Annotated in this window: 93 protein-coding genes, 6 tRNA genes, 1 rRNA gene, 4 pseudogenes and 1 riboswitch (2 of these 105 cut by a window edge); of the genes and pseudogenes, 14 read left to right on the top strand and 90 right to left on the bottom strand. The window is 43.2% G+C overall.

Annotated features, from left to right (window positions below; genetic code table 11):
• The 8 genes from secA to DQQ01_RS03700 all read right to left on the bottom strand — a co-directional run.
• Positions 1–1,364, bottom strand: partial view of a preprotein translocase subunit SecA gene (gene secA, locus DQQ01_RS03740; RefSeq protein WP_111918521.1) — the 5' portion only. It extends 1,207 nt beyond the left edge of the window; the window shows 1,364 of its 2,571 coding nt (coding positions 1–1,364); the start codon lies at positions 1,362–1,364; its stop codon lies off the left edge, out of view.
• 251 nt (positions 1,365–1,615) lie between these two features.
• Positions 1,616–2,146 (bottom strand): ribosome hibernation-promoting factor, HPF/YfiA family, encoded by a 531-nt coding sequence (hpf, locus tag DQQ01_RS03735; RefSeq protein WP_111918519.1) that lies wholly within the window; start codon positions 2,144–2,146, stop codon positions 1,616–1,618.
• Positions 2,147–2,430: 284 nt separating this feature from the next.
• Positions 2,431–2,637 carry a hypothetical protein gene (locus DQQ01_RS03730; protein ID WP_111918517.1) on the bottom strand — a complete coding sequence of 69 codons (207 nt, stop codon included), beginning with the start codon at positions 2,635–2,637 and terminating at the stop codon, positions 2,431–2,433.
• Positions 2,638–2,961: 324 nt separating this feature from the next.
• Positions 2,962–3,720: a 4-hydroxy-tetrahydrodipicolinate reductase gene (gene dapB, locus DQQ01_RS03720; RefSeq protein ID WP_111918513.1), complete on the bottom strand. Its 759-nt coding sequence runs from the start codon at positions 3,718–3,720 to the stop codon at positions 2,962–2,964.
• 35 nt (positions 3,721–3,755) lie between these two features.
• Positions 3,756–4,646, bottom strand: coding sequence for a 4-hydroxy-tetrahydrodipicolinate synthase (gene dapA, locus DQQ01_RS03715; RefSeq protein WP_111918511.1), 891 nt, complete (start codon positions 4,644–4,646; stop codon positions 3,756–3,758).
• Positions 4,647–4,705: 59 nt separating this feature from the next.
• Positions 4,706–5,197, bottom strand: coding sequence for a cob(I)yrinic acid a,c-diamide adenosyltransferase (locus DQQ01_RS03710; RefSeq protein ID WP_111918509.1), 492 nt, complete (start codon positions 5,195–5,197; stop codon positions 4,706–4,708).
• Positions 5,198–5,307: 110 nt separating this feature from the next.
• A complete protein-coding gene (locus DQQ01_RS03705) occupies positions 5,308–5,934 on the bottom strand; it encodes a single-stranded DNA-binding protein (protein ID WP_111918507.1) in 627 nt (208 codons plus the stop codon).
• Between the two features lie 84 nt (positions 5,935–6,018).
• Positions 6,019–7,104, bottom strand: coding sequence for a transposase (locus tag DQQ01_RS03700; protein ID WP_111917880.1), 1,086 nt, complete (start codon positions 7,102–7,104; stop codon positions 6,019–6,021).
• A 423-nt stretch (positions 7,105–7,527) separates the two neighbouring features.
• On the opposite strand from DQQ01_RS03700, the gene typA reads away from it, so the two are divergent.
• Both typA and adhE read left to right on the top strand, forming a co-directional pair.
• Positions 7,528–9,357, top strand: coding sequence for a translational GTPase TypA (gene typA / locus DQQ01_RS03695; RefSeq protein WP_111918505.1), 1,830 nt, complete (start codon positions 7,528–7,530; stop codon positions 9,355–9,357).
• A 481-nt stretch (positions 9,358–9,838) separates the two neighbouring features.
• Entirely contained in the window at positions 9,839–12,457 is a 2,619-nt protein-coding gene (gene adhE / locus DQQ01_RS03690; RefSeq protein WP_111918503.1) for a bifunctional acetaldehyde-CoA/alcohol dehydrogenase, read from the top strand.
• A 102-nt stretch (positions 12,458–12,559) separates the two neighbouring features.
• Here adhE and DQQ01_RS03685 read toward each other — a convergent pair whose 3' ends face one another.
• The 9 genes from DQQ01_RS03685 to DQQ01_RS03640 form a co-directional block, all read right to left on the bottom strand.
• Positions 12,560–13,699 carry a polysaccharide deacetylase family protein gene (locus DQQ01_RS03685; RefSeq protein ID WP_111918501.1) on the bottom strand — a complete coding sequence of 380 codons (1,140 nt, stop codon included), beginning with the start codon at positions 13,697–13,699 and terminating at the stop codon, positions 12,560–12,562.
• Between the two features lie 122 nt (positions 13,700–13,821).
• The gene (locus DQQ01_RS03680; RefSeq protein WP_111920815.1) at positions 13,822–14,862 is read right to left on the bottom strand and encodes a galactose ABC transporter substrate-binding protein; all 1,041 of its coding nucleotides are present in this window, start codon (positions 14,860–14,862) and stop codon (positions 13,822–13,824) included.
• Between the two features lie 28 nt (positions 14,863–14,890).
• Positions 14,891–15,865 carry a sugar ABC transporter substrate-binding protein gene (locus DQQ01_RS03675; protein WP_111918499.1) on the bottom strand — a complete coding sequence of 325 codons (975 nt, stop codon included), beginning with the start codon at positions 15,863–15,865 and terminating at the stop codon, positions 14,891–14,893.
• 1 nt (position 15,866) lies between these two features.
• Complete coding sequence (locus DQQ01_RS03670; protein ID WP_111918497.1) at positions 15,867–17,693, bottom strand: cache domain-containing sensor histidine kinase; 1,827 nt, start codon at positions 17,691–17,693, stop codon at positions 15,867–15,869.
• A complete protein-coding gene (locus DQQ01_RS03665) occupies positions 17,683–19,293 on the bottom strand; it encodes a response regulator (RefSeq protein ID WP_111918495.1) in 1,611 nt (536 codons plus the stop codon). Before DQQ01_RS03665 ends, DQQ01_RS03670 begins: the two co-directional genes overlap by 11 nt.
• A 162-nt stretch (positions 19,294–19,455) precedes the next feature.
• Positions 19,456–21,111, bottom strand: a complete 1,656-nt coding sequence (locus DQQ01_RS03660) for a galactose/methyl galactoside ABC transporter permease MglC (RefSeq protein WP_111918493.1) — start codon at positions 21,109–21,111, stop codon at positions 19,456–19,458.
• Between the two features lie 18 nt (positions 21,112–21,129).
• A complete protein-coding gene (locus DQQ01_RS03655; RefSeq protein WP_111918491.1) occupies positions 21,130–22,638 on the bottom strand; it encodes a sugar ABC transporter ATP-binding protein in 1,509 nt (502 codons plus the stop codon).
• Positions 22,639–22,791: 153 nt separating this feature from the next.
• Positions 22,792–24,102, bottom strand: coding sequence for a substrate-binding domain-containing protein (locus DQQ01_RS03650; RefSeq protein WP_111918489.1), 1,311 nt, complete (start codon positions 24,100–24,102; stop codon positions 22,792–22,794).
• A gap of 426 nt (positions 24,103–24,528) precedes the next feature.
• Complete coding sequence (locus DQQ01_RS03640) at positions 24,529–26,652, bottom strand: glycoside hydrolase family 3 C-terminal domain-containing protein (RefSeq protein WP_111918485.1); 2,124 nt, start codon at positions 26,650–26,652, stop codon at positions 24,529–24,531.
• A gap of 163 nt (positions 26,653–26,815) precedes the next feature.
• Here DQQ01_RS03640 and DQQ01_RS03635 point away from each other — a divergent pair, with 163 nt between their 5' ends.
• Positions 26,816–27,694 (top strand): AraC family transcriptional regulator, encoded by an 879-nt coding sequence (locus DQQ01_RS03635; RefSeq protein ID WP_111918483.1) that lies wholly within the window; start codon positions 26,816–26,818, stop codon positions 27,692–27,694.
• Positions 27,695–27,696: 2 nt separating this feature from the next.
• On the opposite strand, the pseudogene DQQ01_RS18010 reads toward DQQ01_RS03635, so the two are convergent.
• The 3 genes and pseudogenes from DQQ01_RS18010 to araA form a co-directional block, all read right to left on the bottom strand.
• Positions 27,697–29,989, bottom strand: a pseudogene (locus DQQ01_RS18010) (hydratase).
• A gap of 257 nt (positions 29,990–30,246) precedes the next feature.
• On the bottom strand, positions 30,247–31,332 hold the full coding sequence (locus tag DQQ01_RS03625; RefSeq protein WP_111918481.1) for a PucR family transcriptional regulator: 1,086 nt from the start codon (positions 31,330–31,332) through the stop codon (positions 30,247–30,249).
• Positions 31,333–31,572: 240 nt separating this feature from the next.
• Positions 31,573–33,078, bottom strand: a complete 1,506-nt coding sequence (araA, locus tag DQQ01_RS03620; protein WP_111918479.1) for an L-arabinose isomerase — start codon at positions 33,076–33,078, stop codon at positions 31,573–31,575.
• Positions 33,079–33,235: 157 nt separating this feature from the next.
• On the opposite strand from araA, the gene DQQ01_RS03615 reads away from it, so the two are divergent.
• Positions 33,236–34,108, top strand: a complete 873-nt coding sequence (locus DQQ01_RS03615) for a helix-turn-helix domain-containing protein (protein WP_111918477.1) — start codon at positions 33,236–33,238, stop codon at positions 34,106–34,108.
• 123 nt (positions 34,109–34,231) lie between these two features.
• Here the strand turns inward: DQQ01_RS03615 and DQQ01_RS03610 are convergent, their stop codons facing one another.
• Positions 34,232–35,344 carry an ABC transporter ATP-binding protein gene (locus tag DQQ01_RS03610; RefSeq protein ID WP_111918475.1) on the bottom strand — a complete coding sequence of 371 codons (1,113 nt, stop codon included), beginning with the start codon at positions 35,342–35,344 and terminating at the stop codon, positions 34,232–34,234.
• 283 nt (positions 35,345–35,627) lie between these two features.
• Between DQQ01_RS03610 and DQQ01_RS03605 the strand changes: the two genes are divergently transcribed.
• The gene (locus DQQ01_RS03605) at positions 35,628–35,894 is read left to right on the top strand and encodes a hypothetical protein (RefSeq protein WP_111918473.1); all 267 of its coding nucleotides are present in this window, start codon (positions 35,628–35,630) and stop codon (positions 35,892–35,894) included.
• A 116-nt stretch (positions 35,895–36,010) separates the two neighbouring features.
• Here DQQ01_RS03605 and DQQ01_RS03600 read toward each other — a convergent pair whose 3' ends face one another.
• The 3 genes from DQQ01_RS03600 to DQQ01_RS03590 all read right to left on the bottom strand — a co-directional run bounded on the left by DQQ01_RS03600 (position 36,011) and on the right by DQQ01_RS03590 (position 38,891).
• Positions 36,011–36,823 carry a hypothetical protein gene (locus DQQ01_RS03600; protein ID WP_111918471.1) on the bottom strand — a complete coding sequence of 271 codons (813 nt, stop codon included), beginning with the start codon at positions 36,821–36,823 and terminating at the stop codon, positions 36,011–36,013.
• Between the two features lie 26 nt (positions 36,824–36,849).
• A complete protein-coding gene (locus DQQ01_RS03595; RefSeq protein WP_111918469.1) occupies positions 36,850–38,553 on the bottom strand; it encodes a glycosyl hydrolase family 18 protein in 1,704 nt (567 codons plus the stop codon).
• A 128-nt stretch (positions 38,554–38,681) separates the two neighbouring features.
• Positions 38,682–38,891, bottom strand: coding sequence for a hypothetical protein (locus DQQ01_RS03590; protein ID WP_111918467.1), 210 nt, complete (start codon positions 38,889–38,891; stop codon positions 38,682–38,684).
• A gap of 402 nt (positions 38,892–39,293) precedes the next feature.
• Between DQQ01_RS03590 and DQQ01_RS03585 the strand changes: the two genes are divergently transcribed.
• Positions 39,294–40,013 carry an adaptor protein MecA gene (locus DQQ01_RS03585; RefSeq protein ID WP_111918465.1) on the top strand — a complete coding sequence of 240 codons (720 nt, stop codon included), beginning with the start codon at positions 39,294–39,296 and terminating at the stop codon, positions 40,011–40,013.
• Positions 40,014–40,117: 104 nt separating this feature from the next.
• Here the strand turns inward: DQQ01_RS03585 and DQQ01_RS03580 are convergent, their stop codons facing one another.
• A complete protein-coding gene (locus tag DQQ01_RS03580) occupies positions 40,118–40,318 on the bottom strand; it encodes a DUF1858 domain-containing protein (RefSeq protein ID WP_111918463.1) in 201 nt (66 codons plus the stop codon).
• A 224-nt stretch (positions 40,319–40,542) separates the two neighbouring features.
• Between DQQ01_RS03580 and DQQ01_RS03575 the strand changes: the two genes are divergently transcribed.
• On the top strand, positions 40,543–40,713 hold the full coding sequence (locus tag DQQ01_RS03575; RefSeq protein WP_009247091.1) for a 4Fe-4S ferredoxin: 171 nt from the start codon (positions 40,543–40,545) through the stop codon (positions 40,711–40,713).
• A 194-nt stretch (positions 40,714–40,907) separates the two neighbouring features.
• Here DQQ01_RS03575 and DQQ01_RS03570 read toward each other — a convergent pair whose 3' ends face one another.
• Positions 40,908–41,297: a helix-turn-helix domain-containing protein gene (locus DQQ01_RS03570; protein WP_111918461.1), complete on the bottom strand. Its 390-nt coding sequence runs from the start codon at positions 41,295–41,297 to the stop codon at positions 40,908–40,910.
• A 114-nt stretch (positions 41,298–41,411) separates the two neighbouring features.
• Positions 41,412–41,513: riboswitch (TPP riboswitch) on the top strand.
• 108 nt (positions 41,514–41,621) lie between these two features.
• On the opposite strand from DQQ01_RS03570, the gene thiC reads away from it, so the two are divergent.
• Positions 41,622–42,929, top strand: a complete 1,308-nt coding sequence (gene thiC, locus DQQ01_RS03565; protein ID WP_111918459.1) for a phosphomethylpyrimidine synthase ThiC — start codon at positions 41,622–41,624, stop codon at positions 42,927–42,929.
• An 87-nt stretch (positions 42,930–43,016) separates the two neighbouring features.
• Here thiC and dnaB read toward each other — a convergent pair whose 3' ends face one another.
• The 16 genes from dnaB to DQQ01_RS03490 form a co-directional block, all read right to left on the bottom strand.
• A complete protein-coding gene (dnaB, locus tag DQQ01_RS03560; RefSeq protein WP_111918457.1) occupies positions 43,017–44,345 on the bottom strand; it encodes a replicative DNA helicase in 1,329 nt (442 codons plus the stop codon).
• A gap of 19 nt (positions 44,346–44,364) precedes the next feature.
• On the bottom strand, positions 44,365–44,811 hold the full coding sequence (gene rplI, locus DQQ01_RS03555; protein ID WP_111918455.1) for a 50S ribosomal protein L9: 447 nt from the start codon (positions 44,809–44,811) through the stop codon (positions 44,365–44,367).
• Positions 44,808–46,853 (bottom strand): DHH family phosphoesterase, encoded by a 2,046-nt coding sequence (locus DQQ01_RS03550; protein WP_111918453.1) that lies wholly within the window; start codon positions 46,851–46,853, stop codon positions 44,808–44,810. Before DQQ01_RS03550 ends, rplI begins: the two co-directional genes overlap by 4 nt.
• A gap of 149 nt (positions 46,854–47,002) precedes the next feature.
• The gene (gene rpsR / locus DQQ01_RS03545; RefSeq protein WP_022268174.1) at positions 47,003–47,266 is read right to left on the bottom strand and encodes a 30S ribosomal protein S18; all 264 of its coding nucleotides are present in this window, start codon (positions 47,264–47,266) and stop codon (positions 47,003–47,005) included.
• A 34-nt stretch (positions 47,267–47,300) separates the two neighbouring features.
• Positions 47,301–47,753 (bottom strand): single-stranded DNA-binding protein, encoded by a 453-nt coding sequence (locus DQQ01_RS03540; protein WP_111918451.1) that lies wholly within the window; start codon positions 47,751–47,753, stop codon positions 47,301–47,303.
• Positions 47,754–47,821: 68 nt separating this feature from the next.
• Positions 47,822–48,109 carry a 30S ribosomal protein S6 gene (gene rpsF / locus DQQ01_RS03535; RefSeq protein ID WP_111918449.1) on the bottom strand — a complete coding sequence of 96 codons (288 nt, stop codon included), beginning with the start codon at positions 48,107–48,109 and terminating at the stop codon, positions 47,822–47,824.
• A 101-nt stretch (positions 48,110–48,210) separates the two neighbouring features.
• Positions 48,211–48,408, bottom strand: coding sequence for a DUF951 domain-containing protein (locus DQQ01_RS03530; protein ID WP_111918447.1), 198 nt, complete (start codon positions 48,406–48,408; stop codon positions 48,211–48,213).
• Entirely contained in the window at positions 48,405–49,157 is a 753-nt protein-coding gene (locus tag DQQ01_RS03525) for an NAD-dependent protein deacylase (RefSeq protein WP_111918445.1), read from the bottom strand. Before DQQ01_RS03525 ends, DQQ01_RS03530 begins: the two co-directional genes overlap by 4 nt.
• 33 nt (positions 49,158–49,190) lie before the next feature.
• The gene (srtB, locus tag DQQ01_RS03520; protein ID WP_111918443.1) at positions 49,191–49,988 is read right to left on the bottom strand and encodes a class B sortase; all 798 of its coding nucleotides are present in this window, start codon (positions 49,986–49,988) and stop codon (positions 49,191–49,193) included.
• Positions 49,985–51,259 carry a hypothetical protein gene (locus tag DQQ01_RS03515; RefSeq protein ID WP_111918441.1) on the bottom strand — a complete coding sequence of 425 codons (1,275 nt, stop codon included), beginning with the start codon at positions 51,257–51,259 and terminating at the stop codon, positions 49,985–49,987. The genes srtB and DQQ01_RS03515 overlap by 4 nt, the downstream gene beginning before the upstream one ends.
• A 304-nt stretch (positions 51,260–51,563) precedes the next feature.
• Entirely contained in the window at positions 51,564–52,496 is a 933-nt protein-coding gene (rbsK, locus tag DQQ01_RS03510) for a ribokinase (RefSeq protein ID WP_111918439.1), read from the bottom strand.
• Positions 52,497–52,510: 14 nt separating this feature from the next.
• Positions 52,511–53,359, bottom strand: coding sequence for a carbohydrate ABC transporter permease (locus DQQ01_RS03505; protein ID WP_111918437.1), 849 nt, complete (start codon positions 53,357–53,359; stop codon positions 52,511–52,513).
• Between the two features lie 4 nt (positions 53,360–53,363).
• Positions 53,364–53,702 (bottom strand): carbohydrate ABC transporter permease, encoded by a 339-nt coding sequence (locus DQQ01_RS16320; RefSeq protein WP_242980546.1) that lies wholly within the window; start codon positions 53,700–53,702, stop codon positions 53,364–53,366.
• On the bottom strand, positions 53,689–54,222 hold the full coding sequence (locus tag DQQ01_RS16315; RefSeq protein WP_242980545.1) for a carbohydrate ABC transporter permease: 534 nt from the start codon (positions 54,220–54,222) through the stop codon (positions 53,689–53,691). The genes DQQ01_RS16320 and DQQ01_RS16315 overlap by 14 nt, the downstream gene beginning before the upstream one ends.
• A gap of 107 nt (positions 54,223–54,329) precedes the next feature.
• Complete coding sequence (locus tag DQQ01_RS03495; RefSeq protein WP_162624232.1) at positions 54,330–55,661, bottom strand: sugar ABC transporter substrate-binding protein; 1,332 nt, start codon at positions 55,659–55,661, stop codon at positions 54,330–54,332.
• 56 nt (positions 55,662–55,717) lie between these two features.
• Positions 55,718–56,695: a nucleoside hydrolase gene (locus DQQ01_RS03490; protein ID WP_242980543.1), complete on the bottom strand. Its 978-nt coding sequence runs from the start codon at positions 56,693–56,695 to the stop codon at positions 55,718–55,720.
• A gap of 244 nt (positions 56,696–56,939) precedes the next feature.
• Between DQQ01_RS03490 and DQQ01_RS03485 the strand changes: the two genes are divergently transcribed.
• The gene (locus DQQ01_RS03485) at positions 56,940–58,841 is read left to right on the top strand and encodes a PfkB family carbohydrate kinase (RefSeq protein ID WP_111918433.1); all 1,902 of its coding nucleotides are present in this window, start codon (positions 56,940–56,942) and stop codon (positions 58,839–58,841) included.
• 67 nt (positions 58,842–58,908) lie between these two features.
• Here the strand turns inward: DQQ01_RS03485 and DQQ01_RS03480 are convergent, their stop codons facing one another.
• From DQQ01_RS03480 to DQQ01_RS03470, 3 genes are all read right to left on the bottom strand, one after another.
• Complete coding sequence (locus DQQ01_RS03480) at positions 58,909–60,579, bottom strand: alpha-glucosidase (protein ID WP_111918431.1); 1,671 nt, start codon at positions 60,577–60,579, stop codon at positions 58,909–58,911.
• Between the two features lie 97 nt (positions 60,580–60,676).
• Positions 60,677–61,597: an AraC family transcriptional regulator gene (locus DQQ01_RS03475; protein WP_111918429.1), complete on the bottom strand. Its 921-nt coding sequence runs from the start codon at positions 61,595–61,597 to the stop codon at positions 60,677–60,679.
• On the bottom strand, positions 61,594–62,268 hold the full coding sequence (locus DQQ01_RS03470; protein WP_111918427.1) for a YoaK family protein: 675 nt from the start codon (positions 62,266–62,268) through the stop codon (positions 61,594–61,596). Before DQQ01_RS03470 ends, DQQ01_RS03475 begins: the two co-directional genes overlap by 4 nt.
• A 153-nt stretch (positions 62,269–62,421) precedes the next feature.
• On the opposite strand from DQQ01_RS03470, the gene DQQ01_RS03465 reads away from it, so the two are divergent.
• Together DQQ01_RS03465 and feoB are read left to right on the top strand one after the other, a co-directional pair.
• A complete protein-coding gene (locus DQQ01_RS03465; RefSeq protein WP_111918425.1) occupies positions 62,422–62,691 on the top strand; it encodes a FeoA family protein in 270 nt (89 codons plus the stop codon).
• 12 nt (positions 62,692–62,703) lie between these two features.
• On the top strand, positions 62,704–64,587 hold the full coding sequence (gene feoB / locus DQQ01_RS03460; RefSeq protein ID WP_111918423.1) for a ferrous iron transporter B: 1,884 nt from the start codon (positions 62,704–62,706) through the stop codon (positions 64,585–64,587).
• Here the strand turns inward: feoB and DQQ01_RS03455 are convergent.
• The 6 genes and pseudogenes from DQQ01_RS03455 to DQQ01_RS03435 form a co-directional block, all read right to left on the bottom strand.
• Positions 64,553–65,545, bottom strand: coding sequence for a DMT family transporter (locus DQQ01_RS03455; protein ID WP_111918421.1), 993 nt, complete (start codon positions 65,543–65,545; stop codon positions 64,553–64,555). The genes feoB and DQQ01_RS03455 overlap by 35 nt on opposite strands.
• A 16-nt stretch (positions 65,546–65,561) precedes the next feature.
• The gene (locus DQQ01_RS03450) at positions 65,562–66,038 is read right to left on the bottom strand and encodes a FadR/GntR family transcriptional regulator (protein ID WP_242980540.1); all 477 of its coding nucleotides are present in this window, start codon (positions 66,036–66,038) and stop codon (positions 65,562–65,564) included.
• A gap of 37 nt (positions 66,039–66,075) precedes the next feature.
• Entirely contained in the window at positions 66,076–66,261 is a 186-nt protein-coding gene (locus DQQ01_RS16310; RefSeq protein WP_242980531.1) for a FadR/GntR family transcriptional regulator, read from the bottom strand.
• Positions 66,245–66,830: pseudogene (locus tag DQQ01_RS03445) on the bottom strand (cytidylate kinase-like family protein). The gene DQQ01_RS16310 and the pseudogene DQQ01_RS03445 overlap by 17 nt, the downstream one beginning before the upstream one ends.
• 25 nt (positions 66,831–66,855) lie before the next feature.
• A complete protein-coding gene (locus tag DQQ01_RS03440; RefSeq protein WP_111918419.1) occupies positions 66,856–67,548 on the bottom strand; it encodes an LrgB family protein in 693 nt (230 codons plus the stop codon).
• Positions 67,541–67,900: a CidA/LrgA family protein gene (locus DQQ01_RS03435; RefSeq protein ID WP_111918417.1), complete on the bottom strand. Its 360-nt coding sequence runs from the start codon at positions 67,898–67,900 to the stop codon at positions 67,541–67,543. Before DQQ01_RS03435 ends, DQQ01_RS03440 begins: the two co-directional genes overlap by 8 nt.
• Before the next feature lie 164 nt (positions 67,901–68,064).
• Between DQQ01_RS03435 and pepT the strand changes: the two genes are divergently transcribed.
• On the top strand, positions 68,065–69,294 hold the full coding sequence (pepT, locus tag DQQ01_RS03430) for a peptidase T (RefSeq protein ID WP_111918415.1): 1,230 nt from the start codon (positions 68,065–68,067) through the stop codon (positions 69,292–69,294).
• 124 nt (positions 69,295–69,418) lie between these two features.
• Here the strand turns inward: pepT and DQQ01_RS03425 are convergent, their stop codons facing one another.
• The 17 genes and pseudogenes from DQQ01_RS03425 to DQQ01_RS03350 form a co-directional block, all read right to left on the bottom strand.
• Positions 69,419–70,114: a response regulator gene (locus tag DQQ01_RS03425; protein WP_111918413.1), complete on the bottom strand. Its 696-nt coding sequence runs from the start codon at positions 70,112–70,114 to the stop codon at positions 69,419–69,421.
• The gene (locus tag DQQ01_RS03420; protein WP_242980528.1) at positions 70,107–71,669 is read right to left on the bottom strand and encodes an ATP-binding protein; all 1,563 of its coding nucleotides are present in this window, start codon (positions 71,667–71,669) and stop codon (positions 70,107–70,109) included. Before DQQ01_RS03420 ends, DQQ01_RS03425 begins: the two co-directional genes overlap by 8 nt.
• A 56-nt stretch (positions 71,670–71,725) precedes the next feature.
• A pseudogene (locus tag DQQ01_RS03415) lies at positions 71,726–73,055 on the bottom strand (TrkH family potassium uptake protein).
• Between the two features lie 109 nt (positions 73,056–73,164).
• Positions 73,165–73,359, bottom strand: coding sequence for a hypothetical protein (locus tag DQQ01_RS03410; protein WP_111918411.1), 195 nt, complete (start codon positions 73,357–73,359; stop codon positions 73,165–73,167).
• Between the two features lie 167 nt (positions 73,360–73,526).
• A complete protein-coding gene (locus DQQ01_RS03405; RefSeq protein ID WP_111918409.1) occupies positions 73,527–75,410 on the bottom strand; it encodes an ABC transporter ATP-binding protein in 1,884 nt (627 codons plus the stop codon).
• On the bottom strand, positions 75,410–77,173 hold the full coding sequence (locus tag DQQ01_RS03400; RefSeq protein WP_111918407.1) for an ABC transporter ATP-binding protein: 1,764 nt from the start codon (positions 77,171–77,173) through the stop codon (positions 75,410–75,412). Before DQQ01_RS03400 ends, DQQ01_RS03405 begins: the two co-directional genes overlap by 1 nt.
• Before the next feature lie 173 nt (positions 77,174–77,346).
• Positions 77,347–77,817 (bottom strand): M15 family metallopeptidase, encoded by a 471-nt coding sequence (locus DQQ01_RS18345; protein ID WP_408607855.1) that lies wholly within the window; start codon positions 77,815–77,817, stop codon positions 77,347–77,349.
• Positions 77,818–78,508: 691 nt separating this feature from the next.
• Entirely contained in the window at positions 78,509–79,891 is a 1,383-nt protein-coding gene (locus tag DQQ01_RS03390) for an NCS2 family permease (protein WP_111918403.1), read from the bottom strand.
• Between the two features lie 86 nt (positions 79,892–79,977).
• A complete protein-coding gene (locus DQQ01_RS03385) occupies positions 79,978–81,225 on the bottom strand; it encodes an AGE family epimerase/isomerase (RefSeq protein ID WP_111918401.1) in 1,248 nt (415 codons plus the stop codon).
• Between the two features lie 13 nt (positions 81,226–81,238).
• Positions 81,239–83,674, bottom strand: coding sequence for a beta-mannosidase (locus DQQ01_RS03380; protein ID WP_111918399.1), 2,436 nt, complete (start codon positions 83,672–83,674; stop codon positions 81,239–81,241).
• Between the two features lie 28 nt (positions 83,675–83,702).
• On the bottom strand, positions 83,703–85,868 hold the full coding sequence (locus tag DQQ01_RS03375) for a type 1 glutamine amidotransferase family protein (protein ID WP_242980526.1): 2,166 nt from the start codon (positions 85,866–85,868) through the stop codon (positions 83,703–83,705).
• Positions 85,869–85,986: 118 nt separating this feature from the next.
• Complete coding sequence (locus tag DQQ01_RS03370) at positions 85,987–87,375, bottom strand: ABC transporter substrate-binding protein (protein ID WP_242980525.1); 1,389 nt, start codon at positions 87,373–87,375, stop codon at positions 85,987–85,989.
• Positions 87,376–87,481: 106 nt separating this feature from the next.
• Positions 87,482–88,402, bottom strand: a complete 921-nt coding sequence (locus DQQ01_RS03365; RefSeq protein ID WP_111918397.1) for a carbohydrate ABC transporter permease — start codon at positions 88,400–88,402, stop codon at positions 87,482–87,484.
• An 18-nt stretch (positions 88,403–88,420) separates the two neighbouring features.
• Positions 88,421–89,050, bottom strand: a complete 630-nt coding sequence (locus DQQ01_RS18500; RefSeq protein ID WP_330407619.1) for an ABC transporter permease subunit — start codon at positions 89,048–89,050, stop codon at positions 88,421–88,423.
• Positions 89,031–89,393: an ABC transporter permease family protein gene (locus DQQ01_RS18495; RefSeq protein ID WP_330407618.1), complete on the bottom strand. Its 363-nt coding sequence runs from the start codon at positions 89,391–89,393 to the stop codon at positions 89,031–89,033. Before DQQ01_RS18495 ends, DQQ01_RS18500 begins: the two co-directional genes overlap by 20 nt.
• Before the next feature lie 269 nt (positions 89,394–89,662).
• The gene (locus tag DQQ01_RS03355; RefSeq protein WP_111918395.1) at positions 89,663–91,159 is read right to left on the bottom strand and encodes an ABC transporter substrate-binding protein; all 1,497 of its coding nucleotides are present in this window, start codon (positions 91,157–91,159) and stop codon (positions 89,663–89,665) included.
• A 17-nt stretch (positions 91,160–91,176) separates the two neighbouring features.
• Positions 91,177–91,692 carry a helix-turn-helix transcriptional regulator gene (locus tag DQQ01_RS03350; protein WP_242980523.1) on the bottom strand — a complete coding sequence of 172 codons (516 nt, stop codon included), beginning with the start codon at positions 91,690–91,692 and terminating at the stop codon, positions 91,177–91,179.
• 249 nt (positions 91,693–91,941) lie between these two features.
• On the opposite strand from DQQ01_RS03350, the gene DQQ01_RS03345 reads away from it, so the two are divergent.
• Positions 91,942–93,027, top strand: coding sequence for a transposase (locus tag DQQ01_RS03345; protein WP_111917880.1), 1,086 nt, complete (start codon positions 91,942–91,944; stop codon positions 93,025–93,027).
• 24 nt (positions 93,028–93,051) lie between these two features.
• Here DQQ01_RS03345 and DQQ01_RS03340 read toward each other — a convergent pair whose 3' ends face one another.
• The 14 genes and pseudogenes from DQQ01_RS03340 to DQQ01_RS03275 all read right to left on the bottom strand — a co-directional run bounded on the left by DQQ01_RS03340 (position 93,052) and on the right by DQQ01_RS03275 (position 111,524).
• A complete protein-coding gene (locus DQQ01_RS03340; RefSeq protein WP_111918393.1) occupies positions 93,052–94,035 on the bottom strand; it encodes a response regulator in 984 nt (327 codons plus the stop codon).
• On the bottom strand, positions 94,007–95,728 hold the full coding sequence (locus DQQ01_RS03335; RefSeq protein WP_111918391.1) for a sensor histidine kinase: 1,722 nt from the start codon (positions 95,726–95,728) through the stop codon (positions 94,007–94,009). The genes DQQ01_RS03340 and DQQ01_RS03335 overlap by 29 nt, the downstream gene beginning before the upstream one ends.
• A gap of 344 nt (positions 95,729–96,072) precedes the next feature.
• Positions 96,073–99,186 carry an alpha-mannosidase gene (locus DQQ01_RS03325; protein ID WP_199797995.1) on the bottom strand — a complete coding sequence of 1,038 codons (3,114 nt, stop codon included), beginning with the start codon at positions 99,184–99,186 and terminating at the stop codon, positions 96,073–96,075.
• Positions 99,187–99,304: 118 nt separating this feature from the next.
• The gene (locus tag DQQ01_RS03320; protein ID WP_111918385.1) at positions 99,305–100,585 is read right to left on the bottom strand and encodes a glycoside hydrolase family 125 protein; all 1,281 of its coding nucleotides are present in this window, start codon (positions 100,583–100,585) and stop codon (positions 99,305–99,307) included.
• Positions 100,586–100,682: 97 nt separating this feature from the next.
• A complete protein-coding gene (locus DQQ01_RS16305; protein ID WP_242980709.1) occupies positions 100,683–101,036 on the bottom strand; it encodes a helix-turn-helix transcriptional regulator in 354 nt (117 codons plus the stop codon).
• Between the two features lie 526 nt (positions 101,037–101,562).
• Entirely contained in the window at positions 101,563–102,327 is a 765-nt protein-coding gene (locus tag DQQ01_RS16010; RefSeq protein WP_199797980.1) for a response regulator, read from the bottom strand.
• Positions 102,328–102,342: 15 nt separating this feature from the next.
• A complete protein-coding gene (locus tag DQQ01_RS16300; RefSeq protein ID WP_242980520.1) occupies positions 102,343–102,585 on the bottom strand; it encodes a sensor histidine kinase in 243 nt (80 codons plus the stop codon).
• Between the two features lie 217 nt (positions 102,586–102,802).
• Positions 102,803–103,246, bottom strand: a pseudogene (locus DQQ01_RS16295) (sensor histidine kinase); the annotation flags it as partial.
• Between the two features lie 1,016 nt (positions 103,247–104,262).
• Positions 104,263–105,777, bottom strand: coding sequence for a sulfatase-like hydrolase/transferase (locus tag DQQ01_RS03300; RefSeq protein WP_111918381.1), 1,515 nt, complete (start codon positions 105,775–105,777; stop codon positions 104,263–104,265).
• A 21-nt stretch (positions 105,778–105,798) separates the two neighbouring features.
• Positions 105,799–107,181 (bottom strand): sulfatase family protein, encoded by a 1,383-nt coding sequence (locus tag DQQ01_RS03295; RefSeq protein ID WP_199797979.1) that lies wholly within the window; start codon positions 107,179–107,181, stop codon positions 105,799–105,801.
• A 9-nt stretch (positions 107,182–107,190) separates the two neighbouring features.
• Positions 107,191–108,369: a glycoside hydrolase family 88 protein gene (locus tag DQQ01_RS03290; RefSeq protein ID WP_111918379.1), complete on the bottom strand. Its 1,179-nt coding sequence runs from the start codon at positions 108,367–108,369 to the stop codon at positions 107,191–107,193.
• 30 nt (positions 108,370–108,399) lie between these two features.
• Positions 108,400–109,224: a carbohydrate ABC transporter permease gene (locus tag DQQ01_RS03285; protein WP_111918377.1), complete on the bottom strand. Its 825-nt coding sequence runs from the start codon at positions 109,222–109,224 to the stop codon at positions 108,400–108,402.
• 15 nt (positions 109,225–109,239) lie between these two features.
• Positions 109,240–110,142, bottom strand: a complete 903-nt coding sequence (locus tag DQQ01_RS03280) for a carbohydrate ABC transporter permease (RefSeq protein WP_111920810.1) — start codon at positions 110,140–110,142, stop codon at positions 109,240–109,242.
• An 86-nt stretch (positions 110,143–110,228) separates the two neighbouring features.
• On the bottom strand, positions 110,229–111,524 hold the full coding sequence (locus tag DQQ01_RS03275) for an ABC transporter substrate-binding protein (RefSeq protein WP_111918375.1): 1,296 nt from the start codon (positions 111,522–111,524) through the stop codon (positions 110,229–110,231).
• Between the two features lie 291 nt (positions 111,525–111,815).
• On the opposite strand from DQQ01_RS03275, the gene DQQ01_RS03270 reads away from it, so the two are divergent.
• Positions 111,816–113,006, top strand: coding sequence for an MFS transporter (locus DQQ01_RS03270; protein ID WP_111918373.1), 1,191 nt, complete (start codon positions 111,816–111,818; stop codon positions 113,004–113,006).
• Positions 113,007–113,186: 180 nt separating this feature from the next.
• On the opposite strand, the gene DQQ01_RS03260 is transcribed toward DQQ01_RS03270, so the two are convergent.
• From DQQ01_RS03260 to DQQ01_RS03225, 8 genes are all read right to left on the bottom strand, one after another.
• A tRNA-Leu gene (locus DQQ01_RS03260) sits at positions 113,187–113,273 on the bottom strand.
• A 28-nt stretch (positions 113,274–113,301) separates the two neighbouring features.
• A tRNA-Asp gene (locus DQQ01_RS03255) sits at positions 113,302–113,375 on the bottom strand.
• Positions 113,376–113,409: 34 nt separating this feature from the next.
• Positions 113,410–113,483: transfer RNA gene (locus DQQ01_RS03250), tRNA-Ile, on the bottom strand.
• Between the two features lie 4 nt (positions 113,484–113,487).
• Positions 113,488–113,560, bottom strand: a tRNA-Thr gene (locus DQQ01_RS03245).
• A gap of 30 nt (positions 113,561–113,590) precedes the next feature.
• A tRNA-Glu gene (locus DQQ01_RS03240) sits at positions 113,591–113,662 on the bottom strand.
• A 16-nt stretch (positions 113,663–113,678) separates the two neighbouring features.
• Positions 113,679–113,751 (bottom strand) — tRNA-Asn (locus tag DQQ01_RS03235).
• A 14-nt stretch (positions 113,752–113,765) separates the two neighbouring features.
• Positions 113,766–113,957, bottom strand: coding sequence for a hypothetical protein (locus DQQ01_RS03230; protein ID WP_111918371.1), 192 nt, complete (start codon positions 113,955–113,957; stop codon positions 113,766–113,768).
• Positions 113,958–113,980: 23 nt separating this feature from the next.
• Positions 113,981–115,343 (bottom strand): 23S ribosomal RNA (locus tag DQQ01_RS03225) (it continues 1,524 nt past the right edge of the window).

The following is a 115,343-nucleotide window of genomic DNA, read 5'->3' as shown; positions in this document are numbered from 1 at the left end:
CCTACCAGAACAGGCTGCTGTTTTGCATGGGCTTCTTTTACAGCTTCAACAACTGCTCTGAATTTTTCTTTCTTTGTCATATAAACCGCGTCTTCCAAATCCAGACGGGCAACCGGCTTATTGGTTGGGATTTCAATAACGTCCATGCCGTAAATATCACGAAACTCTTTTTCCTCTGTAAGAGCGGTACCGGTCATGCCTGATTTTTTCTTATATTTGTTAAAGAAGTTCTGGAACGTAATGGTTGCAAGAGTCTTGCTCTCTCTTCTAACCTTTACATGCTCCTTTGCCTCAATAGCCTGATGCAGACCGTCAGAATAGCGTCTTCCCGGCATAATACGTCCGGTAAATTCATCTACAATCAGAACCTCGTCATCTTTTACCACATAATCCTGATCTCGGAACATCAGATTGTGCGCCCGCAGAGCCAAAATCACATTGTGCTGGATTTCCAGATTTTCCGGATCTGCCAGGTTTTCAATATGGAAAAAGTCTTCCACTTTTTTCACACCCTGTTCTGTCAGGTTTACAATCTTATCCTTTTCATTGACAATGAAGTCTCCGGTTTCTGTAATTTCTTCGCCCATAATTGCAGTCATTTTCGTCATTTCCCCGCTGGCTTCTCCACGCTCCAACTGCTTTGCCAGAATGTCGCAGACCTCATAGAGCTTTGTGGATTTACCGCTCTGACCGGAAATAATCAGAGGAGTACGCGCCTCATCAATCAACACAGAGTCTACCTCGTCAATAATGGCATAATTTAATTCTCTCTGTACCAACTGCTCTTTGTAAATCACCATATTGTCACGAAGATAATCAAAGCCCAGCTCATTGTTTGTCACATAAGTAATATCACATGCATACTGCGCCCGTCTTTCATCGTTTTTCATATCATTCAGAACCACACCAACGGTCAGCCCCAGAAATTCATGTACCTTTCCCATCCATTCAGCATCACGGTGCGCCAGATAATCATTGACTGTAACAACATGCACACCTTTTCCCTCCAAGGCATTTAAGTAAGCTGGAAGGGTAGACACCAGAGTTTTACCTTCACCGGTACGCATCTCTGCAATACGTCCCTGATGAAGAATAATACCGCCGATAAGCTGTACCCGGTAATGCTCCATACCCAGTACACGCTTTGCCGCTTCTCTTACGGTTGCAAAAGCTTCTGGAAGAAGGTCATCTAAAGTTTCTCCCTCCTGCAGCCTGTTTTTATATTCTCTTGTCTTGCCCTGCAGCTCTTCATCGCTTAATGCCTGCATATCCGGACGAAGGGCTTCAATTTTATCCACAAGGGAGGTAATGCGCTTTAATTCCCTTTCACTGTGGGTTCCAAACATCTTTTCAAATACATTCATGACCATACTCCTAAAATCAATCCATTTTTAACATTACTATGGCTTATTGTATCACTTTCCGCCCTGTAGCACAACTAATTTTTCCTGTAAACATCGAATGTGCCTTCGCATATTCCCACACCTGGGACAGTTGTCTGCAGAACTCCTATAAAGCCAAAAAGAGCTGCCGCACCTGGTGCGGCAGCCCTGCCTCTCATTCTTTCTGCAGCAGCTTCATTTCATCTGCGCTTCTTCTTTCTGTTTACACTTTATCAGCCAAAATCCGGTTCAATCAGACCATAGGTATTTCCCTTTCTCTTATAAACCACATTGACTTCCTCTGTTTCTGCATTAAGGAAGACAAAGAAATTGTGTCCCAAAAGTTCCATCTGCACACAGGCATCTTCCGGATACATGGGCTTAAAGCCAAATTTTTTGGTACGGATAATCTTAATCTCGTTGGCATCCTCTTCATAATCCTTTTCTACAAATTCCGGCTGGAAGCCTGCACTCTGTTTTTTATCAATAATTTTATTTTTGTACTTTCTTAACTGCCTTTCAATAATTTCTTCAACTAAATCAATAGAAACATACATGTCACTGCTTACCTGTTCGGAGCGGATAATATTTCCTTTTACAGGAATGGTAACCTCAATTTTCTGTCTTTCTTTCTCTACGCTCAGTGTAACAATCACTTCTGTGTCAGAGGTAAAGTAACGTTCCAGCTTTCCCAGTTTATCTTCGACTGCGTTTTTCAGCCCCTGTGTCACTTCAATATTTTTTCCGCTTATAACAAACTTCATTATGTCCAACCCCTTTTACATGTATTTTACAAGAATGAACCTTTGGTCTTGTAATGTATTCTTATTATACCAATATTCCTTCCAACATTCAAGAGTTTTTAGAAAATTTGGAAATTGATTATATTTTGTATAACCGAATTCAACACTTCTTTTCTGATATAAGAGTACCTTCCGTTTTGCAGAATTCTCCGCCTGGGCTGGTTACTTCAGCAGCAAAAAAGCCCTGTTCCTCTCCTCTTTCCGAGAAGAAGCTCAGGACTTTCCTTGTCTGTGCCACAACAGGTCTAACGGTCCTCTTCCGTGTCTGTATGCGTCCGCTCTCCCGCAGCATTTGTATTTTCTCCTGTGTTATCCCGGTTACGCTCCAGAGAATCCTCCATATCATCTACTCCGTCACGGATATCCTCACCCAGATCTTCGATACCGTCGCCGACCGCTTCCCCGGTATCTCCTACAATCCCATCCTTGTCCCTGGTAATCTCTTTTACCATCGTCCTCTGTCCCATTCGGGGCAGTGCTATCATTGTTATTCTTATCTACAGCATTTTCTGTCCCTGTATTTTTATTGTCGTCCTTTGTCGTATTATCCTCTCCGCAGGCTGTCATGGCGCATAAGCTGGCTGCCAGAAGCAGACCTAAAGATACTTTTTTCAGATTTTTCATAAGATGTTCTCCTTTTCTTTTAAGTTCTGCTCTTAATATGTGCCAGACTATGCTTTTTTATACCAGAACCCCTAGTTGGAAGAATTTCCCTTACCTGGCAAAAAAAGCAAAAAAACTGCCAGCGGATTTCACCACTGGCAGAAAAGCCTTCATCAGCCATTGATAACATGGCTCATATTATACATGCCTGCCGGCTTTCCACTTAAGAATTTGGCAGCCTCTACAGCACCTTTGGCAAACACTGTTTTAGAATAAGCGGTATGCTTAAACTCAATAACCTCGTCCGGACCTGCAAAGATTACCTCATGTTCTCCTACAATGGTTCCGCCCCGGACTGCTGAGATTCCGATTTCCTTCTGCTCTCTCTTTTCTCTTTTCTGGCTTCTGTCGTATACATAATGATACTGATTATCCATAGCCTCATTCAGACTGTCTGCCAGCGCCAGCGCGGTTCCGCTTGGCGCATCTATTTTCAGATTATGATGACGTTCTACAATTTCCATATCAAATCCAGCCTCTGCCAGCACCTTTGCAGCCTCCTGCAAAAGCTTCAGCAGGGTATTGATACCTAAAGACATGTTTGCAGAGCGAAGAACGGCTGTTTCTTTTGCTGTTTCTGTAACTTTTTCAAGCTGCTTCTCAGAAAGTCCTGTAGTGCAAAGCACCAGGGGAAGCTTTTTTGCCTTACAGAAATCTAAAATATTATCCACTGCCTTTGCAGAAGAAAAATCAATCATCACATCTGCCTGTACATCGCAGGCTGAAATCTCTGTGAATACCGGATATGCATGGATTCCCTTATCTGCAAGATCAATTCCTGCTACAATCTCTGTTTCCTTATCCTCTGCCACAAGCCGGGAAATCACCTGTCCCATATGTCCGTTGCAGCCATTCATAATAATTCTGACCATTTTTTATCCTCTTTTCTTTTGCACATTCTTCCTGCTTACGCAAGCTTTAAACCAAATTCATCCATGGCTTTTTTCAGTTCCTCTTTGTGTCCGTCTTCCATTTCTGTAAGAGGCATTCTAAGAGGTCCTACTTCTTTTCCCATAAGGTTCATTGCCGCTTTTACGGGAATGGGGTTTACCTCTGAGAAAAGTGCATGTATGAGCGGAAGGGCATTTAACTGCATTTCACAGCTTCCCTTTACATCTCCGTCCATAAATTTTGCTACAATTTCATGGGTATATCTGGGTGCTACATTGGAAAGTACAGAAATAACACCTTTTCCGCCCAACGCCAAAAGAGGCACAATCTGATCATCATTTCCGGAGTAAATATCCAGCTTTCCTCTGGTAAGAGCTGCAAGCTGCGTGATCTGTGCAATGTTTCCTGATGCTTCCTTGATACCTACAATGTTCTCCACATGCTCTGCAAGATATGCAGCTGTTTCAGGAGTAATATTGCAGCCTGTTCTGCTGGCAACATTGTACATGATAATCGGAAGCTTCACTGCGTTTGCCACAGCTGTATAATGGGCAATCAGACCTTTCTGTGTTGCCTTATTGTAATAAGGAGTTACCAGAAGCAGACCGTCTGCGCCATACTGTTCTGCCTCTTTGGACAGATAAATAGCTGTTTCTGTGCAGTTAGAGCCTGTTCCTGCAATAACCGGAATTCTCTTATTTACCTTTTCTACCGTATATTTAATAGCTTCCAGATGCTCTTCATGGGTCATGGTGGAAGATTCGCCGGTAGTTCCGCAGATGATAACGGCATCTGTACCTTCTGCAATCTGCTCTTCCAGAATTTCTCCCAGCTTTTCAAAATTGATATCTCCGTTTTCTTTCATTGGTGTCACAATCGCCACACCTGCACCTGTAAAAATAGACATACTCTTCCTCCTTCAATAGTAATCCTGTTCTATCTTATTTCCTGCTATGAACCTGCAGTCTATTTGACTATCTCCAGAGAAACCACTCTGTCCGCGGCATTTTTTACGCCCTCTGATACCACATTTCCAGTTAGTATCAGCTCTGTTTCGTCATCTTTTTCCCGAATCAGGGAAATAACTTCCTCTTCAGTGATAATTCCAAACTCCTGGACACCCAGAATTTCGTCCAGAATCAGCATATCGCTTTCCTGAGTCAGAAGCACCTTTTTCGCAAAATTCAGACCATTGCGGATATTTTCGTTTTCTTCTTTTTTCTCTTCTTCTGTCAAATCTTCATAATATTTGTCTTTTTTCTCAAACCTGAACAAACGGACGTCCGGTTCCATGGAAGACAGATAATCCAGTCTGGACGTTTCTCTTCCTTTCAAAAACTGAATTACAATGGCACGTTTTCCATACCCTACAGCTCTGATTGCCTGACCGATTGCCACACTGGTTTTCCCTTTCCCCGGGCCGCAGTATATCTGCGTTAATCCTTTTTCTTCATACATAATACTACACCTCTTACAGACTGCCTGTTCTGTATTTGTTTTGTTTAAGAGTTGTGTATATATTACTACACCTGCGGGCATATTGCAACTAAAACAGTCCAAAAGCCAATCTAATCCGCATATTCCAGCTTACTTACAGACACCTCGTATGCCGTCCTTTTTTCGGTCTGGTTTTCCTCCAGCTTCTTAATATATTCCCTGCTCTGAATCCTGCCCCAGATTAAAACATGTCCTCCCACCTCGAAGGCAGATGCATATCTGGCATTTCTTCCCCAGCAGATGCAGGGTATGTAATCCGATTTTCCATACGGGCGGTTCACTGCCAAAAGCAAATCCGCAATTTCTCTTCCAAGGGGCGTCTTTCTGTATACCGGCGGCTTACAGATATATCCGTCCAGAAAAATCTGATTGGTTTTTATGGTATCATCTGCCTCCTCCACAAAGGACAGCTCCCTCACAAAAACAGAAAGCACCAATCGGTTTTTCTTTTCCTCATGGCGGTTATAGGAACGAAACTGTCCCTGCACCATAATATACTCACCCTCATAATCCTGTGTAACATCAACCAGACGTTCAGAAACCATGAGCGGAATCCTGTCTTCAGAATCGCTCAGCCTCTTTACCAATACGTCCACCAGATAAAAGCCTTCGCCATACACCTGATGGCTGAAGGTAAAGCCTGATGCCACCTTTCCCATAATAGACACCTGATTGTTTTCAATAATTTTATCTGCCATGATTTTTTTCCTCTCCTCTTTCTCGTATCTTGTCTGTATTATGTTTATTCCTATAAATGAGCAAATATTGAAATTTGCACAAAACTACCCTACCAGTTTCAAAACAGCTTCAAGTGACGCGCCATTTTTTATGAACTGGTGCAGATTACCGATTCGCTCTGTTTTGACTTGATCTTGAAAATACCGGTATCCTTCCTCGAAGGTATTGTATTTCCCAGAATGCATACAGCACATGTAATGAACCAATGACATGATCAGCCAATACCGCTCGATTCCCTGCCGTGAGCGGATCTGACATTTGTCCAGCGCAAGTTTGTTTTTGCTCTGACGGAAAAATAATTCGATTGGCCACCGTTCTGTATATGTGTCAAGGATTTCCTGTGTGGATATTCCGGCATTTGTGGATATAAATACCCTCAGCGATTTCGGATTTCCAAAAGCTTCCCGGGGATAGCTGATAATAACCACCGCGTTTGGAATATCATTGAGTTCTCCTTCGTAGCGATACACATAGAATTCACGGCCGCCAACGGTCACAAGGCTGACAGCACGGTCTGTTTTTCTCAAATGAAGGGCAAACTCACTGACTTTCTGGCGGATTCCGCATGGATAGATGACCCGGTTGGTCTTCAGCGCTCCAATCGTATAAAATCCTTTCCGGATAAAACTCTCCATTACCTTTACGGAGGTATACCAGCTGTCGCATAGGAAATAGGAAATCACCGGTGCCACAGGAAGTTCATCCGCAATCTCCTGGACAATCTGTATCTTTGACTTTGATTTGTCATACAGGATGTCGGCATAATTCAGTATGAGCCCATTACAGGAAAGCATGACAGAAACAATCTGATGCCCATAATCCTGACAGCCCTTTAAATGGGATTGATGAAAGTACGCCGCTTCAATTGGATGCCCGGCCTGTAACGAAGGCCTGGTATGCGAAGCAATCGTATCATCCACAATACAGAAAACAGGCTGTCCTGAGCGTTGCGCTTCCAGATAAATAACCTGTATGACGGCATTTTTCAAAGTATCCTGGAGAGCGGAATCATTCCACTTGCCGTGGTTCAGGAAATAGGCGGTTGTGGTTCTATGCTGGTTACTTACTTCGGCGAAATCTACAGTTTTCCCCCTGTAACCACGGAGGAAAACGGAAACAATGATAGTCATCAGATGGTTTAGGTACACATCGGATAAAAATAAGCCGAGTTTTAAGGTTTTAAAGTAATTGTAAATACTGTTAGAATGATGTATACTGTTTGCAACGGGCACCCCCTTGTTGTTTGAGTATGTTGTTTGTTGGTACTTCAATTATACATCATTCAACAGCGGGTGTCTTTATTTTGTGCAATATTTGGTATTTACTCATTTATAGTTTATTCAGTACTTTTCCCTTTTAGAACCTCTTTTTTTATTTTTTTGAAAAAAATTTTATTTCCCCTTTGTATTTAGAAGCAAGTGTGATAGAATGAAATCCGGATTTTACCGAAAATACAGGATTTTCCCCGGATTTTACCTGATCAAATTCTGTTTACAGCATAAAAAGAGAACCAGTTCACTAAAATCTGTTTATTAAAAGAAAAGAGGTTATTTATGAAAACAGCAAGAGAAGATATCAGAAACGTAGCGATTATCGCTCACGTTGACCACGGCAAAACCACCCTGGTTGACCAGCTTTTACGCCAGAGCGGTGTATTCCGTGAAAACCAGGCCGTGCAGGAACGGGTCATGGACTCCAATGATATTGAAAGAGAACGCGGCATTACCATTCTCTCCAAAAATACGGCTGTATACTACAAAGATACCAAAATCAACATCATTGACACACCAGGACATGCAGACTTCGGCGGCGAGGTAGAGCGTGTACTGAAAATGGTGGACGGCGTTATCCTTTTAGTAGATGCCTTTGAAGGCGCTATGCCCCAGACCAAATTCGTTCTGAAAAAAGCTCTGGAATTAGACCTTCACGTCATTGTATGCATCAACAAAATCGACCGTCCTGAGGCCCGTCCGGACGAGGTAATTGACGAAGTATTAGAGCTTCTCATGGACTTGGACGCTTCTGATGAACAGCTTGACTGTCCGTTCCTGTATGCCTCTGCAAAGGCAGGCCATGCAGTACTGGATTTAAGCGACACACCGGAAAACATGGAGCCTTTATTTGAAACAATTTTAAAATATATTCCGGCGCCAACCGGTGACCCGGAAGCTCCTACCCAGACTCTTATCAGCACCATTGACTATAACGAATATGTGGGACGTATCGGCGTAGGTAAGGTGGAAAACGGCACCTTAAGCGTAAACCAGGAGGTTGTGCTGGTAAACCATCATGACCCTGACAAAATGAAAAAGGTAAAAATCAGCAAGCTCTATGAATTTGACGGCTTAAACAAGATTGAGGTAAAAGAAGCAGGCATCGGCTCCATTGTGGCCATTGCAGGTATTGCGGACATTCATATCGGAGATACCCTATGCTCTCCTGAAAATCCGGATCCTATTCCTTTCCAGAAGATTTCAGAGCCTACCATTTCCATGAACTTCATTGTCAATGACAGCCCCTTTGCCGGACAGGAAGGAAAATTTGTCACCTCACGGCATTTAAGGGAACGTCTTATGAGAGAATTGAACACAGACGTCAGCCTTCGTGTGGAGGACACTGAAAGCACAGACTGCTTTAAGGTATCCGGCCGTGGCGAGCTGCATTTATCTGTACTTATTGAGAACATGCGTCGGGAAGGCTTTGAATTTGCTGTCAGCAAGGCTGAGGTTATTTATCAGGAAGATGAAAGAGGCAGAAAGCTGGAACCAATGGAGATTGCCTATGTTGATGTTCCCGAAGAATTTTCCGGCACCATAATCCAGCGTCTCAGTGAACGAAAAGGCGAGCTACAGGGCATGAGTCCGGCAAGTGACGGAACTACCCGTCTGGAATTCAACATTCCTTCCAGAGGACTGATTGGCTTCCGCGGAGAATTTATGACTTCTACAAAGGGTTCTGGTATTTTAAACACAGCATTTGACGGCTATGCTCCGTATAAAGGTGATATGCAGTACCGCAAACAGGGCTCTTTGATTGCCTTTGAAACAGGTGAATCTGTAACCTATGGTCTGTTTTCCGCACAGGATCGCGGAACTCTCTTCATCGGTCCCGGGGAAAAAGTTTACAGCGGTATGGTTATCGGACAGAGCGCAAAACCGGAGGATATTGAGCTGAACGTATGCAAAACCAAGCATCTGACCAATACCCGATCCTCCTCTGCAGATGAAGCCTTAAAGCTGACACCACCTAAGATTCTCAGTCTTGAACAGGCTCTGGAATTTATTGACACAGATGAACTTTTGGAAATCACACCGGAATCTCTGCGTATCCGTAAGAAAATTCTGGATTCCAGACTTCGCAAAAGACAGAATCTGAAAAAATAAAGAAAAACAACGCTGCTTCACAAAGTGCATACCGTAAAAATTCAGGAATGAACCTTGTGAAGCAGTTTTCTTTTTCTCCTCAGAAAGTTTCTCTTCTGCCCTTATATTCCTGATTCTGTAAAGGGCTTCCGCATGGCAAATTTTCTTCTTTTTGTAAATGTTATTTTTTTATCAATTTTTCTCTTTGAAATGTATAATACTTCCAGAATATTATCATTAAATCTTTTCCCTTTCTATTTTCTGATAATTTTAAATTTAACAATCTTTTTTCTTTATATACTCAGCTGTATATGATAAAATAAACATACACAGAACGACTTTTACATTTCCCTTTTTACTGAATTTTTATATTGACAAATATTTAACAACGAGATATAATAACCTCAACATTTGTTAAATAATTGTCAATGCTGCGGGAAATGAAAAGTTTCCTGTTATGCAGCACACTGTATCAGAATTATTATTTTAAGGAGGATTTCCCATGGCTAAAAAACCAGAAACAAAAGTACCGGAAACCATTAACAGTGTAGAAGCTCTTCAGGCAAAAATCTCTGCTATGAGAGAAGCCCAGAAAAAATTTGCCACCTTTACTCAGGAACAGGTAGATAAAATCTTTTTTGAAGCTGCTATGGCAGCCAATAAAATGCGTATTCCTCTGGCAAGGCTCGCCTGCGAGGAAACCGGCATGGGCGTATTGGAGGATAAGGTTATCAAAAACCATTACGCAGCAGAATATACCTATAATGCTTATAAAAGAGTCAAAACATGCGGTGTTGTAGAACAGGATACCTCCTATGGAATTAAAAAAATTGCAGAACCTGTAGGCGTTGTAGGCGCTGTTATTCCTACAACAAACCCAACCTCTACTGCTATCTTTAAATGTCTTATCTGCTTAAAGACCAGAAACGCTATCTTAATCAGCCCTCATCCACGTGCAAAGAAATGTACCACAGAGGCTGCCAGAATCATTCTGGAGGCTGCTGTAAAGGCAGGTGCACCGGAAGGCATTATCGGCTGGATTGAAGAACCTACCATTGAGCTTTCCAACGAACTGATGAAATCTGTTGACGTAATTCTGGCAACCGGTGGTCCCGGCATGGTAAAAGCTGCCTATTCCTCCGGAAAACCGGCCATTGGCGTAGGTCCCGGAAACGTACCGGTGATCATGGACAGCTCCTGTGATGTACAGACTGCTGTATACTCTGTCATTCATTCCAAAACCTTTGACAATGGTATGATTTGTGCTTCTGAACAGTCTGTCACTGCAATCGCTGATATTTATGACAGCGTAAAAGCTGAATTTATCAAACGCGGCTGCCATGTATTAAACAGCGAAGAACTGGATAAGGTTCGTAAAATTATCCTCACAGAGGCAGGTACGGTAAATGCAAAAATCGTTGGACAGCCGGCTGCTGTTATTGCAGAAATGGCGGGCGTTACTGTTCCGGAAAACACAAAAATCCTCATTGGTGAGGTTACCTCTGTAGATATTTCCGAACCTTTTGCTCACGAAAAACTTTCACCGGTTCTGGCGCTTTACAAGGCAAAGGATTTTGACACTGCTTTGGATATGGCTGACCAGCTTGTAAAGGACGGAGGATATGGACATACCGCTTCTATTTATGTACATCCGTCACAGACAGAAAAACTGAACAAATTTGCTGACCGCATGAAAACTTGCCGTATTCTGGTGAACACACCTTCCGCACAGGGTGGTATCGGTGATTTATACAACTTCAAACTGGCTCCTTCTCTGACACTCGGCTGCGGTTCCTATGGCGGAAACTCTGTTTCTGAAAACGTAGGAGTGAAACACCTGTTAAACGTGAAAACAGTTGCCGAAAGGAGAGAAAACATGCTTTGGTTCAGAACACCGGAAAAGGTTTACTTCAAAAAAGGCTGTCTGCCTGTTGCTTTAGATGAACTTAAAAACGTATATGGTAAAAAGAAAGCCTTTATTGTAACAGATACCTTTTTATACAACAATGGCTACACAAAACCGATTACAGATAAGCTGGACGAAATGGGCATTACTTATGACTGCTTCTTCGAGGTTGCCCCAGATCCCACCTTACAGTGTGCGAAAAAGGGTCTGGAAAAATTAAATGCTTTTGCACCGGATACCATTATTGCCCTGGGCGGCGGTTCTGCTATGGACGCGGCAAAAATTATGTGGCTGATGTATGAACACCCGGAATGCAATTTTGAAGATCTGGCAATGGATTTCATGGATATCAGAAAAAGAGTCTATGTATTCCCGAAAATGGGCGTAAAAGCCATGATGGTCGCTGTTCCTACTTCTTCCGGTACCGGTTCTGAGGTGACGCCGTTTGCTATTATCACAGATGCAGAAACAGGAACAAAATGGCCCATTGCAGACTATGAATTAATGCCGAACATGGCAATCATCGATGCAGATTACATGATGGGACAGCCAAAGGGACTGACAAGCGCTTCCGGTATTGACGCTCTGACCCATGCCCTTGAAGCCTATGCTTCTATTATGGCAACCGACTACACAGACGGCCTGGCATTAAAAGCTGCCAAATTAATTTTTGACTACCTGCCGTCTGCTTATGAAAAAGGCGCTGATGACCCTATTGCAAGAGAAAAAATGGCAAATGCTTCTACCCTTGCAGGTATGGCCTTCTCCAATGCATTCCTGGGTGTATGCCACTCCATGGCGCACAAACTGGGCGCTTATCATCACCTGCCTCACGGCATTGCAAATGCACTGCTCATTGAACATGTGATGCGTTACAACGCAGACCCGGCTCCAGTAAAAATGGGAACCTTCTCCCAGTATCCATATCCTCACGCAAAGGAACGATACTGTGAAATGGCTCGTTTCATTGGTATCCAGGGCAAGAATGATGACGAAGTATTTGAAAACTTTATTAAAGCCATTGCGGAATTAAAGGCAAAGGTTGGAATCAAAAGAACCATTAAAGAATACGGCGTTACAGAAGAAGACTTTATGGCAACCCTGGACGAAATGGTTGAAAATGCATTTAATGACCAGTGTACAGGCGCAAATCCAAGATATCCTCTTATGAAGGAAATCAGGGAAATCTACCTGAAAGCTTATTATGAAGGCTAAGATGCCACAGAATAAAAGAAATAACAAAAAGGAAAGGGAACTGCTTGCAATTCCCTTTCCTTTCGTCTATACAAAAATATTAAACCCTGCTTCTATGTACAACTATTCTACCTGCTGTGTCCCTTCTCCAAAGTAGTAATATACTTCTCCATCTTCCAGTTTGATTCCCTTTGCCTCTGCCAGCTCCTGTACAGTTACCAGCTTATAGCCCTTCTCTACTAGCTCAGGAATCAAACGCAGAGAGGCGTTCACAGACCATTCATGAATGTCATGCATCAGAACCACAGAACCGTCCTGTACATTGTCGATCACCTTTTGATAGGTCTTGTCCTCACTCTTTGTCTTCCAGTCCTTGGTATCCAGACTCCATTTGATAATCGGCATACCTGCCAGTTCCTGCACGGTTTCGTCCAGGCTTCCTCCCGGCGGTCTTAAACTATCTGCCGGAACTCCTGCTCCCTTTTCAATAGCAGCATCTGCATTACGAATTTCATCGCTTATCTGATCTTCGGAAAGAGTTGTAAGAATCTGATGATCATAAGTATGATTACCCAGCTCCATGCCTGCGTCCTTTAATTGTTTTACAATCTCAGGAAACTGCTCTGCATTTTGTCCCAGCATATAAAAAGTAGCCTTGGCATTGTTTTCTTTCAGGCACTCCAAAAGCTTCTCTGTATACTGTCCGGGTCCGTCATCATAAGTCAGAGCAACCATTGGCCGTACCTTTGTACTGTCGTATTTCCCTTCCTCATCAAAATAGTAATCCTCTCCGTCCAGTTCCAACCAGCCAGTTACTACATATCCGTTTTCATCAAAATAATATTTGACGCCGTCGATTTCCTTCCAGCCGTTTTCGTAAAAAGTTCCGTCTGCATTGCGGTACCATCTGCCGTTTTCGTCCTGCTGCCAGCCAAAAATTGTGGTATCAGACGCCAGCTTTTCCAGATCTGAAGCGCTCATAACAGGCTGTTTAGCAGCCAAGATTTCTCCCTCTTCTTCTGTATCTGCCTTTACCTCCTGGCTGATGGTTTCAGAGGGCTTTTTGTCCCCACCGGAAACCAGCCTTGCGATTCCTGTGCCTGCTGCCACAACCACCAGTGCCAGCACGGCTGCCATGGCGGTAAGCCGCATGAGCTTTCTTATTTTCAACTGCCGTATCTTTTCCTGGCGCATCCGCATAAGACGCTCCTGTCTTCGTCTTTCGTACTCCTCATCGTCCATTTCATCGAATTGTTGTCCCATGATACTCCCCTTTCTTCTTTTTCATTACTTTCATTATACATGACGAAAAGCAGCTTGTATAGGTAATTTTCGACAATTTTCCCCATTTTTATCCAGTTTCTTCTGACTTTCTTTTCTCGCAGCTATTCCAGAGCTTTTCCCTGGAATTCTTCTGCATTTTCACTGGTTACTTTGTAATAGGGCAGGTACACATATTTTTCATTTTGAAACGAAAGCTCTTCCATTCCTTCTCCGGTAATAAGAGCTGCAGAGAGCTTTGCCATTGCTTCTGCCTGTCCCTCTTTGTCATTATATACCGTTCCCTGCAAACACCCTTCTTTTACTGCTTTCAGTCCTACATCAGTACCGTCAATTCCCAGAAACACAGGAAGAGCAGACGAAGTATAGTTCAGCTTCTTATACGCATCAATAGCCCCCAGAGCCATATCGTCATTATTTGCCAGGACAAGCTCTATTTTATTCTGATATTCTCCCAACATCTGCTCCATGCGGTTCTGTGCCTGCGCACGGTTCCAGTTTGCAATCTGACAGCTCAATTTTTCCACCTCGATGCCGCTTTCCTTTAAGGTATTCACTGCATTTTCCGTGCGGATAATGGCATCCTGATGTCCTGCCTCTCCTTCCAGCACCACATATTGAATTTTTCCGTCCCGGTTTTTATCCAGACTGCTGTTCTCTTTTACCAGTTCCGCTGCCAGCTCTCCCTGCAGCCTGCCGGACTGTTCTGCCTCTGCCCCCACATAATACAGCTTATCCCATTGCTGTAAATCCTCTGCCACAGGCTCTCTGTTGAAAAAAATAATCGGCACCTCATGCTCTCTGGCAAGGTCAATAATCTCTGAGGGATCTGCCCGGTCTACCAGATTCACGCACAGTACATTACAACCCTCGTCCAAAAGCTCCTTTACCTGATCATTCTGGGTTTTCTGCTGTCCTGCTGCGTCCCGAATTGTCACTGCTGTTTCCAGATTTTCGTTTTCCAGCTCCTTTAAGTCCTCTTTAAAGCACCCGATAACCTCACTTAAGAACGTATCACTCTGATTATAATAGGCAACCCCTGCATGAAGTCTTTGGGGTGTATCAGAGGGAGGCTCTTTACAGCCCCCAAGCAGGATACTCGCCAAAACCGGCACTGCTGTCATCATGAATTTCTTTTTTTTCATCATACTCTACCTCTGCCTTCTGCATTTTCTACTGACTCATGGTATACAGAATTTCCTGATTTTCTCTGGAAAACAGATTTTCCCTTCTTATAACAGCATAGGAAATTTCATGGCTGTTCCGTTCTTTGAAGGGCTGTTCCATTTGCTCTAAAAGGGTTATAAGGCTCTGATATCCTATCTGAAATTCGTCCGGAACAGCCAGACATTCTGCAGCGCCGGTATCCAGATAATACACAGCTTCTGTAGAGTGACCGATTCCATAGACCAGGGCTCCATGCAGATTGTTGGAAGCCGCACAGTTTCCCGCTGCGGTCAGGCTGTCATCATCAAAGGCAATCACAAAATCCACTTCCGGCTGTTTTTCCAAATCCTCCGCTGCCTCATGGTCTGCTGCTATAAAATACGACCAGACAAACTCTGCTCCTTTTCCCTTGATACCTTCTTCAAATCCCTTTTTTCTCTGTTTGATATCCTCGGACTCCTTTTCTCTGTTTAAAATTCCCAGACTTTTTCCTTTTAAATGTCCGTTGTAATCCTTCAGAAGCTCCTCTGCCAGCTTTCTTCCCATAGCATAATTATCCGGTCGGACAACGGGAATCTCTGTGCTTTCTTTTCGCTTTACAGGGTTTTCACCTATAAGCATAACAGGAAGTTCTCGCTCTGCCTCCTGCAGCATTTTTTCGGTATCCCGGTCCACAACAGGCTGCAGGATTACTGCATCTGCACCGCCTTCTACTTCCTGTCTGATAAGCTTTTCCTGTTCTTTTGCCGTAAGTGTAGGCCCTGTGCTGGTAACAGACAGCTCCACATCTCTGTCCTCTGCCGCCTTTTTCAATCCGTATTTAAGCCCTGCCCATTGGTTGTCATCGGAGTTTTCTATAATCACAGCTATTTTTTGCTTCTCTTTTTCGTTCTTCTCCTGCAGCATGACAAAAGCCAGTACAAGCACCAGACTCCCCAAAACCGCCTCTATGAGAATAAACATTTTCTTATCCTTCTTCATGCTATTCCTCTCCACCTGCAAGATATCCCATTTCCAAATTCTTACGATTCTCTTCTGTATACGGCACTGCCGGAATACAGATTGAAACACTGGTTCCCTCATCTGGCTCGCTTTCCACAAGCAGCCCATACTCTTTTCCAAAGAGTATCTGTATCCGACTGTTGACATTCACAAGCCCCACGCCGGAACCATGCTTATGAATCCGATTGCTGTCTGTCAGCACAAGGGCGACCTCTTCCTCGGACATACCAATTCCATTATCTATAACGGAAAGCAGAATCTTTCCTTCCTTTAAACTTCCTGTCACCCGGATTTCTCCGCAGTCCTCCATACTGCTGACTCCATAACTGATGGCATTTTCCAAAATCGGCTGAAGAATCAGCTTCACAGTACAATAGGAATACAATTCCTCCGGTACATCAAAAGTTACGGAAAAAGAATTTTTATATCTGATTTTCTGCAGATTCATATAGCTTTGTGCATGCTGCAGTTCATCCTTGATACTGATAACAGTCCGTCCTTTAGAAAGACTGATGCGGAACAGCTTTGCAAGCTGAGAAATCATAAACACTGCCTCATCATTTCTCTCTGCCTCTATTGTCCAGGTAATGGATTCCAGGGTATTATACAAAAAATGAGGGTGTATCTGGCTCTGCAGCGCATCCAGCTCGCTTTTTCTTCTTTCATTTTGTTCCAGCACAATTTCCTTCATCAGTTTGTCTATCTGCTCATAAGATTTTTGTATAGAATATCCCAGATGGCGGATTTCCTGCGAACCACCGATATAAATTTCCGGTTTTTTCCCGGCCTCGTATTCTCTTACAGAATGATTCAGCTTCAAAATCGGGCTGGAAATTCTAAGGGATACCACCCGGTTAATCACCACCAGCATCATAGCCATCAAAAGCATAAGCATGGCAATAAAATAGCGGATATTTACCATACCACGATTAAATGTAGAATAGGGAATTACCCCGATAAGCTTCCAGCCTGTATAACTGATGGTATTCACAACCAGTTTTCTGTTTTCTCCTTTAAAAGCATCTTCGTAAACCCCATCTTTATAGGAAGCTGCCGCCCTGCTGTTTTCCTCATAAATTCCATCACTGATCTGTATCTGTCTGGGGTGGTAAATAATTTCCCCCTCGCTGTCACACAGATAATAATACTGTCCGTTATTTATATCATTAATCTGGTTCATCATTCTGGAAATACTGGAAAAATCCATATCTACCAGCAACACCCCGGTCTGTGCTCCTCCCTGATTGGTAAGCTCCACGGCTCTGCTCAGAGAAATCACCCAATAATAACGATAGGTAGTATCATTAAACAGATTCTGGATATGAGGTGTGGAAAAATGCATATTCTCCATTTCCTCCACTGCCTGCTGATACCAGTTCTGACTTGTTACGTCCGGATCCTCCTTCTGAGCTGCTACAGGCTCTGCTGCGATAAGACTTCCGTAATTATTATAAATAGCAATACTTCTTAAATTGTCCTTATTTGCCTCATACAAAAGATTCATACCTCTTTGGATATCCTGCCTGTTTCTGTCAAAATCATTTTCTTTGATAACATTATAATACACTGCATCAGAAATTTGCCGCATACTTACCAGATAATCCTCCAGATTTTCCCCTGTCTGTTCCATGAGCTTTTGTGTACTTTCTATGGTTTCTTCCCTGGCCGAGTTGGAAAACCTCAGGTACAAAACAATTCCCAGAATCAGCATAATGGAAATAGAAACTACGGAAAAGGCAATCATAATTGTGGACTGAATTTCTCTTGGTTTAAATTTTTTTAATTGTCGAAAATACTTATTCTTCACGCTGGTTATGCTCCGTTCTGTATTTAGAAGGCGATACGCCGAATTTCCGTTTAAACACATAGCTGAAGTAATTGGGATCTGTGTATCCCACTTTTTTTCCTATAATATAGCTTTTCTCGTTTGTTTCCAGCAAAAGCCTGGAAGCCCGCTCCATTCGATAATCTGTAAGATAGCCGATAAAGGATTTTCCTGTTTCCTTCTTGAAAATTGTAGAAAAATAGGAATTGGATACTCCCAGCGCTTCGCATACCGTATCAAGAGAAACTTCTTCATTGCTGTAATGATTCTCCACATAATCCTTTGCATTTTCCACAAAAGACCGGGTAGACTTATTTCTCACATTTAACAGGTTTTCGTGAAGAGATACACAGATACTGCAAAGCCACTCCTCTAATGTATTGGGTTCCATATCCAAAAGCCTTCCATAGAGTCTTCCCATATCCCCGGAAAATTCTTCAATGGTAAGGTCATTATTTGCCGCAAACCGACAAAGCTCGCTTAAAAGTTCCATAAGATCAATATGGTGCTGCTGAAGGGACTTTTCCTTAAAGGATATACTGCTTAAATAATCCCGCACCGCACTTTTAATCTCTGTGGGTGTGTTTAAACGAATCGCTTTCAGCAAACGGGATCTTTCACTTTCATGTCCAAGCCCCGGAGTGCTCTTTTCGTGGGGCGCAATCTCCCTGATATTAATAGCTCTGGAGGTTCCATAAAGCGCTCTGTAGGAAACAGCCTCTCTTGCACTGATATAGGATTGAGCCAATTCTGAAATATTCTGACAAACCTGCCCAATCCCCACCGTGACATTCCCTCCTATAATCCGGTGGACGTATCTGCAAAAACGGTCGCATTCATCTGTCAGCTCGGAAATTTCACTTTCCTCAGAAAGCTGTGCAAGCAAAATAGTATTTGCCAGGTAAGAAAAGCTTTTTGCTCTCCATTTCTCTTCCAGACGTTCCTTTGCCTGTTTTTCAACCGAAGCGGATAAGAGCATGGGATTCATGCCCTCAGGAATACCTGAGGAAGAGGTGTGAATCACAAGGCAGCAGAAAAAAGGTCCTGGAAGTTCTATCTGATAATCCTGAAGATACTGCTCCAGCTGATTTTCCGGGATTCTTCCTTCAATCAGTGTGGAATAAAAATTTGCCTGCAAAAGAGGAAGGGAATCCAGATAATACTTTCTCAAGCTTTCTGCGTTTCTTTTTTCGCTGATTTCCTGGTCCAGTTTTTTCTTTAGTTTTGTAAATACCTCCGTAAGCTCCAGAGAATTCACAGGCTTTAATATATATTCCTCTACCTCCAGATGCACCGCTTCTTTCGCATATTCAAATTCATCAAATCCGGTAAACAAAAGAATCTTGGTAGCAGGAAAATCCGCCCTGATATGCCCTGCCAGTTCCATCCCGTCCATATAAGGCATCTTAATATCTGTCATAACCACGTCTGGCTGTGCTTCTTCCACCATTTCCAGTGCGCGCACACCATTGTTGGCATACCCAATCACCGAAAAACCCAGCCCTTCCCAGTCAATTTTTTTCATAATAACCTGTATAACCTCTTCTTCATCATCTACCAAAAGTACCGTATATTTATCCATTTCTTTTATCCATCTCTTTCTTTTCAAGCTGTGGACTGCCGGCATAATCTGCCGCGGCAGTAGCATTGGCTTGGTTTGCATGTAATGCAAACATTATACCACAAAAAGGACTGTCATGTGACAGCCCTTTTCATGTCTTAAAAAATCTTTTATTTTCTATTTTTATTTCTTCTGAACATATTTCAGACAGTCCAGAGTAACGGCTACCAGGATAATGATACCTGAGAATACAAACTGCAGGTTTGTATCAATACCAAGGATTGTCAGAGAATAGGTAAGTGCTGTAAAGATAAATACACCAACTACTACGCCTGAGATTTTACCAATACCACCTGTAAAGGATACACCACCTACTACACAGGCTGCGATTGCATCCATTTCCCAGCCCTGTCCATAAGCTGCGGAACCGGAACCTACCATTCGGATACATTCCAGCCAGGAACCAAATCCGTAAAGAACACCTGCCATAACAAAAGCGCCTACAGTTACAGCGAATACAGAGATACCGGATACTGCTGCTGCTTCTGGGTTTCCGCCTACTGCATACAGGTTTTTACCAAAGGTTGTTTTGTTCCAGATAAACCATACAATGGCAATTGCTGCAACTGCCCAGAGAATAATAGTTGGGAAGCCGTTTACCTTAGGAATAATCATGTTTGGAATAGTAGCTTCAATGGCACCAAAGGATACACCTTTCGTTGCATATGTAACAAGGCCAAAAATTACCAGCATGTTTGCCATGGTAGAAATAAATGGGTGCATTTTAAACTTTGCGGTAAAGAAACCGGCAATCGTTGTAAAGAAGGTACAAAGTACAACACAAACTACCAGAGCCAGAATCACTCTTCCAATAATCGGCATACCTGTGAAATCAAAGATGTGTCCAAATACACCACCTGTATTCACACCCTGGTGCATAATAATGGTTGCCGCTGTCATACCCATACCAACCATACGACCAATGGAAAGGTCTGTACCTGCTAACAGGATTAATGCAGCTACGCCAAGAGCCAGGAACATACGCGGTGATGCCTGCTGGAGAATGTTCAATACATTGTTATAAGTCAGAAGCGGCGCTCCCTTTACAATCGGTGTAATAATACACAATGCAATAAATATGAGCAAAATGGCAATATACAAACCATTCTGCAGAAGGAAACTTCTGCGGTTAAAAGTATATTTGTAGTTTTCCCATTTCTGTGCGCTGTTTTCCATGAAAGTAAACTTGGACATACGCAGCAAATCAATCAAATGGTATCTGTAAGAAAATGCTGCATGTCTTCTGTCTTTTGCTTCCTGGAACTCTTTTTCCATTGTCATCTTAGCATCAAAGATTCTGTTTTTGTATACATAATTTTCATCTTTGATTTCCTGATGATCGGAAAGCTTTGCCATAGTAGCTTTATGTTCTTTTTCCAACTCCGCTACTTTCTGCTGATGACGGGCTTTTGCGGCTGCTTTTTCTGCAGCGCAGCTTGCTTTTACAGCCTGATAATAATCCTTATCAAAGTGTTCTTTCAAATAATTCTCTGCATCTGTAATCAGCTTGGAAACTTCATCTTTGTTCTTTGCTTCTACTGCCTTTGCTGCTTCCAGCTCTGTCTTGCATTTTGCAAGTCTGCTTTCTTTTTCGCCCTTTGTAAGAGTACGATCTCTCTTAATGCTGTCCATAAGATTCTGGATTTCCACAACCTTATCTGTACCGTCTACTCTCAACTTGTCTACTTTTTTCTGAATTTTACCAACATAATCCTCAATCGGCTGACGCAGCTTCATTTCCTGCTCTGCCGTAAGGATATTACTATTCTCGTTTGCCATATCCGTTTATCTCCCTCATTATAGGTATTTTGCGCTGAGTCTTAAAAGTTCTTCCTGATTTGTTTCTTTTGTATTTACAATTCCGGAAAGATGTCCGTTCGACATGACACCAATACGATTTGTAATACCCAGGATTTCCGGCATCTCTGAAGAAACAACAATTACTGTCTTTCCCTGCTTTGCCATCTGAATAATCAGCTCATAAATTTCATATTTTGCACCAACGTCAATTCCTCTGGTAGGCTCGTCCATCATGAACACCTGAGGACTGCGTTCCAGCCATTTTCCGAAAATAACCTTCTGCTGATTACCGCCGGAAAGACTGGAAATCATATCATCAGGTCCCATACATTTTGTATGCATGATTTTAATTTCATTGGCTGTTGCTTTTACCATCTTGGTATCAGAAAGAGCCAGACCGGACTTATACTGAGGCAGGTTTGCAATAGTGGTATTAAAGGTCAGGTCACATTTCAGGAATAAGCCATTTGCTTTTCTTTCCTCTGTAATCAACGCAAATCCATGATCCATTGCTTCCTTTGCACTGTTGAAGTTCATCAGCTTGTTGTTAAAATAAACACGGCCTGCTGCTCTGGTACGAATACCGAAAATAGTTTCCAAAAGCTCTGTACGTCCCGCACCAACCAGTCCGTAAAGTCCGAAAATTTCGCCCTCCCGCACATCAAAGGAAATATCCTGCAAATGAGGCTCGAATTTTGTAGATAAGTGCTGAACAGATAAAACAACGTCCTTGGGTTCATTATCTACCGGCGGGAAACGATTTTCCAGAGAACGTCCAACCATGGCTGCAATCAGCTCATTCATATCTGTTTCCTTTGAGCTTTTTGTCATAACCAGATTACCATCTCGAAGAACAGAAATTTCATCACAGATTTCAAAAATCTCGTCCATTTTATGAGAAATATAAATCAGGGAAATTCCCTGCTCCTTTAACATTCTCATCATTTCAAACAACTTGTCTACTTCCTGTACGGTCAGAGAAGAGGTCGGTTCATCAAGAACAATTACCTTTGCATTATAAGACATTGCTTTCGCAATTTCGCACATCTGCCTCTGGGATACAGACATATTCCGCATAGGCTGCGTCAGGTTTACTGTCATGCCCAGCTTTCTGAAAAGCTCAGAAGCTTCTTTTTTCATTCGTCCTTCATCAACGATACCTGCGGAATTTACGGGATATCGTCCCAGGAAAAGATTGTCAATGACGTTTCTTTCCAGACACTGGTTCAATTCCTGATGAACCATGGCAATTCCGTTTTCCAGAGCATCTTTTGGTCCTGAAAAGCTGACTTCTCTGCCGTCCAGAGTAATCTTTCCTTCATCTTTCTGATAAGTACCAAAAAGACATTTCATCATTGTTGACTTACCGGCGCCATTTTCACCCATAAGACCCATAACGGTTCCCTTTTTCACATCGAGATTGATGTGATCCAGAACTCTGTTTCGGCCAAAGGATTTACTCATATTGCGTATGGATAAGACAACTTCATCTTTCTTATCTGCCATTCTTTTTACTCCTGTATCTCTATATTGGTACCTGACAGCATAGAACAGGCTGTCAGATTCAAAAGAGGCTGTCGCATTAAGGGCATATTTAAAGCTCTGCCTCAACGCGACACCCTCTGTCTGTTATCTTGCCACAGGTATTACTGACTTATTTTACTGCAGTAATGCTGTATAAGAAGCTGCATTGTCTGTTTTAACCATGTTGATTGCGAATGCATCATACTGATCCGGATTTCCAAGACGGTTTGTGATGTTGGATTCTGTCTGTCCGTCACCACCGATGTATTCAACATCTAAGTTCAGAAGGTCATCATAGTTCTGAAGTAATGGCTGATATGTAGAGCTTAAGAAGTTATCAGCAGCATTGTAGATGTCAAGCCATACTTTCTTTTTCGGAGATTTGCTTTCGTCTAACTGGTTAGATACAGGCTCATATACTTTTGTGGAGTCTGTAAATTCCTGATAGTTCTCAGCAGTTACTGCTACGTTTAATGCGTAGTAAGAACGTTCGTCATCTTTGTATACATATACGTCATCACTTAAAACATTTCCTGCCTCATCGGCTGTTCCGATACCTGTATCAACATCTACACCATCTAAAGCGTTACGAAGAACACGAAGTGTCAGGTAAGCCTGTACGTCAGCATGCTGGCTGATTGTTCCGCCGTATCCCTCTGCAATAGCTGCTACTGCATCGTTGTTTGCATCATATCCGAAAGTTGGAACTTTATTTTCTTTTGACCATGCGTTAAACATAGACATTCCCATACCATCGTTATTGGAAACTACTACATCAATTTCTTTACCAAAGGAAGAAGACCATGTTCCGATTGCGTTACCTGCCGTAGCTGCGTCCCAGGTAGCTCCTGCAGAGTTTTTCATTTCCTGAGAAGCCAACTCACGGATTTTGTATGTCTTTCCGCCTGCTTCAATAGAACCGTCTTTTACTGCTTTTGCAGAACCGTCTGTGTTTGTTCCAACTGGTTCGCTGTTGATTTCTCCATCTTTTTCTATGCCTGTGCCAAGAGCTTTACGAACACCTCTTGTACGGGCAATAGAATCGTTATGTCCGATATCGCCGATTGCCAGAACATATCCGATTGTTCCATCGCCGTTGCGGTCAATTTTATCAATGTTTGCTTCGATGTAATCTTTTACCATAGTTCCCTGTAATTCAGCACCCTGGTTTGCATCAAATCCTACATAATAAGTATCATCATTGAAGGAAAGAGCTGCCTTGTCCAGTTCTCCTGTAGAGCTGTTGGACGGCTGACGGTTGAACCATACCAGAGGTTTGTCCTTGTTTGCTACATCAGATCCTTTTGCATCATCTTTTGCCGTATCCTCTGTTTTTGCTGTATCCTCTGTTTTTGCTCCATCGTTCTCTGCCGGTTCAGAACCACAAGCTACTGCTGAAAGTCCTAAAACAGCTGCCATTGTCAATACTGCTAATTTTCTTTTCATGTGAAAATTCTCCCTTCCATCGGCACCTTTTCTTTTTTTCGTCCGTGCCTTTTATTGATATTGACACTATACACAATATCCGCCAAATAAAACATAGAATTTTTTTTTCTTTTCATTGAAATTTTTAAGATTTTATTGGTTATATAGTATAATATCCCTATATTTTTTGTCGAAATATGGAAATTTTAACATCTGCCCCCTGTGTCAAAAGCATTTCCAGAGTTTTCCCATAAAATTTTCCACCGGTTTTTCGTGATTTTTTCCAAATTTCTTCTTTTTTCTATGATATTCGACAACCTTTCGCCCAATTCTTTATTTTTCCCAAAAAATTTCGCCTTATAAAAGAAAGTAAAATGTAAAAACAGAGTGCAAAACTCCCATTCGCTCCGCACTCTGTTCCTTTCGCCTTTTTCTTTTATTTATCCTCTATTCCAATATTACATTTACTGGCACTGATTTTTCTCCGGTAAGTTCTTCGCTTCTCTTATCCGGCTGTGAAATACCTGCAAACAGCTTAAAATGCTTACTGTCTATATGGCGGTTTCCCTGCTCGTCTACCACTTCCATGGCACGATTCGGAATTCTCAGAGTCAGCGTCTTGCTTTCCCCTGCTTCTAAATCTACGCGACCAAAAGCACACAGGCTATAATTTCTTACCGCCAGCGGAGATTCCAGATCTTTAATATAAATCTGTACCACCTCTTCTGTGCGGAGGTTTCCCCTGTTTTCTGCTGTTACCTGCACCTCTATATCACTTTCCCTGGTCACCTCATTTAAAACCCGTGCCTCTTTCACCTGTACCTTTCCATAAGTCAGTCCGTATCCAAAGGGATATAAAGCTTCTCCTTCCATGTAACGATAAGTACGGTTTTTCATGGAATAGTCCGTAAATTCCGGCATACCTTCCAAATCTTTATAAAAGGTTACAGGCAGCTTTCCGGAAGGTGACACCTTACCAAACAATAAATCTGCCACAGCCTTTCCGCCTCTTGCTCCCGGATACCAGGCAAGAAGAATACCATTGCAGTGTTCCTGCGCATAATTTAAATCAATGGCACTGCCCGCCATAAGCACGATAACTGTCGGCTTTCCTACTGCAGTTACCTTTTGAATCAGCTCCTCCTGTACCTTTGGAAGATGAAGGTCCTTTTTATCCCCGGAAGCATCACTGTTTCCTGTATCCCCTTCCTCGCCCTCCAGTGTTTCATCAAGCCCTACGCAGAGAATTACCACATCGCTGTGTTCTGCAGTAATCACTGCCTCAGAGATTCTGTCCTGTGTCCACGCCAGATTCTCTGTTTTGTCTTTAAAGAGCTGACAGCCTTCTGAATATAAAACTCTTACCTCATCTTCCACTTCGTCCTGAATTCCTTCCAGAACCGTAATATAACGGGAAGATGTACCATGATAATTCCCAATCAGCGCTACCCGACTGTCCGCATTAGGACCAATCACGCCAATGGTTTTCAGCTTACTCTTGTCAAGAGGCAGAATCCCGTCATTTTTCAAAAGCACACTGCCTTTTCTTGCCATATCAAGAGCTGCTTCCACATGCTCTTTACACTCTACCACTTCATAAGGTATTTCATCGTATTCGCTTCCCTCAAATAAGCCCAGAAGATACCGAGTTGTCAAAAGGCGCTCTGCTGCTGTGGTAATTTCTTCCTCTGTAATCAGTCCTTCCTCCACAGCTGCCAGCAAATGCAGGTAGGTGTTTCCACAATTCACATCGCAGCCGCTCTTTAAAGCAAGGGCCGCTGATTCTCTGGCATTTTTTGTCACCTTATGGGCTTCATGGAAATCCTTAATTGCCCAGCAGTCTGAGGTAAAATGTCCGTCAAATTTCCATTTCCCCCGTAGCACCTCTTCCATGAGATATTTGTGTCCGCAGCATGGCTCTCCATTGGTACGGTTATATGCCCCCATAACCGCCTCTACATCTGCCTCTGTCACCAAAGCCTCAAAGGCAGGAAGGTAAGTTTCCCACATATCTTTCATACTGCACTCTGCATTAAATTCATGACGAATTGCCTCCGGTCCACTGTGTACTGCATAGTGCTTGGCACAGGCTGCCGCCTTCATTACAGGCCCGTCCCCCTGCAGCCCCTCCACAAACCGTACTCCCAGGCGTGAAGTCAGATACGGGTCCTCTCCATAGGTTTCATGGCCTCTGCCCCACCTTGGGTCACGGAAAATATTGATATTCGGTGACCAAAAGGTCAGTCCTTTATAGATATCTCTGTCATTGTGTCTGGAATACTCATTGTATTTTGCCCTTCCTTCTGTGGCAATGATATCCCCCACTCTTTCCATAGCGTCCTCATCAAAAGCTGCCGCCATACCGATTGCCTGTGGAAACATTGTTGCTGTACCTGCTCTTGCCACACCGTGCAATGCCTCATTCCAATAATTATAGGCAGGAACTCCCAGACGTTCCACCGGAGCCGCATCGTAGCGAAGCTGCGCTGCCTTTTCCATAAGCGTCATCTGCGATACCAGTTTTTTTGCCTTTTCTCTTGCCGCTGCTCTCTCTTTTCTGTAACTTTTCATAGAATTTGTCCTCCGCTTTGATTTTCTTACTCCCTATTCTACTATTTTTTCTGAATTATTCATTACCATAAGTGCGGATTATTGCCCAAATATTGCTTTTTTTCTCTCTATGTTTTATAATTCTGTTAAGTACAAAAAATCATTTACGGGGGAATGTTGAATTATGAAAGATATTTTTCTGAACGGTAAGGCACCTGTCACTTATCCAACTGCAGAAAACTTCAGATTTATTATTCAGAAAGGAGCCTATACCATTGAAGACCACTGGCATACCTGCATGGAAATTCTTCTGCCCTTTTCCGGTTCTTATGATGTATCTGTTCAGCAACAGCACTTTCATCTTGAAAAAGGAGATATTTTATTCCTGCACTCCGGGACTGTACACAGCCTTTCAGCCAAAAACCGTGGAACCCGGTTAATCTTACAGTTTGATATCGAACTTCTGTATGCACACAGGGAATTTCAAACTCTGCTCTTTTCCATGCCTCCCTGTATTCATCTGAAACGGAAGACATCAGCTTCCACATACCGAAAAAGTCTGTCCCTTCTGCTTTTTATGCTGCAGGAATATCGTCATCAGCACATTTTATGGGCATCTTCCCTTTACGCCTCAGCCCTGGAACTATACGTTATGCTTCTGCGCGCTCCGGAAATACAGATGCAGACCTTTTCTGCTCAAAAGAACGGATACCAAATTCGAAATGTCCGCCTCCAGGAAAAATTTCTTGCTGTATGCAGATATTTGAATCAAAATCTGACCTCCTCTATTACCCTAGAGAACGCAGCCGCTTATGCCGGTTTTTCCAAATTTCACTTTTCCAGGCTTTTTCAGCAGTATATGGGAACCTCTTTTTCCGAATATCGCTCCCGGCAGCGCATTCAAAAAGCAAAGGTGCTGTTGCTTACAACCGATGCCTCCATTACAGATATTGCAATGGAATCCGGTTTTAACAGCAGCAGCACCTTTAACCGTACTTTTTATAACAGTGAAAACATGTCACCCTCTGATTTCAGAAAATTTTACGCCAAACTGCAAAATTAAACTTATTTTGCCCTGTAGTAATTAATCAGACACCCTTTCAGGATAATCTCTCTCTCGTCCTCTGTCATTTCCCCAAGTCCAAGAGTAAAGGCTTTCACCTGATCGCTAATGGCAAAGGCAGGAATTTCTCCTCTTCCTTCCTCCACAGCTTTTCTGATGTCCGGTACAAAGATAAAATCTCCCTTTTTAAAGGGAAGTTCTCCCTCCGGTATTAAAAATGGAAGCATACCCCAGTTCATCAGATTAGAACGGTATCTCTTTGTAGCATATTCATTGGCAATATTGGCCCAGCCTCCCAGCACCTTCTGACAGGAAGCAGCCTGCTCTCTGGCAGATCCGTCCCCTGGCTTTACTGCAAAAATAGTGCTTCCGATTCCTGTATTGACCTCTGTGGCCTCCGGGTATACGGCTTTTACCCTTTCCCAGATACCTTCCAGCTCAGGCACTGCTTTTACAGGACTTTCTCCTGCCTCTCTGGCAAGTTCTGCCTTCTGAATCTCCTTTGCCAGTCCCACATAATCCGGCGCTTTTCTGGACAGGGCAAACTCTGCCAGCTTCAGCGGGTTGGAACGATAAGAAGAAGTTTCTCCGGAAGGAATCAGCTCGTCTGTGGTAGTAACCGGATCATGGATTTCTGCCACGGTCTTTAACAGCAGATTCTCTGTCAAAACCGGCATCTCAGGCCAATCCTTAATGTTAGGACCAAACTGAATTTCTACGCTCGGATCTGCCACACCCTTACTGTCAAACACACGGTTTGCATAAATCTGTCCATCAAAGTGATAAACCGGTCTTCTGTATTCTCCTGCATACTCTGTAGCAGGGGTAAGCTGTCCCTTATTTGCCGCTGTAGCTGCAATGGAACGGGCATCCATAAGGGCCACAGAAGAAATCTGTCCGTTCTGAATCTTAGAGCCTTCTCTGTTGGGAAAGTTTCTGGTAGAATGACGGATACTAAGGGCATTGTTTGCCGGAGTATTCTCCTGCACCAAAGCAGGGGCCGCAAAAGGCAGTTTTTACCACAGCACCTGTCTGCAAAAGGTCAGCCAACACGCCGTTTTTGGCAAGTTCCATATAAATCGGTGTACTTGCAGGATATACACTCAGAGTAAATGCATCAGCCCCAATGCTGGCGCCTCTTAAAATATCCGCTGCATCGCAGATATTTTCAAAGCCGCCGCCTGCACAGCCTGCAATGATTCCCTGTTCTACGCACAGCCTTCCGTTTTTCACCTTATCCTTCAAAGTATATGGAATCTTTCCATCCAGGCTGATTTGCGCCTTTTTCTCCACATCATCTAAAATATCCATGAGATTACTGTTTAATTCTTCAATGGTGTAGGTATTGCTTGGGTGGAACGGCATGGCAATCATTGGTCTTATCTGGCCCAAATCCACATATACCACTCCATCATAATAAGTAACTTCTCCCGGATTCAGTTCCTGATAGTCAGCTCCTCTTCCATGGATTTCATAAAATTCCTGTATTTTGGCATCTGTTTTCCAGATAGATGAAAGACAGGTAGTTTCTGTTGTCATAACATCAATGCCAATGCGGTAATCTGCGCTCAAATTTTCCACACCGGGACCTACAAATTCCATGACCTTATTTTTTACATATCCACTCTCAAAGACTGCCCCGATAATTGCCAGAGCAACGTCCTGAGGTCCCACTCCTGGCACCGGTTTTCCGGTGAGGTAAACCCCTACTACCTCGGGACGCTTAATATCATAGGTTCTGCCCAAAAGCTGCTTTACCAACTCAGGACCACCTTCACCCATGGCCATGGTTCCCAGCGCACCGTAGCGGGTATGACTGTCAGAGCCCAGTATCATTTTTCCGCCCTCTGCCAGCATTTCTCTTGCAAACTGGTGAATGACTGCCTGATGAGGCGGTACATATACCCCGCCATAGCGTTTGGCGCAGGTCAATCCAAACATATGGTCATCTTCATTAATGGTGCCGCCTACTGCACACAGAGAATTGTGACAGTTTGTCAGCACATAGGGAATAGGGAATTTCTCCAGACCCGAAGCTCTGGCAGTCTGAATAATTCCTACAAAGGTAATATCATGTGAAGTCAGCTTATCAAACTTGATTTTCAGATTTTTCATGTTGTCTGATGTGTTATGATTCTGCAAAATTGAGTAGGCAATGGTATTTTTTGCCGCCTCTTCCTTTGTTGGCGCTGTCTTATTATATTTTGCCTGAATTTCTGCTCTCACAGCTTCCGAATCTTCCAAAAGCTCTGTTCCGTTTACCAGCCAGGCGCCAGTTTTATATAATTGAATCATGGCATTCCCTCCATCTTTCTTTTGCTTTTTTCTAACGTATTTTCTACCATTATAAATTTTATCGCTTTAAAAAGCAAGTAGTTTATCGCAATAAATTAATTGTATACAATAATGCTTTATTTTTTATTCACAAATACCCGGGAAATTTTGCACTTCAGAAGATAAGAAAACAAAGCTGCCGCAAAACCGAGGAGCCTATTTATATCTATCCCCTGTTTTTGCAGCAGCTTCTGTTGTAAATCTGTTTTGCTTCTGAATTAATCCTGCTTTTTCATGAAATCCATGTAACTGGATACCATAAGTGCAATCTTAAAGGTCAGCGCATCGTCAAAGACACGAATATCCAGTCCTGTGCTTTTCTGAATCTTCTCCAGTCTGTATACCAGCGTATTTCTGTGCAGGAACAACTGTCTGGAAGTTTCTGAAATATTCAGGTTGTTATCAAAGAATTTATTAATGGTGTTCAGAGTTTCATCATCTAAAGATTCCGGAAGTTTTCCGCCGAACACCTCTTTCATGAACATTTCACAAAGCGGCATGGGAAGCTGATAAATCAGACGTCCGATTCCCAGATTGTTGTATCCCACAATATTCTTTTCTACATAGAAAATTTTGCCTACGTCCAGCGCCATCTTTGCTTCCTTATAAGAACGTGACACATCTTTGATTTCATGAATAATATTGCCGTAGGATACTCGCACCTGGGACATTGCCTCAGCATTTAACATATCCACAATCATGTTTGCAATATTTTCAATTTCTTCATATCCGTCGCTTTCCTCTAAAGTACGGACAATAATAATATTCTTTTCATCAATGGCTGTAATAAAATCATTATTTCTGGAAATAAAGAGATTTTTCAGAATTTCCATGGAATCCTGGTCTTTTTCATTTCTGGTTTCTACCAGCAGAACCACTCGTTTTGCCTCTACTGCAATGTGCAGCTTTTTCGCTCTGTTGTACACATCTACTAAAAGCAGATTGTCCAGAATCAGGTTTTGAATAAAGTTGGACTTATCAAAACGCTCCTTATAAGCCACAATCAGATTTTGAATTTCTGCTACTGCTACACGTCCGATCATATAGGCATCTTCATTGCCGCCTTTGGCAACCAGTATATATTCCACAGTCTGATTATCGTAAATTTTAAAGAAATGGCAGCCCTTCATCACCTGGCTGTCTGCCATAGACTCTGCAAAGGCTCTCACATCACCAAAATCCTCTTCCTCTGTAGCAAAAGTGGTGGAATTGACCTTTCCGTCTATATCCATGACACACAAATCAATTCTTGTGATCATTCTCAGTTCATCTAATGTCTTTTGTATTACCTGGCTTGAAATCATATTTCCTCTCTCCTTTGGGTTGTCCCTGGATTTTCTAAAATAATAATACCCTATTTTTTTTTAATTGGCAAGCACCTTCCTATTATATGTAAATCTTATATGCACAAAAAAAGAGGAACAAATGCCGGAAACAGCACTTTGAAATATCTATACTTTTAAAACATAAAGTGTATAAATATTCACAGTATGCGTTTCATGCATTTGCCCCTCTTCTGTCATCTTTTCAGGTATATCGGAAATTTAAAGGTTCAGTCTGTAGGCTGCCTCATTCCAGCGAAGTTCATTCTTCAGATTACGGATTGTGGTGTCTTTGTCAATATAAACAGCCTCAATTCCCATAGCTGCTGCCCAATCTCCCATCTGTTCTGCAGTCAAATCATAGGAGAATGCTGTGTGATGGGCGCCTCCTGCCAGAATCCATGCCTCTGCACCTGTCTGCAGGCTTGGTTCCGGTGTCCAGAATGCTGTGGCCACCGGAAGCTTCGGCATTGGCTGCTCTACCTTTTTGCAATTCACATCATTGATAATCAGACGGAATCTGTCGCCCAGGTCAATCAGAGAGGTAGCTACACCCTTACCTGTCTTGGATGTAAATACCAGTCTTGCCGGATCTTCTCTGTCACCCATAGTAAGCGGCTGACACTTAATACTGATAGGACCTTCTGCAATCGTTGGACAAACCTCCAGCATATGTGCTTCCAGAATGCCTTCTTTTCCCGGAACCAGGTTATAGGTATAATCCTCCATAAAAGAAGTTCCCTTTGCATCTTTTTTGCCCTGTGTCATAATTTTCATCAGACGAACCATGGCTGCTGTTTTCCAGTCGCCTTCTCCACCAAATCCATAGCCCTTTTCCATTAACCTCTGAATAGCCAGACCCGGAAGCTGCTGCAGGCAGCCCAAATCACCAAAATGGGTCACAATGGCCTGATAGTTTTTCTCCTCCAGGAAACGTTCAAATCCAAGCTCAATCTGAGCCTGAACTGCCACATGTCTGCGGAATTCCTCTGCATCTCTGCCCTCTAAAAGAATCTCATATTTATCATAATATTCTTCTACCAGAGCATCGGTATCTCCTTTGGAAACCTCTTTTACTGCGTCTGCAATTTCATTTACCGGATATGCGTCTACTTCCCAGCCGAATTTAATCTGTGCTTCTACCTTGTCGCCCTCTGTAACAGCTACATTTCTCATGTTATCGGCAATTCTCATCACACGAATATGGCTGCTTTCAATAACACCTACAGCAGTCCGCATCCAAGAAGCAATTCTCTCCTGCACATCTTTATCGTCCCAGAAGCCAACAATAACCTTTCTTTCCATTCTCATACGGCTTACAATATGTCCGTATTCTCTATCTCCATGTGCAGACTGATTTTCGTTCATAAAGTCCATATCAATGGAATCATATGGAATTTCTCTGTTAAACTGTGTATGCAGGTGCAAAAGCGGTTTTCTGTATTCCTGAAGTCCTAAAATCCAGGATTTTGCCGGTGAAAAGGTATGCATCCAGGTAATCACACCTGCACAGTTTTCATCTGCATTTGCCTCATTAAAAGTCTGACGAATCATAGCATTTGTCAAAAGTGTTGGTTTCCATACGACTTCATAAGGAAGCACTCCTGATTGGTTTAATCTATCTACCATAATTTTGGAATGCTCTGCCACATGCTCCAGACATTCCTGTCCATACAAGTCCTGTGAACCGGTACAAAACCAGAACTGATAATTTTTCATTTCCAACATAACTGTTTCCTCCTGTTATTTTCTGCCTTTTGGCAATTTTCGTTCCTCTTTCTACTTTTCAGTATACCGTACATCCCTGAAAAAGAAAGAACTCTGTTGCCTCAATATGGACATTTATTATCTTTTTTGTTACAGTATAAAGAAAGGAGGAATCACAATGCTTGCAAACTTTGAAAAACGGGAAGAAAAAGAATGTGCATGGACGGGACGTTATGAATCTCTTCATAATCTGCCCCACTGGCATCTGGAATGCGAGTTGATTTATATCGAAAAAGGCACGGTAACTGTGTCCTACAACCACACTGCCTATCAACTACATGACAGGGAAGCCGTCTTTATCCAAAGCGGAGAAATTCACTATATTCACGGAGAATCCGGAAGCATCACACAAATTCTCATGTTTAACGCTTCCATGATACAGGAAATCACCAGAAGAACTGCCCTTGCTTCTCCTCTTTTACCTTCTTTTTCTGCTACCGCTGTCCCAAATCTCTTTAAAACAGTAAAAAAAGAGCTGGAGGAAAAACAGTCCTTTTATGAAATGAAAATCATTGGAATGATCCGCTGCCTCTTTGTAGACATTTACCGTCATGGTATCCCTATAGAAGAAAAATCCGCGAGATTTCATACTTCCATGGAAAATTATAAAAATCTGCTGAATGAAATTGAAGAAAAATACAGCTACATCACCTTTTCTGATGCCAGCAGCTTTATGGGATTTTCCGAGCCTTACTTTTCCAAATTTTTTAAAAATATATCAGGAATGACCTTTTCCACTTACCTGAATATTATACGACTGGAAAAAGCCATTGAAATGCTCCGGCACAACAGACAGGAGCTGTCTATTACAGAAATAGCTTCTCTATGCGGTTTTGACACCATACGGCATTTTAACAGAACCTTTAAGGAAATAACCGGATATTCCCCCAGTACGCTGCCCAAAGATTATGTTCTGACCTCCCGCTCTATTAAAAGTATGAAAGGAAATTTTAACCCCACGCTTTCCGGCTCAAAACTGCTGGATTCTTAACAAAAATTTTTTATTTTATCCCACCTCTTAACAAAGAACTAAAAAAACTGCCCCGTGAAAGGTCCGTCAGGAAACTTCCTGACTTCTTTTCACGAGGCAGTCTGCATTTTTCACATTTGAAATTTAGTTTGTGATAACCTGCTCTGTTTCTTTATCAAATACATGAACTTTTTCCATGTCTAATGCAAATTTAACAGTATCACCTGTTCTTGCTGTTGTACGAGGATTTACTCTTGCTGTCATAGAGAATCCTTCTGTGTCAAAGTACAGATAAACTTCAGCACCAAGTAATTCATAAACAGTGATTTTTCCTTCAATTGTGCTGTTCGGGAATGCCTGGATACGAGCTTCATCATCGTATACATGCTCTGGACGAATACCCATAACAACTGTTTTTCCGTCATATCCGCCGTCAATAAGAGCTTTTTTCTTGGAAGCCGGTACCTGAAGTACAGTCTTACCAATCTGTAATTCAACATCATTTCCTTTTACATGTACAACTGCATCTAAGAAGTTCATCTGAGGAGAACCGATAAATCCAGCAACGAATAAGTTACATGGAGCATTGTATAATGTCTGAGGTGTATCTACCTGCTGTACAACACCATCTTTCATAACAACGATTCTGGTACCCAGTGTCATAGCTTCTGTCTGGTCATGTGTAACGTAGATGATAGTAGCGCCTAATCTTTCATGTAATTTAGAAATTTCAGTACGCATCTGTACACGAAGTTTTGCATCAAGGTTTGACAGAGGTTCGTCCATTAAGAATACTTTAGGTTCACGCACGATAGCACGTCCCATAGCAACACGCTGTCTCTGACCACCGGAAAGAGCTTTTGGTTTACGGTCTAATAATTTTTCCAGGTCAAGGATCTTAGCTGCTTCTTTAACCATTTTGTCAATCTGATCTTTTGGAACTTTTCTCAGTTTCAGACCAAATGCCATGTTATCATAAACGGTCATATGTGGATACAGAGCGTAGTTCTGGAATACCATTGCAATATCTCTGTCTTTTGGTTCAACATCGTTTACTACTTTGTCACCGATTTTTAATGTACCGCCTGAGATTTCTTCCAGACCTGCAATCATACGAAGTGTTGTAGATTTTCCACAACCTGAAGGTCCTACAAAGATGATGAATTCTTTATCTGCAATTTCAAGATTGAAATCTTTTACTGCTTCAAAACCATTTGGATAAGTCTTGTTAATATGCTGTAATGATAAACTTGCCATTTTAATTTTCCTCCTAAATTTTGCGATTGCTCTCGTTTGAACTGAGATTAGTATACCTCTATCCCTGTTTTTTTTCCATAGGTCAAATGCCCAAATATTACTTTAAGTCTTTGTATGCATGGACAATCCCTAAATCAATCCCGTCATTTTGACTGATTTTCACAATTTCCGTATGCAATCTATACAACCCTGCCGCAAAACTTTTAAAAACAGGCTTTACACCACTTCCTATCTTTCTTATAATAAAGAACACAGAAATTACTATACGGAAAGGACAATGCCTATGTTCCGCTTAATGGGAAATATTTATAAAGACACGCGTATTCAAAAAAGCACGGTTATCTGCGATGATACACAAAATACCAGAACCAAAAAGGTCTTTCACTGCCTGGACTGTATTTGCCATGAATTTGACCTTCCCTCTCCAATCTGGCTGGAGTCCAATATCAAAGACTTCCAGAAATTCTCAAAGGTACGGTTTTCGCAGGATAATTTCATTGAAATCCTGGACTTTGACTACCTGGAACTGCAGATTATCGAAGAGGATTAATGCACTTTCAGACAATATTGCTGTATTGGTACAGACAAAAACAGCTTCAGACCACTCTCCTTTCTTTAGATATACCACTTTAAGGAAACTGCCTGAAGCTGTTTTCTGTTATTCTCTTATTCTTCTTTTAAAAGACCGTCTAACTCTTCTTCCAGCATTGCCTCATCTTCTTCACTTAAAAGCTTTGAAATCTGAAGGGCAAGCTTGCTGTCCTCATCTTCCTCATCTTCTTCGTCAAACTCTTCCAGCTCTGCAATATCCTCCATAGCGTCCATAATATCCAACTCCTGAGTATCTCCCAGATGAAGTTCTTCTTTGTTCTCTTCCTCTGGCAGCTCCTCATCAGGAATCTCGATTCTGTGAATTTCCAGCTCACTCTCCTCGCCAATATCGTTTAAGGAAGTAGGCATACTACTGATAATGTGATGCACCTCTTTATAAGAAGACATAAATCTTCTCTGTGCCTGATTAATCAATTCTACAATGCCATTCATTTCTTCCTGAACAGCCACATATTTCTTCTTGCCCTCTAAAAGTTTGTCATCAATTTCAGACTGCACAGCCTCCACGCGGCGTTTTGCTTCCTCCTCAGCCTCTGCTATCATAATGTCGCATTTTTCCCGTGCTTCTTTTTCCATACTTTCTGCTTTTATCTGCGCTTCAAAGACCAGCTTTCCAATGCTTTCGTAATTATCAATGTACTTCTGGTATTTCTCCTTGATGTCCTCCTCCATACGCGCCTGATAAGATTCCTTCAGTTCAATTCTCTTCTGCAGTTCCGCAATCTTGGCATCTCTGTCTGCAATCTGCTTTTTATAATTCACCTGAATTTCAGCCATTTCATCTTTCAGCTTCTGAATCAGCTCCTGTACTTCTTCCTTGTCATATCCACCCATTAAGGTTGTTTTAAACATTTCATACTCTGCCATAATACTCCACCTCGTACTTTTTCTTCTTACTGTAAATATTTGCTGATAACCGGCCATACATCTGCCCGTTCAAATCCCAGCTTCCATTCTGCTACCCCTGCCAGCTCATACTGCTGTATCAGTTTCATCTTTGCTTCCAGAGATTTCTCATCTTCCAGCCAGATTTTCTGTGTACCCTCGGAAGTGGCAAGCTCGCCATAATTCTGCGATACATCTTTATTCCAGTATACTTCCATGCCTTTTTCCTGCACATATTTTTCTGCCTGATCCATGCCAAAGACCTCACTGGTCACAGCTCCATTATTGTTCTCTGTCCACAATCTGGTATAAAACGGCACACCGTTAATCACCTTTTCCTTAGGAACTTCCTTCAGAGTCTGGACAATTCCCGCTTCCACAAAAGGAAGGGACGCTACAGAACCTGCAGTTTCCGCTCCAACAGTATGTTCATCATATCCCATGATAATCACATAATCCGCCACAATCCCCTGTTCCTTTCTGTTATAAAAAGAAGTATACTGCGGAACCGGATTGTCCACAGACAGAACCAGATTGTTGGCTCTGCACATAACAGACAGTTCTCTGACAAACTGGATAAAATGCGGCGCCTCTTCCTCTGTCAGCGCCTCAAAGTCTAAATTAATTCCGTCCATTCCCACTCTTTTGGCTTCACTTAAAAGCATCTCAATGATATGGGTTCTGGCGCTTCTTTTAGACAGGGTTTCCAGTGTGCTTACATTTTTATCAAAATTATCAATCAGTCCCCAGACCTCCATGCCCTTTTTGTGTGCTTTTTCTACATATTCTGCGCTGGCAAGGGAAGAAATCGTTCCCTCTGTTCCTGTCACAGAAAACCAGGTAGGGGAAATAACATTGACGCCCTGCAAATCCTTTACCGTCTGCTCAAAAGCTCCATTGGCTGCCTCGGAGGTAACCTGATGCCATGCAAGGTTGATTTTATAATCTCTGGTAAGGCTGGTAAAATTCTCCTCATAAGCCCCCTGGTATTTTGGCTCGGCTGTCTTTGACGCTTTCAGATCTTCTTTTTTTACATAGCCGTCGATTCCGTCTTTTGTCAGAACTCTGGACCAGTTTTCCAGTTCCTCCAAAAGTTCCATGGAATCCCCTGCTTTCACATCAGAAAGAATGGGACTCTTAATTCCGCCCTGGTAACGAACTACAGTATCCCGGTCTGCCTCCACAGTCTGAATCTTCTGCCACTCATAGGTAATAACAACTCTTGCCGGTTTTTCGTATACCCGACTTTCTATCTGCATATAATTTTCCAGAAAATCCAGAGCAATATAAAGACTCTCGTCCAGCTTTCTCACCGGAACAAAACTCTGTTCCTGCCCCTGTGCCTGAAATTCCATATCCGGCTGAATCTCTATTACAGAATCCGGGGTTGTATACAACATACTCTGTGTTTCCTGATCCCAGTAAAATCTTCCGCCCAGAACACCGGTTACTGCCTGATAGGGAAGATAGATCATATCCTCTATGAGCCTGCCTCTGTACTCACTTAAGGTATCCTGAAAAATCAGGGCAACCTCCTCCGGGGATTCCAGCTTATAATAGTCTGCCAAATCCATTCGGATATCTGACGGTGTATATTTCTTTACATAGGTTGTAATAAGCCCCGCTGCCCCAACGATTACGATAAGAAATAACGCTATCAGTGCAGGGGGAAAGCTTCTCCTGCGCCTTCTTCTTTTCCTTCGTTTTGCCATGCTTCAGCTCCTTTTACTCTCTTTTGATATGTGTATTATAGCATATTTTTCTCTTTCGTCATCTATTTCTTCCGGAATTTCATGTTTTTTTCAGATTTTTTTCTTTTTTGTACACAATTACAGCCCCTTTAATTCTTCACAAAATCAAAGGAAACAGCCTGCAATTTCCCGCTTTCATCTTGAATGTAGTCCCGCATATAGTTTCCATCCTCGGCAATTCTGTATGCTTTCTCAATACGTTTTGGAGTCGTACTTCTCCCGTTCAGATAGAGAAGCACTCCCATATCCTCATAGGTTTCCAACTCCCGGTGCAAAAGCTGTTTTTCTTTTTTATCCATATCTTCCTCCCGCAGAATATAAATGCTTGTGATATATTATTATCCTGCTTTCTTTTTCCTTGCACAAAACGCCTCATTCAGTTACAAAAGATAAAGATAGACTGCCCGTATGTTTTGATCTTGATATAAATGGAAATCTGCAGTGATACAGAATGTACCAGACTGCTGCAGCAGACCGCCGCATTTCTTGAATCATAAAATCTGTCAAATGTCAAAAGACTACCTGTATTTCACTCCTCTCTGTAAAATTTACAGGACAGTCTTCTCTTACCTGATTTTCATTATAACACCAGCTCTCGGAATTAGCAAGTATTTCTTCTTTACAATCCGGCAATGCATAGTATATAATATAAAAGGAGAAATAGCATCTTTAGATGAATTAACCAGACAGGACGTGATGTTATGAAAATAGAAAAAATAAATGAAAATCAGATACGTTGTACACTGACAAGAGCTGATTTGGAGGAACGGCAAATTCGTTTAAGTGAGCTGGCTTACGGCAGTGATAAGGCAAAAACTCTTTTCCGGGATATGATGCAGCAGGCAAGTTCCGAGTTTGGCTTTGAAGCTGACAATACACCTCTCATGATTGAGGCAATTCCGGTGTCTGCAGACAGTATTATTTTAATTATTTCCAAGGTAGATGACCCGGAGGAACTGGATACCCGCTTTTCCAAATTCACCCCTTTTGGCAATGCTACAGCCGTTTCCGAGGACGCCCCTCCTATTGAAGTAGAAGGCGCTGACGATATCCTGGATATCTTCCAGAAAATTTATGAGGCAAAGGCAAAAGCCATGGAGCGCAGAAAAAAAGAAAAAGCAGCCTCCGAAAACAAAGAAACGGCCACAAAGCCGGAAAACATCGGGGATACCCCTGTTTCTGTCAACTTAATGCGGGAATATGTTTTCCAAAACCTGGATACCGTTATTGAAGCAGCCCATGGGCTGAACAATTTCTTCCAGGGCTTCAGCGCTCTGTATAAGGATGAGAAAAACAATACCTACTCCCTGGTACTCCATCAGGAAGAAACCTCACCAGAGGATTTCAACAGAGTATGCAACATGCTTTCTGAATATGGAAAGGGAAGTCCCTTCTCTCCGGCAAAGCAGGCATATTTTTAAAGAACACGGTGTCTGTATTCTTCCATCCAAGGCATTGACACATCTTACACAAATTTAAAAAAGGGCACCCATGAACGGGTGTCCTTTTTACTTTATAGGAAATCTTATTTGTTTTCCAGGAAATCATTAATCTGTGCGATCAGCATGTTTCCGTCAATTCCGTGAACCATAGCTGCTTCTGCCAGAGATTCTCCCTGTGCGGACGGACAGCCGATGCAGTGCATACCTGCTCTCATTAGAATTGGTACAATATTTTCATCTAAACGAATCAGTTCGCCGATTGTCATATCTGCTGTTACCTTCATGGATAGCTTCCTCCTTAAAATATTTTATTGTTTTATTATAATCTGTTTTTGCAGGATATTCAACTGTTTTTCTCCATTTACTTTTGCATTTTGTATACAATTATGCCTACAACCAAAAAATCCTGCTATGTTCGTAAAATAAGACTTGTATTATAGAAACAAATATATTAGAATAACCCTAAGAACTGAATTGAAAGATTCAGAATATAAAGGAGGATACAATCATGGCATACGTTATTACAGATGAATGTGTAAGCTGCGGAACATGCGCTGGTGAATGTCCGGTAGAAGCTATTTCCGAAGGCGATGACAAATACGTTATCGACGCTGATACATGCGTTGACTGCGGAACATGCGCTGGTGTTTGTCCTACAGAAGCTATCGTAGAAGGCTAATATTACATAATACAGGACTTTTATTCTGTATCATGAAAGGTACGAAGAGGCAGGAAGCTTAATGTTCCTGCCTCTTCGTCTTCTCTTTTTACTTTCTTTTAAAAATCCTCCTCTTTTTTTGCGCTTCTTTTTCCAGAGCTGCCGCTGCCTCTCTTCTGGACTGCTGACAAATACGAATCCTTTCATCAAGACGCTTATACCTCTCTTCTTCTGAATTTTTCTCCTGGATTCTGTTCGCAACCAGTTTGCTGATAATCTCCATAAATTCCCTGGATACCGGGGGGCGTGGATTTTTTCCTCTCTTTTTTCTTTTTTGCAGACTCTCTATGCTCAGGCTGTTTTTCGTCCACCTGATTTTTATAAAAAAGGGTTGTCAGCTCTCCGATTTCCTTTAATGCATACCCTTTTTTCTTTAGTTCTCTAATACTCATGAAAATCTGAATATCCCATCGGGTGTAGTATCTGTGTCCCATTTCGTTTCTTCCAATCGGAAGACGCAGCTCCTCTTCCCAGTACCGAAGCACATGGGACTGTATGTCCAGAAAGCGTACTGCCTCCGAAACCGAATAAATGGTTTTCTGCATATACTGACCCCTTTCTTTGTTTCTCTTAATTATTATAACAAAGCGTTATAAAAATGCAAGAAAATACGTTCGACAAAAACTGTTGACAAGCCCTCTAAGGGGTGCTAAACTGATAAAAAATAACCAGGGAGCCTTATGGGCTGAGAGGAAGTTCGACTTCGACCTGTATTACCTGATTTGGATTATGCCAACGTAGGGAGTTTACACATACTGATTTTATATGTCTGTGCGTCCTATTTCGGCACAGACTTTTTCTTTTTGTGAAAACGGCTGTGCTGCAGGTTCGAATTCTCTGGTTTAAAAACAAAAGATTGGAGAAAATCTATGACTTATACCACACAAATGCATGCCGCAAGGCAGGGAATCATTACCCCGGAAATGGAAATCGCCGCAAAAAAAGAAGGAATACCGGCAGAAGAGCTACGCCACTATATCGCAGAGGGAAAAGCCGTCATTCCGGCAAATAAACAGCACCAATGCCTGAATCCCAATGCCATTGGTTCTATGTTGAAAACCAAAATCAATGTCAATCTGGGCACTTCACGGGACTGGAAAGATATAGATATGGAGCTTCATAAAGTTCGGCAGGCTGTAGATATGGGAGCAGAATCGATTATGGATTTAAGTTCCTACGGAGATACCAGAGCTTTTCGCCAAAAACTCACACAGGAATGTCCGGCCATCATCGGAACGGTTCCTATCTATGACGCAGTAGTCTATTATCATAAGCCTTTAAAAGATATTACTTCCGAAGAATGGCTGGATATTGTGGAAATGCATGCAAAGGACGGCGTGGATTTTATGACAATCCATGTGGGCATCAACAAAAATACTGCCCGCCGTTTTAAAGAAAACAGGCGGCTCACCAACATTGTTTCCAGAGGGGGCTCTATTATTTTTGCCTGGCAGGAAATGACCGGACAGGAAAATCCTTTCTATAAGCATTATGACCGGATTCTGGACATCTGCCGAAAATACGATGTCACCTTAAGCCTTGGAGATGCCTGCCGTCCAGGCTGCCTTGCCGATGCAGGAGATATTTCTCAAATTGAAGAGCTGGTAACTCTTGGAGAACTTACCAGACGGGCATGGGAAAAAGATGTACAGGTGATTATTGAAGGACCCGGCCACATGCCTCTGAATCAGATTGAAGCCAATATGAAAATCCAGCAGACCGTGTGCCAGGGCGCACCGTTTTATGTGCTGGGACCTCTTGTAACGGACATTGCCCCCGGATACGACCATATTACAGCAGCCATTGGAGGAGCCATTGCCGCTTCCTGCGGTGCTTCCTTTCTCTGTTATGTCACACCAGCCGAGCATCTGCGTCTGCCGGACGAAAAAGACGTAAAGGAGGGTATCATTGCTTCTAAAATTGCTGCACACGCCGCGGATATCGCCAAAGGGGTAAAAGGCGCCTCTGACTGGGATTCTGCCATGAGCACTGCCCGGAAAAATCTGGACTGGGAAGAAATGTTCCGGCTGTGTATTGATCCGGAAAAAGCCAGACAATACCGGGAGGAGGCAAAGCCGGAAAAAGAAGACACCTGCAGTATGTGTGGAAACTTCTGCGCTGTAAAAAACATGAACCGGATACTGGATGGAGAAATTGTAAATATCTATGATGAGTAATAAAAATCCCTGACCTCTTCTCTCTGCCAAAGCATAACAAAAGAGGCTATGGCACAAAATGATATGCAGCTTATGCCATAGCCTCTTCTACTTTTTCATATTTACAAACTTTGTATAATTTGGCAGCCAAACCAGATTTACCGTACCAATAGGACCGTTTCTCTGTTTTGCTATAATGATTTCCGCAATATTTTTATTCTCGGAATCCTTGTTGTAATAATCATCACGATAAATAAACATAACCACATCGGCGTCCTGCTCAATGGCTCCGGACTCTCGAAGGTCTGAAAGCATGGGTCTGTGATCCGGGCGTTGTTCTACGGCACGGCTCAACTGGGAAAGCGCCACCACAGGCACATTCAGTTCTCTTGCCAATGCCTTCAGAGAACGGGAAATCTCCGAAATCTCCTGCTGTCTGGACTCACTTCTTCCACTTCCTGTCATAAGCTGCAGGTAGTCAATAAAAATCACACCCAGATTATGCTCCATCTTGTACTTTCTGCATTTGGAACGCAACTCAGAAATAGAAATACCCGGCTTATCGTCAATAATCAGATTGGACTTTCCGATAATGTTGGCGCCTTCAATAAGCTTTGCCCACTCCTCGTCTTCCAGATTACCGGTTCGAATATTCTGGGAATCCACCTTGGATTCCAGAGCCAGAAGACGGTTGACAAGCTGCTCCTTTGACATTTCCAGGCTGAAAATCGCTGTGGTTACATTGCTGTGAAAAGCCATATACTGAGCAATATTCAGTACAAACGCCGTTTTTCCCATAGAGGGTCTGGCAGCAACCAGAATCAAATCCGAGGGCTGAAAGCCGGACATCTTATAATCCAGGTCAATAAAGCCTGTGGGAATGCCGGTTACGCTTCCCTGGGTTCTGGAGGCTTTCTCAATCTTTTCAATGGCATTTAGCACCACCTGACGAATGGGAACAAATTCCTCACTGCCCCGGTTCTGCACCAAATCAAAGATTTTCTTTTCCGTTACTTCCAGAATATCCTGGGTTTTCTCCTTGCCCAGATAACAGGCATTGCTGATTTCCTCTGTGGTCTTAATCAACTTCCGCAGCATGGATTTTTCTGCTACGATTTCGGCATAGTATTTTACATTGGCTGAGGTAGGAACTGCTGCCAGAAGATCCCGGACAAATTCCATGCTGGAGATTTCCGGCGGCAAATCCTTTTCCTTCAGCCGCTCCTGCAAAGTTACAAGGTCTACAGCCTTTCCTTCATCGTGAAGCTCTACCATGGCTTCAAACACAATCCCATACTGCTGCTGGTAGAAATCTGCCCCGGTAATCAGCTCAGACGCCTCCACAATGGCGTCCCTGCTCATAATCATAGAGCCAATGACTGACTGCTCTGCCTCCATACTGTGAGGCAGGATTCTCTTAATCAGTGCTTCTTCCATCTTGGCAGAAACTCCCTTCTTACGCTTCTTTTACCACAACTTTTAATTCCGCCGTTACCTGTGGGTGCAATTTCACGGGAACCATGGTTGTTCCCAACTCTCTGATCGGGTTTGCAAGCTGCATTTTTTTCTTATCAATCTCATAACCAAGCTGTGCCTTTGCTGCTTCTGAAATTTCCTTTGTGGATACAGAGCCAAAGGTTCTGCCATTCTCCCCCACTTTAATGCTGACTGTCACCTGCTTGGTTTCCAGTTCTTCTTTGAACTTCTTCGCAGCCTCCAGGTTTTCCTTTGCTACCTTATCCTCATGGGCCTTCTGAAGTTTCAGATCATTGATATTTTTCGGTGTTGCTTCCACGCCTAATTTCTTCGGAAACAGCATGTTTCTTGCATATCCGTTGCTTACGTTTACCATCTGTCCTTTTTTGCCTAAAGATTTTACGTCTTCTATCAGTATTACTTTCATACCTCTATATCTCCTTCTTTTATCATCTGGTCAAGTGTTGCCTTTAACTTCCGGATTGCCTCTTCTACGGTTGCACCCGGAAGCTGGGCTCCTGCCATATTAATATGACCGCCTCCGCCCATTTTTTCCATAATAAGCTGTACATTGACTTCATCAATAGCTCTTGCACTGATAAAGATTTTTTCCTGATAATCGGTGAGTACAAAGCTGGCTTTTATGCTGTCCACATTTAAAAGCTCATTAGCTGCCTGAGAAGCCACTACTGTAGGGCTGTCAATGCCTTCACTTGGGCATACGGCAATGGCAAAGCAGTTTTTATAAGTTTCTACATGGCGAATCGCTTCCGCCTTTGCTCTGTAGGATTTTACATCATCTCTGAACATTTTGCGCACTCTGGTTACATCTGCGCCGCATCTACGCAAAAATGCGGCTGCTTCAAAGGTACGCACACCTGTTTTGGCAGTAAAATTGTTGGTATCAATAATAATACCGGAATACAGCGCATCTGCCTCAATGTTGTAGATTCTGATATCATCTGAAAAATACTGCAGAATCTCTGCTACCATTTCGCAGGCAGAAGATGCATAAGGCTCAATATAAGACAGCACTGCATTCTGAATCACCTCGCTGCCCTGGCGGTGATGGTCGAGTACAACAATGGTCTTTGTCTTATGAAGCAGCTCCTCACACTCTGTATAGCTTGGTTTATTGGTATCCACAACCACAACAACTGTGTTATTATCCACAATTTCCTTTGCCTCATCATTATCGATGAACATATGCTCATCATAATCCGGATTTCTCAGGAAATTCTCTATAATTGGGCGCACAGACATGGTGGGATGGTTTACAACAATATGTGCCCTTTTATTCAGGGACTTCGCTGCCCGGTAAATTCCGATTCCGGCTCCAATGGAGTCCACATCAGAAATTTTATGTCCCATAACTACAACCTTATCCTTGCTCACCATAAATTCTCGCAGGGCATGTGCCTTTACTCTTGCCTTTACACGGGTATTTTTGCCCATTTGCTGAGATTTGCCACCGAAATAAGTCATCTGATCCTTATCCTTGATAACCACCTGGTCGCCGCCTCGCCCCAGAGCCAAATCAATGGCAATCCTGGAGTATTCATAATTCTGTGCATAGGTTGGCGCATTGATACCAATCCCAATACTGATAGTCACTGCCATATCATTTCCAATATTGACAGTTTTTACCTCTTCCAGGATATTAAAGCGTTTTTTCTTTAATTCCTCCAGAGAACGCTGACGCATAACAAGAATGAACTTGTCCTTTTCCAACTTTTTTATCAATGCATCCACATCACTGAAATACTTGTTCAGCTTCCTCTCAATAAGTGCTACCAGAAGGGATCTTCTGACCTCCTCTACACTGTTTAACGCCTCGTCATAATTATCCAGGTACAGAAGTCCTGTTACCAGCTTTTCATCTTCCTTCTGACGAATATACTGATTCAACTCTGTTTCATCAAAGAGATAACAGGCAATCAAATCATTTCCTTCCTCGATTTCCAAAAGCCCTGATTCCTCCAGCAGCTTTTTCATGGAAATCGGGCGCATCACTGCCTTATAATCTCTTTCCTCAAAATGAAACATAATCTCTGCGTCTTCCCCTCTGGGAAGTCTTTCCTGACTGATTTCAGGAAACAGGGTAGTAATACTTTTTCTATACCGCTTATTCTTTCCTGTCAGTTTTGCAAATTCTTCATTCAGCCATAAGATTTTTCCTCTGCAGTCTAACAGGGCATAAGGCACAATAAACTCATTTAATAAGCTTTTCTGCACCTGTCCGTACTGGGTGGCAAAGGAAATCAGCTCGTTCATAATAACGGCCCTGCTGTGGAAATACATAAAAACCGCAATCAGAATATACACTGCAAGAAATCCTGTTACCAGAGCTCCCGCCTTTACATTTACGGTAAATACCAGTATATCCATAACCAGCAGCACTATAGTCAGAATGAAGGGCCACTGCATATAAAATTTCAGTTGACCTTTAATTCTTAATTTTCCATTCATCTCTTCACCTGCCGATAAATTCCAAAAGAGTGACATCTTTTGATTGATAAGTAACAATTTGATTTATTATAACATCTTTTAGAATTTTACACAAGAAATTCCTGCAACGCAAAAAGCGCACTGCCGAAGCAGTGCGCCCGTAGTTTCAATTAGTCCTGAACGTATGGCATAATTGCCAGATGTCTTGCTCTCTTGATTTCTACTGTTAAAGCTCTCTGATGTTTTGCACAGTTTCCTGTGATTCTTCTAGGAAGAATTTTACCTCTTTCAGATACATATCTTTTCAGCTTATTTGCGTCCTTATAGCTGATTTCGTTATTTTCCTGTCCGCAGAACACGCAAACTTTTTTTCTTCTGCGTCCGCCTCTTCTCTTCATTGGAGAATCCGGTCTATTACCTTTTTCGTAAGCCATGATTATTTACCTCCTATCAATATCACTGCCCGCCTTAGCTAAATGGCAGCTCCTCATCAATTCCGTCCGGAATATTCATAAATCCGTCTGCTGATGCAACGCTTGGAGAAGGCGCTGACTGTGCAGGCGCTCCCATAGAAGCATGTCCTACATGGCTGTCGCTTACGGACTTGCTCTCCGCAAATTCCTGCTCTTCCACCACCACGTCTGTAGTGTATACCTTGTTGCCATCTCTGTTTGTGTAGCTTCCGGTCTGGATACGTCCGGTTACTACAATACGGATTCCCTGACGGAAATATCTCTCTGCAAATTCTGCCTGTCTTCCGAAAGCCACACAGCCGATAAAATCAGCGGTCGCTTCTCCGTCCCTTTTGAAACGACGGTCAACAGCCAGTGTATATCTGGCAATCGCCATTGAATTTTCCCCTGCGGAATATCTTACCTCAGGATCTCTTGTTAAACGACCCATTAAAATTACTTTATTCATCTTATCACCTCATAAAATTCAGATAAAAGGCTGGTTTTCAATGAGCCGATTTTGTGCGGTCAAAAGAATTAAGCCTCTTTTTTCACAACTAAATATCTTAATACGTTGTCCATAATGCGGATATGACGTTCTACTTCTGCAGGGCATGCTGCATCAGCTTCGAACTGAATGAAGTAGTAGTATCCTTCGCGCATTTTCTGGATTTCGTAAGCTAATCTTTTCTTGCCCCATTCTTCAACTTCTGTTACGTTTCCGTTGTAACGAGCAATGTAGCCTTTTGCTTTTTCCACTACTGCTGCACGAGCGTCATCTTCAATCTTTGCATTTACGACTAATGCTAATTCGTATTTGTTCATGCTTGTTGTACCTCCTTTTGGTCTTTTGGCTCCCTGATTAGCAGGGAACAAGGATAATAATATATCACAAGACCCAATTTTACCACATAAAGGCAGGGATTTCAAGCATTTTTTTTCAAATCTCTGGTGTTTTTTTCTACCAGTCTTCTGGCAAGCATGACCTGATGTCCGCAGCCCATACATTTCAAGCGAAAATCTGCCCCTACTCGGAGAATTTCCCACTCCTTGCTGCCGCAAGGGTGCTGCTTTTTCAATGTCACAATATCGCCTACTTCATAATCAAATTTTCTGTCATTCAAGATTCTGCTTCTCCTTCTGTCCTGTTATTATCTGCAAGATAGCTGCAAACCTCTCCTATGGGAGCGTTGATAACCAAATCTGCCATAGAGTCCCTGGGCGTTTTGTCCTTATTAATCACCACCAGATATTTTCCTCTGAAATAATCTACCAGAGAGGCTGCCGGATATACAGACAAAGACGTCCCTCCTATTATAAGCACCTCTGCCTCTGAAATAGCCCGGACAGACTCTGACAAAGTCTGCTGGTTCAGCGCTTCCTCATATAAAACCACGTCCGGTTTCAAAACGCCGCCGCACTTTTCACATCTTGGTATACCGCTGCTGTGCTTCATATAGGAAAAATCATGAAACGCACCGCACTTTGTGCAGTAATTCCGGTAAACGCTTCCATGCAGTTCCAATACCCGCCGGCTTCCTGCCATCTGATGCAGATTGTCAATATTTTGGGTTATCACTGCCTTTAATTTCCCCTGCTTTTCCAATTCTGCCAGATACTGATGGGCAGCATTTGGCTTTGCAGTATCACATAACATCTTCGCCCTGTAAAAACGATAAAACTCTTCTGTCTTCTGCATAAAAAAGGTGTGACTTAAAATCGTTTCCGGCGGATAGTCCCACTGCTGATGGTACAGACCGTCTACGCTTCTAAAATCAGGAATCCCACTTTCTGTAGACACTCCCGCCCCACCGAAAAACACAAGATTTTCTGTTTGGGCAATGATTTGTTTTAATTTTTCCATTGCTTCCATAAAGCACCTTCCTTTCCTGTGCCAGGATATTTTCTAATAGCTTCCTTCCCTCTTTGCCTGCACCACGAAACGGGTTGCGTCATTTCCCGTACAGGTGGACAGCGTAATAATCTTATCCTTTTCCGTCACTTCTGTTCCAAAATCTACCAGGGACTGACTTTTCATATTTTCCAGATAAGCGGCAAACTGTTGGTCCGGAGCAGAGAACAGGGTGTATACTTCTCCTGCTGCATCGACCACATGGCTGCTGAAAATCTCATACCGGTAATTTTTGTCCGGTGTGCAAATCCAGATATAGCGCCCCGGGACGGATTCCCGGTCTTTAAAATGCTTTCGCAAAAGCCCGAACATGGAACCATTCTTCATATTGTGTCCGTAAATAATAGTATTGCAGTCTTCAAAATTGCTGTTGTTGGTATAATCAATAAAAATAGAGCCTGCTGCATTATAATTTCCCTCAAAGGTGTGTTTCAGATAGTAGTCGTTATCCTTTCCCTTCATAATGGGATAGCTGATAGACGTACCTTCTATCTGTATCCAACCGATAACCTCAGGATTGATTGCCTTTAAACCGTTAAAATCCACCTGGGGCGGCAATGGCTTTGGCGCTTCCGGCTCCTTATTTTCTGCATCTTCTTTGTCCTCTGTTTCTGTATCCGCTACAGTGACATATTCTCTTACTCTGTTGTATTCGTCCGTTCCTTCTTTATATTCAAGAAAAATCTTGCCAAGCTGAAATGCCGAGAATGCAAATACGCCTATGGCCAGAATCAACACCAGATTCCGTATGATATCTCCTGCTGTCCGTCTTTTTTTCCTTTTTTTGCTCATTCCTGTTCCTGTCCTTTATTTTCTGTTTCTGTCTGCTGATAAATCCCCAGATAATCCGTTCCTGCAATCTCCGGGCATGGCACCAGCTTTACGGTAATGTCAGTAGTAACCTTTGTGCCTTCCGGAAATATAACACCTCTATAAGAATCAGAATATTCCGGATTTTTTTCTGTGGGATTTTTCTCTAAAAGCAAAGAGGAATCCAGAAAAGGAGGCTCTTTACCCTCATACTCCTCCATGGAAAACTGCAGGATTCCAAAATCGTTTTCCATTACTTCAACATCATAAATTCCCGGCGGGAAATCTCTTCCAGCAATTGCCTCCGCCTCAATTTCCACACTCTCTGTAACCGGATTGGGGATTTTTGCTGTCATGGCATCGCTCTGGGCATTCTTGCTGGAAAAAGCAACAGGCGCAAATCCAGTCACGCTGACAACCGCACCGCTAAACAGCTTTTCGCTCTCTACAATTTCCACATCATACTCCTGTGTCCCAAAGGAATAATAAGAATATATGCCGTTCTTCACATCTCGAATAAAGCAGGAATTTCCCTCTCCTCCTGAAATGGTATATTCCCCTTCCGGAATGTCGCTTCCCACCACATACAGTCCTGCCGGAAGCGCCTTTTCCCAGGTAGCTCCTATGGGAGAAAGCTGTTCTTCTGCATTGTCCACAAAGCCTTCCTCTCCATATGAGGGACGCTGACCATTTTCAGGTGTATCTTCCGGTATATTCTCCACATAAATATCTGTTGCAAAGGAGTCTTCACTTTCTTGGGACTCAAAAATTCCCACCAGACTCAAAATCACAACCAATGCAAAGATACCGATAAAAAACGCCGTCAGTCCTCCGTTTTTTCTGCCTGTTCCCTTCTGCGCACCGGTGAACTGCCGCGGTGTATAAGGCTGCCCGGACGTAAATATATTTCTGTTTCCGGAAGCATTCGGATATTTCTTCTGACTACTGTCCTTTGCCGCCTTTTCTGCTGTTTTTGCTTTCTGATACTGTGTCCTGTACGACTGTTCTGCCTGCTGCCACTGCTCTGTTGGCTGCGGCTGCGTCCTCCGGGACTGTTCTGCTGTCTGTGGCTGTGTTTTCTGTGACCGTTCCGCTGTCTGCGACTGTGCAGTATTAAGCGAATAATGTTCCCCCTGATTCAGCATACTTTTATACATACTGTCATTTTTACGGTTATCCATACCACACTCTGTACAGATTCCGTTTTTCAGCTTCCCGCCGCACAGGCTGCAGCTTTCCTTAAGTTTCCCCATATGCTGCTCCTTCCCATATAAAATTTTCTGTTTTTTGTATTGTGTCTATTATAACATTTCCCGGGCTGTTCCGTCATTCTTTTTCTGCGGGATTTGGGAAATTTTCAAAAGAAAATTTAAGACAGACGGGAAAAATAAGATGAAGCACAAAAGACATCAAAAATAACAAGACCCCTAGAAGCAGCCGCCTCTGAGGGTCTTAGACTTATTTGTTATCACGATTTTTTCGGTCGGGTCAAACCATTTGCAAACGAACTGGCATGTAACGCCTGCTCTAACCGAAAACAAAATTATTTTTTAAAAACTATAGTGCAGTTTCCTTTAATTTGATATAACACCTCACCTCTTCCAAGGTAGGAATAGAAGTCTGTGCCCCTTTTCGTGTCACCACAATAGACGAAACATAGTTTGCAAATATAACTGCTTCTCTCAGACTTTTTCCTTCCGCAAGCATAATGGCTAATGCTGCTGTAAAAGAATCTCCGGCAGCTGTTGTATCCACAGCATGTACTTTTATTGCAGGTATCCATTCTGCTTTCATTGTTTTACAGTCTACATAAACCCCCTTTTCGCCTAAGGTTACTATGATATTATGAACACCTTTCTCCCTCAAGCACTCAACCGCCTCTTTCAAATGACTCTCCGGTTCTTTTATTCCGGTCAACATTCCCAATTCTGTTTCATTTGGCTTTATAATATCTAAATATTGATAAAGCTCCTCCGGAAATTCTTTTGGTACAGGAGCCGGATCCAAAATCACCATCTTCCCCATTTCTTTTGCAATTTTTGCGGCATAACATACTGTTTCCAACGGCACTTCTAATTGGAGAATCACTATATCACAATCCCTTATCGCCTCCAGATTATTATCGATATCTTGCTTAGATAAATCTGAATTTGCTCCCGAAACAACAATGATACTATTATCTCCTTCTGCATTTACCGCAATCAGCGCAATACCTGTACTTGTATTTTCTTTTATTACTATCTTATCAGTATGAACACCGGCTGCTTTCAGACTGTTAAGTTGAATATCTGCATACATATCTTTTCCAACTGCGCCCAGCATTGTAACATCTGCTCCCAGTTTTCCCAAAGCGCATGCCTGATTTGCTCCTTTGCCGCCTGCATTCATATCCATTTTATTGCTGAGAATCGTTTCTCCTACAGCAGGTGTATGATCCACCTGAACCGTCATATCCAAATTTAAACTTCCAATAACTAAAATTTTTTTCATACCGGCCTCTCCTATTATCCTTTCACGCTTCCTGCCGTAATACCTTCCACAAAGTATTTCTGAAATGGAAGGAACAGACAGATTGGAATAATGGCTGATATCATAGACCCTGCATAGATATATGTCCATTGAATAGAACGCTCTCCGCTGAACTGACTGATTGCTATCTGAATTGTCCTGATTTCCTTAGAACGCGCTACCAAAAGAGGCCACATATAAGAATTCCACTGATTCATAAAAATCATAAGTCCGGCTGTCACAAATACCGGAATTGAAATGGGCATAATTACTTTTGCAAATATCGTCGGCCACTTTGCTCCGTCTACCCGTGCTGCCTCTACCAAACTCGGCGGAATATCTTTGAAAAACTGAATAAACAAAAAGGTTACCAATCCATCTGCAATCGCAGGTATTATCATGCCCGCATAAGTATCCACCATTCCAAAACTGTCCGCAACATTATACAACGGAATCGCAATTGCTTCAAACGGAACCATAAACGATATTAACACAAGTGGATAAAAAAGTTTTTTTCCTTTGAATTCAAAACAGGTAAATGCAAATCCCGCCATTGAGTTAATAAGACAGCCCAGAATAATCGAAGCCACTGTAACAATCATTGTATTCAGAATCGGACGCCAAAACTCATACTTTGTAAAAAGTATGCTGTAATTTTCCCCTGTAACCGCAGTAGGAATCAAAGACTTTATCGTAAATGGAAACATATTCCTAAACAAGTCTTCCTGTGTTCTTAAAGATGCTGATAAACAAAAGAAAATAGGAAATAAGGACGCAATCGTCATAATTACCAACACTATATATATGACAACTTTTTTTGTAATTCTTTTTTGCTTCCGTGTCATACCCTTATACCTCCTTTTCTTTCAAACACTTATTTTGAACAAAACATACCAGCACAACAATCACCAGCAGTATGGTCACAATACAGGCCTGTCTTGGTCTGTTTGAATATTTAAACGCTGACTTATACGCCTCATACATTAACACATTGGTGCTGCCTTGAGGGCCGCCATCTGTAGCAATTTGAATGGGCGCAAAAAGCAAAAAGTTAGCAGTAGTATTCGCTATAACCACAAAAAGTAATGTATTTTTCAGAAGAGGAATTGTAATTCTAAATAATGTACTGAAAAAACCCGATCCGTCAATTTTAGCTGACTCATATACTGCAGTATCAATTCCCTTCAATCCTGCCAGAAATAAACATCATCCAGTATGCACAGCCTCTCCATGACGCAATTAAAACAATCGACAGGAGCGCCCATTTTTTATCAATAAGAAATCCGATGGGACGAATACCTAAAATCCCAAGCACACTATTGATTACTCCGTTATTCACATTCAACATCATCTGCCAGATAACAGTTGCAATGGTTAATGAAATACAAAACGGCAAATAAAAAACCGTTCTGAAAATTTCAATGCCACGAACTTTGACATTGACAATCATGGCCATAATAAAAGCAATGATAATCTGCAGCGGTATAATAATAAGATTAAACTTCAAAGTGACCCACAAAGAGTTCCAAAATGTTTTATCCGCAAATAATAATTTGTAATTTTCCAGTGTAAAACTCCCCTCTGTAGAGAGAACTCCCTGTATAACACTGTCAATAATAGGATAAATTTTAAATATGCAAATCAAAATAATTGTTGGCAGTATTAAAAGATACGGAAGCCATTTATTTTTAATGTAGACACCACCCATAGTATCCTCCTGTCTTTCCAAATCAAAACAACCTGTCAGATTTTATCTGTTTCATCAAAGAAATGGCGGAATACCGGTCAGGATATACCGCCATCTCACATCATTCCTTATTTTTTATATGCCGCTGTAGCGGATTCAAACTGTTCTATTGCATTCTCCAAGGTTTCCTCTACATCTGCACCGTTCCGAACATCTTCCCAGGCCTGATCTAATACGGTAGAGTACTCACCAAAAACAGGCGTTACCGCACGTGGTACAGCAGTGTTTGCTGCTTCATATGCCGCTATTTTCATATCCTTAGAAGCATCTGGATCGTTCTTTATCTCTTCCTGCTTATCCAAACGGCTAGGTACATCTCCGTTTACCTCTAACCACATATCATTTCCTTTTTCCAAGGTAAACCATTTAATAAAGTCTGCCGCCGCATCTTTATTTTTCGAATTAGAATTAATACCAAAATACCAACTTCCTGTAGATGTTGCCGCCTTGTCTTCAAATCCTTCAAAGCATGGTGCATATGTACATTCAATTTCATCATCAACCTTCATACCTGATGGCGTCCAGGTTCCGCCAACCATAAATAACATCTTACCTGCATAGAATTGTTCGCCCAGCTGATCTGCATCATACCCCTTGGAAGCAATACCCGCATTTACTAAGTCCTGATACCAGGTCATGGCATCAATCCATGGTTTTGTATTGACAACGCCATCTAATGAGTATCCATCATCACTGATATTTTTACCTCCCATAGCATTGGCAAGCATATTCATCTGATATACACGACTTACCTGTTGGAAATCGAAGCCAATCAATCCCTCTGTTCCATCTGGATCCAGTTTTTCCAATGCCTGTTTTGCTAAATCTGCTATCTGATCATATGTAAGTCGATGATTCTCATCGTTTTCAGGAATTACAATGCCCGCCTCATCAAGCAATGTTTTATTATAATATAGTACCTGTGTAGAAGTATTTTCTGGCGCCGCATACATCGTATCTTCCCAAACTCCGGCCTGATAAGAAGCAGAATCCCATTTTGCTTTGTCTTCATCAGTAAAATACTTATCCAATGGTTCCAGATATCCACTGGTGCCATATTTGGCAATATAGGTAACGTCAACACTCATCACATCAAAGTCTGCATTTCCTGCTGCGGCTTTTGTTTCTATAACCTCAAACAAATCATTGAAAGAATAGAATTCCGCATCAATATGCACACCTGTTTCCTTTTCGTATTCTTCCAATATGGGCTTTGTAAGACCTTCCCAGGAGTCCTCGCCAGGTCCCTGAGAAACCCACTTTAAAGTCACGCTGTCTGAATCCCCCTTAGATGTCGCTTTGCCGTCGCTGCTTTCCGCGTTTCCACACCCTGTAAAACTTAATGATGCTGCAATCATTGTACTTACTGTTGTTAATGTCAATATTTTTCTTGCTCTCATATTCCCATATCTCCTTTTCTTTAAATACTTCTCCATCTATCCCCTTGCTTTCCTGTTTATTTTGCAAGTTTTTCAAACAAATCCGCAAAAAGATTATCTCGCTTAATATGGTACACATATTTTATAAAATGGCGATTGTTATCAAAGGCATATCTGTCATCATATTCCGGAATCGGGCTATGTATCAGACAATCCTCCTCAAAATCCCCATCAAGCAGCCATGCTACTGCTGTCACGTCCCAAATCGGCCTTGTCCACGTAGAGCCTCCATAACATTCCAGTGCCTCTTTTGTCGTAACATCTACCAAGTAATCACAAAGCTTGTTTTTCCCTCTGAGGTGATACTCCAGTTCCGGACCGCTTGTAGTAAAGGCAGATACAACTCCCATACAGGGCAGCTGAACCAATGGAACCCCACACCCAAATACAATTCTGGCTCCTGCCACATCTTGAAACAGATTAAACTCTCTATTATGAGGCCAGTGAATAGCATTTCCGCCTAACCAGATTAATACCATTCTATTTTTTATTTCCGGATTCAATAAAAGTGCAGAAGACACATTCGTAATAGCGCCTATCGCAATCACATATAACGGATCCTCCTCTGTATACCGCATAGCTCTTTCCGCTAAGTCTTTGGCTGCTTCAGATATTACTGGTTCTGTTTCAGATGGCATATATGCAGTTGAACCCTTATATACATTGGCTTTTAAGTCTTCTCTCTCCAGCAATGTAAGAATGTTCATAATTTCCTGATAGCTTTTCTCCATACCATCTGCCGGTCCGGTGGATTTCTCATTGTGAAATGGAGCTGCATATATTGCTTTTAGATTAAGCTTGTCATCTGATTTTATTAAATACGCCACTGCAAACTGATCATCAATTTCATTGTATGTATCTGTATCAATTACTACATCTACCTTTCCTTTTGGCTTTTCTAACTTCATAATAAGTTTTGCGTTATCAATCTTACTTTTCTCCTTTGCTCTTGCACTGGTAAATTCTTCCCAACTCCTTTGTATTTCTTCTTTCATTGCGTTTCTCCTTTCTCATTCTTATGTCATTACGTATTAGGAAATCATTTTCCTAAACCTTTTTCCTATACACATAGAATACTCATATTCCATTTCCCTGTCAATATGTTTTTGCATTTTTGTTAATTAATTCCATTTTATCGCTTTTATTTTTATGCATTTTTACAACTGCCCTTCATTTCTGCATTGACAAATTTTTCCTTATCCTTCATAATAGAAAAAAACTTACAACGAGGTTTCTCTTATGACCATTAAAGAAATTGCTAACCTGGCTGGTGTTTCTATTTCGACAGTTTCTAAAGTCATCAACAACAAGGCGCAAAATATCAATCCTGAAACGTGCAACCGGGTACTGAAAATTGTAAAAGAATATAACTATACACCTTATGCCACGGTAAAAAATATATCCAATGCCAAACGATTCCTGCTGGGGGTTCTGTTACGCACAACCTCACAAACGAATCTACTGCTGAATGGTATTCTCCAGGCAGCACAAGAGCAGGGGTATAACATCTTGCTTCTTGACAGCCAAAATGATACAAACATTGAATTAAAGCATATTACCTCTCTGTGCAAAAATAACGTAGATGGAGTGCTCTGGGAACCGGCAGATAAAAACAGCCTTCAATACGAACATTATTTTACAGAACAGAATATTTCTGTCTGTTATATAAATGCACCTTATACTCTATCTGCTTATAATATAGACTTTAAAACCATGGGATATATTCTCACCCAAAAGCTATTAGAATATAAACACAGCAAAATTGCCTGCCTTTTGAAGGAAAAAAGCAGACGTTCCGATATGGTATTTGAAGGATTTAAGGAATGTCTTTTCGATTATCAAATTCCTTACCATGATAATATGAAGCTCTATATCTCAGACCCGGCCTGTTGTTCCCGAATACTGAATTATGGATTTTCAGGAATTGCCAGTTCACATTTTGCTTCTTCTTTGACTCTATACGAACAAATGAATAAAATGCACTATTATGTGCCTTCGGACTTGTCCATAGTAAGTCTAAAAGATGATGTGAGAGAAACAGTTTCATTCCCTCACATTTCCAGTATCAAAATTCCTTACCGCGAATTTGGGTACTATGTATGCAAAAACTTAATCCAAAAATGTGAAAAAAAAGAGGCTGAAAAATCCGAATATACCTTTACTTCTCCCTATTGTTTTGACAATGAAGACAGTTTGGATATTCCTTCTTTCTTTCGTTCAAAAAAAATTGTGGTAGTGGGAAGTATCAATATGGATATCACGTTTAATGTAGACTGGCTACCCCAGGCAGGGAAAACCACCACGATACTGAGTTCTACCACCACGCTTGGAGGAAAAGGTGCCAACCAGGCTGTTGGAGCTGCGAAGCTGGGGCGAGAGGTTTCTCTGATAGGAGAAATCGGCAATGATTCTGATTCCAACTTTATATTTGATATTTTAGAAAAAGAACAGGTGGCTACTCAGGGCGTTCATAGGGACATGAAAACACAGACCGGCAAAGCTTATATCTATATTGAGCGAAATGGTGAGGGAACTATTACCATCATGTCCGGTGCAAACGGAAATTTAAATCCGGAAGATATTCAAAAGAGGCAGCATCTTTTTGAAAATACCGGCTTTTGTCTGCTTTCTACGGAAATTCCTCTTGAAACTGTCCTGGAAGCTGCTAAAATTGCCCGGAAATACGGAGCGCAAAATATTGTAAAACCTGCTGCTCTGAAAACAATACCTGATCAGCTTTTAAAAAACACAGATATTTTTATACCTAACCGCAAAGAAGCCGCTGCCCTGTGTCCTCAGTACAACACCATAGAAGGGCAAGCTGAATACTTTTTTCAAAAAGGGGTAAAAATTGTTATTATTACCCTTGGACATGAAGGCTGCTATCTGAAAACTGCAGAAAAGGCAAAATATTTTCCCTCTGCTGACTTTGTTTCCATTGATACTACCGGCGGCGCCGATGCTTTTATTTCTGCGCTGGCTTCTTTTCTAATTGAAGGTTATTCTCTGGAAAAATCCATTCGTATTGCCACATATGCCGCAGGTTTCTGTGTTTCCAGACAAGGGGTTGTTCCTGCCCTGGTTGACCGCAACACCCTGGAAACTCATATAAAAAATCTTGAACCGGAACTGCTTAAGTAAAAAAATCCGAAAAGAACTCTCCTTTTGTGAATTCTTTTCGGATTTTTTCATTTCTGCAACTATAAATTTATTTCATTTCCAACACTACTGCCTGGTATCCTTCCAGGGTCAGTTCCCTGCCTTTTATTTCCATATCCGGATAATTGTTCAACAGAACCTTCTCCATCTCTTTTGGCAGGGTTACGCTCTGTTTTTCTCTCTGGAAATTACCGATTACCAATACATCTTTATCCGCTTTTCTTTGATAAGCCATAAGATTGTGGCGTTCTTCTTCAAAAGGAATCACCTCTCCATACACAAAGGTTTCTTTGTATTCCGGGCTTTTCCTAAGGGCAACCAGCTTTTTATAAAAGGCAAGAACAGAATTTTCATCATTCTCCTGTGCTTCCACATTAATTCTGGTATAGTTGGGATTTACCATAAGCCATGGTGTGCCTGTAGTAAAACCGGCATGCTCCCTGTTATTCCACTGCACCGGAGTTCTGGCATTATCCCTGCTGTAAACAGACACAATTTTCAAAGCCTCTTCAGGTGTATAGCCGGCTTCTACACAGACCCGATACTGGTCTAAAGCGCTGATATCGTCAATTTTCTCAAGAGGAACCACTCCCAGATTCTCCATACCAATTTCCTGTCCCTGGTAAATAAACGGCAAACCTCTCATCAGGAAATACAGGGTTGCCAGCATTTTCTTGCTTTCGTCAGAAACATCACCTTCCGGAATATAGTAGCTTACGCCTCTTGGCTCATCATGGTTTTCAATAATATTGGAATAAAAGCCAATGTCACCGGCTCTCTTCTGTGCGTTAAAATAGCATTTTTTATACGCATCAGGAGTAATGCGCTCGTTCGCATACCAGCCTTTATCGTTTTTCCCCCAGGAAGTTGTGGAAAAGTCAAAAATAGAAGAAAAATATCCGTTATCCCCTATAAAATCCGGGATTTCCTCTTCTTTTTCGTTAAATACTTCTCCTACAGAAAATGCATCGTGAAGCTGAAAGGTGCGTTTCTGCATTTCTCCCAGAAATTCTCCTACACCTTCTGCGTCTGCAAGCATAAGCCCCATATCACTTAATCCGTCCTCCCGGTCTGTGGGATAATCCTGAAACGGCAGCTTTTTCTTGATGTTAATAATGGCGTCCACACGGAAACCACCCAGTCCCTTATCCAGCCACCAGTTTATATTCTTGTAAACCTCTTCTCTGACCTCCGGATTTTCCCAGTTTAAATCCGGCTGTTTTTTATGAAACGCATGGAAATACTGCTTGTCTGCTCTTCCCGGCAGCGATTCCCACACAGAACCTCCGAAATAACTTCTCCAGTTGCAGGGCAATTCTCCCTCTTTGCGATCTTCTATGTAAAAGAAGTTTCCGTATTTTCCTTCTGGGTCTTCACATGCCTTTTCAAACCATTCATGCTCATCAGAACAGTGATTTACCACAAGGTCCATTAAAATATACATGTCCCGTTTTTTCGCTTCTTCAATCAGGTGTTCCATATCTTCAAGAGTACCGAAAGCAGGGTCAATATTGTAATAATCGGAAATATCATAACCCTGGTCTGCAAAGGGTGATGGATACATGGGAGAAATCCACACAATGTCCACACCCAGTTCTTTTAAATAATCCAGCTTGCTGATAATTCCCGGTATATCTCCGATTCCGTCCCCATTGGAATCATAAAAACTCTTGGGATAAATCTGATAGGCAACCTTATCATGCCACCATTTTCTTGTCATCTCTGATACCTCCGTCAATTCCGTTGTTTCCTATGGCCTTTATTATAATGTGCAATTCCATAAAAATCCTACGAATATTTGATTTAAAACTACGATATTATGACTTTTTCTCAGCATGGCACTTACGATATTGAAGAGGCGTAAGACCTGTATTCTTCTTAAATTCCCGCAGAAAATTCCCCAGATTATTAAAGCCGCAATCCAGACAAATGTCCATAACCGGCATGTCTGTGGTCTGCAAAAGAAGCATTGCCTGTTTAATCCGGTATTCATTCAAATAGGAAATCGGTGATTTTCCAAGGGCTTTTTTGAAAAAACGACAGAAATACTGCTCATTCATATTCACCTGACACGCCAAATCCCGGACATAGAGTTTTTCCTGATAATGTCTGCGGATAAATTCCAGGGAGGATTTAATGAGTTCTACTCTGTAGTCAAATTCCTTTTCTGTCCTGACAAGCAGGGCAGAATCCGCAAGTACGCCCAGTATCCCCAGAAGACCTGCCCGTATAAACAGCTGTGAGGAAAATTTTTCTGTTACTGTCTGTTCATCTTCCCGCTGAAAATATCCATCTTCGTGAAAAGTGCGAAGAATTTCCATATATTCCCGACGCACCCGGTCAAAAACCGGGGAATGGCTGTCCAGGCACCGTGGAAACCCCATACTTCCCTGCAGCAGAAGCTGCATCAGACCTGTCTGCGCCCTGTCACAGGACTCAAAGCCCAAAATACAGGGGTGAAACAATACGGCAAACTCTTTTCCTCTTGTCCGCGGCTCAATGGAATGAAGTTCTCCGGGATTGATAAAGTAAAAACATTCCTCCTGTATGGAAAAGGTTTCCATATTCACATGAAGCAGAAACTCCCCTTTTGCAAAATAGAGAATTTCTATTTCATCGTGCCAGTGGTGCCTGACCCCTCTCCACCTGCATGACTCCTTTACCTCATAAAGCCCACAGGGAAATATGGCGGTTCCATGGTCTTTCTGTTCTTTTAAATCCGACGTGTCTTTTCTCATGCTTCTTTCTCCTGTCGGCTGTGAAACATGGCAAGAAAAACAGCCAGAAGCCCGATGCAGCTTACCCATACGGCATGGGCGCCCATGCGCAGCGTCAGGCAGCTTCCCACTGCCGCGCCTGCAATAAAGAATACAATCACATTGTAATACTGCAGACTGTTTTTCAGACAATGTTTATTTTTGGTTTCCAGATAACGGTAAAGATTTTCTGTGGCGCTGCGCAGATTTCCGGTACACATGGTCGTGGCATAAGAATTTCCGTTCATTTTGCGGAATGCCTCTACCTGCAGGGCACATACAAAGGAAACCATAACGTTCACCAGAGTATCTGCTTTCCCAAGAGGCATAAATCCTGCAAAAATCAGGCAAATTAATTCCAACAGTACCACAAGCTGCCTCCAGTGTATGGCTTTTTTCCATTTAAAAAAGGTCTGAATGGTTTCACAGATAAGAATTCCCAGTACAAACGCCAGTATGGGAACAAAATAATAAAAGGCCTTTTTCCAGTCCTGATTGGTCAGATGCAGTCCCAAAAGCACAATATTTCCGGTCTGGGCATTGGCAAAAACATGGCCTCTGCAAATATAGGTGTAAGCGTCCAGAAAACCGCCCACCACAGCCAGTAAAATTGCCAAAAGATGGGTTTCGGACATTTGTTTTGTTTGTTTCATGGCGGAAATCTCCTTCTTTCATACAAATACAGCTTTTCCCTCAATTATAGCGATTGTCGCTGTCCCTTGTCAATAACAGCCCCGGGAATCGTCACCCTCTCTCTTTTCCTGCATATTCTATCTTATATCTCTTTGCCAGGAAAGGAACTTTCTATGCTTTCAATTCCTTTATGTCAATTAAAAAAAGACCAATGTGCAGTTGTGGAAGGCATTTCCTGTCCCTCTGCAAAGCTGGAAGAAAAGGCAGATATCATACAGCGTCTTCTCGATTTGGGCTTTTGCCGGGGAACTCCTGTAACCTGCGTCAACACCGGCATTTTCAAAAATCCCCATGCTTATGCTCTGCGTGGCAGTGTCATTGCCATAAGAAATGAAGACGCAAAAATGATTCTGGTAAAACTTCCGCCTTCAAAGACTCTATAAATCGAGGTGTCTATGTTGCATTTTCATCAAAAAACAGACTCTGTCTGTACCATTATCCTTGCCGGAAATCCAAATGTAGGAAAAAGTACGGTTTTCAACGGACTGACCGGCATGCACCAGCACACCGGAAACTGGTCCGGAAAAACCGTAGCTCTGGCAACGGGAAGATGTAAAATAAAAAATCATACTTATGCCTTTACAGACCTGCCCGGCTGTTATTCCCTGCACGCCTGCTCCACGGAGGAAAAAATTGCCGGAAGCTGTCTTATGGGAAATACCGCCCACGCAGTACTGGTTATCTGCGATGCCGTATGTCTGGAACGAAACCTGCATCTGGTACTGCAAATTCTTGCGGTTACAGATAATGTCATTTTATGTGTAAATCTTATGGACCAGGCAGCCAAAAAAGGAATACATATTTCCTGCGATATTCTGGAAAAGGAACTCCATATTCCGGTTATCGGCATCACAGCTCGCCGCAAAAGAGAAATCAGGCGTTTGAAAACTTTTCTGAATACCTGTATGTATGAAAAAAACACGGTCAGGCAAAGCTTCTCCGAACAAAATCCGGACCTTTCCACACCGGAAATTCAGGCTCGCCTTGCCTCTTCCCTCTATCAGAAAGCTGTCTGCCGGAAAAAACAACATCTCCCCTCCTTTGACCAGGCTTTGGATACTCTCTTTACCGGAAAATACACCGGTATTTTTTGTATGCTTCTGCTTCTTCTGGGTATTTTCTGGATTACCCTTCTTGGAGCTAATTCCATTTCCCAGGTTCTCCAGGACGTTTTATTCCGGCTGGAGCCTTTGCTGTACGAAAAGCTATCCGGTATCTTGCCTCTAAAGCTATGTCAGCTTCTTGTTTTCGGCTGCTACCGGGTGACTGCCTGGGTTGTCAGTGTCATGCTTCCTCCCATGGCTGTCTTTTTTCCGCTGTTTACTCTGCTGGAGGATTTTGGCTATCTGCCCAGAATTGCTTTTAACATGGATTGCTGCTTTTCCAAATGCAGAGCCTGCGGCAAACAGGCGCTTACCATGCTCATGGGCTTTGGCTGCAATGCTGTAGGCGTAACCGGGTGCAGGATTATTGATTCTCCCAGGGAACGGCTGATTGCAATTCTGACCAACAGTTTTGTCCCCTGTAATGGCCGTTTTCCCACGATTCTGGCAGTGCTGACAATTTTCTTTGCCACAGCTTTACCCTCAGATTCTCGGATATTGCATGCCCTGCTGCTTGCTGTTTTGCTCACCTGCGTGATTCTTTTTGGAGTTGCCATGACTTTTTTAGCCTCCCGGCTTCTCTCTGCCACGATTTTAAAAGGCGTTCCCTCCTCCTTCACACTGGAACTGCCCCCTTACAGAAAGCCCCAGATATGCTCCGTGCTTCTGCACTCTATTATCAATCGGACTCTTCTGGTGCTGACCCGCGCCATATTTGCCGCGTTCCCCGCCGGACTGCTTATCTGGCTTACGGCAAATATCCGCATAGACCAAACCACGCTTCTGACTCTGCTTTCGTCCTTTTTAGACCCTTTTGCCCGGCTTCTGGGCCTGGACGGCACCATTTTGCTTGCTTTTATTCTGGGCATTCCTGCAAATGAAATTGTGATTCCGGTTATGATTATGGCTTACACAGCGCAGTCCTCTCTTGTGGATTTTCAAAGCCTTTCCAGCCTTCATACTCTGCTCACGGAACAGGGCTGGACCTTTTCCACAGCTGTGTCCATGCTGATTTTTTCTGTCCTGCACTGGCCCTGCGCTACCACACTTTTAACCATAAAAAAAGAAACCCACAGCCTGAAATGGACAGCGCTTGCCTTTTTGCTGCCCACTTGCATGGGGTTTCTGCTTTGTTTTCTTGTCACCTGTTTTTTTCGGATACTTTCCCTTTCTTAGGGGGTTTGTTTACCAGACAAATACCGACGCAAACTAAGACCAGGGCTGCTGCAAGCTGCCAGCCCTTTGTCTGGCTTTCCTCCCGAAGAATCAGTGTGGATAACAGAACTCCGAACACCGGATTGGTAAAACCGAAAATAGCGATTTTAGAAACCGGGTGATACTTCAGGAGAATCCCCCAAAGAGAAAAAGCAACTGAGGAAACCAGAGCTAAATAGATAAGCACTGCCATTCCCGGCAGAGTTACCTTGGAAATTCTTCCGCCCAGAAGATACCCTCCCACTATCATCACCAATCCGCCTGCCATAAACTGCCAGCCGCTTAACGTTACCGGGTCTTCCTCTTTGGAATAGATTTTTAAAAGGCTGGAGGCAAAGGCATAGGCAACAACGGAAATCAGCAAAAAACCTTCCCCGTCCAGATGAAAGCTCATGCCAATGCCCTCTCCGTTTAAATTTACCAGCACAACGCCGGCAAAGCCTATGACACAGGCTGCGACTTTTCTTCTGGTCAGCTTTTCCTGATGAAACAAAAGGCTGGCAACCAAAATCGCCACAAAGGTGTTGGACGCAATAATAATAGAACCCTTTACTCCTGAAGTGTGCGCCAGACCCAGATAGAAAAAAATATACTGTAAAATCGTCTGAAAAACGGACAGCTTTAACACCATGGGAATAGAAGACTTCTTTGGAATAAGAATCCGCTTCTGCAAAAGACTGCCAAATACCAGAGCCAGAAATCCTGCCAGAAAAAAGCGGATTCCCGCAAAAAGAATCTGAGAAGCCGGACTGTTTCCCGGAATTTCAAAAAGACGGTAGCCGGACTTAATTGCCGGAAAAGCGCTTCCCCACAGGGCATTGCAGAGAATGGCCAGAAGACAGACTACAAAGGAACTCTGCAAAAGGCGTGGTGGGGTGGGCTGTTGGTTTTGTTTTGTGTTATGTAGATGTTGGTTCATGGTAAATCCTCACTTTCTATTCCTCCATCTTCCCAATTTCTCTGTCCAGCACATTATAATGCTCCCGAATTACCTTAATGCCCTCCTGCACGTCCTTTTTCTCCAGATTTTCACAGATTTTCCTGTGACAGCCGCTTAATTCCTTCCATTCCTCAGGCTGCACCTGTGTGGACACCTGGCTGATAACCATTTCAAATATGTCAGACAGCGCATCATTTAAGATTCCCAGCAAATTATTCCCGGAAATCTTTATCAACTCATCGTGAAACTTCTTATCCGTCTTCACCCGCTCTTCTATACAATTTCTGCTGGTGCAGTCCTCCATTTGCTCCACAAGCTGAAAAAGCCGGTGCAAGTCCTCCTCTTTTGCCTGCTTTGACGCCAGCAGATACGCGCCGATTTCAATAAAACGACGCAGCTGGCTGATTTCAATATAATTACTCTGCTGCGTTACTAAAAGAATGGAAAACACACTGGAAAGGCTGTTTCCCACATGATTTACCAGGAAATTCCCCTGTCCGTGACGGCTTTCAATAATGCCCCATATGCTCCAGACATCGAAGCGCCTCCCTCACGGAATTTCGGCTCAGCCCCAGTGTCACCATAAGCTCTCTTTCCGAAGGAATCTTGCTTCCAAACTCAATTTGCCCTGTTTCTGCCAACTCTTTGATGTATGTAATCACCAAATAATATACTTTTTCATTTTTTTCTTCCATTTCTCAAACCTCTGCTTTTTAAATAGCTGCAAATCAGTTCCACGGTTTTTTCTGTTCCAAGCACACCTGCGTTAATGCACAAATCATAGTAATTCATGCTGCCCCAGGCTTCTCCTGTATAGTATTTGTGAAACTCTGCTCTTTCCTCTTCTATTTCCTGAATCTTCGCTTTTGCCCTGTGGGCAGACAGTCCCTCATGTTTCATAACCCAATCCTGCTTTGTTTTCATATCTGCATAGATAAAAATCCCGAATACAGTTTTCCTCTTCTCTGAAAATATAATTTCCGCACCTGCCAATGAGTACGCAGGACTCCTTTCCGCAAAGCTCCCGGATTCTTTTAAACGGTATTTTTCCAACCTGATTTTCACTCTGATTCATGGCAATGGCATACAAAAGGCTGTTTACAGGCTGTTCCTCATAGAAAGCCCGCACTTCCTCATAGTCTTCTCTTCCCCTGGCGATTTCCATCAATTCTTCTTTGCCGTAAAAAGGGATTTCCAGACGTTCTGCCAACTCCCTGCCAATTTGCCTTCCGCCACTGCCATACTGTCTTGCAATGGTAATCACTAATTTTTCCAAAATTTTGCCCTCCTTACATAAAGCCTGCAAACACAGATGCACCTATAACCGTCAAAAGTCCTGCTACAGCAATAGCAAGACTGCTCATAGCGCCTTCCACAGGTCCCATCTCCATAGCTTTGGCAGTTCCGATGGCATGAGAGGCGGTTCCAAGAGCCAGCCCTTTGGCAATGGGATTCTGAATACGAAAGATTTTGCAAACCAGCTCTGCAATTACATTTCCTAAAATACCGGTAATGATAATCACAGCCACTGTAATCGTTACAATTCCTCCCAGCTCTTCAGACACTCCCATGCCAATCGCGGTTGTGATGGATTTGGGAAGCAGGGTTACATACAACTCATGACTAAGCCCGAAAATTCTGGAAAGCGCCAGTACACTGACCAGACTGGCAAGCACACCGGACACAATTCCCACTGCCACGGCTCTGAAATTTTTCTTCAAAAGGGACATCTGTTCATAGAGGGGAACTGCCAGACATACCGTAGCCGGTGTCAACAGATAGCTGATATATTTTGCACTTTCATTGTATTTCTTATAATCCACTTTAAAAATCATCAAAACTGCCATAACACAAATCGTTCCAATGAGCAGAGGGTTTAAAATCGCCATCTTAAATTTCTTTTTCAAAAGTAATCCTGTTTCATAGGCCGCCAGACTTAAAACTGCTCCAAAAAAAACAGAATTGCTTAAAAATTCATTCATCTTTCTTTTTCCCCCTTTTCAGCATGCTCTGTGTAACCCCACCTGTGACTGCCATCACAAGTACCGTTGTCACCACAGTAATGACAACTACTGGAATCCATACAGGCAAAAGTGCATCTGTGGAATCCAAAAGCCCCACGCCTGCCGGTATAAACATCACGGGCATAATTTCTATCAGAAATCCCGCCGTTTCTCTTACCTGATGCGCCTTTAGAATTCCGCTGCCAAGGGCTGCCAGCATCAGCACAAGTCCATAAACACTGGCTGGTATGGGCAGGGGAATCAGTCTGCGTAAAAGCTCTCCCAAAAAGGAGAACAGTAAAATAATACTGAATTGTTTCAAAAACTTCATCTTTTTTTCCTCTTTTCGGTGGTAGTACCAGTTTATTATAGACATGCTCCTTTCCAAAGTCAAGAAGACCTGCCAAAAAGAGCCTCTTTCCCCTTTCTCCGGCTGGACAAGCCCTTTTCCTTGTGTTAGCATATTTTACAGAATAAAGAAAAGGAGATTTGACTATGCAGGTAAAAGAACGTTTTCTCAAATACATTTCTATGGACACAACCTCTGACCCGTCCTCAGAAACCTTTCCAAGCACCAAAAGCCAGCTTGCATTTGCGGCAGAACTGGAAAAAGAAATGAAGGAACTGGGGCTTACTGAGGTTTCCCTTGATGCATACGGCTATGTATTCGGCACCATTCCTTCCACGATTCCTAACTATCAGGGTAAAATCCTGGGATTCATTTCCCATATGGACACCTCCTGTGCTGCCTCGGGAACAAACATTGCACCCCGGATTCTGGAACATTATGACGGAAAGGATATTGTTCTCAACGAGGAAAAAGGAATTGTTATGCGGACAAAGGATTTCTCCAATCTCAGTCAGTATGAGGGACAGGATTTAATCGTAACCGACGGACAGACCCTTTTAGGCGGTGATGACAAGGCAGGAATTGCGGAAATTCTCACAGCCGCGGAATATCTCCTTGCACACCCGGAAATCCCTCATGGTCCTATTCGCATTGGATTCACACCAGACGAGGAAATCGGACAGGGAACCGACCATTTTGATGTGGAAAAATTCGGCGCAGATTTTGCCTATACCATGGACGGAGGAGAATGTGGGGAACTGGAGTATGAAAACTTCAATGCTGCCAGCGCTTTCATCACCTTTCATGGAGTAAGCATTCACCCCGGCTCTGCCAAAAACAAAATGGTAAATGCCATTCTTCTTGCCATGGAATTTCAGGGTATGCTGCCCCAGAATCAGAAACCGGAATATACCCAGGACAGAGAAGGCTTCCTGCATCTGGATACCATTCAGGGTTCTGTGGAAAAAACAGTTTCCGAATATATTATCCGCGACCATGATATGGAATTGTTTGAGGAAAAGAAGCGCTTCATGGAAAGAGCTGCTGCCTATATGAATGAAAAATACGGAGAAAGCACGGTAGAATTAAAACTTGAAGATTCCTATTTTAATATGAAACAACAGATTGAACCTCATATGCATTTAGTGGACAATGTGCTTGCAGTGTATGAGAAGCTGGGGATTCAGCCTCAGGTTCTTCCAATCCGCGGCGGTACAGACGGCGCCCAGCTTTCCTTTAAAGGACTGCCCTGCCCGAATCTGGGAACCGGGGACCACAACTGCCACGGACATTTTGAATTTGTATGTATTCAGTCCATGGAAAAATGCGTCCAAGTAATTGTAGAACTGGCAAAACTTTACGCAAAAGAGAACTAAACTCCAAAAAACGATCGCATTTCACATGCATACAGACAGTGAAATACGACCGTTTTTTATTACACAGAAAATCAGCCGCTAACGGCGCGCCGATGCGAAAAGAATCTCACAGGCGAGATTCTTTTCACACCTTGAGCATACGGTATCCCACTCCGATGTGGGTCTGTATATACATGGGTTCTGAAGGATTGGGTTCTATTTTTTTCCGCAAAGTTGCCATAAATACCCGCAGAGAAGCCACATCATTATCCCAGGCGCTTCCCCAGATTTCTTTTGTGATATAGGTATGGGTCAGCACTTTTCCCACATTTTTTGCCAGAAGACACAACAGCTTATATTCAATAGGGGTTAAATGCAGTTCTTTTTCCTTCATAAAGGCACAGCCCCCGGCATAGTCAATCTTCAAATCTCCGTTTTGAAAAACAGAATTCTGAATCGCTTCTCCTCTGCTGTCGTTTAAACGGCGAAAGGTTACCCTTAACCGTGCCAGCAGTTCTTCCACCGAAAAAGGCTTTGTCAGATAATCGTCAGCCCCTGCGTCCAGCGCTTCGATTTTATCGGTATCCTCGCTTCTGGCGCTGATGACAATAATGGGGGTCTTGGACCAGGTACGGATTTTTCGGATAATATCAATACCGTCCATGTCCGGAAGTCCCAAATCCAGAAGAATCACATCAGGATTGTGAGAAGCCGCTTCCATAATGGCTATTTCTCCGGTGGGCGCTGCCTGAAAACGGTAATCATGGGTTTCCAGTGTGGTTACAATTAAGTTTCTTACTGCTGTGTCATCTTCCACAACCAGTATCAATGGTTTATTCATGCAGTTTGACCTCCTTTGCGGGCAATGTAAATATAAAACGGGCGCCATGAGGCTGATTGTCTTCCACTTTTATCATTCCCCCATGGGCAGTGATGATGGATTTGCAAAGGGCAAGCCCAAGCCCCAGACTTCTGCGGCTGTCTGCCGCCTTTGTTGCATCTGTATAAAACATTTCAAAAATATGCGCTTTAGCATTTTCGGAAACGCCACTGCCGTTATCTGCTACAGAAACCTCTGCCATATTGCCCTGCAGACGTATTTCAATTTCGATTTCTGACCCGGCAGGCGTATATTTGATGGCATTGTCCATTAGATTCACCAGCACCTGAACAATCAGGCGGGCATCTGCCTTTACCAAAAGCAGACTGTCTGAAAAATGCACGGTGATTTTGTGTTCCTTGCTGCGTTTTTCCACATGGTTTACAGCCTCCTGTACAATTTCCTCCAGTAGCTCTGTATTTAACCGCAGCTTCATGGTTCCGTCCTCAATCCTTGTGACGGAAAGCAGATTTTCCACCAGGTTAATCAGCCACAGGGAATCATCATAAATATCTTCGTAAAGCTGTCTGCGTTTCTCCCTGTCCATACTGTCCTCGCTGGAAAGCAAAATTCCGGCATTTCCGGATATGGAAGTAAGAGGTGTCCGCAAATCATGGGAAATGGAACGCAGCAGATTTGCCCGAAGCTGCTCATTCTTTGCCAAAAGGGCTGCCGCAGCCTTTTCCCTTGATACTTTATCGTTTTTCATTGCCAAGGCGCACTCGCCTAAAATAGAAAGCATAATGCTCTTTTCAAAAGAATCCAGAGTGTTTTTTCCAATGGCAATCCCTACCACACCAAAGACTTCGCTGCCTACCCGCACAGACAGATACAGGCAATCCGCATCAGAAAAAGTCTTTGTGGCAGCCCCTGCATGAGTATTGTTCTCCAATACCCATTTTGCCACTCTCTTTTCCTTTGGAGCAAGATAATCCTGTTTTTCTCCCTCCTGCCCGGAAAAAAGAACCGGCTCGGCTAAGTTCCCATTCTTCACCTCATAAAAAATAATATCTCTTTTCAAAAGCTTCTCCAGCTGTCCACAGGTAACGGAAATAATTCCCTGGCTATTCTGTTCCTGTCCCAGCTGCTGATTGGTTTCAAAAAGAATTCTGGTCCGATAAGCAGTTTCCGCTGACTGTATGGCCTGCTTCTTTATCCGCACAGCCAGAGAGCTTGTAATAAAAGCAGCAATAAACATAACCAGAAACGTAGCGATATAGCCCGCATCATAGGCGTTAAAGGTATATCTTGGCTCTGTAAACAAAAAATTAAAAAGCAAAACGCTGATGACAGAACTGATAAGGCTGTAAATTCTCTGGGAAGTCACAACAGCCGTAATCAGCACTCCCAGAATATATACGGTAATAATATTCGCTTCCCGGAATCCTCTCTTTGAGAAAAAGTAACTAATAAAAGTAGAAATTCCCAGCACCAGAATACTCTTAAAAATATCTGCCGCCGCTTTTCTCTTTTTTCCCTCTTCCTGATACAGCCGTGTTTCAAAATCTCCTTTCATGCTTCTGCTCCTCTCCTTAATCGCTTCCATATTAGCATATTTTTCCCCCGACTTCACTACCCCACTGTAATTTTCTCCATAGGGAATTTGGAAACATCAAGGTGTCTGCTGGAGATTGCGGCAAAGACCAGTGTCAGCCCTCCGACTCTGCCCCAGAACATCAGGACAATCAGGATAAATCTTGAGATAAGGCTCAATTCTGTTGTGATTCCAAGGGTCAGCCCCACGGTTCCGATCGCCGAAGCCGTTTCAAAAAGACAGTCTAAAATCGGGATTCCTTCTATACAGCTTATGGCAATTCCCCCACTTAAAAACAGCACCAGATACATCAGCAATATGGTTGACCGTGTTTTCTGAAATTCTGCGGTGAAAGCAGTTGGTTTCTCCTTTTCTCTTAAAGACTGCCAGAGCAGATGAGAACAAAACCGCAATGGTGGTTGTCTTGATTCCTCCTGCGGTAGAGCCGGGAGAACCGCCGGTAATCATTAATATAATCATAATAAAAACCCCTGCCTCGCTGAGCGCCGTCAAATCTACGGTGTTAAAGCCTGCTGTTCTGGGGGTAACTGACTGGAAAAAGGAACCTAAAATCCGCTCAGACAGACTCATATCACTCCACTTGTCTGCTGAAAACTCCACAAAATAGAAATACAAAGCCGGCAGAAGAATCAGCAGACTTGTGACTGTAAGAATCACTTTGCTCTGCATTCGGTATTTTTTAATATGTAACTTATGGGTCTTAATATCGTCCCAGGTCAAAAAACCGATACCGCCAATGACAATCAGCGCCATAATGGTAAGATTAATCACCGGATTATCCGCATAGGTAGTCAGAGAGGAAAATTCCTGCCGCACCCCCAGCAAATCAAAACCGGCATTGCAAAAAGCGGAAATGGAGTGAAACAGGGAATACCATAACCCCTTCAACACGCCAAAATCCCGGCAAAAAACAGGGAACATTACTGCTGCCCCTGTCACTTCTATCATCATGGTTGTTTTTAAAATAAAGCCTGTCATTCGCACAATTCCGCCTACATGATGGGCAGAAATTGCCTCGCACATGGTACTTCTCTGCATCAGGCCTATCTTTCTGCCGGAAAGCATGGCAATGGCAATGGATACGGTTACTACTCCCATGCCGCCAATCTGAATCAGAGTAATAATGACAAACTGTCCGAAATAGGACCAGTACTGTGCAGTGTCATGCAGCACCAGGCCTGTCACACAGACAGCTGAGGTTGCAGTAAACAGGGAGTCCCAAAAAGAAGCCCCTCCCGGCCCATTGGTTGAAATGGGCAGCATCAGAAGAAAGCTGCCTGTAAGAATCACAATCAGAAATCCAAGGCTGATTATCTGAAAAGAAGTAAAATGTCTTTTTTTACGCATGAGTTTTTTTCTTCCTCCACAATCTTTATGGTATCTTAATTATGGCTTGTCATGCATAAAAACTGTATAAATAAAATTTACACAGTATTAAGACCGTATAAAGAAATCTTTATGTCCACCCCAGAACCAGCGCCATGGGAACCACCAGAACTGAAGAAAAAAGAAAGACTGCTCCCAAAGTCAGAACCGGCATACCGATAAAGACGCTCAGAAAAAATACAAACGGGTGCAATTTTGCAAAACAATTGGCAGAAATCTCTGCCCTTTCTTTGAAATCATGGATAGCATATAGCATGTGCAACATTCTCATTCCCTCCCTTGATGTTTCTATCTTATCATCTTGAGTATTAAACCCGGAAAAGGAAAACAGGAGAAAGAATAAAGATTGTAAAAAAGGGAATGTTTATGCCGCAGCACTAAACATTCCCTTCTCATGGTTGATTTTTCCGTTGCCTGCCAACCTGCTACATTTTATGCGCCCACACTATTTCCCGTATAAAGCTGATAATACTTGCCTTTTTCCGCCATAAGCTCTTCGTGAGAGCCGCGTTCTATGATTCTTCCCTGCTCCAGTACCATAATACAGTCGCTGTTTCGGACTGTAGAAAGTCTGTGGGCAATGACAAAGGTGGTTCTGCCCTCCATTAAGCGGTCCATGCCTTCCTGCACCAGACGTTCTGTTCTGGTATCAATAGAACTGGTAGCTTCGTCCAAAATCAGCACCGGCGGATCTGCCACAGCAGCTCTTGCAATGGAAAGAAGCTGTCTTTGTCCCTGGCTTAAGTTGGCTCCGTTTCCGGTCAGCATGGTATTGTAGCCCTCCGGCAGCCTGCGGATAAATCCATCTGCATTTGCCAGCTTTGCTGCTGCAATGACCTCTTCATCTGTAGCGTCCAGCTTTCCATAACGGATATTTTCCATAACCGTATCCGTAAACAGGTTGGTATCCTGCAAGACAATTCCCATGGAACGGCGCAGATCCCCTTTTCTGATTTTGTTGATATTAATCCCGTCATAACGGATTTTACCGTCCTGAATATCATAAAAACGATTCAACAGATTGGTAATTGTAGTTTTTCCCGCCCCGGTAGAACCTACAAAAGCAATCTTCTGACCAGGTGTGGCATACATCTTAATATCATGCAGAACAATCTTGTCCTCGTTATATCCGAAATCCACACCGTCCAGTACCATATCACCCTTTAATTCCACATAAGTAGTGGTATCGTCTGCCTTATGGTAATGCTTCCATGCCCAGTGTCCGGTTCTCTCCTGACTCTCGGTAAGCTGGCCGTTTTCCCACTTTGCATTTACCAGAGTTACATAGCCGTGGTCTTCCTCCGGCTTTTCGTCCATAAGGTCAAAAATTCGCTTGGCGCCTGCCAGAGCCATAACAATGCTGTTTAACTGCTGACTAATCTGATTCACCGGCATACCGATGCTCTTATTAAAGGTCAGAAAGCTGGCAAGGCCGCCCAGGGTAAATCCTCCAATGCCATTGATAGCCAGCATTCCTCCAGCAACCGCACAGACCACATAGTTTACATTTCCAAGCTGCGCATTGACAGGTCCCAGATAATTGGCACATTTATTGGCATTATCCGCGCTCTCAAAAAGCTGATTATTCAGCTCATCAAACTGCTTCATTGCCTCTTCCTCGTGACAGAAAACCTTTACTACCTTCTGACCTTCCATCATTTCTTCAATGTAGCCGTTCAGCTTACCGATATTTACCTGCTGATCCATAAAGTGCTTTCCGGACAACGCGGCAATCTTTTTTGTGACGCTTATCATCAGAGCCAGCATAACGACCGTCAGCAGAGTCAGAGGAATGTTCAGCACCAGCATACTGATAAATACGCTGACAATGGTTATCATGCTGGACAGCATCTGAGGCATACTCTGACTGATCATCTGGCGCAGTGTGTCAATGTCATTGGTATACACGGACATAATATCCCCATGGGGGTGCGTGTCAAAATATTTCACCGGAAGACTTTCCATCTTTTCAAACATGTCATCTCTTAAATTTTTCAGAGTTCCCTGTGTCACGTAAATCATAATTTTGTTGTATGCATAAGCACAGGCAACTCCAATTGCATAAAGACAGGCAACCCGTAAAATAGCCATGGCAAAGGGCCGAAAATCCGGTACATCTGCCTGAAGAAGAGGCACAATATAATCATCAATCATGGTTTTCATAAACATGGTTCCCTGGACATTTGCCAGCACGCTTACAAAAATCCCTATGACTACCAGAATCAGATGTACCTTATAAGTTTTTCCCACATATCCCAGAATTCGCATAAGCAGTTTTCCGGGATTGTCCACCTCTGCTTTTTTCTTTTGTTTCATTATGCCTCACCTCCCTGATTGGAAGCTTCATCAAAATCTCCGCCTCCGCCTTTTGTCTGGGATTCGTATACATCCCTGTAAATCGCGTTATTTGCAAGCAGTTCCTCATGGGTACCAAAGCCGTTGACTTCTCCGTTGTCCATAACAATAATCCGGTCTGCGTCCCTGATACTGGAAATTCGCTGTGCAATAATCAACTTTGTGGTATTTGGAATCTCCTCTGCAAAGGCTCTGCGGATTTTAGCGTCTGTGGCAGTATCCACTGCGCTGGTAGAATCGTCCAGCACCAGGATTTTCGGTTTTTTCAGCAGCGCTCTTGCAATACAAAGCCTCTGCTTCTGTCCACCTGATACATTGCTTCCGCCCTGTTCTATGTAGGTGTGATATTTCTCCGGCATACGCTCAATAAATTCATCAGCACATGCCAGACGGCAGGCACGGATACACTCTTCTTCTGTAGCATTTTTATCGCCCCAGCGCAGGTTGTCCAAAATCGTTCCGCTGAAAAGGACGTTCTTTTGCAGCACCACTGCCACCTGATTACGAAGCTCCTCCAGATCATATTCGCGGACATCAATACCGCCCACCAGCACCCTTCCTTCGCTCACGTCATAAAGACGGCTGATAAGGTTTACCAGACTGGATTTGGCGCTTCCCGTTCCGCCGATAATTCCTATGGTTTCTCCTGCATGAATCTGTAAATCAATATCCTTTAACACCGGCTCGCTGCTTTCCTTCTTATAGGAAAAGTTTACATGATTGAAAACAATGCTGCCATCTTTTACTTCCATCACAGGATTTTCAGGATTGGTAATATCACTTTTTTCATTTAGCACCTCTGTGACACGCTCTGCTGATGCCACACTCATAGTTACCATAACGAAAATCATGGACAGCATCATCAAACTCATCATAATATTCATGCAATAGGTCAGAAGGCTCATCAGTTCTCCCGTAGTGAGTCCGCCTACCACAATCATCTTGGCGCCAAGCCAGCTCAGCCCCAGAATGCAGGCATATACGGTAAACATCATAAGAGGCATGTTTGCCACAATAATGTTCTCTGCTTTGATGAACATACGATATACGTTTTCTGCTGCTTTAAAGAATTTGTTGTTTTCATAATCTTCTCTTACATAGGCTTTTACCACACGGATACCTGTAATATTTTCCTGTACACTGGCATTTAATTCATCATACTTTTTAAATACCTGCTGGAAATACTTCGTCGCCCTGCTCATAATCAGTACCAGACAGGTTCCCAGTACCAGAACCGCCACCAGATAAATACTCGCCAGCTTTGCATTAATGGTAAACGCCATAACCATGGCGCAAATCAGACTTGCCGGGGCACGAGTAAACATACGCAGCAGCATCTGGTACGCCATTTGCAGGTTGGTGACATCTGTGGTCAGACGGGTAATCAGACCAGCGGTGCTGAATTTGTCAATATTGGAAAAAGAAAAATTCTGAATGTTTTCATACATGGCTCTTCGCAGGTTTCTGGCGAATCCGGTAGACGCCCGGGCGCCGTATTTACCTCCCATAACACCTGCCCACAGACCGCACAGAGCCAGCACAGCCATGGCAATTCCTACCTTGCAGATATGACCAATATCTCCCTTTTCCACGCCATTATCAATAATGGACGCCATAAGCAGGGGAATCATCATCTCAAACAAAACCTCCAGTATCATAAACACCGGGGTCAGAATCGAGGCTTTCTTAAATTCTTTAATCTGTCCGGCTAAGGTTTTTATCATTGTTTTACACTCCTTCCGTATATGAAATTTAATTTGTTAGTTCCCTAACCATTATTTTTCCATTATAGAAAAAAGAATTTTTAATGTCAATACAGATTTTAAAATTGCCCCGGCTGTTTTCCACATTTTTCTGTGTTCTGCAGCCGGGGCAATTCTTATATTATCTGTATTTTTTATTTGATATTTTCTGTAGGATCTCCTACAGGCTCTTCTCCCAGATATTCCTCCAGGGTCAGATTCTGTTCTGTAATTTCCTTTGCTGCCTTTTTTCCTACATAGCGGTAATGCCAGGGTTCAAAAATAACACCTGTAATGTCACTTTTATCCAGCGGATAACGGAGAATAAAGCCGTATTTCCAACTGTTTTCCATGAGCCACTTCTGATCCTCTGTTTCCATTTGACCTTCGTCCAGATTTGTATACTCGGAAGAAACAATGTCAAGGGCCAGTCCAATCTGATGCTCGCTGGTACCCGGCTTTGCCACAACAGTGGCTGCCTTGATGGCTGCATCTTCCTCATTCAGACCCTCCTCGTTCATAACTCTTCCTATTTTATTCTGATACAGAGATACCTGAGTATCCCAGGCACGGAATGCAGAGCAAATCATAGGGGATCTTCCGTCTGCCCGGGCTGCCTCAAACATAGCCTCCAAATCCTTCATAATTCTGGCGTCTACCTGATACCCCTCCGAATCCAGAGTTTCTGTTTCCACCTCCGGCACATCTGTCTGTATCATGGGATTTTTGGCGTTCACCAGTTTTAAATACCACTTGTTTTTTTCGCTTTCTGCAGCCAGTACAGGCTCGTCCTTTTCCTCTTTGCCTGCTTTGACTTCCTTTGCTTCCCGGGCTTTCTTCTCCTGCTGCTCAGCATAAGCCTGTTCTGCTTCCTGCTCCTTCTTCTGCTTACTGACGTTTACAAATCCCGCCCAGACAATAAAGCATAGCAAACCAACAGACAGCAATACCCTTCTGTTTCTCTGCCGGATTCTTTTTATATTTCTTCTGCTTCTACGTCGCCTTTGCCTGATATCACTCATCGTCTATTCTCACCTCAATATATGAAACACATCTTATGCTGCAGCAAGTCGTGGCTGTCAATATAATGTGCTGCAACTGCAGCAACAAACCGATTCATCGGCTTGAATTGCATAATATGCAATCATTATATCATCTTTTCCTCCGGATTTCCTCATTTTATTACAATTTTTTTAATTTTTAATATTATTTGAACCTCCGGAGTTAGTATGTGCCAAAGAATCCGTTTTATACCAATAAACAGCCCCTGCTCTCTCCTCAAGCAGGGGCTGTTCCTTCCTTATTCTATTCTCTTTTCTACAAAAGCAAATATTTCAGCACAAACAAAATCGCCAGCACATACATCAGCAGACTGATTTTCTTCTCTTTTGCTTTTCCTGTCATAAGATTCAGCACCACATAGGCAATGACTCCCATGGAGATTCCCTCGGAAATGCTGTAGAAAAACGGCATGGCGGCAATACAGATATAGCATGGCAATGCTTCGGAAATATCGTTGAAATCAATATTTGTCACATTTGTCAGCATATAAAATCCTACCACTACCAGCGCCGGCGCAGTTGCAAAGGACGGAATCGCCAGGAAAATCGGGGATAAAAACAGGGACAGACCGAATAAAACAGCAGTCGTCACAGAAGTCAGACCTGTTCTTCCTCCTTCGGAAACACCGGACGCACTTTCCACAAAAGTGGTTGTAGTGGAAGTTCCCATCACAGCTCCCAGTGTGGTTGCCATTGCGTCTGCCATTAATGCACCCTTGATATTAGGAAGCTTTCCTTCCTCGTCCAGCATCTTTGCCTTTGAGGACACGCCGATCAGAGTTCCAATGGTATCAAACATATCTACAAATAAAAATGCAAATACCACAACTACAAAATTCAGGGAAAAAATTCCGCTGAAATCCAGCTTTCCAAAAATCGGTGCAATACTGGGAACAGACAGTCCATTGCTGAAATCAGGCAGCAGCCCATAAAAGCCCAGCTCCGGATTCGGCACATAGATGCCTGCAAACTGGCAAAGAATCCCCAGAATCCAGGTAATCAGAATCCCCCACAGGATATTTCCCTTTACCTGTTTAATCACCAGATAGCCGGTGACTAAAATTCCGATAACTGCCAGAAGCACCGTGATTCCCACATCGTTAAAGGAAGCCTTCACTCCATTTACTTCATTATAAGCTTCTACAGAAAACAACTGTAAAAGGGTAGAACCCCCAATGACAATTTTTGCATTCTGCAGACCGATAAAAGCGATAAATAAACCGATTCCCACACTTACCGCTGCCTTTAAATTCTGGGGAATTGCATTAAAAATCGCCTCCCGCACATTGGTTAGAGAAAGAACAATAAATACCAGGCCTTCTACAAAAACAGCGGTCAGGGCTGTTTCCCAGGAATATCCCATTCCCAGCACAACCGTATAGGCAAAGTAGGCATTCAAGCCCATTCCCGGCGCCAGGGCAAAAGGATAATTGGCAAAAAATGCCATAAACAACGTACCCAGAAGAGCTGCCAGAGCCGTTGCAGTAAACACAGCGCCCTGATTCATGCCTGCTTCTGCCATAATGCTTGGATTGACAGCCAGAATGTACGCCATGGTCATAAAAGTGGTAATTCCGGCAAGCACTTCGGTCTTGACGTCTGTACCGTTCTTGCGCAGTTTGAATAGTTTTTCCAACATTCTATCTTTCCTCCACATTGTTTTGTTATTGGACAACAGAAGTATTGTAATCAATTCGCCCTGCTTTTACAAGTGTTTTGTAAAATTTAAACAGTCAGTTTGTTTTTTACTGCCGGAGCAATGGATAAATCCGGCGTATGGTATGGAATCAGAGTTGCCTGAAGGGCATGGTAAATGTCGGATTTACCCGGCCATACGGTTCCGATGACTTCATTCTTTTCGTTCATCTGGTGGAACCAGGAGCCATTTACATGGTCTAACACCTTTTCGTCCAGATATTTCATAAACTCTGCGTAATCTTCCCCGTATTTTTCCTTCTTTGTCACATGGTACAGCACCGCGGAGGTGTTAATGGCTTCTGCCAGAGTCCAGTGCATTCTGTCGTGTACCACTGGTTTTCCTTCCCAGTCTGTAGTGTACACGATTCCCGGCGCGCCATCTGCATTCCATGCGTCTTTTACTGCACGGTTAAAGAGATTTTCTGCTGCTTCTATGTATTTTGCAGCGTCTTCTCTGTTGTCTTTATGTGCAGACAATGCCCACTGGGTAATCAGTCTTGCCCACTCAATACCATGTCCCGGTGTTGCACCGTATGGTTTAAACTGGTCTGCCGGCTGCTCTTTGTTGCATTCCAAATCTGCTGCCCAGTCTTTTGTGAAATGTTCCGGAATTCTCCAGTTGTTGTCAGAAGCCCATACCAGCACACGGTCAATAATTCTGCCTGCTCTTTTGCGGTATTTTTCATCACCTGTCACGTCTGCTGCTGCAAGGAAAGCCTCTACGGTATGCATGTTGGCATTTAAGCCGCGGTAATCATCTAATACGGTAAATTCTGTGTTCCAGGTATCGCAGGAAAGTCCTTCTTCTTCATTCCAGAAACGAAGGTCATAGACTTTTAAAGCGTCCTCCAGAAGTTCTTTTGCGCCTTCTACGCCTGCCAGCACTGCGGAAGACGCTGCCAGAATTACAAATGCATGGGCATAACACTGTTTGTTGGGCAGGATCTCTCCCTCTGCAGTAAGTCCTGCATACCAGCCGCCATTTTTATCATCGTGAAGTTCGCCTTTTAAGCCTTTGATGGCTGCTGCTGCCAGCTCTTTGCTTCCTTCATGTCCCAGGAAGGTTCCGATACTGTATACATGTGCCATACGGGAAGTAATCCAGGTTTCACGGTTTCTCTCTTTCCAGGGAGTTCCGTCATCGCCCAGATAATAAGAGCTTCCTCCCGGAGCCGGGAATCTATGTCCGAAGCTTAATAAGTTTTCATTGATTTCTTTTAAAAACTGTCTGTTTTCCTCTGTGTCAATCAGATATTTTTTGTTTGTTTCTCCCATTTTAAGTTCCTCCTTATCGAATGTCATAAACACTGCGTACTCTGATATTTTCCGGTACACCTCTTAATATTTTCACGGTTTTGCTGTCCCCGTTCAAATCAAAATAATTGTCTGACAACACCAGATCCTCATACTCATTTAAAATTTCCACACTCTTTGCATAAGCATCTGCTGTCACAGTAATAGTATCTCCCTCTATCTTAACGTTAAGGTTTGGGTTTTTGTACTTAAAGTATTTCGGATAAGAGAAAATCACACTTCCCTCAGAGATTCTTTCTCCCTGTTCCCATGCCTCAAAGCTCACATACTGGTTAAATACGTCCACTTCCGGAAGTTCCACTTTGTCAAGCCATACACTGGTCAGCGCAGGTACAGAAACCGTTTCCTCATGCTCCTCCAGAATTTCTGCACTGGCATTTCTAAGATGCCATTTTACCAGGATTTCTCTGTCTTTTAAAGTTTCATTTGTCACATTTAAGGTAATGGATTTTTCAAATACAAAATGCTGGCGGTTCATATTGGCTTCCTGGGTCAGCCAGCTTTCCTCCTGACAGGAAATCATCACAGGGGCAAAGAAACGCTTTGCATAGTAATGAAGGGCTTTCCACCGTCCCCAGTAATCAATAGAAGACCAGGAAATCACAGGCCAGCAGTCATTTAACTGCCAGTACACAGCCCCCATGCATCTGCCCCGGTTTCTTCTGAAATGCTCCACGCCGTAGCGAATGGCGTCTGCCTGCAAAAGCTGGGAAGCGTACAAAAGGGTGTCAAATTCTCCCGGATAGCGATACGTCTGCTGGAGATAATTCATAATCTTTCCGTTTGCCCCGTAATTTCTCTGGTGCTTCTCCATGACATAGGAAAAGATATTCCAGTCCTCCGGGTCATCGGAAATGGTTTCAATGGTCTTCTTGCATGGAAAAGACTGGAAACCAAACTCAGAGGCATAGCGGAAGAAGTGCTTCCGATACTCGGAAAACGGCTTATTTCCATGCCATACCTGCCAGTAATGCACATCTCCTCTATCCGGGTCGTTGGGGTTATCAAAGGAACCGCCTGAGGACGGGCTTGCCGGCCAGTAGAAGGTCTGTGGGTCGTATTCTCTTAACACCTCAGGAATCACCCGCTCGTACATAAAGAGATAATCCCGCACCTCAGAAGGCTTTGTCACCCAACATCTCTCGTCCACAAACATTTCCATCTCATTGTTTCCGCACCACAGTCCCAGGGAAGCATGATGACGCAGACGTTTGATATTGTCAATAAATTCCTGACGGATATTTGCCTCAAATTCCGGAGTCAGCTCGTATACAGAGCAAGCAAACATAAAGTCCTGCCAGACTGCCAGTCCCAGCTCATCACATAAATCAAAGAACCAGTCATCTGGGTAAAAGCCGCCTCCCCAGACGCGAATCACGTTATAATTCGCCAGCTTGCAGTCCTCTAAAAGCTGTCTGGTACGCTCCGGGCTTCTTCTTCCCAGCAGATGCTCCTCCGGAATATAGTCTGCGCCCATGGCAAAAAAGGCTTTTCCGTTAATTTCATGAGCAAAGCTCTCTCCCCACTCATCTTTTTCCCGCTTCATGGTCATGGTTCGAAGACCGATTCTCCTCTCCCAGGTATCCACTTCCTGATTGTCGTAGAAAAGCATGGCTTTTACCTGGTAAAGAGGCTGCTCTCCCAGACCGTTCACCCACCAGAGCTGTGGATTTTCAATGGTAATGCAGCCCTCTCCTTCTTTAGAAAGGGTGGTTTCCCATACCTGTTCGTCAGGAGAAGTAACTTTTACAATAACCTGGCAGTTTTCCGGTTCTTTGCAGATATATGCCGAAGTAAAATGCAGGGTACATGTTCCCTCCTCATGCTCCTGACGGATATACATACTGTCCATTCTTCCATGTTTGACCTTTAAAAGCTTTACCGGACGGAAAATCCCGGCATCGGGAAGGTGTGCGCCCCAGTCCCAACCAAACATGTAGTGTGCCTTCCGAAGGTGCATAAAGCCTTCATAGGTGTCCTCGTTTCCAATGTTTCCGTATTTTTTATACGCCTGAGCAATATACTTCAAAGGAGAACGGAAAATCACTTGCAGGGTGTTTTTTTCCTTTAACAGACTTTTCACCTCATACTCCCAGACGCGGTGCATGTTGCATGGTTTTCCCAGAAGTATTCCGTTTAAATACACCTCTGCCACAGTGTCCAGACCGTCGAAATGAAGCAGAATCTCTGTCCATGCAGCAATATCCTCTTCCCTGAATTCACAACAATATTCATAATCCTTTTCCATAAGAGCGCAGATGCTGTCCTCATTATCCTTCCAGTAAGGATTCTCCATATTGCCGTTTCGCAGCAAATCTGTATATACAGTTCCCGGAACCACAGCCTCCTGCCAATCTGCCTCCTGGGTGCCTTTCATTTTCCAGCTTTCGTTCAATTCTCTTGTTTCCATAAAACCTCCTAAAACTTACAAGACTGCTCTACAATCTTACCCAAACAGCCTCGTGTCCGAAAAGAATACCCTTTCCTTCCTTTTCTCCGTGCCATGGATACTGGTAAATTTCCTCTTTGAATCTCTTTGGCAGAATAAAAGGTGTGGAACGGTGATTCACAATCACCATGCTGTCTTCATACACGGCTGTTTCAATGCCTCTTTCGCAGATAGCGCTTATCGGGGTAACATACGCATTTAAAATATCCTTCACCAAAGTGGTTCTGGACTGAATAATGGGATACATTTCCTTATTTCCCTGTGCATAAGGCACATGGGGAATGTTTTTGGCAGCATAGGAAGCACCCAGCTGTACGCCAAAGGAATACACGACTCCCTTGATTTCCCCTGCTCTCTGCATTTTTTTTGCAAGGTCTTCTGCTTCATATTTTACTACACAGGAGCCAACTCCGTCTACATATGGTGCAATTTCTTTTCCATCCGGATACTTACAAAAACGCTCTCCCTGGGCAATGATAACCTTTCCGTAACGGTAAGGGGTCTTCTCACAGTTTTCTCCCGAAATGCCGAAGCAGTTTTCTGCCAGCATATCCTCCGGACCGTGGAGAAGCACACCGCCTTTTGCCACCCAGCCACGCACCTTTTCTTCCAAAAGCGCATGCTCTGCTGCAAAATAACAGTCATTTACAGGTACAATGAGTACCTGATAATCTTCCAAATCCCCTGCCTCAATTTCGTGATTGCTGATTACATCGGTCTGATATCCCAGGTCACAGCAGATTTTATACCAGCCCAGCAGATCCAGGCGTCGAATCTTATTATTTCCCACCTCAAAAGGTTCTAAATGCGCCATTTCCGAAGGGAACAAAAGGGCGATTTCTTTTTTCTTTTTATTTCCCCGCAGGGGCAAAACCTTTGCAAACCAGTCATTTGCCAGACGAAGAGATTCCTGGAAGTTTTCGTCCATACGGTTCATCACGCCCCCGTCGTCCAGACCGTTCATACCATAGCAAGTGTACCCGTCCATACCGCAGGCGGTCATGGAACCGATGATTTCCGCTGGCGTAAGCTGTGCATAAATATCACTGTAAATGTAACGTCCCCAGTAAATGCCTCCTGTCATGGGCTTTTCCTTATTCATGACCCGCATCATACTGTGCTGACAGGAAACCACATAGGCATCTGGAAGACCGTCCGGAGTCACGGGCACAGTAATAAAATGGCAGGAATCCACATAAGGCGCCAGAGCATACATGTCAATACCACGGATGGCGGTATCCCACAAATCGCTGAATTCGTTGTCATGGTCTTGCTGCTCTCTGCCGTAAATATTCAGGAAATAGCCCCACTGGCTTAAATCCGGACAGAGGAAAAGGTCTGGATTTTTTTCCTTTAATTTCGGTCCAATGGTCTTAAAATACTCGGTCATCTCATGGATTTTCCAGAATGCATTATCTCTCCACACATAAAATTTCGGTGTGCGGTTTCTGACATCTTCCTCTGTATAAAAGCCTCCTTCCGGGTATTTCACGCCATACCAGTATTCCTGAGGCGTCAGGGCATCGAAATCCCTGGCTGTAGTATTGTAATTTTTATTCAGCTCTTCAATGTTCCCGTGATACAGCTCTTTCAGATAGGAACGGTAACGATTCTGTCCTTCCTCATCAAAACTCACTGCCACCACTGGATCCCACATGCTGCAGACCGGAACAACCTCCCTGTCCTCCTCAGTCACGCATCGCTGGCAACCCTCTTTGTAGCTTTCCATAATTCGCTCCACATGCTCTTTCATAGATGCCTGGGCTTTTTCTGACCAGTATTTATACCATCTGCCCGGCGTCCCATCCAGATAAGTGATTTCCTCCCCAAAAATCGGCGGGCTGTAGCGAATATGAGGATACAGGTTGTCTCCATTTAAATACAGCAGAAGAAAGTTATAGAAAAGGTCATGGGCGTGTGCAGATTTTCCCATATATTCCTGCATTTTCACATACTGACTTAAAGCCCCTGTTTCATAACGCTCCCTGAAATCCTCCCATGCCTTTGTATCAAACATCACGCTGTTAAAGCCTAAATCCCGGATAAGCCCCATGGTTTCGTCCACAAACTCTTCGTCATCAAAGGCAGGGCTGTAAAAATTTCCAAAAATGACATTCATGTAAGGTCTGTTGTCTGTCTTGTTTCTCAGTTTCATCTGTTTTCCCTTTCGTCAGAAAAGCCGACGCAAAACCAGTAACAACTACTTTTTTGTTTGCGTCAGCTTTTTCCTTTTACATGTCAGAACTTCTTATTTTCGGCTTTCCTGTTTTTTATTATTTAGATGCCAGGAATTCATCTACCTGTGCCTGTGCAGCATCCATAACGTCCTGGAAACCTGCTGCCATTAATTCTTTCTTAATCTGCGGAACAACCTCTGCCGGGTCATTTACACCAGCCATAACTTCACTCTTGTAACGCAGCCATACTTCACGGCAGTTTGCAAGCTGAGAATCTACTTCTGTTGTGTCAAAGTTAAATCCAAGCATTACAGATGGAACAGCAGCTTCGTTGAGGGCTTTGATTTCACCCCACTGGTCAGTGGTTACTGTATCCTCCGGTGTAACAGTAAAGAAGGTACCCTGTGTATAACCAGCCATACTCCAGTCTGTGTTGATTTTATGTACTTTCTTCTGTCCGTCTACGTCTACATATTCAAAGTTCACGCCTTCTTCTCCATAGTAGAACATATCACGAAGAGTAGTATCTGTGTTTACCAGGTTCAGCAGTTCCAGACATTTTTCCGGATATTTGCTGTTTGCAGAAATCATATTCATAGAACCGCGTACGGTTTCATTGGAAAGAATAGTATCGCCCCATTTCTGAACAACAACCTCTTTACCCATGTCCGGTCCCCATGCAGTTTCACCGGCAGATTCCCAACCCTGGGCAATACGCCACATGTTGTATACACGAGCTTCTGTTAAAGTAGCAGCATCCGGGTTGATGATACCTTTTTTAGACCAGTCATGGAAGGTTTCCAGTGCAGCATAAATATCAGGTTCTTCCAGAGTAAAGCATACTTTACCTTTTTCATCATCGTATCTTACACCCAGAATCTGTGTACCAGCGCCTAACTGATCATATACGTCAAAGATAGAATAAACACCGTCGTTTTTCACATATACAGGGTAATCATTTTTCTCTTTTTTCAGCATCTCAAAAGTTGGTGTCAGAGATTCAACCGTTGTAAGGTTTTTGTAATCAATGTTGTACTCATCTACCAGTTCTTTATCCCAAACTGCATAGTTAGAAATAGAACTGTCTTTGTAAGCAGGAACACCGTAGATTCTGTCGTCTACCTTTACTGCGTCCCAATATTTCTCTGGCATCAGTTCGTTGAATTCCTTCATGATTTCAGGAATCATATCTGTGATATCTACATAAGCGCCTAATTTAATATCTGCTGTGTAGTTATTGCCATTACCGAAGATAATATCGTATGGTTCGTTGGTACTGATGATAATGTTTCTTCTGTCGTCCCAGTCACCCCATGGAATGACTTCCATTTCCAGGTTTACACCGATTTTTTCGCCAATGTAGTCATTTACTTTGCCAATCCAGGAGTCATAGTTTTCCGGCATACCGTTTCCAATGATCACCCATTTCAGGTTTACGACTTCATCACCGTTTGCATTTTTTGCAGTTTCTTTTTTTTTCTTCACCGCCGCAGCCTGCCAGTGTTCCGGCTGCCATAACGGCTGCCATACCAAGCGCTGCTATTTTTTTTAACTTCATAGCGTCCTCCTAAAATTTTATATAATTATTTAATTATTCTTTTACAGAACCAATGGTCAATCCGGAAATAAAGTATTTCTGGAAGAATGGATAGGTCAGGGCAATGGGGATAATGATAACCATTGCAATGGCCATACGCACAGACTCTGTTGGCATGCTCATCTTATACTGCTGCATGGAAAGTCCGCCGTAAGGGTTGTTTGCCAGATAGTCAATGTTGTTCTGAATACTGTTCAACATTGCCTGGAGTGTGTTCAGCTTGGTATCTGAAATATACAGAGATGCCTGGAACCAGTCATTCCAGTAACCAAATGCTGCAAACATTCCGATGGTTGCCATAACCGGCTTGGAAATCGGAAGTACAATTCCGGACCAGATACGAAACTGTCCTGCACCGTCAATTTTTGCTGCTTCAATCAGTGCATCAGGAACGGTTGTACGGAAGAACGTACGACAAATGGTAACACTGAAGGAAGAACAGGCCAGCGGCAGGATTAATGCCCAAATGGTATCTCGCAAGTTTAAAATGTTGTTGACTACTACATAAGATGCAAACATACCGCCATTGAACACCATGGGAATGAAAATAATCCAGGTGTATAGCTTTTTCAGTTTAAAGGTAGTTCTTGATGCCACATACCCCATGGAAGTAGTCAGACATACGGTAATCACCGTACCGATACAGGTTACCAGCACGGACATAACAAATGCCCGGATAATCATCTCTCTTTCATTCCACAGAAACATATAAGCTGCACTTGAAAATTCCTGTGGAATCAGATGATAACCACCTGCCTGGAGTGCCGACTCACTGGTAATGGAAATGGAGAAGGCAAACAACAGGGGAAAGATACACATACAGCCAAGAATCAGGAAAATAACGTTAAACACAATGTTTGTGGACTTTTTAATCTGATTCAGGGACGATGTTGCTTTATTCTTATTTTTACTCACTTTTGTCCTCTCCCTTCCTTAAATAATTCTGTTCTCATGGTCAATCTTACTTACTACCCAGTTTGCAAACAGAATGGTACCACAGCTGCAGATTGCCTGGAAGAAAGATGCTGCTGCTGTCTGTCCGATTGGCGCTGTAGACTGCATAGCCTTGTAAATAAAGGTATCAAAAGTAGATACTGTTTCATACAGAGAAGCAGGAATCTGTCCTGTTACCTGATAGAAAAGACCAAAGTCAGAGTTAAAGATTTTACCACAGTCCAGAATCAGCATCATAACAAATACAGGCTTAATTCCCGGAAGTGTAATGTGCCGCATCTGCTGGGATTTGGTCGCACCGTCCATAACTGCCGCTTCGTACAGTGACGGGTCAATACCGGTAATACTTGCCAGGTACATAACCATACCATATCCCATACCTTTCCAGGTATTCAGGATAACCAGGATAAACGGCCAGTATTTTGCCTCCTGATACCACATGACAGGATCTCCGCCCAGTGAAGTAATCAGACCGTTTAACAAACCCTTCTCCGGTGTCAGCAGTGCATATACGAAATAACTGATAACTACCCATGACATGAAGTAAGGCAGAAACATCATGGTCTGATAAATCTTGGATCCCCTCTTGTTAATCATATTGCTCAGCATCAAAGCACCGCCTACCGCAACACTGGCACTGATAATGATAAATACAATGTTTGTAGAGAATGGTGTTGCGAAGCAGCATAGAAAAAGCATTGGACGAAAAGAAGTATTCAAAGTTGCCAAACCCCGCCCAGTCACTATGGAACAGATTGTATATAAATCCATGTCCGCCCGGTGCCAGCTTATACTGCTTAAATGCAATAACAATACCGAACATGGGAAGATAGGAAAAGATAAGATACCAAATCAATGTGGGTACGGATAACAAAGTCAGTTCTGTATCGTCCTTTGTCCATCTTCTCTTGCGTACTTTCATCGGCTTTCCCGATGTTTTTTTTGCTCGCATTTTTCATGACCTCCCTTTTGTTTTTTTGTGTAAAATAACTATAACATTTATGAAAGCTTTATAAAATTTGAAAATTTTTAGATTTCCTGTACAAATTCTAGTAATATAAAAATCTTATTCCCACTCCGTTCCAATCTGCTCCCTTTAAAGATTTTTATGTATAGAAAATAAGAATTCCCGCATATAAAAAAAGAGTTCCCAGGCGGATTAAGCCAAAGCTTGCTCTATCCGTTTGATAACTCTTTTCTTTTATTTCCTGCTTTTTTTCGTTATTTTGCCTGTTTCCATGCATTAACCTGCTGCTGCATTTCTTCCATAACCTTGTCCACTCCGGTTGTGTCCAGCTTCTTTAAAAGCTTAGGCACATATTCCTCCGGGTCCACACTTCCTGTGTACAAGGCGTTTCCAAATTCGTCCAGCACATTCCGAAAACCTGCCACCTCTGTTTTCACCGGCTCCAGGTTAAAATCAAAGCCAAAGGAGGGGGCTGCTTTTGAATCATCGTTAAATTCTTTAAACACAGACCATTTATCAATGGGTTCCTTTTCTGTCACATAGGTGTTGAACAAACCGCCCTGCACCCAGTAAGGAACAGAATAATCTCTGCTCTTCTCTTCGTCCAGGACAATTTTGCGGTCATAGACATAAGGCTTTCCTTCTGCTTTTTGAGCCTCTTTCACCGGCACCTCTGCTTTGTGCCAATGTACGCCTTCTATGCCGTAATTTAAAAGATTCCGCAGATACTCGTCTGTATTAATCAGATTCAGAAGTTCCATTGCCTTTTCCGGATTTTTGGAATGTCTGTTTATTGCAGTCATGGCGCCTCTTGCCGATGCATTGGTAATCTGGGTATCCATAATCTGGCTGACCACCACGTCATAGCCCAGATCCTTCCCCCAGGCCAGTTCTGCATAGGGCTGGCCGTCCCCTTTGGTGACAAACCGCTTTACGCATTTATCATCAGAGGCCAGAGCCGCGTCTTTATTAATATATCCTGCCTCATAGTATTTCCGCATGGTCTTTAATGTGGACATCATGCGGTCTGTTTCAAAGAGATTCTTTACAGTCAGGGTTTCGTCCCCGTATTCAATCCCAATGGGATCTACAATTGTATCCATATAGGCAGGAGCGGAATAATCCTTTGTCAAATACATCGGCACCACGTCCGGCTCCTTTTCCTTAATGAGCTGCAGCCATGGTTCCAAATCCTCCACGGTATGTATCTCCTCATAGGGAATGTCGTACTTATCTACATATTCCTTTGTAAAAACCCACATGGGGCAGTTTGCCATTTCTTTTTCACTGGGTACGCCATAAACTTTACCGCCCACTCTGGCAGCCTTCCAGAAACGGTAATCTATACGTCTGTACATCTCCTTCCCCTTTTTCATCAGAAGCTCGTCCAGTTCCAGAAAAGCACCCTTTTGTGCGTTCTGCAGATAGTCATTGGTCCAGGAGGAGGTAAAGCACAAATCCCATTCGTCCTCTGTGGCTATCACCACCTGCATTTTCTGACTGTAATCGCCCCAGCCCACTTTGATAATATTCAGCTTCACACCAATGGTTTCTGCCAGATACTCGTTTACTGCTTCCAGCACCATGGTATCGTCTTTTTGTCTGTCCCCTACCTGATACCAGGTCAGCTCCGCCAGGTCTTTTTCCCCGGATCGAATTTCCCGCTTCTTCTGACACCCGGAAAATGCTGCAACAGCCAGAACCATACCCATTCCAAGGGCGACTGCCCTCTTTCCATGTTTCCAGTTCATGAAAGCTCCTCTTTCCTTTAGTATTTTTTCATATTTCTCAGGGAAGCCGGGGAAACTCCATAGCACTGCTTGAATTTCCGATAAAAATAGCTGGTATCCGGATATCCCACTTCCTTGGCAATGTCATTAATTTTCATATTGGTATTCAAAATCAGATCCTTGGCAATTCCGTTTTTCGTATTGCTTAAATACTGGGCAAAAGAACAGCCTGCCTCCTTCTGAAAAATCTGTCCCAGATAAGAGGCATTCATATGATATTTATAAGAAAGAGTTTTTAAGTTCATATCCTCCTTATAATTTTTCTGCACCTCTGCCATAATCTGTTTGACTACAGGCGTATACTGGGAGTCTTCTGTGTGGAGATAATTAATAATTTCCGCAACCTCAGAGGTAAAGATTGCCTTCAGACCCAGTATATCGTCTGCCTGATAAATTTTCTCAATAATCTCAGACAAATCCCGAAGATTGTCAGACTGTATCAGTTTGTATTCCACCTTGATGTCCTGCAGAATCATGGCGATTTTCAAAGTCATCTGATACAGGACGTCTACATTGACTTCGGATTTTAAGTTATTAACTATAAATGAGTAAATACCAAATATTGCACAAAATAAAGACACCCGCTGTTGAATGATGTATAATTGAAGTACCAACAAACAACATACTCAAACAACAAGGGGGTGCCCGTTGCAAACAGTATACATCATTCTAACAGTATTTACAATTACTTTAAAACCTTAAAACTCGGCTTATTTTTATCCGATGTGTACCTAAACCATCTGATGACTATCATTGTTTCCGTTTTCCTCCGTGGTTACAGGGGGAAAACTGTAGATTTCGCCGAAGTAAGTAACCAGCATAGAACCACAACCGCCTATTTCCTGAACCACGGCAAGTGGAATGATTCCGCTCTCCAGGATACTTTGAAAAATGCCGTCATACAGGTTATTTATCTGGAAGCGCAACGCTCAGGACAGCCTGTTTTCTGTATTGTGGATGATACGATTGCTTCGCATACCAGGCCTTCGTTACAGGCCGGGCATCCAATTGAAGCGGCGTACTTTCATCAATCCCATTTAAAGGGCTGTCAGGATTATGGGCATCAGATTGTTTCTGTCATGCTTTCCTGTAATGGGCTCATACTGAATTATGCCGACATCCTGTATGACAAATCAAAGTCAAAGATACAGATTGTCCAGGAGATTGCGGATGAACTTCCTGTGGCACCGGTGATTTCCTATTTCCTATGCGACAGCTGGTATACCTCCGTAAAGGTAATGGAGAGTTTTATCCGGAAAGGATTTTATACGATTGGAGCGCTGAAGACCAACCGGGTCATCTATCCATGCGGAATCCGCCAGAAAGTCAGTGAGTTTGCCCTTCATTTGAGAAAAACAGACCGTGCTGTCAGCCTTGTGACCGTTGGCGGCCGTGAATTCTATGTGTATCGCTACGAAGGAGAACTCAATGATATTCCAAACGCGGTGGTTATTATCAGCTATCCCCGGGAAGCTTTTGGAAATCCGAAATCGCTGAGGGTATTTATATCCACAAATGCCGGAATATCCACACAGGAAATCCTTGACACATATACAGAACGGTGGCCAATCGAATTATTTTTCCGTCAGAGCAAAAACAAACTTGCGCTGGACAAATGTCAGATCCGCTCACGGCAGGGAATCGAGCGGTATTGGCTGATCATGTCATTGGTTCATTACATGTGCTGTATGCATTCTGGGAAATACAATACCTTCGAGGAAGGATACCGGTATTTTCAAGATCAAGTCAAAACAGAGCGAATCGGTAATCTGCACCAGTTCATAAAAAATGGCGCGTCACTTGAAGCTGTTTTGAAACTGGTAGGGTAGTTTTGTGCAAATTTCAATATTTGCTCATTTATAGTTATTAATAAATAAATCCTCAATATAATTTAATGCGCCCTCTTTATCCTTTTTCAGAATGGTTTTCCTTAAGAGGATTTCGTCAATCACCACATCTGCGGATTTCCGGTCTTTGATATGGCTTTCGTCAATGCAGCTTCCATACCCCTCCAGCATACGGTATTTCTGCAGCTTTGATGCCATCTTGTAACACTCCGGAAGCATGGTATAGTCCTCTGTGGCATCGCTTAAAGTCAGAAAGCTCATAATACCGTAACTGCTTTCCAGACTGTTCTGGAAGCTGCTGTAAAATTCCAATATTTCCTGATTTTCCACTGATTTTTCGGTATATAAAAGTAAGAATAATAAATCCGGCGCCAGATAAATGGTCTTAATTTCCATGAGAGATTTCTGAAGCTCTCTTTGAATTTCATTCAGGCTTTCCCCATTTTCCAGAGTCCCTGTATCAATTTTCATAAGAGCGGCATAGACCTTGATATTTTCTTCCATTTTGGGCAACATCTCGTAAAAAGGGGCTTCCTCCTCCTTTTTCAGCTTTCCCTTTAAAAATCTGTGCCAGCTAATCTTCTCCCCCATACTTCCGGCTCTCTTCTGGTCAATCTCATCCAGATGCTTTCCTGCATTTATCAGAGCCTGATGAAACTGCTCTTCATCAATAGGCTTTAAAATGTATTCCTCCACGTCCAGCTTAAGGGCGGTTCTGGCATACTCAAATTCGTCATATCCTGACAAGATGATGCACCTGGTTCTGGAACTTAGTTTCCGGATTTCCCCCAGAAGCTTCAGACCGTTCATAAAAGGCATTTCCACGTCTGTCACAATAATATCTACAGGATTTTCCTTATACATTTCCAGTGCCTCCCTGCCATTGTGTGCCATGGCAGTTACCTCCATGGAAATCTCCTCCCAGTCTATAATATAGCGGACTCCCTGCAGAATAAGTTCTTCATCTTCCACAAGCATGACTTTCTTCATGAACTTCCATCTCCTCTATTTTATCCTCTATTTTAATCGTAACCTTTACAAGCAATCCCTGAGGCTTTGCTGCCTCTATGGAAATGCCGTATTCTTCTCCGTACACTGCTTTGATTCTTCTGTTTACATTGCTCAGTCCAATGGACGTCTTTTTATCTTTGTCCTTTGGATTTTCCCGAAGCAGCCGGTTCTTTTCCGCTATTTCTGCCTCTGTCATACCGCAGCCATTATCCCGGACAAACAACGTCAGGCTGCCCTGATTCCGCTCTGCCCATATGCGTACACAGTTATCCTCTCTTCCCCGGTCTATGCCATGAATAAAGTAATTCTCCACAACAGGCTGAAGGACAAATTTGATAATCGGTACGGATAAAAGTTCTGGCTCACAGGAAACTTCTGACCGGAAAATCCCCTTATACCGGTATTCAAACAGCTCCAGATACTGCTTGCAGTAATCCAGCTCCTGCCCCAGGGTGATAATATCTGTTTCTTTTAGCTGGCTTCTGAAAAGTGTTACCATGCTGTAGAGCATTTTGCCCACTTCCCGATCTCCGTTGCATATGGCCTTCATACGGATAGCCTCCAGGGTGTTGTAGAGAAAATGCGGATTAATCTGACTTTGCAGCGCCTGCATCTGGGCATTTTTCTTTTCAATCTCTGCCAGATAGCTTTTATTAATATACAGATTTAATTTTTCACACATGTTATTAAAGTGGTCTGCCAGCATATCCAGCTCGTCTTTTCTGTTTCTAATATCCACACGGGCCTGCAAATCTCCGGTTGCCACCTGGTTCATGGTATCCAGAATGGTGTCTACACGGGCAGTAAAGCGTCCTACATCATGTGCAATAAGCAAAATTCCCAGTATCATTACCAGAACCCCTACCCCCAAAATTGTAAAAAAAGCGGATACAGACAGGCGGGAAGCTGCTTTTTGGTTGAGAAGTGTACAGACCTCATACTCTCCTACGGTTTCTTTTTTCACAGAATCGTATTTTGTATCTGCCTGCAAATTCTCTTCAAAAACCGGCTGCTGCCCCTGAAAGTTGACGAAAAGTCCTGTATATTCACTGTTTCTTCTGATCTTCTCAAAAACTGCCTTTCCTTCAAAGGTAAAGACCATACAGCCTTCCTGTGCCATGGTATTGGGATTTCTGATTTCTCTTACATACACCAGCTTTCCCTCTTCCCCATACGTTCCGTCCCGAAAAGCATTGATTTTTCCCTTGCCGCTTTTGCCTGGATAAAAGATCTTGTCTGGATAACATTCTGTCATACGCAAATCATTATACCCTATCAGTTCCACTTTTTCCAGTTCCTGATAGGCTTCAAAAGCTTCTGTGATAAAATTGTAAATGCCTTTATATACCAGTGCGCTGGAAGCAGAATATCTGTCCAGGGACCACTGCTGATACTCCTCAGGATCCAAAGTGAAATAAGACAGCAAATCCTCCAGCTCGGAGGAGGAACGGTACAAATCCTGATAAAGATAATCCACCCGTTCTTCTGTTTCCCTGATATACTCTGCTGCATTTGCACTGATATGCTCTCTTTCCTCCTGGTTCTGTCGAAGAACACTCCTCTTAGACAGGTACATAAAATAAATCGTCAGCACAGATACAATCACCAGTGCAATGGCTGTATAGGTCCAAAACAGCTTAAAATATAACTGACTGCGCCTCCTTTTTTCCATTTCATTCCTCCTCTCCAAAAACCTCTGTAACGTCAAAAAGAGAGCACAATAAAATGGCTCTCTTTACCGGTTTTTACAAACCTGTTTTGCTCCTGTAAATACAAGAATTTTTTAAATTGTCAAAGGTATCATAGAAATTTCTATGGAGAAAGCTTCTGTATCTGTCCGTAACTGTTACAGAAGCTCTATACAGAAAAGGAACAAGAGGAGGCAGGGGCTGCCCTTTTGCGGACAGATAACAGCTCCATGATAATATGATGCTTACTAAAAAGAAACCATATAAAATTCCTTCAGACATTCCCTGCTTCCTCCTTCCTTTTGTATTTATTTTTCTCTAAGTGTTCTTAGATTTCAAATAAGATTGTCTTAATCTCAAATGGGTGAAGCTCCATCTCGATTGCTTTATCTGCGAATTCGCTGATTGCACGTTCTCTTAAATCACATTCTGCCCATGCCTTGTACGCAAATCCCGGTTTTACCTCTACTTTCTGTTTTGCTCCTGCAAAGTCATGGAAACGAACAACCAGATATTTTCCGTCTTCGGATTTCTTCACAGCGTCAATTTCCACCTGCGGATTGTCTACAGTAAAGAAGCTTCCGTAAGTAGTGGTATCTGCACCTTTGAACACGTCCATTGGATTGTTCAGCGCATAGGCCTCTTCCACTACATGGCCTTCTACAAAATCGCCCTTGTGCGGAAGCAGTGCGTAAGTGAACTCATGTCTTCCCAGATCCTGTAAGTGGTCTGGCTGCAGACCGGAACGAAGGAGAGAAATACGCATGACATTATCTTTTACATCATAACCGTATTTGCAGTCATTCATCAATGCCACACCGTAATTTCTTTCAGACAGGTCTGCAAATCTGTGTCCTACAGATTCAAATCTTGCCTGATCCCAGCTTGTGTTCCAATGGTTTGGACGGCGTACGTTTCCGTACTGGATATCATAAGTAGCAAACGTACTTCTGATATCTACCGTAAAGGCTGCCTTTAAGAGCTGCTGTCTTTCGTGGAAATCTACATCTGTCTTAAAGTCAATGCGTCTGTCCTGGCTGTACAGAATCATATCCTGAGAAATTACTGTGTTCATGTAATTCCAGTTCATATGGATAACCAGACGAAGCGGTCCGCACTGTGTCACTTCAAAACTGGTTAAGTCAGTCACTTCGCGCATTTTCTGCTGATAGAAGATATCAATATCCCATGCATCGTTGTCAAGAGGTTTATCTTCAAACATCTGCAGTACGTTTCCTCTTTCACCGGGAGCCAGCACTTCTCTTTCCTCTGTCTTGTCATAAAGACGTGTCATCTGGCCGTAGTCATTGAGGCTGATGGAGTAGAACGGTGTTTCAATGTTCTTTCCTTCTACAGAGAAGGCGCTGTTTTCTGCCTGTGTTTCTGCTTTTTTCGCTTTAATCACAGCATGTCCCATAGCCGGAACTTTTACCTGTACATAAGTAACGCCTTCTGCCTTCTGAGAAGGAAGTTCGTTTCCTTCTGCATCTGTAAAGACTGCGTTTTCTTCACATGGAACAGCTGCCAAATCTTCCAAATCCCAACCGGAAGCATTGTATACGGTATAACTTCCTTCTTCTGCATCAATCACGCTGTCTTTGAAGTCTTTGGTAACTTCCAGAGCCAGATTCTGTACTTTTTCGTAATCTCTTCTGCTGTCCTCGTATACTTCATGGATAGAAGAACCTGGGATAATGTCGTGGAACTGGTTTGTAAGAATCATCTTCCAGCCCTGTGTCAGTTTTTCCTGTTCTGCCTCGTCCATGTTCTTATCCAGAACCGCCTTCATAGCAGTAAGCCATTCTGCTTTTCTGTACAGAAGCTCCATTTTACGGTTCATACGCTTGTTGTAGCCCTGGCTGGTGTAAGTACCTCTGTGGTATTCCAGGTACAGTTCGCCGTCCCAGGTATGCACATACTGGTCTGTGTCTTTTACTGTTTTCTTTAATTTTCTGAAGTATTCTCCTGCTGTGGAGGTTTTCAGGTTCGGAAGTCCCGGAATCTTGTCGATTCTTCTTCTTGCTTCCAGAAGGTCACGGTTTACGCCGCCGCCGCCATCTCCGTATCCATAGGAAATCAACAGGTCTTTGTTCATTTCTTTTTCACTGTATGCGTCCCATACCCCTTTTACAGTCTTTGCTGTTAAAAGACCATTGTAGGTGTAGAACCAGGAGCCAGGTTCATTCCATGGTTCCGGTGTGGTGATAAAGTGTGTCAGCACTTCGCTGCCGTCCATACCTTTCCAGCGGAAAGTATCGTGAGGCATACGGTTAAACTGGTTCCAGCTGATTTTTGTTGTCATAAACATATCAATACCGGATTTTTTCAAAATCTGAGGCAGCGCCCAGGAGTATCCGAATACGTCCGGCAGCCACAGGTATTCCACATCTTTTCCAAACTCATCTTTAATGAATTTGCTTCCAATAAGAATCTGACGGGTAAGGGATTCACCGCTTGTCAGGTTACAGTCCGCTTCAACCCACATACCGCCGTCTGCTTCCCAGCGTCCTTCCGCAACACGTTTTTTGATTTCCTCGTAGATTTCCGGGAAATCTTCTTTGATGTATTCGTATAACTGCGGCTGTGTCTGCAGGAAAATGTATTCCGGGAACATTTCCATCATACGAAGTACAGTAGAGAAGGAACGTGACGCTTTTTCGTGTGTATGTTTTAATCTCCAAAGCCATGCCATATCAATATGTGTATGTCCTACACAGCTTACATTGATTGGAGAATTTTTGTCCATCTTATCAATTTTTTCGTTCAGCACATCATCAGCCTGATGCATGGTTTCATAGAAGGCATCGCTGCCCGGATAAGACCAGTCAATGCAGTGGCAGGCTTCGTCAAGGGCGATTCTCAGGTCATATTTTACCGGGTTTCCGTCGTCCAGATTCCTAAGGGTATCCAGAATCAGGGTTCCCATATAGTAAAAGTCATCTACTTTTTCGTCCAGACATGCCAAATCTGCCTGTGCAATTTTGTGTTCCTGGGCTCTTGGCACACCGCCGCCCTCTAAACCGGACCAAAGACGGAAAGTCAGGCTGAAAGTTTTTCCGTAAAGCTCTTCCGGGAAGAATACTTCCTTGTGATTTACGTCCACACCCTGGTATGGCTTCTCATTAATATAGCACATTGCCTCAAAGCCTGAGTTGTTTCCTGCTCCGGTGTTTCCAAAGTCAAAAACACCGACGACTCTCTGTCCCTTCCATTCTTCTGGAATGTGGACCTCCTTATGCAGCCAGAGATAACGGTCGCGCCCTGACCAGCAATCCCCTGTTTTAATGGTATTCCAGTTTTCAAAGCTTGTAGGAACTACAGGATTTACAACGCCCTGCTCGTCTTCGCACATGGCAAACTGCTCCATGGGAATGGCATTGCGGTATCTGTAGTTTTTGGCTTCTGATACTCGTCTGTCTAATTTTCTATCGGTTAAAAACATATCCATGATAGAACCTCCTGCTCTTGTATGTTTTATCTATTTCTGTTTTTATGCTCTTATTGTACTCAATCTTACATGTTTTCTCAATTTTCTATTTTCTATGTTTAGTGTAAAAATTCTATTTCTCCAGTTTATATCCCATATAATCCAAAAACAGTTCTGCATACATAGCATTTGCCCAGGAAAACCACTCTCTTGTATATTTGGTGTCATCCTCACAGCAAAAGCCCTCGTGCATCACGCCCTTGCCTCCCGTAGTGGCAGCCATGCTCTCTAAAATTCTTCTCTTTTCTGCAGAGTCTTCTTCGGTCAGCCCCTGGATTGCCATGGCAATATGCCAGATGTAATTGGACGGGGTGTGGGGACTTCCGATTCCCGCTGCTTTTGTTCCTTTAAAATAGAAAGGATTTGCCTCGCTTAAAAGAAATCTTCTGGTATTTGCCGCAATTTCTCTGTCTGCCGGATAGCCCAGATAATCCATTGCCAGAAGGCTTGGCACATTGGCATCGTCCATTAAGTCATACATGCCGAAGCCGTCTGTTTCATAGGCATAGACCATGCCAAACTCTTCGGTAAAGGTCTTTCCAATGGTTTCAATGGCTGCATGTACTTCCTCTTTCAGCGCTTTTGCCGCCTCTGCAATTTCCTGATTCTGATAAATCTCCTTCTCGATTTCCTCCAGATAGCCCAGGACCGTCACGGCAAACATATTGGAAGGAATCAGGTAGCCGTAGGTGCAGGCATCGTCGCTTGGACGGAAGCCGGACCAGATAAGTCCTGTGCCGGATTTTACCAACGCACCCCTGCCCTCTCTGGAAAGGGTATCCCGGTAATATCCGTTATTGCGGCAAAAACGGTACGCAGATTTTTCTTCATGATACTGTTCTGTCCGAAATACGGTGAGAATTTTCTGTATGCCCTTTTGGAAATCCTCATTGAACTGGGTGGTACAGCCTGTATTTTTCCATAGAAGATAGGCAAGCTGAATGGGATAGCAAAGGGAATCCACCTCAAACTTCCGCTCCCACACCCAGGGATTCTGATTGGAATCGTCCTTTTCCCAGCAGGCTCCACTTGGGGAATCGTTAAACGCATTGGCATATTCGTCAATACAGATGTAAAGAAACTGGCGTCTTACCAGACCTGCAATCAACTCCCGCACCTCCTCGTTTTCCTTTGCCAAAAAGATGTAGGGTCTTAACTGGGCGGCGGAATCCCTCAGCCACATGGCCGGAATATCTCCTGTAATCACGTGGGTGGTGTTGTTCTCCATGCGCTTTACTGTGGTATCCAGCGTGTTTGTATAGCAGGTGGTAAAAAGCTCCATAAGATGAGGAAAATCTGCTGACTTTTCCTTTAATCCGCCTAAAAATTGATCCATGGTTTCCTGTATGGTCATGATATATCCTCCGTATAATGATTGGATTGTAAATTTTCTGTTGATTATTCTAGCAGACTTCCCCTGAAAAAAATAGTGGAATTATCCTAGATATCCTCTAATTTTTTCTTGTCATCTCATATTCGCTGGGCGTCATTCCTGTAAGTTTCTTAAAAACCTTACTGAAATAATAGGCGTTCTCAAAACCCAGCATATCGGAAATCTCATACATCATGTACTCATGCATACCCAGAAGCTCCTGAGCCTTTTCTATTTTAATCTGATTGACATAATCATTCAGATTGCTTCCTGTCTGCTTTTTAAACGCACTGCTTAAATACCCCTGACTGATGCCAATGGCGTTGGAAATTGTGGAAAGAGTCAGTTTTTCCTTATAATTCTCCTGTACATATTTTTTCACGGAACAAATCAGCTTTTCTGTCTTACTGCCGCCTTTCAGTCCCTCCAGCATACCGCCAATCCAGCTTCCCAGTTCTTTTAGCCAGTGAATATTTTCCTCCAGGGTAAAGCACTGTCCCAGACGTTCTACAAGCTCAGAGGGATAGGGGAAGCCCTTTGCCTCGCCTTTTCCTTTTTCTGCATAGGAAAAAAAGAAATAATACAGGTTCATACAGGCATCAATCACCTGCGCCCTGGCCGGCTTATATTCAGAAAACAGCTCTGCCATCTCTGAAAAAACACCCTCTACCTTTTCTCTGTCCTGTATCATTAATGCCTGCTGCAAATCCTTTTTCAGAAAGCTGATATCAAACACATCATGCTTTAAATGACGGCTCTCTGTCTTATCTGTAGCAACCTTCCCGGCGTATAAAATCGGATTTTCACTGTGGTAATAATAATATTCCTCCAGTCCTTTTACCTGCAAAAAGGCCTGAAAGACACCTTCCCATATATTTTCCGCAGGAGTGCTGACTGCTATCAGAGCCTCGCTTCCGAAGTAATCCTGAAATATCGTGAGAATCTTTTTCCCCACGGTATCAAAGGAGTCTGGCAGCTCTTTGTATGGAAAGAGAACCAAAAGTCCCTTTCTCTCCCAGTCCAACATACAGTAAACCGAGCTGATTCTCTCCATAAACTGCTTTAACAGACTGGCTGCATACTCCATAAGTTTCCTTCTGTTCTGCCGGTTCTTTTTTCTGAAACAGATGGCTTTCTTTAGAATAGGGGCGAATCCACACCAGTACCGGATTTTCATACAATTTTTCCAGTCCCAGTCCTTCTGCCTCCTTTACCCATTTTTCTCTGATTTTATCCCAGTCTTCTTTCCTGTTTTCCAAAACCTCCCGAAAAAATCTTCTGGTGGTTTCTTCTGAATTTTTCTGCAGAACCTCCTGAAAAGCAGCGCTCTCCTCCTGCTCCTGCTTCTCCCGGCAAACCTCCACAGCCTTTTGCAGGCTTTCTCCCAGCACCTCCGGGGTAATTTCAATTTTCACCAGGTAATCCAAAGCTCCCAGGCGCAACGCCTTTTGTGCCAGAGAAAATTCCTCCAGATTGGTCAGAAGAATAAATTCTGCCTGACTGCCCTGCTCCCTGCACTTTTCCATAAATTCCAGCCCGTTCATGGCAGGCATTTTAATGTCTGTAATCACAATGTCCGGCTGAAGGTCCTGCATTTTTATTAATGCCTGGTTCCCGTTTGTGGCCTTATCTGCAATTACACAGTCATACGCTTCCCAATCCATCATGGACGCGATTCCTGCCAGAATCAGCGGTTCATCGTCCACAAGCAAAATACGATACATGTTCTTTCCCCTCTTTTATTTTTTCTCATTGCCATATTCTATGGGTAACTTTACCAGAATTTCCGTATATTCTCCCACCTGACTGGAAATAGTCAGACCATACGCATCACCGTACACCAGCTTAATTCTCTGGTCTACATTTGGAAGACCGATACCGCTCATGGTGTCTCCCTTGCGCTTTTGGGGAGTTTCCATAATCTCCCGGATTTTCTCTTCTGTCATACCGACTCCGTCGTCCTTTACGCTGATGCAAAGCATCGCCTGCTCCTGCCAGATACGGATGAATGCTGCCGTTCTTTCCTCCCGGCTCAATCCCCGAGAAAATAGCATTTTCCACCAAAGGCTGCAGGGTCAGCTTAATAATCCTTGCCGCATACAAAGCTTCGTCTTCTACCTCTGTTTCCACATCAAACATTTCCATGTAGCGCATTTTCTCAATGGTAATGTAATCCTCCAGAAACTTCAGCTCTTCTCTTAAGGTGACCTTTTCATTAAATCCCTTTGCCATATTTTTTAAAAGTCCGGAAAGCGCGGTTACCATTTTTACAATACTGGCATTTTTCTGTATGACTGCAATCCAGCGGATTGAATCCAGGGTATTATATAGAAAATGGGGATTAATCTGTGCCTGAAGCATCTTAATTTCCAGGTTTTTCTTCTCCCGCTCGTCCTCCACACTCTTTTCCAGAAGCTGAGCTATTTTCCTGCTCATCCTGTTCATACCCCTGCCGATTTCCCCCAGCTCGTCCTCACTCTCAAGCTGTGGATTCCCGGAAAAATCTCCGTTTCCGATTTTCTTCGCCTGTTCGATCAAAAGCGCCACCGGCTTTTTCAGACGGTTGGAAAACAACACAGAAAGTCCCAGCCCCACTACCAGACAGCTTGCAAATAAAAGCAATGCCAGACTGATGAGAAGCATCTTTTGATTTCTGATAAAGCGAATTGGCATAATTTCATACACCAGGATTCCACTCATGGCGTTTCTGGACCAGGCAACCAGACATTCCTCTTTCTGAATGGATTTTCTCTTGATTCCACTGGATTTTCCTGCTGTAAGAAGCTGCTCTGTCAAAGCTTCCAGGCTCTCTGTTTCAAACTGTTCTGCATGCTGATCTGCAATAACAGTTCCATCCTGCACAGTCACAATCAAGGTATCTTTGTTGTCTGCTCTTTTCAGCTCCTCCTCAAAAAGCTTTGTGGAAAATCCCAGAAAGCCCCAGCCCTCCTTGCTGTTGCTTCCCGCAACGTCCAAAGGACGGACAATAGGAATCAACTTCTGGCCTTTCCCATGAAAAAAAGGATTATCCACTACCTCCAGATAATATTCGTCTGCGGTCTTTGCTGCTTCCTTTTGAAACCAGTCTGTTTCCAAAAGCCTTTTCACATCATCTTTGCTCCCCGGACTGCTCCCGGACTGTATGGAATTTCCGTTCTTATCCAAAATCATCAGCTTATTAATGTATGAGCCGTATCCGGAAATGGCACAGTAATCACTCATAAGTGTGCTGTTTATCAGAGCCTGCTTTTTCGCAGAGGGCTGGTCTGCAAAATCCATGCTTCCGTAATCCATAGAGCTTCGCCCTGTACAGTTTAAAATAATGTTCATCATTTCTTCATAAGCCACAAAAAAATTTTCTGCAATTCCGTTTATATTGTCCTCCATGGATTGCTCTGTCATTTCCAAAGAACGTTTAAAAGAGCTGTGATACGTCCCCATGCTCCCGATAAATGCCACCAGAATCACAATACTCAGATTATAGATAAGAATTCTGCCCTGGAGTGTTTTCCATATTTTCTTTTTTCCCATGCTGTATCCCCCGCCAATACCTGTTCCTGTTTTCTATTATACCATTCTTTTTCCTGTCCACAAGAAAAACCTCTTTGTAAATTGCGAAAAGGACTGCCGCTTTCTGCGCCAGTCCTCTGTTCTGTTTTCTATTTTTTTGCAAATTTCGCGTCAGAATCTCCCTTTTTTCGTACTGCCTCGGTAATGGGAAGTCCTGTACCATAGTCCAATTGTCTTGGCTCATATTCCTCGTTCTCTCTCTGTCTTGTCATAAGCCGGCTGTCCCAGGTCTTAAACTCCGTAATCCGATTCCAGGGTCTGTCCTCCCAGTAATAACCTCTGAATGGATCTCTGGTTTCATACATATTGTCCAGAATTGCCTGATGAAGCCGTTTCTTCACTTCATCATATTCCGGGTTTCCAATGAGATTTACCATTTCCTGGGGGTCATTCTCCAAATCATACAGCTCATCGCTGGTCATGAGATTCAGCACCATTTTATATCTGCCGTCATAAGCGCCGCGAAGCGGCTGATAGCCTCCGAATCCGTCATGGTCTACCTCATATCTTCCAAATTCCATAAACACATAGTCATTGCAGCGTATCTGAGGATTTAAAACCTCTTGCCAGATACTCTTTCCCTCAAACATTTTCGGAATTGGAACGCCGAAAAGTTCAAAAATCGTAGGTGCCAGATTGATGTGAGAAACAGGATTGGTGTCCACACCCCGGCCCAGCCCCCGGATAATGAGAGGAATATGTACAATTTCCTCGTACAGAGCCGGCCCCTTTCCGGTAAGGGAATGAGCATACATCATATCCCCATGGTCGGAGGTATAAATAATAATCGGTGACTCCTCCTGCTCTTCGGCAGCATCTATAACTCTTCCAATTTCATAGTCTGCAAAGGTATTGCAGCCTAAAAACTCCTTTGGCTTTAAAGAAAAGTCTTCTCTGCAGGCTTTTAAGTATTCCTCACCTGCCCAGATTCTGTGATGCTCAGGTTTTCCTTCCAGAGTATCCTTCATATTTTCTTTTACCGGAATTTCATAGTCCTGATATAAATCCACATATTTCTTTGGACAGATGTGAGGACCGTGAGGCTCGTCCAGGGAAACCACCAGGAAATAGTCCTCGTCCCTGTGCTTTTCAATGAAATCCACAGCCCGGTCTGCACACCGATGTCCATAGGTCATATCTTCTGTAATATTGTATTTCTCAATGCTTTCCATCTGGCGGATGCGGTATCTCTCCTCCGGGGTCAGCTCCTCCAGGAAGCAGCGCATATCATACCAGTAATCTTTGTCCCAGCCCTTGGGGCATCTTCCAAGTCCAAAGTAATCCCCACCGTCCAGATGCCATTTTCCCACATAGGCAGTGTGGATTCCCGCATCGCTTAACCGCTGCCCAATATTGGGTACATTGTCGGAAAGTCCCATACAGTTGGACCAGCCTGCACAGGAATGGGGATAGCTTCCTGTAAAAATCGCTGCTCTGGCAGGCTGGCATACCGGCTGCGTGGTATATGCCTTGTCATAGCGAATTCCTTCTGTTGCCAGCCTGTCCAGATTTGGAGTTATCATATATTCATTGCCATAACAGCCCAGCATATCGGTTCTCTGGGTATCTGTCATAATAAAAATAACCTGTTTTTTTCTGCTCATAATTCCTCCTGCTCCCTTGCTTTATAAAAGGAAGGGGTCCTGTTGCATATCCAGATATTCTTTTAACCGCTTTTCGTAATCCTTTACCAGATCCTGATTCAGCTCTGTGATTACTACAGGGTGCATCTGGTACGGATCTTTTTCATTGTCATAGAGCAGGCGCACCTGATGCCCATCCGGCGCATAGCCATTATTGACTACATAAGTATGCCTGTGTGTCCGAATTCCTCTCCAACCATAGCACTTACTGTTCATTCCCTTTTTTTCAAAGGCTGCTACCATTTCCGGCATTCCCGGATAAGAACACAGAAATGCATCCTGAGGCGCCTGGCTCCCTTCTCCCCGGATACATGAGGCATGATTAAAGCCCTGACAAGTATCCGGCACCGGAATGTCCAGAAGTCCCAAAAGGGTGGGCATGTGGTCCGGGCTTGCAAAAAGCTCCGGATACCTTCCCGGTGCAAGGTGACCCTTCTGCCGTATATAGAGGGGAATGTGAATGGATTCCTCATACCACACATTTTTGCTCATACGTCCGTGAGAGCCCAGCATTTCTCCGTGGTCTGCGGAAAGCACCACCAGGGTATCCTCCTCCAGATGATTGTCCTTTAAATACTGCAGAATTCTGCCGAACTGCTCATCAACTCCGGTAACAGCTGCAAAATACTGTCTGGTAATGGTTTCCATTTCCGGCGTTCTCTTCTCCTGTGGTACATTTTCCCTGAAATGTACCGGCATATTTTCATACTGCTTATAATACTTATCCGGCACCAACTCATAGGGAAGATGAGGGGGATTATAAGATACAAAAAGAGCGAAAGGTTCTTTTTCCCCTTTCTGGCTTTCCATATATTCCAGTGCTTTATCTGTTTCAAATTCCGGAGACCAGCAGCCCGGCTTTATCTGCTTTGGTGTATCTGCCCAGTAATGGGGGTCTAAATGATTGTCACAGGCTCCATAAGAAAGCCAGTAATCAAAGCCCTGCCTTCTCTCTCCCGGCGGTGTGTAGGCGTCCCAGTCCCTTGCCCCGGAAACGGGATTCTGCTCAAAATTCTGCTCTGATGCATCTAAATGCCATTTTCCGATATATCCGGTGTGATATCCCTGTTCCTTCAATACATTTCCAATACAGGTTTCCTGGGGACGCAGCATCAATACCTCGCTGAGTCCGATTTTACAGTTAGTCCACATGCCTACGCTGAAAGGATACTTTCCTGTTAAAAGAGATGCCCGATGGGGAGAGCAGAGAGGAAAGGTACTGACTGCCTCCTCACAATTCAGGCTCTCTTTTGCAAAAGTGTCCATATGCGGCGTATGCACAGGGTCTTCCCCTGTGCATTCCATTGCATGATATCTCCACTGGTCCAGAAAAACATATAATAAATTCGGTTTTTTCCTCACCATTTTACCTCCTTACCAATAGGGATTCCATTTTCCCTGTCTTCTTCTCAAAGCTTCCAGGTAGAAATAATCTCCCCAGGTATTACATTCATCTACGCCCCTGTTCTTACAGGTATTCTCCTCTGAACTTCTTGCATAAGTGCCGTGAAGCAAAAGCCCGTTGGATTCTTTTTTGTCTTTTACCGCGCATTTTTCTATGAGCGCACACAGCATCTTGTCTGCTGCCATACGGTATTTCTCTGCCTCTTCCTTTTCCAGATGGGGCAGCATTTCGTAAATACCACAGATGACAATGGCAGAGGAAGAGGAATCTCTGGGTTCTGTGCTTCCTGTGTCAAAGTCAAAATCCCAGTAAGGAATCAAGTCTTCTGGCAAATGCTCAATAAAATAATCGGTCACATCCCGGAACATCTGAATATATTCCGGCTTCTGCTGGTAACGGTAACTTAAAGCAACGCCATACACACCCCATGCCTGGCCTCTTGCCCATGCAGAACCGTTTCGGTTTCCCTGGTGGGTCACTCCATAAGAAGGTTTTCCCGTATCCGGGTCAATATAATAAGTATGATAAGTGGAATGGTCTTCCCTTAACACACACTGCATGGCTGTATGAATATGGCGGCATGCTTTGTCTGCATATTCCGAATTGCCGGTAACCTCTGTTGCCCAATACAGAAGAGGCAGATTTAACAGGCAATCAATAATCAGCCGATAGTCCTTAGGGTCCCCCACATTGCCCCATGCCTGAATAAATTCTCCTTTTTCTCTGTATCTTGTCAAAAGGTGATCCGCAGCCATAATCGCTGCCTTCTTTCCCTTTTCACTGCCGCAGAGCTTATAAGCCGCAACGCAGGAAAGGCTATACAAAAATCCCATGTCGTGATAATTCACATCAATTTTTTTCTCGATGCGATTTAAAAAACTTTCCACATGAATTTCTCCTGTTTTCCGAAATGCCTCGTCCTTTGTCAGCTCATATGCCAGCCATACAACCCCTGTCCAGAAACCTGTGGTCCATTCCACATTTTCTGTTGGCCAGTAAAACCCGTTCTCTGTATTCGGGGACTGGAAGGACTCTGTAAAGTCCCCCAGATTTCCCTTTACAATTTCTGCTGCCTGTTGGATTGCCTTTTGAACCATTTCTTCTGAAGTTTCCGGATACTTTTTCAGGCTTTCAAATGTCTGTGCCATACCTGTCCTCCCATTTCAAATCTGCAAATATCAGCCTTTGATACCGCTTGCCGCAACACCCTCTACAAAGAACTTCTGGCATGCAATAAAGATAATCACAACCGGAATCAATGCACATACAGATGCTGCCATAATCAGAGCGTAATCTGCTGCGTACTGAGAGATAAACATACGGATACCAAGCTGAATGGTCTTTAATTCTGTGCTGTTTAAGTAAATCAATGGTCCCATAAAATCATTCCATACATTTACAAAGGTAAAGATTGTCAGGGTTGCAATACCCGGCTTTGCAAGAGGCAGCACCACTCTTGCAAAGATTCCGTATTCCCCAAGTCCGTCAATTCTCGCCGCCTCAGATAACTCTTTCGGTACACTTAAAAAGAACTGCCTCATAAGGAATACCCCAAAGGCGCTGAAGGCATGAAGCATAATCAGCCCAATGTGTGTATTGTTTAAACCAAATTTAGACATCATGGTAAACTGAGGTACCATGTATACCTGCCATGGAACTGCAATGGTGGTTACATAAGCCAGAAACAGAAAATCTCTTCCCTTGAACTCCATTTTCGCAAAACCATAAGCTGCAAAACAACTGGTTGCCAACTGGATAATGGTGGTAATCACCGTCAGCTTTGTACTGTTTTTAAAGAAGGTAAGAAGGGGAATTTTCTCCCAGATTTCCTGATAATTCTCAAAATGAAAGCTTCTGGGAATCCACTCCATAGGAATACTGAATACATCTTTGTTCAGCTTCACAGAAGAAATCAGCATCCAGTAAAACGGAACAGCCATAAGCACTGCCAGAAACGTCAACCCTATATAAATGAATATCTTTTTTCTTTTTTCTGATTTCATATCGTCACCTCTTTTTTACATCCATTCCGTAAATTTCTTCTCGCCTCTGAACTGAATCAGCGTAATTACCAGTACAATGGCAAAGAGCACAATCGCACTTGCACTTGCATAGCCAAATTCAAAGTTAGTAAACGCTGCATCGTAAATATGATTTACCATAACCTGGGTTGCACGGCCAGGTCCGCCGCCTGTCATAATATAAATCAGGTCAAATACCTTGAAGCACTGAATAGTCAGCATGATAACAACAAAGAAGGTGGTTGGTTTCAGCATGGGAATGGTAATGTATCTCAGCTTTTTCCAGCCTGTTGCGCCGTCAAGACTTGCTGCCTCATAGAGTTCTTTGGAAATTCCCTGCAAAGCCGCCAGATATACAATCATGTAATAACCCATGTATTTCCATACACTGACAATGATGATTGCAGGCATTGCCCATTTTACGGAAGCCACCCAGCCCGGAGGATTGGAAATACCAATGGCTCTTAAAAATTCATTGATGGGTCCCACATCTTTCATAAAGAGCATGTTCCATACTGCGCCCACGGCAACCAGAGAAGCAATGTATGGAAAGAAAAATGCAGTACGGTAAACCACAATCCCCTTAATCTTACTGTTTAACAGAACCGCGATGAGAAGGGCAGCTGCCACAGTCAGCGGTACAGTAAAAATTGCATAGTAAAAGGTGTGTCCTACAGACATCTTAAAAGTAGAATCTCCCATCAGTCTTACAAAATTGTCAAAGCCTACAAATTCCATAGGTGTATTTGCAGAACCATTCCACTTCATTACGCTGAGTACAAAGGAAAATACTACGGGAACAAAGATAAACAGGAAATACCCGATAAAGTTTGGTAATATAAAGGAATATCCTATCAGATTATTTTTTACAACTCGTTTTTGTTTCGGTGTCAATGCCATATCCTTTTCTCCTTTTCTGTAATACAGGGCTTTCTGTCTGTCTTTGATGTACATTCAGAAAACCCTGCCCCTTACTTTTCCACTTCTTACGGATTGGCTTCTCGTATTTCTTTTACCCGCTCCGTCATATTTTTCAGTCCGTCATCAATACTTTCTTCGCCAATCATAATCAAGTCATGTTCTTCTTCTACTGCCTTACGAATTTTCTCAATGTTTTTATCCAGTGGTCTGTCAAATACCATTCCCTTTAATTCCAGCGCTTCCTCGCAGCCTTCCGGGAATCCTTTTACAGAAGTTACTTTTTCCATAATGGCATCGTTCTGGATAACGGTAAGAATACCCTGTTCAGCCAGCTTTTCTGCTGTTTCTTCGCTTGTTGCGCATTTGATGAATTCCCATGCCAGGTCTTTCTGATCAGAATTTGCGTTAATAGCAACCGGTGTTACCGCACCCACACTGTTCCCTGCTTCTACTCCCTCCGGATGAGGAATGGTTGCAAAGCCCCAGTTAAAATCAAGCTCTCCTGCGTTCTGAGCCTGAATCAGGTTTGCAATAAACCAGGTTCCCATTGGCATCATTGCACACTGCTGCTGTTCAAAAACACTGGAGTAGTGAAGGTTACCTGTTTTAATAGTTGCATAATCCTGAATAATGCCGTCTTCCTGCATACGCAGCGCCTGCTCATAAGCTGGCTTTAAGAAGCTGTAATCATCAGATACCAGTGTATTCTTTCCATCCTGAATTGCCCAGTTGCATACCAGAGCCATCCAGTTATGGTTGTGTGTTCCGTAAATCTTATCATTGCCTTCGCCAGAGGTCATCTTTCTTGCCAGCTCTTCATATTCGTCCCAGGTCATATCATTGCCTGGATAAGGAACATTTGCTTTATCAAACAAGTCCTTATTATAATACAGCACATACCAGTCAGAACGGTATGGAAGTGTATAGGAAGAACCGTCAATCTGCAAATCCTCTGCTGTTCCGTTGTAAACAGACAAGTCCAGATTATCCTTCTTTATGTACTCGTCCAGACATGCAATCTGTCCCTTCTGCTGCATGCTCAACTGTGTTCCCATATCCTTTACAAAAATAACGTCCGGATCCGGGTCGCCGCCTGCCAGCATAACAGTCAGCTTATTGTTGTATTCATTGGCTGCTGTGTCAATGTACTCGATTTCCACGTCCGGGTGTTTCTCCTGGAAAACTTCTACGGCTGCCTTAAACTGCGGTGATGTGTCATTGTCCCAGGTGGAAATAGTCAGTTTCTGTTTTCCGTCTGCGGTTTCCTTTCCCTCTTCTTTTTTTTCGCCGCCGCAGCCTGCCAGCATTCCCACTGACATTGCCGCGATGAGTCCCATGGCTACTGCTTTTCTTGCTTTCATGTTCCTCTCTCCTTCTTTCTTTAAATTTTCCCCGCGTCCTTTGCGGGCTGCTTTGTTTGTATTTATAGATTAGCAGAAAGCTCCCTTTTCTAAAATGAATTATTTACCGATTTCTGTTACTTTCTGTAGATTGTGTAAAATTTACCTTGCCTTTTTTTCACATTCTGTTACTTTTTCTTCATTCTGTAAAAATGGAATTCTTTCATTGACGAAACTGTTTTTTTGCTTTAGACTATATTCTGTTTGTTTTACAGACTTACATAAATAATATAGAAAGAGGGGAATTTAGTATTGTTTCAAAACAAAAATCAAAACAGACAATTTCTGTGCAGCTATGGCGTCTTCATTATAAATGGAATGCTCGCCTTATCTATTGGTTCACTTTTGCCTTATATCCGGGATTCCAGAGGACTGGCTTATGCCTTCTGCGGTATGATTGTCAGCCTTCATTCTGTGGGTAACCTGATTTCCAGTTTTGCCTGCGGCGCTTTAGCAGAGGTATGGGGAAGAAAGAAAAGTATTCTCTTTTTTAATTTCTTTATTGCCCTGTCCTATCTGGTGATTATTCTTTCAGAGAATAACTTTATGCTGGCTCTGGCCTTTTTCCTCACCGGCATGGCAAGAGGGGCTACCAGTAATTTCTGCAATACCTCCATTAACGAACTGGCTCCTGGTAAGGCATCTCTCCTAAACGGTCTGCATGCCATGTTTGCTATCGGCGCCTTCCTCTTCCCGCTTCTTTTGATTGCTATGACACAGACAAACAGTAAGAACTGGATTTATGCCTGCTACTTTATGTTCATCATGGGAATTTTAAGCTGGATTATGTACTTCCTGATTCCTGATTCCAAAAAGGAAGCAAGTGGAAAACAGACAAAGAGAAAAGCGGACTTTGGATTTTTTAAAGAGCCTCTGTTTTATCTCTGCACACTGACACTTTTCTTCTATCTCTGTGCAGAACAGGGTGTAATTGGCTGGATGATCACTTACTTCAAAGATACCGGACTGCTGCCGGAATCCCTTTCCCAGGTAACTGCCAGTCTTTTATGGGTTATGATTTTAGCCGGACGTCTTCTGACTGCATGGCTTTCTACCAGAATTCACAAGGAATGGCTGCTGCTTGTTATGGGCTTTGGACTGGTAGGCTTCTTAATTCTGCTGCTGTTCAGTTCCACTACACCGCTCATTCTTCTTGGTATTATGGGCTTTGGTTTCAGCATGGCAGGGCTTTACCCAACCACAGTTTCCTTTTCCGGAAGCCTGATCCAGAAATATTCTCTGGCGTGGAGCTTTATTCTGACCCTTGCCAGCTTCGGCTCTATTCTCATGCCGTCTATTATCGGTAAAATTGCGGAAAACGCCGGTATTTACTATGGTATGCAGTCCATTATCGCAGTAGTTGTAATTGATTTGATTTGTATTCTTCTGTTAGTAAAGTATATTCGAAAAATGCGAAAACGCAAAGAAAAGCTGTCATACTAAGAAAACTGCCACCAGAGCAAAAAACTGGTGGCAGAAATAAAGTTCTATTACATACCAATGCTTTTGTTCCGGAAAAAGGCTTTATGAAACCTGACATGAATCAGGCTGAAGTCAAAAAAGCCATATTAAAAGGAGCTGTCGCACTAATTACTAGTGCGACAGCTCCTTACTCCTAATGAATGCCGCAGACCGGAATCGAACCGGTACGGGAGTATAAGTCCCGCAGGATTTTAAGTCCTGTGCGTCTGCCTGTTCCGCCACTGCGGCATTTATCAAAATGCTTTTGCATCTTGAACGACCCAGAAGAGACTCGAACTCTCGACCTCCGCCGTGACAGGGCGGCGCTCTAACCAACTGAGCCACTGGGCCATATATGTAATTTTATTTGATACCTTTAACCAAATGGACCTTCGGGGACTCGAACCCAGGACCGACCGGTTATGAGCCGGTTGCTCTAACCAACTGAGCTAAAGGTCCAAAAAGCCGATGATCGGACTCGAACCGATAACCTGCTGATTACAAATCAGCTGCTCTGCCAATTGAGCCACATCGGCATCTTATTAAAAATTAAGCTAAAAGCCAAATGACTCCTACGGGAATCGAACCCGTGTTACCGCCGTGAAAGGGCGATGTCTTAACCGCTTGACCAAGGAGCCATATTATATTAAAAAACTCCCCCTGTTGGACTCGAACCAACGACACTGCGGTTAACAGCCGCATGCTCTACCGACTGAGCTAAGGAGGAATATTCTTTTCACACTATACCTTCAAAACCACATACACAAAACCAAACCATTTCCAACTTACCGTTTTGCTTAAGTTTCGGTATCGTCCGCTTAGCAACCGGTCACTCATAAATGCTCCGCATTTACTCGTGTCCTTTGCTTCGCAAATGACTTCGGTCTGACTTCCGTCCCTCGGAATGTAAACATTCCTCCTGACTCCTGTCATACCTTCGCCGCTTCCTAAGCTTTTAGGTCAAGCCCTCGACCGATTAGTAACAGTCAGCTCCATACATTGCTGTACTTCCACCTCTGTCCTATCTACCTCGTCGTCTTCAAGGGGTCTTACTTCTTTCGAATGGGATATCTCATCTTGAGGGGGGCTTCACGCTTAGATGCCTTCAGCGTTTATCCCTTCCAGACTTGGCTACCCGGCCATGCTCTTGGCAGAACAACCGGTACACCAGCGGTCCGTCCACCCCGGTCCTCTCGTACTAAGGGCAGCTCCTCTCAAATATCCTACGCCCACGCCGGATAGGGACCGAACTGTCTCACGACGTTCTGAACCCAGCTCGCGTACCGCTTTAATGGGCGAACAGCCCAACCCTTGGGACCTACTACAGCCCCAGGATGCGATGAGCCGACATCGAGGTGCCAAACCACTCCGTCGATGTGAACTCTTGGGAGTGATAAGCCTGTTATCCCCAGGGTAGCTTTTATCCGTTGAGCGATGGCATTCCCACTTAATACCACCGGATCACTAAGCCCTACTTTCGTACCTGCTCCACCCGTCGGTGTCGCAGTCAAGCTCCCTTCTGCCTTTGCACTCTTCGAATGGTTTCCGACCATTCTGAGGGAACCTTTGGGCGCCTCCGATACCCTTTCGGAGGCGACCGCCCCAGTCAAACTCCCCGCCTGGCATTGTCCCACCGCCGGTTCACGGCGGCTGGTTAGAAACCCAATACTGCAAGGGTGGTATCCCAACAGCGGCTCCCACACAACTGGCGTTATGTGTTCTCAGCCTCCCACCTATCCTGTACATGCAATACCGAGTCCCAGTACCAAACTGGAGTAAAGCTCCATGGGGTCTTTCCGTCCTGGCGCAGGTAACCAGCATCTTCACTGGTATTTCAATTTCACCGGATGCATTGTTGAGACAGCGCTCAAATCATTACGCCTTTCGTGCGGGTCGGAACTTACCCGACAAGGAATTTCGCTACCTTAGGACCGTTATAGTTACGGCCGCCGTTTACTGGGGCTTAAATTCAAAGCTTCGCTTGCGCTAACCTCTCCTCTTAACCTTCCAGCACCGGGCAGGCGTCAGCCCATATACCTCACCTTTCGGTTTTGCATAGACCTGTGTTTTTGCTAAACAGTTGCTTGAGCCTATTCTCTGCGGCCACATCTCTGTGGCACCCCTTCTCCCGAAGTTACGGGGTCATTTTGCCGAGTTCCTTAACAATGCTTCTTCCGCCGGCCTTAGGATTCTCTCCTCATCCACCTGTGTCGGTTTACGGTACGGGTACGATATAAACAATAGCGGCTTTTCTCGACGCATGGCTCACACACTTCCCTACTTCTTTTCGGTCCGCTTCACGTCTTCAGATTGCCACAC

The sequence above is a fragment of the Blautia argi genome, from assembly GCF_003287895.1.
In the GTDB taxonomy this organism is placed as follows: Bacteria; Bacillota; Clostridia; order Lachnospirales; family Lachnospiraceae; genus Blautia; species Blautia argi.
The sequence above is the reverse complement of the archived record's forward strand: the minus strand, read 5'-3'. Positions and strand labels throughout refer to the sequence as shown.

What these genes read in the sequence shown, in the direction of transcription:
- DQQ01_RS03575 (WP_009247091.1), top strand. Translation starts at nt 40,543, where the DNA reads ATGGCATACGTTATTACAGATGAATGTGTAAGCTGCGGAACATGCGCT.
- DQQ01_RS03455 (WP_111918421.1), bottom strand. Translation starts at nt 65,545, where the DNA reads ATGAACCAACATCTACATAACACAAAACAAAACCAACAGCCCACCCCA.
- DQQ01_RS03275 (WP_111918375.1), bottom strand. Translation starts at nt 111,524, where the DNA reads ATGAAAGCAAGAAAAGCAGTAGCCATGGGACTCATCGCGGCAATGTCA.
- DQQ01_RS03470 (WP_111918427.1), bottom strand. Translation starts at nt 62,268, where the DNA reads ATGAAACAAACAAAACAAATGTCCGAAACCCATCTTTTGGCAATTTTA.
- DQQ01_RS03325 (WP_199797995.1), bottom strand. Translation starts at nt 99,186, where the DNA reads ATGTTTTTAACCGATAGAAAATTAGACAGACGAGTATCAGAAGCCAAA.
- DQQ01_RS03425 (WP_111918413.1), bottom strand. Translation starts at nt 70,114, where the DNA reads ATGAATAAACCATTGATACTGGTTGTGGAAGATGACACAGCAGTAAGA.
- DQQ01_RS03580 (WP_111918463.1), bottom strand. Translation starts at nt 40,318, where the DNA reads ATGAAGGTAACAGCAGATATGACAATCGGCGAACTGATTCGTTTAGAT.
- DQQ01_RS03655 (WP_111918491.1), bottom strand. Translation starts at nt 22,638, where the DNA reads ATGGCAGATAAGAAAGATGAAGTTGTCTTATCCATACGCAATATGAGT.
- DQQ01_RS03340 (WP_111918393.1), bottom strand. Translation starts at nt 94,035, where the DNA reads ATGAAGAAAGTCATGCTTGTGGAAGATGAAGAACTTATTCTGCAGGGA.
- DQQ01_RS03480 (WP_111918431.1), bottom strand. Translation starts at nt 60,579, where the DNA reads ATGACAAGAAAATGGTGGCATGATAAGGTTGCCTATCAGATTTATCCC.
- DQQ01_RS03705 (WP_111918507.1), bottom strand. Translation starts at nt 5,934, where the DNA reads ATGGCAGATAAAATTATTGAAAACAATCAGGTGTCTATTATGGGAAAG.
- DQQ01_RS03570 (WP_111918461.1), bottom strand. Translation starts at nt 41,297, where the DNA reads ATGCAGAAAACCATTTATTCGGTTTCGGAGGCAGTACGCTTTCTGGAC.
- DQQ01_RS03540 (WP_111918451.1), bottom strand. Translation starts at nt 47,753, where the DNA reads ATGAATAAAGTAATTTTAATGGGTCGTTTAACAAGAGATCCTGAGGTA.
- DQQ01_RS03590 (WP_111918467.1), bottom strand. Translation starts at nt 38,891, where the DNA reads ATGGATAAAAAAGAAAAACAGCTTTTGCACCGGGAGTTGGAAACCTAT.
- DQQ01_RS03320 (WP_111918385.1), bottom strand. Translation starts at nt 100,585, where the DNA reads ATGACCATACAGGAAACCATGGATCAATTTTTAGGCGGATTAAAGGAA.
- DQQ01_RS03390 (WP_111918403.1), bottom strand. Translation starts at nt 79,891, where the DNA reads ATGTTGGAAAAACTATTCAAACTGCGCAAGAACGGTACAGACGTCAAG.
- DQQ01_RS16315 (WP_242980545.1), bottom strand. Translation starts at nt 54,222, where the DNA reads ATGGGTGGTGTCTACATTAAAAATAAATGGCTTCCGTATCTTTTAATA.
- DQQ01_RS03495 (WP_162624232.1), bottom strand. Translation starts at nt 55,661, where the DNA reads ATGAGAGCAAGAAAAATATTGACATTAACAACAGTAAGTACAATGATT.
- srtB (WP_111918443.1), bottom strand. Translation starts at nt 49,988, where the DNA reads ATGAGCAAAAAAAGGAAAAAAAGACGGACAGCAGGAGATATCATACGG.
- DQQ01_RS03595 (WP_111918469.1), bottom strand. Translation starts at nt 38,553, where the DNA reads ATGGCAAAACGAAGGAAAAGAAGAAGGCGCAGGAGAAGCTTTCCCCCT.
- DQQ01_RS16310 (WP_242980531.1), bottom strand. Translation starts at nt 66,261, where the DNA reads ATGGAAGAAAAAAATGAAAAAGTATATTATTTGGTGATTACATACATC.
- DQQ01_RS03680 (WP_111920815.1), bottom strand. Translation starts at nt 14,862, where the DNA reads ATGAAAAAAAAGAAATTCATGATGACAGCAGTGCCGGTTTTGGCGAGT.
- DQQ01_RS03290 (WP_111918379.1), bottom strand. Translation starts at nt 108,369, where the DNA reads ATGGCACAGACATTTGAAAGCCTGAAAAAGTATCCGGAAACTTCAGAA.
- DQQ01_RS18495 (WP_330407618.1), bottom strand. Translation starts at nt 89,393, where the DNA reads ATGCGAGCAAAAAAAACATCGGGAAAGCCGATGAAAGTACGCAAGAGA.
- DQQ01_RS03400 (WP_111918407.1), bottom strand. Translation starts at nt 77,173, where the DNA reads ATGATAAAAACCTTAGCCGGACAGATTAAAGAATTTAAGAAAGCCTCG.
- DQQ01_RS03295 (WP_199797979.1), bottom strand. Translation starts at nt 107,181, where the DNA reads ATGGTGAGGAAAAAACCGAATTTATTATATGTTTTTCTGGACCAGTGG.
- DQQ01_RS03230 (WP_111918371.1), bottom strand. Translation starts at nt 113,957, where the DNA reads ATGACAGGAGTCAGGAGGAATGTTTACATTCCGAGGGACGGAAGTCAG.
- DQQ01_RS03665 (WP_111918495.1), bottom strand. Translation starts at nt 19,293, where the DNA reads ATGGATAAATATACGGTACTTTTGGTAGATGATGAAGAAGAGGTTATA.
- DQQ01_RS03640 (WP_111918485.1), bottom strand. Translation starts at nt 26,652, where the DNA reads ATGAAAAGTTACAGAAAAGAGAGAGCAGCGGCAAGAGAAAAGGCAAAA.
- DQQ01_RS03485 (WP_111918433.1), top strand. Translation starts at nt 56,940, where the DNA reads ATGACCATTAAAGAAATTGCTAACCTGGCTGGTGTTTCTATTTCGACA.
- DQQ01_RS03385 (WP_111918401.1), bottom strand. Translation starts at nt 81,225, where the DNA reads ATGGGAGAAACAAACAAAAAATATCTGATTGACACAGAGGAAAACAGA.
- DQQ01_RS16300 (WP_242980520.1), bottom strand. Translation starts at nt 102,585, where the DNA reads ATGCTTTGCATCAGCGTAAAGGACGACGGAGTCGGTATGACAGAAGAG.
- DQQ01_RS03405 (WP_111918409.1), bottom strand. Translation starts at nt 75,410, where the DNA reads ATGAAACAAAAGAAAAAAGCAGAGGTGGACAATCCCGGAAAACTGCTT.
- DQQ01_RS03610 (WP_111918475.1), bottom strand. Translation starts at nt 35,344, where the DNA reads ATGGCAAGTTTATCATTACAGCATATTAACAAGACTTATCCAAATGGT.
- DQQ01_RS03685 (WP_111918501.1), bottom strand. Translation starts at nt 13,699, where the DNA reads ATGGGACAACAATTCGATGAAATGGACGATGAGGAGTACGAAAGACGA.
- DQQ01_RS03280 (WP_111920810.1), bottom strand. Translation starts at nt 110,142, where the DNA reads ATGGCATTGACACCGAAACAAAAACGAGTTGTAAAAAATAATCTGATA.
- DQQ01_RS03700 (WP_111917880.1), bottom strand. Translation starts at nt 7,104, where the DNA reads ATGACTATCATTGTTTCCGTTTTCCTCCGTGGTTACAGGGGGAAAACT.
- DQQ01_RS03605 (WP_111918473.1), top strand. Translation starts at nt 35,628, where the DNA reads ATGTTCCGCTTAATGGGAAATATTTATAAAGACACGCGTATTCAAAAA.
- DQQ01_RS03300 (WP_111918381.1), bottom strand. Translation starts at nt 105,777, where the DNA reads ATGAGCAGAAAAAAACAGGTTATTTTTATTATGACAGATACCCAGAGA.
- hpf (WP_111918519.1), bottom strand. Translation starts at nt 2,146, where the DNA reads ATGAAGTTTGTTATAAGCGGAAAAAATATTGAAGTGACACAGGGGCTG.
- DQQ01_RS03650 (WP_111918489.1), bottom strand. Translation starts at nt 24,102, where the DNA reads ATGAAAAGAAAATTAGCAGTATTGACAATGGCAGCTGTTTTAGGACTT.
- dapA (WP_111918511.1), bottom strand. Translation starts at nt 4,646, where the DNA reads ATGTCTATTTTTACAGGTGCAGGTGTGGCGATTGTGACACCAATGAAA.
- DQQ01_RS03380 (WP_111918399.1), bottom strand. Translation starts at nt 83,674, where the DNA reads ATGGAAACAAGAGAATTGAACGAAAGCTGGAAAATGAAAGGCACCCAG.
- DQQ01_RS03730 (WP_111918517.1), bottom strand. Translation starts at nt 2,637, where the DNA reads ATGGTAAAAGAGATTACCAGGGACAAGGATGGGATTGTAGGAGATACC.
- DQQ01_RS03490 (WP_242980543.1), bottom strand. Translation starts at nt 56,695, where the DNA reads ATGAAAGAAGAAATACAAAGGAGTTGGGAAGAATTTACCAGTGCAAGA.
- DQQ01_RS03710 (WP_111918509.1), bottom strand. Translation starts at nt 5,197, where the DNA reads ATGTATGAAGAAAAAGGATTAACGCAGATATACTGCGGCCCGGGGAAA.
- DQQ01_RS03465 (WP_111918425.1), top strand. Translation starts at nt 62,422, where the DNA reads ATGCTTTCAATTCCTTTATGTCAATTAAAAAAAGACCAATGTGCAGTT.
- typA (WP_111918505.1), top strand. Translation starts at nt 7,528, where the DNA reads ATGAAAACAGCAAGAGAAGATATCAGAAACGTAGCGATTATCGCTCAC.
- DQQ01_RS03625 (WP_111918481.1), bottom strand. Translation starts at nt 31,332, where the DNA reads ATGATTTCAAGCCAGGTAATACAAAAGACATTAGATGAACTGAGAATG.
- DQQ01_RS03585 (WP_111918465.1), top strand. Translation starts at nt 39,294, where the DNA reads ATGAAAATAGAAAAAATAAATGAAAATCAGATACGTTGTACACTGACA.
- dapB (WP_111918513.1), bottom strand. Translation starts at nt 3,720, where the DNA reads ATGGTCAGAATTATTATGAATGGCTGCAACGGACATATGGGACAGGTG.
- DQQ01_RS03675 (WP_111918499.1), bottom strand. Translation starts at nt 15,865, where the DNA reads ATGAAGAAGGATAAGAAAATGTTTATTCTCATAGAGGCGGTTTTGGGG.
- feoB (WP_111918423.1), top strand. Translation starts at nt 62,704, where the DNA reads ATGTTGCATTTTCATCAAAAAACAGACTCTGTCTGTACCATTATCCTT.
- DQQ01_RS03635 (WP_111918483.1), top strand. Translation starts at nt 26,816, where the DNA reads ATGAAAGATATTTTTCTGAACGGTAAGGCACCTGTCACTTATCCAACT.
- DQQ01_RS16305 (WP_242980709.1), bottom strand. Translation starts at nt 101,036, where the DNA reads ATGCTGGAGGGACTGAAAGGCGGCAGTAAGACAGAAAAGCTGATTTGT.
- DQQ01_RS18500 (WP_330407619.1), bottom strand. Translation starts at nt 89,050, where the DNA reads ATGCTGAGCAATATGATTAACAAGAGGGGATCCAAGATTTATCAGACC.
- pepT (WP_111918415.1), top strand. Translation starts at nt 68,065, where the DNA reads ATGCAGGTAAAAGAACGTTTTCTCAAATACATTTCTATGGACACAACC.
- adhE (WP_111918503.1), top strand. Translation starts at nt 9,839, where the DNA reads ATGGCTAAAAAACCAGAAACAAAAGTACCGGAAACCATTAACAGTGTA.
- rplI (WP_111918455.1), bottom strand. Translation starts at nt 44,811, where the DNA reads ATGAAAGTAATACTGATAGAAGACGTAAAATCTTTAGGCAAAAAAGGA.
- DQQ01_RS16010 (WP_199797980.1), bottom strand. Translation starts at nt 102,327, where the DNA reads ATGTATCGTATTTTGCTTGTGGACGATGAACCGCTGATTCTGGCAGGA.
- DQQ01_RS03345 (WP_111917880.1), top strand. Translation starts at nt 91,942, where the DNA reads ATGACTATCATTGTTTCCGTTTTCCTCCGTGGTTACAGGGGGAAAACT.
- DQQ01_RS03615 (WP_111918477.1), top strand. Translation starts at nt 33,236, where the DNA reads ATGCTTGCAAACTTTGAAAAACGGGAAGAAAAAGAATGTGCATGGACG.
- DQQ01_RS03355 (WP_111918395.1), bottom strand. Translation starts at nt 91,159, where the DNA reads ATGAACTGGAAACATGGAAAGAGGGCAGTCGCCCTTGGAATGGGTATG.
- DQQ01_RS18345 (WP_408607855.1), bottom strand. Translation starts at nt 77,817, where the DNA reads ATGTTTGAGGCAGCCCGGGCAGACGGAAGATCCCCTATGATTTGCTCT.
- rbsK (WP_111918439.1), bottom strand. Translation starts at nt 52,496, where the DNA reads ATGAAAAAAATTTTAGTTATTGGAAGTTTAAATTTGGATATGACGGTT.
- DQQ01_RS03475 (WP_111918429.1), bottom strand. Translation starts at nt 61,597, where the DNA reads ATGAGAAAAGACACGTCGGATTTAAAAGAACAGAAAGACCATGGAACC.
- DQQ01_RS03350 (WP_242980523.1), bottom strand. Translation starts at nt 91,692, where the DNA reads ATGACTTTGAAAATCGCCATGATTCTGCAGGACATCAAGGTGGAATAC.
- DQQ01_RS03420 (WP_242980528.1), bottom strand. Translation starts at nt 71,669, where the DNA reads ATGAAAGGAGATTTTGAAACACGGCTGTATCAGGAAGAGGGAAAAAAG.
- thiC (WP_111918459.1), top strand. Translation starts at nt 41,622, where the DNA reads ATGACTTATACCACACAAATGCATGCCGCAAGGCAGGGAATCATTACC.
- DQQ01_RS03335 (WP_111918391.1), bottom strand. Translation starts at nt 95,728, where the DNA reads ATGGAAAAAAGGAGGCGCAGTCAGTTATATTTTAAGCTGTTTTGGACC.
- DQQ01_RS03550 (WP_111918453.1), bottom strand. Translation starts at nt 46,853, where the DNA reads ATGAATGGAAAATTAAGAATTAAAGGTCAACTGAAATTTTATATGCAG.
- DQQ01_RS03375 (WP_242980526.1), bottom strand. Translation starts at nt 85,868, where the DNA reads ATGAAACTGAGAAACAAGACAGACAACAGACCTTACATGAATGTCATT.
- DQQ01_RS03435 (WP_111918417.1), bottom strand. Translation starts at nt 67,900, where the DNA reads ATGAAGTTTTTGAAACAATTCAGTATTATTTTACTGTTCTCCTTTTTG.
- rpsR (WP_022268174.1), bottom strand. Translation starts at nt 47,266, where the DNA reads ATGGCTTACGAAAAAGGTAATAGACCGGATTCTCCAATGAAGAGAAGA.
- DQQ01_RS03515 (WP_111918441.1), bottom strand. Translation starts at nt 51,259, where the DNA reads ATGGGGAAACTTAAGGAAAGCTGCAGCCTGTGCGGCGGGAAGCTGAAA.
- araA (WP_111918479.1), bottom strand. Translation starts at nt 33,078, where the DNA reads ATGTTGGAAATGAAAAATTATCAGTTCTGGTTTTGTACCGGTTCACAG.
- rpsF (WP_111918449.1), bottom strand. Translation starts at nt 48,109, where the DNA reads ATGAACAAATACGAATTAGCATTAGTCGTAAATGCAAAGATTGAAGAT.
- DQQ01_RS03410 (WP_111918411.1), bottom strand. Translation starts at nt 73,359, where the DNA reads ATGTTGCACATGCTATATGCTATCCATGATTTCAAAGAAAGGGCAGAG.
- dnaB (WP_111918457.1), bottom strand. Translation starts at nt 44,345, where the DNA reads ATGGAAGAAGCACTGATTAAGAGAATCCTGCCTCACAGTATGGAGGCA.
- DQQ01_RS03440 (WP_111918419.1), bottom strand. Translation starts at nt 67,548, where the DNA reads ATGAATGAATTTTTAAGCAATTCTGTTTTTTTTGGAGCAGTTTTAAGT.
- DQQ01_RS03525 (WP_111918445.1), bottom strand. Translation starts at nt 49,157, where the DNA reads ATGGAAGCAATGGAAAAATTAAAACAAATCATTGCCCAAACAGAAAAT.
- DQQ01_RS03505 (WP_111918437.1), bottom strand. Translation starts at nt 53,359, where the DNA reads ATGACACGGAAGCAAAAAAGAATTACAAAAAAAGTTGTCATATATATA.
- DQQ01_RS03660 (WP_111918493.1), bottom strand. Translation starts at nt 21,111, where the DNA reads ATGGCAAACGAGAATAGTAATATCCTTACGGCAGAGCAGGAAATGAAG.
- DQQ01_RS03600 (WP_111918471.1), bottom strand. Translation starts at nt 36,823, where the DNA reads ATGGCAGAGTATGAAATGTTTAAAACAACCTTAATGGGTGGATATGAC.
- DQQ01_RS03285 (WP_111918377.1), bottom strand. Translation starts at nt 109,224, where the DNA reads ATGAAATCAGAAAAAAGAAAAAAGATATTCATTTATATAGGGTTGACG.